Genomic DNA, 110,535 nt, shown 5'->3' with positions numbered 1-110,535 from the left:
GGGCAATTGATGCGGCGTCTGAGGCGTTTCCGGCATGGTCAACCCGGCTGGCAAAGGAGCGGGCGGTGATCTTGCGCCGCTGGCGCGACCTGCTCGAAACCCATCAGGAAGAACTGGCATCCCTGATTACGCTGGAACAGGGCAAACCCTATGATCAGGCAAGGCGCGAAGTCGTTGGTGCCATCGCCTATGCCGAATGGTACAGCGAAGAAGCCAAGCGCGCCTACGGCCAAACCATGCCCGCCACCCAACGGGATCGTCGGGTTGTGGTTCAAAAACACGCGGTGGGGGTCGTTGCCGCCATCACGCCTTGGAACTTCCCGCTGACCATGGTGGTGCGCAAATGTGCCCCGGCACTTGCTGCGGGATGTACCGTCGTTGTCAAACCGGCCGAAGATACCCCGCTTTCAGCACTGGCCGCGGCCAAACTTGCCCATCAGGCAGGCTTCCCGCCTGGGGTCTTTAACGTTGTCACCGGATTGCCCCAACCGATTGGCGAGGCCCTGACCGGCGATGAACGGGTGCGCATGTTATCCTTTACTGGCTCGACCGAGGTCGGCAAACGCCTGATGGCGCAATGTGCACCCACCATGAAAAAGCTGTCGCTCGAACTTGGCGGCAATGCGCCGTTCATCGTGATGGATGATGCCGACATTGATGTCGCGGTCGCCGGGGCAATGATTTCGAAATTCCGCAACAGCGGTCAAACCTGTGTCTGTGCCAATCGCATCTTTGTTCAGGACGGCGTTTATGATGCCTTTGTTGAAAAGTTCATTGCCGCAAGCAATGCCCAGACCATCGGCAATGGCTTTATCCCGGGGATGGAGCTTGGCCCGTTGATCAACCGTCAGGCGGTGGCAAAGGTCGAACGGCTGGTCCAAAATGCCCAAAAGGCTGGCGCGACCCTGCATTACGGGGCAGAGCTTCCTGCGGATGGTCACTTCACCCGGCCCTTGGTGATGACAGACGTGCCGTTTGATGCCGATTGCTTTGACGAGGAACTGTTTGCGCCGGTTGCGCCCATTTACCGGTTTGAGACCGAGGATGAGGCAATCTCACTTTCAAACCGGGTGCGTACCGGACTGTCGTCATATGTCTACAGCCGGGACGTCGGACGTATTCAACGAATTGCTGATCGCCTCGAAGCGGGCGTCGTCGGGATCAATGATGGCACCACCAGCCACGAAGGCGCGCCGTTTGGCGGCGTTAAGGAAAGTGGACAGGGCCGCGAGGGTGGACATTGGGGACTCGAAGAATATCTGGAGCCCAAATATCTCAACTACGCCATCGGTTGAGAATGGAATTTCCCAATATCGGTCGGGTTGACCAGCAGGATCGGTTTTAAAGATCGCAAAACGGCAATAGCAGAGGATGCTATTGCCGTTTTTTATGCCCGAACCAAGCCATGCAAAATTGTGCAGAAGGACTCCAGTAGAATATCTGGTCGGTTTTTAGCACCTGTTGCCAAAAAACCGTATGCCGCAAAGCACTATCCCTGTCGTTTTCTTCTGCGCTTACAGGCCATGAGACCTTTGAAGGCCGGGGTAATCTGGAACTTTTACAAGTTTGTTCCGCAGTCTTCATCGGATGGTTTGGAAAAAGTGCAGCAAATCGAGCATGTTATTTGTCATGAGACAATCATGCGTCAGGCGCATGATGAAAATGTGTCGATAATGTTTCATGATATGCGTGAAATGCATGGGTGAGCTGAGAAAACTCTTCTCGTAGGGATCAACAAACAGGCGTACATCGGGTTCAACGAAATGAAACGCGAAACCCAAGCGCGAATAGCGCGTGATGCTTTTGAAAGGATACGGCCATGAAAGCCTATCGTGATTATGACCTGGTTGCTATCGAACGCGAAGCAGAACGTCTGCGTGCACAAGCGATGCAGCAGATGTTTGTCGCCCTTGTACGCAAGATCGGCGCGCTGTTCGGTGCAAACCGTAAACCGCATGGTGGCGTTGCTGCCGGCGCTTAATTCAAGCGCGACATAGAATTCCGGTGCCGGTTCATCCGGTGCCTTGAAAAACACCCCCGCATTCCTCCCATGCGGGGGTGTTTTCGTATGTGGGCTTCACCTTGGCGAACCTTGCGGTTATGAATGAGGCAGATCACGCATAGCCCGGAGACATCAGCCCATGCAGCTTGCCCATTACGCCTTTGGCGAAGAAAACCGCGACAATGGAACCATTGTAATTGTCCATGGTCTGTTTGGGCAGGCGCGCAACTGGACGGCAATTGCCCGGCGTCTGGCGGAAAAATACCATGTGGTGACGGCCGATTTGCGCAATCACGGACGGTCGGGCTGGGATATGGACATGACATACCCCGCCATGGCCGACGATCTGGCCGCACTGATCAAGGATGTGTCTGACACACCGGTGCATCTGGTTGGCCATTCGATGGGCGGTAAGGCCTCCATGGTTTTGGCGTTATCGCAAAATGCCAAAGATGCCGGGTTGGTGTCCGATCTTGTCGTCGTGGATATCGCCCCTGTGGTCTATGACCATGATTATACCGACTATATTACCGCCATGCGTGGCGTTGATTTTGATACCGTGTCACGCCGGGCCAAGGTCGAAGACGCATTATCATCGGGGATTTCCGAAAAAGGCGTGCGTCAGTTCCTGGCCCAAAGTGTCACGACCGACAAGGACACCGGCAAAATGGCGTGGCAGGTCAATATTGATGCCATGGCCGATCATTTATCCGACATTACCGGCTGGCCGCAAAGCGATCTTGCTGATCAATATGACGGGGATGTCTTGTTCATTTCCGGGGCCAATTCGCATTATGTCGATCCCAAGGACCGCGATCACACCAAATCGCTGTTTCCCAAGGCGGCCTTTACCAGCATCAAAGGCGCAGGCCACTGGGTCCATGCTGAAAAACCTGATGCGGTTCTTTTGACGTTATCGGCGTTTTTAAACCGCTAGGAGACTGTCGCGATGGTTGACGTTCCCAAGGGATGGCAGTTGCCCACCCATGACGCGATCCGGGTCGAGGACATCGAATGTCTGTCGGATAACTGGTATCATCTTTATCGCGTGACGTTTGATCTGCGCCGCCAGAATGGTGAATGGCAACGACAGCAACGCGAAGCCTATGACCGGGGCAATGGGGCGGGAATTTTACTGTATAACCGTGCGGATCGCACCGTGATCCTGACCCGGCAATTTCGTCTGCCGACTTTTGTAAATGGCACTCAAGACGGCATGTTGATCGAAGTTCCGGCAGGCTTGCTTGATGACCGTGATCCGGCGGCTGCGGTGATTGCCGAAGTACAGGAAGAAACCGGCTATAAAATCGGCAAGCCGCAAAAGCTGTTTGACCTTTTTATGAGCCCGGGCTCGGTAACCGAACGCCTGCATCTGTTCATGGCCGAAGTCACCAAAGGACATCGAACCGGTGAAGGCGGCGGCCTTCATGACGAAGGCGAGGATATCCACGTTCTCGAAACCCCGTTTGAAGACGCCCTTGCGATGGTGGCTGATGGTCGCATTCGGGACGCCAAAACTGTGATCCTGCTACAGCATGCCCAATTGGCGAAGATCTTCGACTAACGCTTGATCACCACGGCAGGTTTTCGCCGTCATAGGCATAAAAGCCACCTGACTTTTTGGCACTCAGCCCGTCAATCACGCGCAACATGTTGGTTGCCGCCTCAGTCGGTGTCTGTACTTTTAGTCCGGATTTGGCAAACGGCCCGGAAAGCCCGGTATCGACCGTGCCGGGATGCAGGGCAACACAGACCGCGTCATGCTTGCTGCGGCCGATTTCAATCGCGCTACATTTCACCAGTTGATTAAGGGCGGCCTTGGCTGCGCGATAGCCGTACCAGCCACCCATGCGGTTATCACTGATGCTGCCGACCTTGGCCGACAGGGTGGCAAACACCGATTTGCCATCACGGGGCAAAAGCGGGCAGAAATGCTTCATCAGCAACGCCGGACCAATCGCATTGATCAAAAACTGCTTGGCCATATAGTCGGCATCAATATGGCGCAGTGATTTTTCCGGCTGATGGGTGTCATCATGCAGATACCCCGTGGCATCAATGATCAGCCGAACATCCCCCGAAAGGTCTCGAAGGTGCTGAACGCACGCCGCAATGCCGTCCGGCTTGGTGAAATCAAGGGCCGGATCGGTTGTGCGCGAAAAACCGACAACATGCGAAAAACGGTCGCTTTGCGTAAGCTGCGCCATAAAAGCCTGCCCGATCCCGCCGGTAGCACCAATCACCACGGCAATTGATGGGGCGGTGAAGCTGTCAAGTTCTGGCACGTCAGTCATGGTCAGGCTCCTGCGGTGATGGTGCTTGGAATCTTACGCAGGCGGTGCACTATTGGTTTTGCCCAATCTGATTTACGGATCGGGATTGGCGCTGGGGGGCGGGGTCCAATGCCGGTCACCGTGGGTTTTCTCATCGCGTTCATCACGCATAAGCTCAAACAGGGTCTCGTTCTGGGACCGCATGGTGTCGATATATCCCTTATCCACCCCATGTTCGTTCCAGCGTTCGCGCAGCTTTTCCAGTGTTTCAAAATCATGTGCCCGGAACGCCTGTTTTTTACGTTCGGCCCGGAACGGATGCAGGCCAAGTTCAATCAACGCATCACGGCCAAGGTTAAGCGCACTGTCAAAGGTTTCGCGCTGCACGCAATGTGCCCCGGCCTTTTCAAGCTCATAGACATGATGTCGGTCATGTGCGCGCGCCAAAATCCGGACCTTGGGATAGTGTTTGGCAACATGTTTGACCAAGGCGGTCAGTTTGTCGCGGTTATCAATCGCGGCAACAAACAATCGGGCATCTTCAATGCCGGTGGTGTGCAAAAGATCAGGCCGGCTGGCATCGCCGTAATAGGCGCGAAACCCGACCCGGCTCAGGTTTTCGACCACTTCGGGATCATGATCAAGCACCACCACATCGTGGCCATTGGTGGCAAGAAGGCGGGTGACGATCTGCCCGAACCGGCCAAGACCCGCGATTACAACCGATCCCGGCGTTTCAATGGTATCGGCCTCCCGGCTGTTGGTTTTGACCATGCGCGGGGCTAAAACCCGCTCATACAGGATAAAGGCCGCCGGGGTCAGGATCATGGTAAGCGCCACGACCAGCGTCATCTTCCCGATCAGATCAACCGGCAAAACGCCCATGCCCGATGCCATGCCAAACAACACAAAGGCAAATTCACCAGCCTGTGCCAACCCGACAGCAAACAACAATCGGTCCGCACCGCGCAGGCCAAAGATGCTGGCAATGGCAAACAGGATAGCAGCCTTGATGATCATCACACCAAACGCCAGACCAATCAGCATGATCGGTTGATCAAACAACAAACCAAAATCAATCCCGGCCCCGACCGTCAGGAAAAACAGGCCGAGTAGCAAGCCCTTGAACGGTTCGATATCGTTTTCAAGTTCGTGGCGGTATTCGCTGTCGGACAAAACCACACCGGCCAGAAACGTCCCCAGTGCCGGGCTCAGCCCGATGGCCGTCATAAACAGCGCAATACCAATCACCAGCAGAAGGGCCGCAGCAGTAAAAACCTCCCGCAGGCGCGAATGGGCGATAAAGCGAAACATCGGGCGAATAAGATACCGCCCACCAATGATGATCGTGGCAATTGCTGCAATAATCACAAGCGGTTGCGCCCAATCAGGCACAAGGTCAAGCAACATTGCGCCGTGCGCGGTGGGATCATCGCCCGATGGGCTCAGTGTTTCAACAGCGAGCAACGGCAGCAACGCCAGCATCGGGATCACCGCGACATCCTGTGTCAGCAGAACCGAGAAGGCGCTTTTGCCGCCAACCGTGCCAAGCCAGCCCTTTTCATTAAGCGATTGCAGCACAATGGCAGTCGATGACAGGGCAAGCACCATGCCGATGGCAATGCCCGATTGCCACGAAAGGCCAAACGCCATACAGCCCGCCGCGATAACGGCAGTTGTCAGCGTAACCTGCAATCCACCAAGCCCGATCAACTGGCCGCGCATCGACCACAGCATCGCCGGGCGCAGTTCCAGCCCGACAAGAAACAGCATCATGACAACGCCAAATTCGGCAAAATGCTGAAGGTCCGCGGTTTCATTTCCAACAATGCCAAGGATAGGACCAATCACCACCCCGGCAATCAAATAGCCAAGCACCGACCCCAGACCAAGGCGCTGGGCAAGCGGCACGGCAACAACGGCTGCGACCAGATAGACAAAAGCATGCGAAAGAATTTCCATCATGCATTCTCCCCAATGAAAAAGCTGTCGGGATGGTCGGTCAGGGTTAATGCGTTGGCCGCGGCATCAAGATCAATGCGATCCTGTGTCAAGGCCGTCAGGAAACTGTGCCACTGCGACACTGTTTCCTTTACACGGTTTTCGGCGCGCAAAGATCCGGCACTGAAGGTGGCATAGGGGGCCAGATACCGCATGTTGCATAGATCTGCTGTGCGCTCGAACGGCATCAACAAGGTCCGAAGTTCGGCAGTATGTCCACCTTTGACCGTATAGGCACTGCGCGCTGTTCCGCACGAAACGGCATTGAACATCACTTTTCCGCTGAGTGCGGTCCCCTCCGCGCCATAGGCAAAATCATATTCGAGCACAAGGTCCATCCATTCCTTAATGATGGCCGGGGCGGAATACCAATAAAGCGGATGCTGCAAGATGATGACGTCATGGTCCAAAAGGCTGGACTGTTCGCGGGCGATGTTAATCTCGAAGCTCGGATAGCGCGCATAGAGATCAACGCAGGTTACCCCCTCAACAGTTTGGGCTGCTTCGAACATGGGCCAATTGATTTCTGAGCGGTCCTGCCGAGGATGGGCAAACAGCGTTAACACACGCGCCATCGATTTCTCCGTTGTTCCGTGGTGTTTTGTGTGGATCGTTCTTCTGGTTTTAACGTGAAAGTGCCCGTTTACGAAGTGTTTAGAACCACGTTTAGAATAAAACAGCAATTTTCACATCCTAGGTGGAATGGCGTCTCAACGGGGTGTTTGTTTCATTTGAAATCAAGGAAATCCCAATGCCATATGTCTTTACCCAAGCCGCCGATACCGAAGCCATTGCCGAACGTGAATGGGGCAAGGCCGACGAGATCATGTTTACGGCCTTCACATCCTGCATCGGGATCATGGCGATCAAGGATGATCAGGTGATTGGCGTTCATCTAACCCTTCGCGATGACACAAATGCTGTCACCAATGCCGACATTGATACCGCGATTGGATTGCTTGACGGTGGGGCATACCCGGTGGTGATCGGTGCGATCAGTGCATGGGAAGCATCTGCTGCGGCTGTTTATCAACACCTTGTCGATACGCTGCATCCGGTCGAACAATATGGCTATGGCGACGGGACGTTTGGCGGTGAAATCGTCAATGGCCGTATTCAGCCACGCTATGTTGCTTAAAAGCCCAGTCAGGGATTAAGAAAAGCCCAGAACAGAAAAAGCCGCCCGGCCAGTAAGGCGTTCGGGCGGCTTTATCAATTGGTTCTAAACGCGCTTAAAGGATTTATTCAGCGGCGTTGATATGGGTGACGTTGGGGGCACTGCGTGCACCTTTGCCCTCATGATCGTGAAGACGGATGAATTCCTTGATCCGCGGGCTGATCTGTTCGCGCCAGCGACGACCGTTAAACACACCGTAATGGCCGACACCCTGCTGCATGTGATGCATGCGCATGTTGTCGGGCAGGTTGGTGCACAGTTTATGCGCCGCACGGGTTTGGCCCATGCCGGTAATGTCATCGCGTTCGCCCTCGACCGTCAAAAGTGCGGTCTTGGTAATCGCGGATGGATCAACCGGAACCCCCTGCCAGCGCATGGTGCCGTTGGGCAGGTTATGTTCATGGAACACGACCTTAAGCGTCTGGAGGTAAAACTCGGCTGTCATGTCCATGACAGCAAGATATTCGTGATAGAAGTTCCGCTTGGCATCGGCACTTTCGCCGTCACCTTCGACCAGATGCATGAACATGTCATGGTGGGCTGAAACATGGCGGTCCCAGTTCATCGCCATGAAGCCTGCCAACTGCATAAAGCCCGGATAGACCCGGCGCATGACACCGGCATTGGGTAGAGGCACATGTGAAATGACATGGCGTTCAAACCATTCAAGATCATGCTGCTCGGCAAATTTGTTCACTTCGGTCGGGTTTTCGCGGGTATCCACCGGGCCGCCCATCAGCGTCATTGACGCTGGCTGACAAGTCTCGTTTCCTGCCGCCATCAAGGATGCAGCGGCCATCACCGGAACCGATGGCTGACAAACCGCCATCACATGGGTGTTCGGGCCAAGCTTGCGCAGAAACCGCATAAGATAATCGATATAGGTATCAAGATCAAAGTGACCCTGATGGACCGCAACCGTGCGGGCATCAATCCAGTCGGTAATATAGACATCATGATCAGGCAGCAATGCCTCGACCGTGCCACGCAGCAAGGTCGAAAAATGGCCTGACAGCGGGGCGACAATCAACAAACGCGGATCGTCGGGCTGGGTTTTCAAATGATCGGTTTCGCGTTTGAAATGCAAAAGATCACAGAAAGCTTCGCTATGGACGATTTCCTCGGTGACAGCCACGGTCTGACCATCAATCGTCGTGGTATCCAAACCAAATTCCGGTTTGCCGTAACGATGGGTGATATGGGTGAACATGTCGCACGCTGCCGCTACGGCCCGACCCGGCTGGGTATAGGAAAGCGGATTGGCCGGATTGCGCAGCCATTTTTTGTTGGCATCGACGGCCATACGCAGCGGACTTATCGTGGCGTGCTGCAATTCATAAAGGTGGTACAGCATATATTCTCACTCCCGGGTGACAGGGGCCCAAGGGCCCGGGTGTCACCGTCCTGGTTACGGCTTTTCGTCCTGTTTTTTTGTCACGCACAGGCGTTTTGTAAGACGTGCAGTCACGTGCGGCAAAGTACTATGGCATCTGTCGTTTGCGGTAACGGGGCAGCGCCAAAGCAGCTCACCCCCAGACGTCAGAAAACCTTAAAATCGCGATGTAGCCTACGGCAGTACAGGTTTTACACAATAGCCATAAAGTATGATGATATTCCAAATAGTGCTTTTACGTTCTGATTCAACAGAAAATTCACGCCGATGTCGAGTAAAATATTGCAATGCAGTGTAAACTGTTGCGTTGCAATAATAGTTTTAGCAGGGAAATGGGGAGATATGGCTTTTGGGGCGGGGCAGGTTAGACGTTTTAGAATCGTCGCCCGGCTGTGCAAAACGCCCGACACCCTGCCTTAAGTCAATGAGGCTGCACATTTTTCGGGATGACATGGGCCCAAACAAAGAAAGGGCGCTGCCGTAGGGAAAACAGCAGCGCCAGTATAATAGTTCAGTGCGGATTAAAGTGCGGAGATAACGAAGCCCAAAAGAACGAATGCATAAGGGAGCAAGGGCATGGGGGAAGTCTGACCGGCAGGCGGGACAGGGTGCGGGGTAGCCTGCCGGTCAGGTGCCCTTGGTGGACAATCGTCCGGGCCTCGTAAATTTCAATGGGGATTTTTTATCAGATCAGACTGCGCAGGGTTTGCGCCATGCCAAGCCCGATGACGAACAGAAAAAATCCTGTACTTCCAACCACAGCAACAGTGCTGCAAAGCTCGTTCAAGCGGGTTGGGTTCTCGATCAGTTTCAGCATGGTTTGTCCTCCTCAATCTGTCTGCAAGGACCATATCGTTCTGATTTTGTTCCTGCAAGAACAAAATTGGAACAAATGCGGATTAATCTACTTAAGTATTTGAAATATAATCAAAAAATAGTGTTCTCAAATGTTCTCATTTTTAATGGGAAATGAGAACATTCAAGGGTGATCAAGTGAGTTGGGTTGAACAAGGCCCGCAGAAAACCTCGTGTTTGCGCAAGTCTTTATAAAAGACATCAGACGCAGGATGTTCTTGCTGGTGTTCTCACTCTATTTCCGGCCCTGCTATGTCCATCCATGATCATGCGGAGAAGATCGCAAGGTGTCATCAAAACGTACATTTAACCCGGATGAAATACCCGCATAGTTGCGGTATCGTGTGATGGATCATCAATCGGTTGTCGGTTTTATGGGATCGCCTGATGGATCAAAAGGGGGCTGATTTAAACCGATTCAATTTGTATAAAATCAAATTGTTGCAGGATATGCAGACTGGCCTAAAATGGGGTGTGTTTCGGCGAATGTTCGGATTGTTTTGCAACAAACTGTTACGGTTAAACCGGATTTCGGTAAAGCCGTCTTTCGGGGGCTTGAACGCAGTGGTCTTGCCCTCATAGATCGTGTAACAGTGGGCTCAAAGACCGGAACATCGCACCCTTGCTGATCAGGACGCAGCATGGCTGTTGGCCTAAATAAGGTGGTCAAACATTCTGGCGACGCCTGACACTGCCAACCAGAGTGTCAGAAGTTTGCTGTGTTTGATTACTCATACAAAACCGGCCATGCGCCATTAAGTGGAAAATTTCCCTATGGTGTCAGGTTGGTAAATACACGCACAGAACCGGCAATCCGGTGCTGTTTTCACGGTAACTACCGTGTCCCGATCGTCTGCCCGGATTGTCAAAAGTCCGGGATCCCACCTAGACGACGGGGAGGAAACGTTGGAAGGCTAAGGGCAGAATGAGACAAAGGCTTAAACATCGTATTGCTGATATCGTGATATTCGGTGGGACCGGAGATCTGGCACTACGCAAACTTTTCCCCGCACTTTACGAAATGGAACGGACCGGGCGTTTTGATGATGACACCCGTATCTTTGGCGCATCGCGCAGCGAACATAGCGACGAAGATTTCCGGGCCAAACTTGAAGAAGCCGGTAAAAAATTCGTCCCCGAAGGCGAGTTTGAGGCGAAAATCTGGAAAAAGTTCGCCAAGCGCATTTCCTATGTTCAGGTCTCAGCAGGCGACGAAGCTGGGTTTAAAGTTCTTCACGAAAAACTTTCCGATCAGCCTGATCGCGACCGGGTCTATTATTTCTCGACCAGTCCGGCCCTGTTTGCTGATATGGCCTTTAACCTTAAGAAGGTTGGTCTGGTCACGCCAAATTCCCGCGTTGTGCTTGAAAAGCCGCTGGGCCACGACCTTGACAGTTGCCGTGAAATCAACGGCCAGATCGGTGAAGTCTTCGACGAAAACCAGATTTTCCGTATCGACCATTACCTTGGCAAGGAAACGGTGCAGAACCTTATGATTCTGCGCTTTGCCAATGCGATGTTTGAACCACTTTGGAACAGCGCGCATATTGACCACGTGCAGATCACGGTCGGCGAAGAAGTCGGTGCCGAAGGCCGCTGGTCCTATTATGACGATGCCGGTGCAATGCGCGACATGGTGCAAAACCATATGTTGCAGCTTCTGTGCTTGGTCGCGATGGAACCACCCTATGTCCTTGATCAGGACGCGGTGCGTGATGAAAAGGTCAAAGTGCTCAAGGCGCTGATGCCGATCAATGACAGCAATATCGACACATCCACCGTGCGCGGCCAATACCGCAAAGGGGCCGTCGGCGGCAAAGAAGTGCCGGGCTACCTCGAAGAAGAAGGTGCCAATGTCGACAGCACGACAGAAACCTTCGTTGCCATCCGCGCAGAGCTGAACAACTGGCGCTGGTCCGGGGTTCCGTTCTATTTGCGGACAGGCAAACGCTTGCCAAAACGCCATTCGGAAATTGTCATACAATTCCGCGACGTGCCCCATCAGATCTTCCCGCTGGCAAAATCCATGACCAATTATCAGGCCAACCGTCTTGTTTTGCGTCTGCAGCCCGATGACGGCATCCATCTTATTTTAAATAATAAGAACCCGGGGCCGGGCCTTGTACGCCTGCGTCCAACGGCCTTGAACCTGTCCTTTGCCGAGGCCTTTGGTGGGCGTAGCCCGGATGCCTATGAGCGTCTGTTGCTCGATGCGATTGATGGCAATAACACCCTGTTTGTCCGCCGTGATGAACAGGACATCGCCTGGCAGTGGGTTGATGCCATTCAGGATGCCTGGCAGAACAATCACATCACGCCCAAGGGCTATACGTCGGGTACGTGGGGGCCATCGGCCGCCATTGCGTTGATTGAACGCGATGGACGTACCTGGAACGAAGAAGCCGGGTTCTAGGCATTGGCAAAGGCGCGTTGGATCGTCAACGCGCCTTGCTTTGCTGTCACTGACACCCCAATTTCGGGATGACGACATGACAAACGAACGCATTTTCCAAAGCGGCGACGAAATGCTTGCGGCAATGATCAAGGAAACCGTCGAACGGCTTGAATTTGCCATCGCGACACGCGGCCATGCCAGCATGGCAGTTGCCGGTGGGCGGTTCCCAAAACCCTTGTTTGAAACGCTTTCACACGCCCGTCTGGACTGGTCCAAAGTCACCGTGACCCTTGGCGATGATCGCTGGGTGGGGCTCGATGATGATCAGTCCAATGAAAAACTGGTCCGCGATTATTTGTTTATCAACGAAGCCCAGCACGCGCGCTTTGTATCGCTTAAAACACCTGATGGCAGTCCGGAAGACGCGGTCAATACCGTCAGTGCGCGTTTGCGCACCGAACTGCATTGGCCGCTTGATATTGTGTATCTGGGGATGGGCGATGACGGTCATACCGCATCACTTTTCCCATCCTCAACGCCCGAAGCCCTGCGCAAAGGGCTTTATCCCGAACATGGCGAACTGGTTGTCGCTGCGCGCCCGACCGTATCCCCGGTCCCGCGCATCAGCATGACGTTGCCCGCCATCCTTAATGCCCGGTACATTGGTATCCATATTACCGGACAGTCCAAATGGTCAACCTTTGAAACCGCGAAAAACGGCACAGAAATCGAAGAGATGCCCGTTCGCGCAATCTTGCAACAGACTGACGTCCCCGTCGATCTGTGGTGGAGCGCCGAGAACCCGAAAGGCTGAACCCCATGAAACGTGAAATAGATCAGATTACCAAACGCATTATCGAGCGTTCCAAACCAACCCGCGAAGCATATCTTGCCAAGATCGAGGCCGCCGCCTCCGACCGCCCGCATCGCTCGAGCCTGTCATGCGGCAACCTTGCCCATGCGTCGGCGGGCTGTAGTGCGGCTGATAAGGAGCGCATCAATGGCGATGAGGGTGCCAATCTTGGCATCGTGACGTCCTATAACGATATGCTGTCGGCGCACCAGCCACTGGGTGTCTATCCCGACCGCATCAAAAAGGCCGTGTTTGAAGCCGGCGGAACCGCACAGGTTGCCGGCGGCGTTCCGGCCATGTGTGATGGCGTGACCCAAGGCCGTCCGGGCATGGAACTTTCGCTGTTTTCACGCGATGTGATTGCCATGTCAACGGCTGTGTCACTGTCGCATGATGTGTTTGATGCCGCCCTTTATCTGGGTGTGTGTGACAAAATCGTACCGGGTCTTGTCATGGGGGCCTTGTCCTATGGCCATATCCCGGCCGTTTTCGTGCCTGCCGGTCCAATGCCATCGGGGCTGCCCAATGATGAAAAGGCCCGCATTCGTCAGCTGTATGCGCAAGGCAAAGTCGGCCGTAAGGAATTGTTGGAGGCCGAAACCGCTTCTTACCACAGCCCGGGCACCTGCACGTTCTATGGTACGGCAAACTCCAACCAGATGCTGATGGAAGTCATGGGTTTGCATCTTCCCGGCGCGGCGTTTGTGAACCCAAACACCGATCTGCGCGATGCGCTGACCGAAGAAGCCGCCCGCCGCGCGCTTGCGATTACCAAACTTGGCAATGATTATCGCCCGGTTGGTAAGGTGCTTGATGAAAAGGCGTTTGTGAACGGGATTGTCGGTCTTTTGGCGACCGGTGGGTCAACCAACCATACGCTGCATTTGCCTGCGATGGCACGTGCCGCCGGGATTGAGCTGCGCTGGGGTGATTTTGATGAATTGTCGCGTCTGGTCCCGCTTCTGTGCCGGGTGTATCCGAACGGTCAGGCGGATGTGAACCACTTCCATGCCGCAGGCGGTATGGGCTTTGTCATTTCCGACCTTTTGAAAAACGGTATTCTGCACCCGGATCTTGAAACCATTCATACCGGCGGTATGGCGGCCTATGGCACCGAGCCGTATCTTAATGAGGGCAAACTGGCATGGCGTGATGCCCCGGCCGACAGTCAGGACGAAGACATCCTGCGTCCGGCGGAAAAGGCATTTAGTGCCGATGGTGGCTTGCGGATGTTGTCGGGTAACCTTGGCCGTTGCGTGATCAAGGTGTCCGCTGTGAAGCCGGAAAACCGCGTCATCGAAGCTCCGGCTGCGGTGTTTACATCGCAGGAACAAATGATGGAGGCCTTCAAGGAAGGCAAACTCCATCGTGACGTTATCTGTGTTGTTCGCTTCCAGGGCCCCAAAGCCAATGGCATGCCTGAACTGCATAAACTGACCCCGCCGTTGGGTGTGCTGCAGGATCTGGGGTATAAGGTTGCCCTTGTCACCGATGGTCGCATGTCGGGTGCATCGGGCAAGGTGCCTGCTGCCATCCACGTCACGCCAGAAGGCATGATGAACGGCCCGATCGCCAAGGTACAGGATGGCGACATCATCCGTCTTGATGCGGAAACCGGCGACCTGATCCTCAATGTGACCGACGCCGAACTGGCCAAGCGTGACTTTGCCACCTTTGACGACAAGGCATCCCATCAGGATGGCTTTGGCCGTGAGTTGTTTGGCGTGTTCCGCGACCATGTTGGACTGGCTGAAATGGGCGCATGTGCTGTCCTTCCGGGGGAGGCTGAAGTCGCGTAATGCAGCTTGTCGGTGATATTGGCGGGACCAATGCCCGCTTTGCCTGGCTTGATGATGCTGGCAATCCCCATACGCCAATGACATTGCCGGTGCGTGAGTATGCCACCATCGGCGATGCCATGCGTGATTTCATGGTCAAAACCGACCGTTCGGATTTGCGTGAATTTGCCGTGGCGGTGGCGTGCCCCGCCATGGCCGATGAGATTAAATTCACCAACAATCCGTGGGTTTTTTCCAAGGATGCGCTTAAGGCCGAGTTCAATCTGGATCGTCTTGTGGTGGTCAATGATTTTACCGGCTTGGCAATGTCTGTGCCCTATCTGGGCGGCGAAGACCTGATTACGCTGTTTGATGGTCCCGGACGTCCGGGCTTGCCCTTGGCGGTGATCGGGGCGGGGACCGGGCTTGGCGTTTCGGGCTTGTTGCCCCACGAAGGGCACTGGTTGCCAATTCAGGGCGAAGGCGGGCATGTGTCCTTGCCAGCGATCGATGAACTTGATTTTGAAATCGTCAAATTCCTGACCGCTGAGTTGGGGCGCGTATCGGCGGAACGCATTTTGTCCGGGATGGGGATTGAAAACCTGTACCGCGCCCTTGCCGCCATTGACGGTCTTGATGTGACCCCGAAAACCGCCGCCGAAATTGTCGACGGCGCCTTGCAACAGCATGACCCGCTGTGCTGCAAGGTGCTGGATCGGTTCTGCCTGTTTATGGGCGGGGTTGCTGGTGACCTTGTGCTGACACTCGGTGCGTTTGACGGTGTGTTTATCGGTGGCGGCATTGGCCCGCGGATTGCCGATTATATGAAACAAAGCGGCCTGAAAGAGCGGATGATCGCCAAGGGCCGTTTCCATGATTTGATGAATGATGTGCCGGTGCGCCTGATGACGGCGAAATACCCGGCCCTGATCGGTTGCGCCAAGATTTTAACGGCCTGACCGGCAAACTGGAGGAAGATTTTATGAGCCTTTCATCGCGTGAGATTCTGTCCAAAGCCCCGGTGGTGCCGGTTCTGGTGATCGAAGACGTCAATGATGCCGTGCCGCTGGCCAAGGCGCTGGTGGCGGGTGGATTGCCGGTGCTGGAAATTACGTTGCGCAGTGCGGCGGCAGAAGAAAGCATCAAGCGCATCATCGCCGAAGTGCCCGGTGCGATTACCGGTGCAGGTACGGTGATCAATGCCAAGCAAATGGAACGCATGGCTGAAATCGGCTGTGCCTTTGCGGTTTCGCCGGGCCATACGGATGGTCTTTTAAAGGCTGCCAAGGATACTGGCGTGCCGTTGTTGCCTGGTGCGGGGACACCGTCGGAGATCATGAACCTGATTGATCATGGCTATGACATTTTGAAATTCTTCCCGGCTGAACAGCAGGGTGGGGTGTCGATGCTCAAGGCGCTTTCGGGGCCATTGCCCGATGTCAGCTTCTGTCCGACTGGGGGTGTTTCATTGAATAATCTGGCTGATTATTTAAAATTATCGAATATTATCACCGTCGGCGGATCATGGGTTGCACCCAAGGATGCGGTCAAGGCAGGCGACTGGGCAACCATCACCAAGCTGGCACAGGAAGCAACCGACCGGGTTCGTGAGATTCGCAGCTAAGATATCTGCAATTGTATGACAAATAAAAAGGGACCCGTGTGAGCCTGTGTGAAAACAGGCTTCCCAAGCGTTGTCTGATTTGAGAAACTGCCCGGAGGATGAATTTCGGGCAGTTTTTTTATGTCAGGCTTTATCGAAGGAACCAGTCGCGAACAGGGAACACTTTTCCCGGACCGGCTTGATGATCTTGTTGCCGATGACAATGGGGTGCGGGTGATTGATGCCTTTGTCTCGGCCCTTGATCTACAGGCACTGGGTTTTGTCCGGGTGCAGCCAAAGGCGACAGGTCGTCCGGGCTATCATCCTTGCGTTCTTCTGAAATTGTATCTGTATGGCTATCTGAACCGTTTGCGTTCGAGCCGGGGGCTGGAACGCGAATGCCACCGCAATATCGAACTTTTGTGGCTGCTGGACCGTTTGGCCCCTGATTTCAAGACGATTGCCGATTTCCGCCGAACGAACCGGGAGGGGATAGGCCGGGTTTGTCGCAGTCTTGTGCTGTTTCTGCGCGGGGAAGGGCTGATCGCGGGTCAGTGCCTGGCCGTGGACGGATCGAAATTCCAGGCAGATACCAGTCCGCAAAAAGTCTGGACGAAATCACAGCTTCAAAAGCGGATCGCCGATATTGACCGGCAAATATCGGACTATCTCGCAGAGATGGACGCCATTGACCATAGCCAGAATGCTACGGATGGCCCGTCGGTACACCCCGTCGGACGTCCCGGGCGGCACAGGAGGTAAAACAGGTGATGTGCGTGCAACCCTTGCAAAGTTGCGCGCGCAGAAAGCCGATCTGGCCCAGTCGGTGCTTCTGATGGACGAGATGGGACAGACACAGGTGGTTATCGGAGATGGGGATGCCCGGATCATGCGATCAGGCAAAGGCCGGATTGTCGGCTACAATCTTCAGTCTGCGGTCGATGATGCCCACGGGCTGATCGCTCATCATGAAGTGACACAGGCGACATCGGACCAGAATGAATTGCATCGGGTCGCCAAAGCAGCAAAGGACGTGCTTGAGCGCACAAAGATAGATATTCTGGCCGATGCGGGCTATGCCGATGCAGAGCAGATCGCGGCCTGTGACGAAGATGGCATCACCGCTTTTGTTCCCCATCCTCGCTCACGTAACACGCATGGTGATTTCTTTGAAAAGTCCGACTTCGACTGGGATGCAGCCAAGCAGCATTATATCTGTCCGGCAGGAAATGTCCTGTCCTTCGAGAATGCCTCGCGCAAGAACCAGAGCGCCAATTACGTGGCCGATCCGAAGGATTGCGCCGCCTGTGCGCACAAATCCCGTTGCACCAAAGTTGACCGGCGACGGGTCAGCCGCCATTTGCTTGAGGGGCCCCTCGAGCAAACGGCCCAACGCATGGCGGACCATCCCGAGGCGATGACACGACGAAAATCCCTTGTCGAACATCCGTTTGGCATTCTCAAACACATGATGGGAACACCGAGGTTCCTGTGCCGGGGCTTGCCTGCGGTCAAGGCAGAAATGGCCTTATCCGTCACAGCTTTCAATCTCAAGCGCGCCATCAACATCCTCGGGGCAAAAAACATCTTCGAAAGGCTCTTGCTCGCCCCCGTATGAGGAAAACACACACAGTTTATGAAAAACCCCGCTACAGGAGCAGCGGGGTTTTGACACAGGCTCGTGTGGGCCCCTTTTTTTGTGCTCTCGCGTTGGAGACTTGCCGGGCTTTGAGGTCCGGCAGCGTTTCCTATATCCGGTCGAGATACCAGGTTGTGCCGTTAAATTTGCGCTGCAGGCCAAGATCGGCGAGATCTGCATGGCTGAGGTTGCTCATGAGATCGGTGTGGTTCTTGCGTTTGCGCTTGTTTTCGAAATATTTTTCGATGCGGCTCATGAGCGCGCCAAACGGCATGCGTTTGGTAAAGGGGTCGTTTGCAGCGTCGAAAGGTGCGTTTCCAGAAATCTGATGTGCCATGGTGGCCTCCTGAAGTCTCAGGTTGAATTGATCCGTTGATGGGCGGACAATGTCATATGCAAAATAAAACAGGAAGAAGGTTGTTTTGCATATCTGATGTGCAACAATGATCGGATTAACACGACAAAATACGGATAGAAGTGTCGATATGAACTGGAACGATTTGCGATATTTCCTTGTTTTGGCGGGTGAAGGCAGCCTTTCGGGGGCCGCGCGTCGCCTGCGTAAGGAACATACGACAGTCGCCCGCCGGATTGAGGCACTTGAAGATGATGTTGGCACCAAGCTGTTTGACCGACTGCCACGCGGCTGGCAACTGACCTCGGCGGGGCATAATCTTGTCCCGGTGGCCGAACGGGTTGAGGAAGAAGCCCTTACCTTTGAGCGTCAGGCCAAGGGGGATGAAGCCGCCCATGGGGTTGTGCGCATTTCCGTCCCCCCGGTGGCGGGGCGTGTGTTGTTTGCGCCGCGTCTGGCCAGATTGCTTACGGCACACAAGGGGCTTGAGTTTGAAATCATCGGGGCGGCCAATGTGGTCAATCTTGCACGCCGCGAAGCCGATGTTGCCGTGCGCATGATCACCCCGCGTGAACCGGGATTGATTACGCGTAAGCTGGTCGAACTGGGTGTTGGGCTTTATTGCGGGATAGGCTACCGCGACCGGGTGCCGGAAATGGACTGGGAATTTTGCGGCTATGAAGATACCGCTTACGGCGCATCAAAAAAGGAATGGGTGCGCAATGTGCTGGGCCGGGAATTGCCGTGCCGGTTTCGCGCCGATGAAACCGAAACCGTGCGCCAGTTCATTGCCGCCGGGCACGGGGTCGGGGTTCTGCCGCGCTATCTCGGGGACAAGGACGACGAACTTGAATTGATCCATGCCGATGTCGAAGGGCAAAGCCGTGAAACCGGCTGGATGGTGGTTCACCCGGACATGCGCCGATCCCCCGGTGTTCGATTGGTGATGGATGCCTTGATCAAGGCGGCCGATAACATTGCCGAAGAATTTCAGGTCTGACGATGGACCAATATTGACTGAAAAAAGGCTCCCTTAAAATTCAAGGGAGCCTTTTTCATGCCTTGAGGGAAGGCATTCTAGGCTCAGGACCTACTAATTTGATTGGAATGGCAGTCGTTATATTTTCCAAATCCAAGGATAAAGCCCGCCGGGCGGGTCGGCATCCCGAACAAGGGATTTGACGCAAGAGTTTGCAAATATAACGTCTGTCCTTTGGATTAACCGGATTTGCACGGGCTACTTTGTCGCAAAATCTTGAAAGATATATATCTTCCTGCGGTTTCGCTCCGCGTATCCGCACAAATCCGGTCAACCATTCAAACCAAATTAGTAGGTCCTGAGCCTAGCCATCCCCGCAATACCCCTATCGCGGAGATAGCTCTTATCAAAGCGTGTCGATTACCATTGGTTCAGGGCCGCTGGTCGCTTTGATCTGGTTAAAATCGGTTGAGGTACTCGTTGCGCGGCACATAGCTGTTGTTGTGACGTTCCAAACCGATGTCGTAGAGTTGGTCATCACTTAACCGGTTCAGGGCAATGCGGCTTTGATAGCGTTTGTAGGACCGCAAAACAGCATTGACGATCGCCGGGATGATAGCGCTAACACCCTTGGTAACCGTGGGGGGCGTGGCGCGAGAGGTTGGGCGTTGTGCCATCTTCCCGTGCGATGTTTTTGTCGACACACACCCGACGAGGGTATTGCAGTCGATCTGATGTGATACAGCCATTGTCATGCTCCTTGATCGGGGTGGGCCGTTTCGATGACCAAAGATTGGCATGCGCAGAAATACAATGGAATTTAGATAAAATGCGCTATAGTTGTGCAAAATTGCGCAAGTGTGGGACGCACAGATATGAACTGGAATGATCTTAGGTTTTTTGTCGCAGTTGCCGAGGAAGGGACGCTTTCCGGGGCTGCACGGCGGTTGAGCAAGGACCACACAACTGTTGCGCGGCGTATCGAAGCATTGGAAACCCATCTGGGCGCGCATCTGTTTGACCGTTTGGCAACCGGGTGGAAATTGACCGATGCGGGCGAAAACCTTGTGCCGGTGGCGGGCCGGATCGAAGAAGACGTTCTGGCGTTCGAACGACAGGCACGCGGTGATGAAACCGCCCATGGTGTGGTGCGGATTTCCGTGCCACCCGCCGCCGGACGATTGCTGTTTGCGCCGCGGCTAGCCGAATTGCTCCGCGATCAAAGGCATCTTGAATATGAAATCATTGGATCAAGCGTGGTTGCCAATCTTGCGCGCCGCGAAGCAGACGTTGCGGTGCGGATGGCAACTCCGGCGCAAAGCGGGCTGATTGCGCGCAAACTGACGCATTTGCGCTACGGCGTGTATGCGGCAAAGGGGTATACAGAGCGCGTGCCTGAAGCCGAATGGGAATTCTGTGCCGATGGCAGTTTCTCATTTGGCCACTATCAACAGGCCTGGGTGTGGAAGATGCTAAACCGGCAATTGCCGGTGCGGGTCAGGGCCGATGACAGCCAGACGGTTCGGGCATTTGTTGCGGCCGGACATGGGCTTGGGCTTTTGCCGCGCTATATGGCCGATGTTGATGATCGGCTTGAAAGGGTGTTTGACGACGCGCCAGGTGAGATCAGCAAGCCGGTCTGGCTTGTGGTTCATCCTGACATGCGCCGGTCCCCCGGCGTGCGGATGGTGATGGATGCGCTGATCAAAACAACCGAAAGTATTCCTGCGGAATTTAAATCCTGATTGTGTTTTTTGTTCAGATACTTAGGCTCAGGACGCATTCTCTATATGACTTGGGGCTGGAACTGATCAAGTATGGTGTTTGCACCGTAGGAATAAGGTCGCTCGGGTTTGCAATCCGGTATTTGTTCTTCTACGGCGCAGGGAATTCGGTCTTTCCTGCACGAAGCTGGCGGTGAAAATGACAACGACCCGGGATTTGGAAAAGCTGCTTGGTCAGTCGATTAATGGTGACATGGACGCCTTTGAGCGGCTGTATCATGCTACGTCGGCGAAACTTTTTGGCGTTGTGCTGCGTATCTTGAAAAACCGTGCGCAAAGCGAGGACGCGTTACAGGATATTTATGTGCGCATCTGGCAGAAAGCCGGTGATTTCGAACCGGGACGGGCATCGATCATTACCTGGATGGCAACGATTGCACGTAACCGGGCAATTGATATCGTGCGCCGCCAACGGCCCGAATCTGACATTGAAGACGCCGAGATTGAAATTCTGGTGTCACATGACACGGTTTTCGATGAGGTCATGCTTGCCGACGAGGTACGCCAACTGGAATACTGTCTGGACGGTTTGGAAGACGACCGCCAACAGATTGTCCGACTGGCATATCTTGAAGGCTGGTCTCGGGCCGAGTTGGCAGAACGGTTTGCCCAGCCGGTTGGAACGATCAAGACGTGGCTGCATCGCAGCTTAAGACAGTTAAAGGAATGCCTGGGATCATGACCGACCGGGAAGACATTGATATGCTGGCCGCTGAATATGTGTTGGGCACGCTTGAGCCCGCACAGCGTCAGTCTGTGGTTGCCCGCCGGGAACGGGAACCGGAAATTGATAAGGCGATCACCGATTGGGAAATGCGGCTGTCACCGCTTAATGCGCAATATGATGCAGTTTCTCCCTCACGTGATCTATTTGCCAGCATCAGAAGCCGGATCGAAACTGCTGGCCAAAATGTTAGCGCTAACATCGCCAGTCTGTCGGAGGTCGCCAGCCTGAAGCGCAAGGTCAAGATGTGGCGTTCCGGCGCACTTGGGGCCGGAGCGATTGCCGCAAGCCTGATCATTGCGGTTCTGGCGACCGATATTGCCACACCGGTGCAAGATGGCCCGTTCGTGGCGGTATTTCACCGCGACGATACCCAGCCCGCATTTGTCATGACGATTGATCTTGATACCCGTGCGGTGACCATTCGCCCGGTTGAGGCATCGTTGCCCGAAGGCAAAACCTATCAACTTTGGATCAAGTCAGACCAGAGCGGTTCTGTGCCACAGTCCTTGGGGCTTTTGCAGAATGCGTCTGTCGCGACGACCAAGAACCTTGGCCAGTTTGATCCGGCAATGTTGCGCACGGCGACCTTTGGTATCAGCCTTGAACCAGAAGGCGGCTCACCAACCGGGCAACCGACCGGTCCGGCGATCCATGGTCGGTTGATTTCGGTCGAACATTAGATGCAACACGCTCTGATCAAAAAATTTCTTCTTTGCTGAAACCCGTTTGAATTCTCTGCGTAGCTTCTGTGTGTGCGATGAAACGCGCGACATGAGCGAACCGCGAAAAGCGTGTTCCAGATCAAAAGCAAAGGAGACTTCACATGACGTTGAAACATAAAACTTCGGGCTTTCTTGGTGCCATGATGCTGAGTGCCGGTTTCGTTCTGGCCAGCAGCACAGGTGCGTTGGCAATGGGGCCGATGGTCGATGCGATGGATCAGGATGTATCGGGTGGGACCGTGACGGCGGAAAAAATCATGGCCGGTGAAAACGGCTGGCTGGTTGTCCATCGCACCGACAAAGACATGAAACCGGGCCCGGTGGTTGGCTATGCGCCGATCAAAAAGGGTGAAAACATGGATGTTGCCGCCATTCTTCAGGAACCGGTCAAATCGGGCGAGATGCTGATGCTGATGGTTCATTCCGAAGCCGGCGGCATGAAAACCGGTGTGTATGAATACACCCTTGGTGCCAAAGAAGACGGCCCGATCAAGCCGGATGGCAAACTTGTCATGAAAGTCATTCACGCCGAGTAAGGCAAAACAGCCTTTCGACGCCAGATTTCAACAGCCCGCAAGGTCATTGGCCCTGCGGGCTGTTTTTTGTTGGGGGGGGGGTTAAAGCCAGCCCAATTGGCGGGCCGATGCCAGTAACAACATAGCGCCAAACAGGGTAATCAATCCCGCCCCGGTAAGCCCAATCGTGCGGCGTAGAATGCCCGATGTGGTTTCGGAGACACTAAACAGATGCTGCGTTCCGGTGCGAATGCCGATGGCGGCCAGCCCGATCAGGCTGATGGTCAGTGCAACCCCGATTGCCATGGCAAAGGCGGCAGCAATCCCGATCAGAAACAGTCCGTTGGCCAGCGTAAACAGCAGCACGAGAATGGACCCGGTGCAGGGGCGCAGCCCAACCACAATGCCACTGGCAATCATTTGCCAGCGATTACGCGCCGTCGACGGTGTGGAATGTGCGGTGGGGGCGGCATCATGGTGATGCGTGTTGGTATGATCATGTGCATGGCTGTGGTGGTGGTCATGACCATCATTGTGATGATGTGTGTGGTCATGGGAATGATGATCATGATGTTCATGATGGGCGTGATCACAGCAATCATCGCGGCCCTGTATGATCCGCAGACACATCACCAGACCAAGACCAACGATCAAGGCATATGAAACCGCCTCCAGCACCAGACCGTTTTGGGTGATTGCCGCCGGACCAAGATTTAAAAACAGGGTCAGTGACCCAACCAGAACAATGGCGGTGATGGCCTGCACCCCGGCAATCAGGGTGCCCATGGCGACACCTTGTTTCCATCCGGCATCACGCGACAGGAAATAGGTGGTCGTAACCATCTTGCCGTGACCGGGGCCTGCGGCATGAAAAACGCCATAGAGAAATGACAGGCCAATGATCATCAGGCCGGGCCAGAAGCTGTCGCCGTTTTTGGCGTCGCGAAGGGTGGCTGTGATTTCGCGGTTCAGTTTTGTCTGAATGATGATGACCTGACCGACGACATCGGATAACCAGACGGGCAGGGTGATGAAGCTGTCCCCATCTTGCGGGGCTGAGGCGGTATCGGTGGTTGAGGCGTCGCTGTTACCACGTCCCAGAAGATTGGCCGACTGGGCCGCAGCCGGATTACTCGACCCGGACCATATCGCCAGGAGCAAGACCGCCAGAAGACCCGCTATCGCCATGTTGTGCTGTGCAGACAAGGTCGGCACGTATTGGCGCCACCAGATCAAAATAGATGCGGTTTTTTTCATCTTCGCTCATTTCAAAGTGACAGCTGGTTGCGGTGTTGCCGGTAAACATGATCGGATCGACCTGTGTGAAGGCGATGTCGATATAATACTCGGCGTCATAGACGGAAAGGCTGATGGTATCTTTTACCGGATCAAGCGGTTCGTCTAGAACGAGGGTGAAATCATAGGTCACTCGCCTGTCATCGGTGATGTCGGCGGTAAAATCGCGGGTTTGGGTAAAGGGCAGAAGAACTTCGTTTTTACGTAAATGTGCCAGCCATGAAACTTCGCCAAGGGCGACAAAGGCATTGTCGCGCAGCGTGGTGTTTTCATCGCCAAAGAACCGGGTGTCGAAATTTTTATCGAACTCGTCAATCAGCGTCATGCTGAACAGGTCATCAAACACCCAGTGCATTTTGATGGCGGTCAGCTTGCCGCTTTCAAACACCATTTCGGCGTTGGCATCAATCCAGATATGAGGATGGGCTGAGGCGGACGTGCTGGTCGCAAGCACAAAGCCCGCGACCAGCATTGCAAAACCCGTATTACGAACCGTTGCCAAGGCAGTCGACCAGGGCGTCAACATTTTGCGCAAGGATGCCTTGATAGGCATCCGGGCCTTTGGGGATGTTTGCGCCCAGCGGATCAAGGGTACCAATGCGTGCGCCGGTATCGGCAACAATCGCCTTAACAATTGCCGGGCGGAATTGCGGTTCGGCAAAGACACAGACGGCACCAGTGTCGCGGATTTTTTCTTCGATTTCATGGAGGCGTTTGGCTCCGGGCTTCTGTTCGGGCGACACGGTCACGGAGCCGACCCCGTTCAGGCCAAAGCCAGCTTCCAGATACTGATAGGCATCATGGAAAACCACATAAGGCGTGCTGCGGACCGGCGCAAGCTTATCGCCCAGATCATTGCCAAGGACGGTGAGACTGGCAAGCAGCTTTTTGAGGTTTTCGCGATAATTTTCTGCGTGGGCCGCATCAATTTCGATCAGTTCATCGGCGATGGCGGTGGCGATGGCCGCACCGTTGGCCGGGTCAAGCCAGATGTGCGGGTTAATTCCGCCGTGTTCATGTTCGTGTTCATCATGATGATGTTCATCAGCGTCATGATCGTGGTCATGATCGTGGTCGTGACTGTCGGCATGTTCGTGCCCGTGATCGGCTTCATGGTCGTGCGCGTCGTGATCATGCTCGTGATCGACTTCATGATCATGGTCATGATCATGATCACTTTCACCATGCTCGTCATGATCCTCATGTGCGCCGTGGTCGTGGCTGTGGGCTTCCCAGCTGCCGCCTTCGCGCATCTCGAGCAGGGTCAGGCCGGGGGCATCAATCAGTTCAAGCTGATGACTGTTAACCGACAAGGTTGCCAAAGGTTTTTCCAGAAAACTTTCGAGGCTGTGCGACACATAAATCACCAGATCGGCATTTTGCAAAGCACGTGCTTCGCTGGGGCGCAGCGAATAGGCATGCGGGGAGGCTGCCCCATCGATCAGCAAAGTGGGTTCCCCAACACCATCCATCAACGCGCTTGTGATGCCGTGGATCGGTTTGAGGGTGGCAACAACTGATGGTGCATCGGCAGCCTGAGCCGCGAAAGGTGCCACAAGGAGGGGAGAGGCGAGAAGGAGACGGCGAAGAGTGGAAGGAAAGTTTTGCATTGATCCGGTCCGGTTATGGGGGAGCATATAAGATTGGTTATTTGTTATGTTATATCATAACAAACGGTCAAGTAAAAAAATGAGCCTTGCCGTTCTGGGGGCCTTATCTTTTGCCAATGCCGCACAACCTATTGCGTAGGATTGTTTGGCTGTATTGGTGTTTGAAAAATATGCGAAAAGGTTTCGACCGTCTCATCGGCGGTGTTGTTATATTGGCTCTTCTTAGCTTTGCGATGGTTTCCACTGCATCTGCGGAAACGTTTCGCATGGCTGTCCCAAGAGGTTCTGAGGATAACTTTGCCTTTCAGATCGGTGCCATCCGGCTGGCCATCGCAAATGCCCCCGGGGATCATCAGTTAGAAATTCTATCGGTTGAGCGTTTAACCCAAACGCGCGCACTCACGATGCTGGGCAGCGGTGAGATCAATGTCATCTTTGCCGGGTATAACCCTGATTTCAGCGAGGAGTTCCTTCAGGTCGACTTTCCGATTACCCGTGGCTTGCAGGGGTATCGCCTGTTTGTCATCCGGGCGGACACACAGGCATCCTTGATGAGGGTTAAATCGCTTGAGGACCTTAAGGGGTTCTGTATCGGTTCGGGGCAGGGATGGGTTGATACGGCAATTCTGAAAGATGCCGGACTGTGTGTGACAGAGGCACCGCAAAACAACCTGATTTCAATGCTGGAAAACGACCGGTTTGACATGATGCATTTGGCCGTGCATGAGACGCTTAAAAGAGATCGGGTCCAGCAACTCAAACGTGCCGGGTTGCGTGTCGAGAAAACACTGTTGTTACGATATCAGTATGATTTTTTCACCTATGTCGGCAAGAATGATAAAATCCGGCATTCCTTGCTGGAGCAGGGTTTTCAGAATGCGTTTTTCAGCGGGGCGTTTAACGAATACTTCCGTTCTGATCCTTCTATCGCGGCTGCAATGGATTACATTCGCCAGTCTGATCGGCGTGTGATTGATCTTGATAACCCGGGTGTTGGTCCGGAAAACGATCAAACGGCAGAGCAATATTGGCTTACTGAGTGACCTTAATAAGATTTATTGTTTGACCGTAATATGCATGTTCCATCTGCGAAACGAAAAATCCGCACCCGTAGTTACTGAGTGCGGATTGTAGGTTTTTCAGTGCTTTTGGAACTGTTACTGGCTTTTAAGCCATGGCAGGAACCCGTCAAGAAAGCGGCTGGTTGCGGGCATGAAATGGTTGCCGTGGTGATACATCGGATCAAGGGTGGTGACGATTTTCCGCCCCGGCGAAGTCACCCGGTCATCATAGAAAATCGATCCGGCCTTGTTGGCATTGATCAGGGATGTGGCCCCCGCTGGCGGGGTCAGTAATCCGTGGTGATGCCAGGTTGCATCGGCAAGTTTGACATAATCAAACAGGCTATGCTCCGGTTCGGCGATCTCAAGGTTCAGGGACCCGCCTTCTTTCCACCACCAGAAATTGGTCGGCGTGAAACGCCAATTGATATCATCAAGCCATTTGTCTGGTCCTGTCGATCCCATCGCGACAACGGTTTTGCCGTCATTTAGGAAATCGGCAAACAGTTTGCGATGGGCGACCAGATGGGCCGGGTCGGTCCGGCATGGCACAATCAGGGTGGTGATATCGGATAAATCCGTCTTACACAGATCACGGATATAGATTGCCTGATCAAAAAAATGACCAAAGCGGTCTTCGTGGATAACCCGGTGATGGTAATAGGTCCCGGTATCAATGATTGCTATTTTGCCCATCATTCCCCTCCTGCCCAAGCGCACAGTTGCGGCACGATGCGCGAGGTACTGTTTTGCGAACCGATATACATCCAAAGGTCATTGCCCGAATGCATCAAGATGCGCCCGCCCTTGGGGCGTTCATATAGCCAGTCACACACCAGTTGTTCTTTGCCCAGAACATGAAGAGGGATGGCCCCATCAGGGGGTGGGTTGCTGCCACGGGCATAAAATCCGGCGACACCGCGTTTGAAGGTCAGGTCATTGCAATCAACGCCGTCAAATACGGGATGGTGATTGACGCGATAGATCATCAGATTTTCAAGCGACTGACGTTCAAGGGGGACGAACGGTTTTAGTTCTGGCAGCATCGGCCAGGCAACATGTCCGTTAAAAACAAGCGTTCCGCCCTGGTCGAGAAATGTTGTGATCTGATCGGATCGGGTGCCCAAAAAGCGTTGATCTATATGCGCAGGCAAGATTAGGGCCGCAAATTGCGATAAATCGGTCTTGTCCAGATCATATTGATCGACAAAGGCGGTGTTTGGGGCATGCGATCCGATATCGGGCAAATCATCACCCGCCCCCTTGATCGGATTTATAAAAAGGCAAATTCCCATCGGTTGGCTCATTGCGATGTTGCGGGAAAGACGAAAACCACCCCCGGCGGTTGCCGGAGGTGGAGCAGTGCAGATTACTTCGAAACGTTTTTGAAATCGAAGAAGAAGCCAGACGGATGAATGCGATAGCCCTTAACATCCTTGGTCGAGGCCACGACAAATACCTTATGCACCAGCGGAATAATCGGGGCATCATCATGCAGGATGTTCATCGCCTTTTTATAGGTCGCATCCTTCTCTGTGCCCGCATCAAGGGTGCGGCCCGTATCAACAGCGGCGTCAAATTCGGTGTTTTCCCAGAATTGATAATTCAGGCCTGCTTTGGAATGGAATTGTGACTTCAGGTGCAGGTCCGGGTGGCCGGTCATTTCCGGGGTCCAGAACACGACGGAAATGTCATATTCACCGCGTTTGACCAGATCAAGCATCCCGCCCCACGTATACATCTGAACATCGGTGGCAATGCCTTGCTGCTTCAAAAGGGCAGCCATTGCTTCGGTGATCATTGGCATTTCGGTGCGCGAGGTATAGCTGAGGATCCGCAAGGTCAGCTGTTCGCCATCCTTGATCCATTTGCCATCGGTTTTTTCATACCCGGCATCGGTCAAAAGCGAGGCGGCCCGTTCCGGGTTGAGGCTGTATTTGCTGTCGGCCTGCGGGGCCCAGTCAAATTCGGGTGCAAAGAATTCCCATGCCGGTTCGCCGATGCCATCAAGGGCACCTTCGACAATCAGGTTACGGTCCACCAGCGCGTTGACCGCACGGCGGATGCGCACATCGGAAAGCGGGCTTTTGTCACCGGCATTGAATGCACCGTAATACAGGCCTGATGTTGGTTGTTCGTAAACCTTGAAATCCGCGTCCTTGGACAGACGTTTGACATCGGACGGCAGCATGTTGGTGACGAAATCAATTTCGCCTGCTTCAAGCGCCAGAGTTCGTGAATTATGATCGGGGATATACCGATAGACGATCTTCTCAAGGGCCGGTTTTTCACCCCAATAGCCGTCAAAGCGCGTGACAATCGTTCTGTCCTGTTTGCGGTACTCTTCGAATTTCCACGGGCCGGTGCCGACCGGTTTGACGAAGTCGCCGGCCTCATCAAACGACGATTTGGCGTAAACCACGGTGATCGCGTCGGTCAGTTGGTTGGGCAGGGCGGCATAGGGTTCGGTGTTTTTAATTTCCAGAACCAGCGGCGATACGGCGGTCATGGATTTGATGTTCAAAAGATCGGCCGCATAGGGCAGCAATGCGACCACCCGTTCGAGCGAGAATTTGACCGCCTCGGCATCCAGTTTGGTGCCGTCATGGAAAACAACATTTTCACGCAGGTTAAAGCGCCAGACTGTTGGTGAAACCCGTTCCCATGACGTCGCCAATCCTGGGACCGGTTTGAGGTCATAATCAAGCTTTACCAGCGTATCGAGGATTTCGCTTTCATTGAAAAACCGCGACCGGCGCGGTTTCATTGCCAGTGGCAGTGCTTCCCACATGGTGCCAATGATAAGGGTATTGTCGTCTGATGCCTTGGCATCTTGCGATGTGGCGCCAAAAGTGCCCAGTGCAAGTGCCGCGATGGCAACCCCAAGAAGTGTTCTTTTGATCATCTTACTGTCTCTATTTAATGAAGGTAGTTGATCTGACGCACCCGGAAACGGTCTCCCAACATGTCTCCGAGCAGGTTGACCGCCACGACGAAGGCCGCGATGGTCAGGCCCGGTGCAAGCACCAGACGCGGATAGTCACGCAAGTAATTGCGAGATTCGGCAATCATCAAACCCCATTCCGGTGTGCCTGGCTCAACCCCGAGCCCAAGGAAACTCAATCCGGCAAACGCCAGAATGGCCCATGACATGGAATAGGCGCTTAAGGTCAAAAGCGGCCCGATGATGTTTGGAAGAATATGGCGGACGGCGATGCGGTGGCGTCGTGCGCCAAGAGCAACGGCAGCCATGACATAGGGTTTGGATCGTTCGACGATGACGGCGTTGCGCACAACACGGGCATAGTCGGTCCAATGCACACACATCAGGGCGATGATGACGGCCTTAAGCCCCAATCCAAGCGTCCCGGCAATAATCATACAAATGGCAAGGGCCGGAAAAACCGACATGCCTTCGCAAAACCGCATCATCGCGCGATCCAGAACGCCGCCAACCATACCGGCAATCGCACCGATCAGGCTGCCGATCAGGGATGAACAGACCACAACGGCCATCGCCGATGCGGTGGTCAGGCGCGCGCCATAAAGCAAGCGCGACAAAACACAGCGGCCCATGGCGTCGGTACCAAGCGGATAGTCAAAGCTGGGCGGCTTTAACCGATACAGGAATTGCACCGTGTGGGGATCGTGCGGGGCAAACAATGGCAGGATCAGAACCGCAAGGATGACCGCGATCATAAAGGTGGCATAGCCCCGCCAATGATGGGAGCTGCCCAACAGCTTGCCGCGGGTAAAGGACATTTTTTGCATTACACGATTTCCCGTGTGCGCGGATCGTATAGGGCAATGGCAATATCAACCGCCAGATTGACCAGAATGTAGGACGCCGCGACAAGCAGGAAACAGGCCTGAATGGCGGGGTAGTCGCGGTTCAAAAGCGATTCCACCAAAAATCGCCCGATGCCCGGCCAGGCAAACAGGGTTTCGACAATGATCATGCCATCAAAAATCCGCGCGAACTGCATGCCCGAAAACGTCAGAAGTCCCGGCGCAATGTTCGGGATCGCGTGGCGCAAAACAGTACGTAACCGGCTGGCACCTTTGGCCTTGGCGGTGCGAATATAGGGTTTTGACAGTTCTTCAAGCAGGCTACCCCGCACATAACGCGACAAAACTCCGGCAACCGAGGTCGCAATCACAAGGGTTGGTAAAATGGCATGTGCCCACGTGCCATGCCCGCCGGTTGGCAACCAGCCAAGGACAAGCGAAAACAGCAATGCGAGTAACAGCGCGTACCAGAAATTGGGGATCGACATGCCAATGACACTGATCATGCCGGCGATGCGGTCGATCTTGCTTCCGGGGTAGCGCGCACAGAGCACACCCAGCGGAACCGCAATCGCAAGGGCGGTGACGAGGGATAGGACCGCGAGTATCAACGACTGACCCAGACGCAGGGCGATATCATTTATGATCGGTTCATCGGTGATGAAGGACTTGCCAAGATCGCCCTGCAGTAACGCAAAAAGCCATCGGGCATATTGCTGGGGCAGGGGATCATCAAGGCCGTTGCTTGCGGCAAATTGCTGGACTTGCGATGCGTTGGGCAGGGTGCCATCCATCTGCGCCATCAGCAGGATTTCGGCAAAATCGCCGGGCATCAAACGCAGCAAGGCAAAGCCGACGACAGAAACGACGAACAGCAGTATCAAGGCATGCGTCATGCGGGCGATCAGGCGAGATGCCATCAAACGACCTTTCAAGCCGGTGCGCGGGTTCAAAATTTTGGGGGCGATGAGTCTTCGAAATTAATAAGCATTCTCAAAGATATGATGCAACTGATTTTAATTCTTAATGTCGTTAAAATGGTTCATCTGGATTGAAACTGGCAGCTCATTGCTAACTAAGTGCGTGACAATCACAAATTAAACGCGCAATGAGTGAATAAGTTGATTTATATAAATCTCGAGATGGTGATTTGCGCAATGTGGGTCATTGCGGTCCCGGACGTGAGAATGGCGTGCGGGCGTGCCGCGGTCTTGCAAGAAAATACAAGACCGCGTTGGTTATCGCGATTTGGGTTGCTTAAATGCGATGGGCTTTAATCAGATCACCTTGGACAGGGTGGGCGATCAGGCAGCACTCAGGTCATCGGGTGTGTAGTTTGTTTCATGCAGGATTTCGCCGGTTTTGTAATCGATGGCCTGAAGCGTGACGCCATATCCCCAGAGTTGGCCGATATAGCCCAGCGTCATTTCGGCTTCGGCTTTTTCAAGGCGGATGCCTTCATGCTCGGTGTGCTGGACATACAGTTGGCGGTTGCCGCGAATATCAACATCGACGATCTGCATGTCAGGTTCACGCACCGAGACATCATGCATGCGTGCCAGTGACCGACGCACCCGGCGATAGCCGTTATCATCATGGATGGCGGCGACTTCAAGATGGGGGGATGCGCTTTGATCATCAATCATGAACATACGCATATCGCGCATGACCTTGGGCGACAAGAACTGCAAGATGAAGCTTTCATCGCGGTAATTGGCCCAGGCGTCTTTGAGTGTTTCGACCGGTTCATTATTGCCCGCGATATCGGGGAACCATTTGCGGTCTTCGTCGGTGGGATCAACGCACATGCGGTGGATGTCCTGCATCATGGCAAAACCCAGTGCATAGGGATTGAACCCCGAATAGCGTTGGTCATCAAATTCGGCCTGAAAAACAACCCGTGAATGGGAATCGATGAATTCCATCATCGCCCCTTCGGACACCAGTCCCTTGTCATAGAGGCTGTTCATGATGGAATAGTGGACGTAACACGCACAGCCTTCGTTCATCACTTTGGTCTGTTTTTGCGGATAGAAATACTGCCCGATATTGCGCACGATGCGCAGGATTTCACGTTCCCACAACTGCATGGCGGGCGCGTTTTTTTCCAGGAAGTACAACAGGTTTTCTTCGGGCAGGCCAAATTGCGCCCGGCGTTCTTCGATCCGCATTTTGCGCTGGATCTCGTCAATATCCTGATCGTCGGTGTCGGTCTGGGGCAGGGTGCGCCATAGATCGTTATAGGTTTCGTCTTCGTATTTCGCGCGTTCGCGTTCGCGTTCAAGCTCAACCGCCAGATTGGGTTTTTCCGGATGGGAATAACGGTTAACCCCCTGTTCCATCAGAGCGTGCGCGGCATCGAGAACCCGTTCAACCGCGTCAAAGCCATAGCGATCCTCGCATTTGGCGATATAGCGTTTGGCAAATTGCAGGTAATCGAGAATGCCATCGGCATCCGTCCATTGTTTGAACAGATAGTTGTTTTTGAAAAAGTGATTATGACCAAAGGCGGCATGCGCCATCACCAGTGCCTGCATGACAATGGTGTTTTCCTCCATCACGTAGGAAATGCACGGGTTGGAGTTGATCACGATTTCATAGGCCAGCCCCTGATAACCTTTGCGGTACATCACATCATCGCGCACGAAGCGTTTGCCAAACGACCAGTGATGATACATGAGCGGCATGCCAATCGATGAATAGGCATCCAGCATCTGTTCGGATGTGATGACTTCGACCTGATTGGCATAGACATCAAGTTTCAGCTCATTCAGGGCGATGTCTTCAATCGCGTCATAGGTGTTTTTGAGCGTATCAAAATCCCAATCCGCACCGTTGAACAAAAGCTTGCTGGCCGGTTCGGACGTTTGGGCGGTGGGGGTGTTTTTGCTGTGCGATGATGTGCTCATGTCTTGGCCTCAGCGCGGTTTTTGGCAAAGAGTTCGCGAAATACCGGAAAGATATCCGCAGCCTTGGTCACCCGTTTTAGCGAAAACCGGGGATTGACGGCCGCAAGCGGGGCGTAGGACTTCCAAAGGGCGGTTTCGCCCTCGGCGGCGGCGAAAATTTCGGCCTCTCGCTCGTCCGTGATTTCGATGTAGGCGTAATACTGGCATTTGGGCAAAAGGTCTTCGGCCAGAAGGGCCGTGCATTTGGCGCCGTCATTTGAATAGTTATCGCCATCAGACGCCTGTGCGGCATAGATGTTCCACTGATCGGTGGGATAGCGATCTTTGAGCACCTTTTTCATTTCTTCGAGCGCGGTGGAGACAATCGTGCCACCGGTTTCGCGCGAGTAGAAAAAGGTTTCCTCATCCACTTCGGATGCGCGCGATGTATGGCGGATAAACACCACATCGACATGTTCGTAGCGGCGATGCAAAAACAGATGCAGCAGCATGAAGAACCGTTTTCCCAGTTCCTTCATCTGTTCGGACATCGATCCCGACACATCCATCAGACAAAACATCACCGCCTGCGTATTGGGATCGGGGATTTGTTGAAACTGGTTATAGCGGGTGTCAATCGGATCAATGAACGGGATCGACTTCATGCGACGTTTGGCGTTTTCAAGATCAGCCAAAAGCGCATGGAGCTTTTCATCATCAGGTTTGGTCAGTTTGCCCGATGGGCGTTTGTTGGCCTTTTCCTGAAGGGCGGTGATTTGGTCTTCGAGATCGCGGATTTCATCGGTTTTGGGGCGGCGCAAGCCAATGCGCCGGGCCAGTGAATTGCGCATGGTGCGCACCAAACTGAGATTGGCCGGGGTGCCCTGTACGGAAAAACCAGCGCGCGCGTTTCGAAATGCCGTGGTTTGTTTGAGGCTTTTTTTCAAAAGGTCAGGCAGTTCGAGGTCTTCAAAGAAGATGTCGAGAAACTCGTCACGGGTCAGGGTGAATTGAAATTCATCCTCGCCATCCCCGTCCGGGCTTGCCTTTGATCCACCGGCACCGCCACCGTCTTCGTTGGGGCGTGCGACGCGGTCGCCCTGAACGAATTTCTTATTGCCCGGCAGAACGTAATCACGGTTACCGCCCCGGCGTGCATGATGAAATCCGGGTTCTTTGAGCGTCTTGCCCGGAATGATCACCTGATCGCCGTTGTTGATATCGGTAATGCCACGGGTGCGAATAAACTCTTCGACGGCCTTTTTGATTTGGGCCTTTGCACGGCGCATGAAGCGTTGCCGGTTGCCAAGGCTTTTGCCAGTGGGATTTTTACGGCGGTCGACGATGTAAAGCATGGGCGGTCACATCCTTGCACGGGGTCATGTGCGTTGTCTGCGGGGGCTTTTGCCCGCTTAAGGCACACACAGGAAACAGCAAACAGACTGCATCCATGGTGGTCGGAAGAAGGGCACCGGACGGACAAGGGGAGAACCGTCCGGTGCGGTCGGTAAGCCACGTTTTGGCTTAACCGGCCTTGTTGACACGCATGTACCATTCGACCAGACGGCGCGTCTGACGTTCGGTATAGGATCGATCAATCATGCGTTTGACGAACTCGTTGTGTTTCTTTTCGGTTTCGCTGTCTTGTTTCGAGCCGAAAGAAATCACCGGCAGCAGGTCTTCGACCTGACTGAACATGCGTTTTTCGATCACTTCGCGCAGTTTCTCATAGGACGTCCAGGCCGGGTTTTTGCCCTTGTTATTGGCTCGTGTGCGCAGGGCAAATTTGACGACCTCGTTGCGGAAGTCTTTTGGATTGGCGATGCCAGCAGGTTTCTCGATCTTTGACAGTTCCTGATCAATGATCTTGCGATCCAGCAACTGACCGGTATCGGGATCCTTGAAGTCCTGATCTTCGATCCAGGCATCGGCATAAGACACATAGCGATCAAACAGGTTCTGCCCGTAATCGGAATAGCTTTCGAGATAGGCTTTCTGGATTTCCGCCCCGATAAATTCGGCATAGCGCGGGGCCAGTTCGGACTTGATGAAGTCCATATAATCCTTTTCGCGTTCTTCGGGGTATTGTTCACGCCGGATTGCCTGTTCCATCACATACATCAGATGCACCGGATCGGCGGCAACTTCGTTGGTGTCATGGTTGAAGGTTTCTGAGAGCACCTTAAAGGCAAAACGGGTTGAAATGCCGTCCATGCCTTCGTCAACACCGGCGGTATCGCGATATTCCTGCATGGATTTGGCCTTGGGATCGACGTCTTTGAGCGTTTCACCGTCATAGACCCGCATTTTGGAATAAAGGTTGGAGTTTTCGTGTTCATGCAGGCGCGACAGCACCGAGAATTGCGCGAGCATCTTAAGCGTGCCGGGCGCACAGGCCCCCTGTTCAAGTTCCGATCCTTCAAGAAGCTTGTCGTAAATCTGGGTTTCTTCGGTGACGCGCAGGCAATAGGGCACCTTGATCACGCTGATACGGTCGATGAAGGCTTCGTTGTTTTTGTTAGCCTTAAATGTTTGCCATTCTGACTCGTTCGAGTGGGCAAGGATCAAGCCCTGAAACGGGATGGCGCCAAGATTTTCGGTGCCGATATAGTTGCTTTCCTGTGTTGCGGTCAGCAACGGATGGAGCATCTTGATCGGGGCCTTGAACATTTCGACAAATTCAAGAAGGCCCTGGTTGGCCCGGTTCAGCCCGCCGGAGTAGCTGTAGGCATCCGGGTCGTTCTGGCTGTAATATTCAAGCTTGCGGATATCGACCTTACCGACCAGCGACGAGATATCCTGATTGTTTTCATCGCCGGGTTCGGTTTTGGCAATGCCGATCTGGCGCAAGCGCGACGGGATCAGTTTAACGACCGAGAATTTACTTAGGTCGCCTTCAAACTCGTCAAGGCGTTTGACCGCCCATGGCGACATCAAGCCGGTGAGGCGGCGTTTGGGAATGCCGTATTTGTCCTGAATGGCGTCGCCCATTTTGGCGGGATTAAACAGGCCAAGCGGGCTTTCGAAAACCGGGCTGATATCATCGCCCGCCTTGAGAACATAAATCGGTTCCTGTTCCATCAGCTCTTTGAGCCGTTCAGCAAGGGAGCTTTTGCCCCCACCCACGGGACCGAGAAGATAGAGAACCTGTTTGCGTTCCTCCAAGCCCTGTGCGGCATATTTAAAGAAGCCTACGATACGTTCGATGGTTTCTTCCATGCCGTAAAAATCGACAAAGGCCGGATACCGTTTGATGGTGCGGTTGAGGAAGACGCGGGCCAGTCGGGGATCTGTCGATGTATCGATCAGTTCGGGTTCACCGATGGCGGTAATCATGCGTTCTGCGGCGGACGCATAAGCCGTTGGGTCTTCACGACATAAATTGAGGTAATCGCGAATGGTTAGTTCGGTTTCTTGTTTTCCGTCATAGCCTTCCGCATACAGCTCGAAGATATCCTTGCCTTCAGCCATGGCGCGGTCTCCTTTCAAACGTTATCTCATGCGTGTCAAAATGTGCGTTTCCTGTCGTTCCTGAATTTTTTGCGGTGCGGTAGGCCCGTTTTGGGCCGCCTTAGTCTATGTACGTCGGCAAAGCTCGTCTTGGTGAGTTTGTCGGACCGTAAATATATTAAAAGAAAATATTGACGTTCTGGTTAATGAATGGCGGAATTCGCCGGGACTTAACAAGAATTGAAGTTTTACAGTATTTCCATCGCGGGTATCTGTATTTGCAGCCAATGGTTGCGATATTTGGCCCTGTTGCAGCGGCCGATTAGTTGAACTTTAGAAATGTCTTGGCGGTCATCCGTCGTGCGACCCTGATTTCCGCCCCCGATTTTCATCGGTGCAAAAGCCTACTCTTCAAACGTGGGAAGTTGCGTATCCATCCGCAAGGCAAGACATAAGTATTATCGACGGAATTTCCGCCTATCCGATCACGTGTGAGTGAGCCGGTTTGGCGGTTGCCGTAGGCTCAGGAAAAGTCGTGCGGGGATAAAATATTTTGCATTTGCGCAAAGTTGGCCTGAGACGGTATCACAGGCAGTCGGCTTTAAACGCCGGGCACGCGCAAGAATTAAGGAAGCCGGAATGACCGAAGGTAGTGTTGAATTTGTAGAGCCCCATGAACTTGATCAGTTGATCGGGCAGGAAACGGTCACGGTGATTGATGTCCGCGAAGCCGACGAATTCGCCACCGGTCACATCGAAACGGCGATCAATATTCCGACATCGAATTTTGATATCCCGGCCCTGATTGATCTGACCGATGAAAACGACACCGATCTTGTGTTTGTCTGTGCGGTGGGGCAACGATCCTTTGGCGCGGCGAATGCGGTGTTGCCGCATGTTGATTGCAAGGTGATCAACCTTAAGGGCGGTATTCAAAGCTGGACCCGCGGTGGGTTTGAGCTTGAAGGAGGCAAATAACCCGACGGGCGTTTGATCGACGTTCGGCAGCCACAATTTATTCGAATTGGCTATTCAAATTGGCAATTCAAACCGGTCTCATCCGTGATGGCCGGTTTTTCTATCTTGACGACTTCTCTTTAATGGAAAAATATCCCATTAAAGAGATTCGAGGGGCGATATGGACGAAATTGAAACAAGACTGGCCGAAAGATTGGCGGCATTGCGGTCTGATCGTGGGTGGTCGCTTGATGACTTGGCAAAGCGCAGTGCGGTCAGCCGTGCCAGCTTGTCACGGATTGAAAATGGCGATGTCAGCCCGACGGCCAGTGTGCTGGGTAAACTGTGCGTGGCATATGGCATGACATTGTCGCGTCTGATGCAGATGGTCGAGGATGATTTTATCCCGCTGGTTACCCATGCATCGCAGGAAGTCTGGACCGATCCGGAAACCGGATATCGTCGCCGACTGGTGTCGCCGACGTCACGATTGCTTTCGGGTGAGGTGATTGAAGGCGAAATCGATCCGGGGCAACGCATTGAATATGGCGGATCGCCGCGCGACGGGCTGGAACATCATCTGGTGATGCTTGATGGGCAGTTGTCCATGCAGATTGACGGCACAACCCACCATCTGGGGCAGGGGGATTGCCTGCGCTATCAGTTGCGCGGTGGCAACGTGTTTCAAACCCCGAAAAACGCGGGTGCGCGCTATCATCTGTTCATTATCGACTAGGTCCTGACCCTAGATCACAGAAAAGAATCCATCATGAACCCATCCTTACCTGCCCCCACGATAATCAACCTTGACGCCGATGGCCTGATCGCGCGGATCGACCCGTTTGGCGAGATGCTCCATGCCTGTGTCCATGACGGGGCCAGCATCGGCTTTATCGACCCGTTCCCGGTCGAGGAGGCGGTTGCATTTTGGCGTGACCGGATTGTTCCGGCCCTTCGTGGCGGGAAGCGGATATTGTTTGCTGCAATGGATCAGGGGCGTGTGGTGGGGACCGTGCAGCTTGATGTTGATACCATGCCAAATCAGCGCCATCGCGGCGACATCAGTAAATTGATGGTGCGACCCGATTGCCGTCGTCGCGGAATTGCCCGGTTGTTGATGATGGCGGCCGAAGATTGTGCTCAGGACATGGGGCGGTCGTTACTGACCCTTGATACCCGTACGGGTGACAGTGCGGAAACATTGTATCTGTCACTTGGATTTCAGTGCGCAGGGGTGATCCCCGATTATGCCCGTGATCCTTTTTCAGATCACCTTAGTGCAACCACGATTATGTTTAAGCGGGTTTGAATGTAGCCCCGGAGTTTTGCAACGCTTATCACGCGATTCCTGAAAGGTGTATTCAGAACGGGCGTTCTTGCATGCCAGTATTTGCCATCCAGACCGGCATGTGAGTGACAATTGTCGTGCTGCGCTGCGGCGATGTGAGGCGGGTTTGGCTATAATTTCGTTTTATCATGCGAGTTCAAGGCCTTGTGCGGCGCACTAAGGGTTTGTTGGGGGATGTCCTTAACGTGGTAAAACATGTTGAACCCTATCGCGAAATGGGCGCATCTTTTCCTTTGAGACGACAGAATTAAAATAAAAGTACTTGGAGGACGTCCATCATGAAGAAATTTGCCCTTGCCGCGGCGCTGATTGCGTCTGTTGGCTTTGCCGGTGCGGTTCAGGCCGCTGACCTGACCTTGCGCATCTCCTTGCAGTTGCCGATGAAAAGCCACCTTGGCCAGAACCTTTTGATGTTCAAACAAGAGGTCGAGGAAAAATCAAACGGCGACATCGAAGTTCAGATTTACGATTCAGCCCAGCTTTATAAAGACAAGGAAGTTCCCGCTGCTGTTGGCTCGGGTGCGATTGAAATGGGCGTTGCGTCACTGACCCGTTATGTTGGTGATGTTCCCGCAGTTGATATTTTCTATCAGCCATTTGTGTTTGATTCCGAGGAAAAGGTCCGCAAGGCCGTTGCCAAAGGATCACCGGTGCGCGGTCCGCTTGATGAGGCAATTGCCGATACCGGTGCGACCGTTTTGTGGTGGCAGGCGTACGGCGGGGCGATCATGCTGTCCAAGGATGAACCGCTGCATGGTCCGGAAGACCTTGAAGGCAAGAAAGTCCGTGTCTTTGGCAAAACGCTTGGTGATTTTGTAACGTCTGCGGGCGGTGCGCCGACGCTTGTTTCGGGCTCCGAGCAGTATATTGCCTATCAGCGTGGCACTGTTGACGTTGGGATGACCGGTGTTTCAGGCGTCAAATCCCGTCAGCTTTGGGAAGTCATGGATAATATCACCGTGACCAACCATGCCGATATCGAGTTCATTGTTGTGGTCAATACCGATTTCTGGAATGGGCTTAGCGATGAACAGCGCGACATCATCAATGCCGCAGCGATGAATGCCGAGGCAGATGTTCGCGACCGTATGAGCGACATTGAAGCCGCTGCTTACAGTGCGGCCGAAGAAGCAGGCATGACGGTTTATCGTCCGACTGACGCGGAACTTGCCAAATGGCGCGCGGTTTCCCAGCCGGTATATGATGCGTTCCTTGAAGATGCCGGTGATCTTGGCAAGCAGGTCTTTGACGCTGCTGAAAAATTCTAGGAACTGTTTTCGGAACGCCTCGATACATTCAGGGCCCCATCCGGTCGGTTTTCTGACCGGATGGGGTTCTATGATCTTAATGTCATCTCTTGCGGGGGCCACGCCACCGTTCTGCTTTGTCCCGGCACCGCGTGCGGTGGTGATTTTTTGTATTTTTCGTGATCAGGAGCAAACCGTTCTTGTGATACGGCCCCAGTGGTCCGTCATCGCAGAACGGCATTATTTAAATGATGTTTGATCGATTGATGCTTTTGCTGGCGTGGGTCGCGGCCCTTCTGTTTGTTGCAGCGGGCTGTATGCTGACCTACGAAGTCATTGCCCGGTATTTCTTTATTCGTCCCACAATCTGGGCAGCCGAGCTTTCGCAACTTTGCCTGATCTGGGGATCCTTGATGGGCATGCCCTGGGCCTTGGCTGCACGTCGCCATATTTCGGTCGATGCGATCACCCGGCTGTGCCCGCCGTTGGTTCAGCGCGGGCTTGAAGTTATTGCGATGACGGCGATCCTTGCGTTTTCCGTCATGGTGACGATCAAGGGTTGGGACATCTTTTTTGAAAGCTTTGAACGCGGGCGCACGACGGGCACGATGCTTGATCTGCCGTCGTGGGTTGCCGAACTTCCGGTGGCCATCGGATTTGCGCTTTTGGCCGTGCAGGCCGTGATTGAAATTGTCGGCCTTTTGCGGGGCAAGGAAATTCCGAAAGGGGCGCACGAATGACCATCGTCTTTACCTTGGCGGCAATGTTCGCCTTGTTGCTTATTCGTGTGCCAGTCGCCTTTGCCCTTGGCGGTCTTGGGCTTGGCATGTTGATCCTTGGCGGGTTCTCGCCCTTGATGGCGCCACAGGCGATTTTATCAACGCTGGACGGGTTTATCCTGTTGGCGGTGCCGCTGTTTTTATTGATGTCCAATACGCTGTTGCGTGCCGGGGTTGGCAATGACCTTTTTGCCGCGGTGAGTGCGTGGGTCGGCCATTGGCCCGGTGGCTTGGCGGTTGCGACCATCCTGTCCTGCGGGGTGTTTGCCGCGATTTCAGGATCATCGGTGGCAACGGCTGCAACCATTGGCACGGTTGCCATCCCAGAAATGATCAATCGCGGCTACAACAAGCGGTTTGTCTATGGCCTGCTGGCCGCAGGCGGCACGCTTGGCATCCTGATCCCGCCATCGATCCCGATGATCATTTACGGCTTTGTCACCGAAGAATCGGTAATTGCACTGTTTTTGGCCGGGATTGGGCCGGGCATTGCGCTTTTGGTGCTGTTTATCATTTTTTCGATGGTCTATGCCCGGTTGGGTGGACAGGAACGCGAACCCAAACGTGATTGGGCCGAACGCAAACGCGCAACCTTTAAGGCATTGCCGTCTGTTCTGCTTGCTGTTTTGATTATTGGCGGAATTTATTCCGGGGCCTTTACCCCGACCGAGGCGGCGGCCATCGGGTTTGCCGCCGCATTGATCATTACGGCTGCGATGCGGGTTCTGACGTGGGAAAAATTAAAACTGGCGATCTTTGACTCGATGGCCACCACGGTCGCCATCATTCTGATCATTGCCGGTGCCAAGGTGTTTGGCAAAGCCATCACGCTGTATCGCATCCCCCAAGACATCTCGGTGATGATCAGTCAGGGGATCGATACCCAGCTTGGCTTTATCCTTGTGGTGTCCGTGGTGCTTCTGATCATGGGGCTGGTGTTTGAAGCCCTGTCCATGGTGTTGATCATGACGCCGGTCTTGTTGCCTGCGGCCTTGGCCCTTGGTTTTGATCCGGTGTGGTTTGGGGTTTACATGGTGATCATGGTTGAATGTGCGCTGATTACCCCGCCGGTCGGGTTGAACCTTTATGTCATTCAGTCGGTTGCAAAAACCCGATTGGGCGAGGTGGCACGCGGGGTTTTACCGTTCTTGCTGCTGATGTTCCTGACTGCCGCGATCCTTTATGTCTGGCATGATCTTGCCTTGTATATTCCGTTTAAACTGTGATGCGTATGATAAAAATTGTGACACCTGCCGACAAACTCCGTGATCTTCTGGCGACGGGGGATCTGATTACCATGCCGTGCTGCTTTGACGCGCTTTCGGCCAAGCTGATTGAACAGGAAGGGTTTGGTTTGACGTTTATGTCAGGCTTTGCGACGTCAGCGGCCCGGATCGGGGAACCTGATCTTGGTCTAATGTCATATGGCGAAGTGCTGGATCAGGCGCGCAACATCACCGATGCGATTTCCATACCCCTGATTGGCGATGGTGACACCGGATACGGCAATGCAATGAATGTCCGCCGTACTGTGACCGGCTTTGCCAAGGCGGGCTGTGCAGCGGTGATGTTCGAAGATCAACTGGCGCCCAAACGCTGCGGTCATACCAAGGGCAAGGAAGTTGTCGGCCGGGATGAGGCGTTTGACCGCATCAAGGCCGCGGTGGATGCGCGCGAAGCGGGGGCCGATATCCTGATTCTGGCGCGCACCGATGCCCGCCATCAGCACGGCCTGACTGAGGCGATTGATCGGGCGGCGAAGTTCAAGGAACTCGGCGCGGATATCCTGTTTGTCGAAGCACCCAAATCGGTCGCGGAAATGCGCACCGTCTGTGCCGAACTGTCCGGCCCCAAGATGGCCAATATCGTTGAGGGCGGGGAGACCCCCGATCTGTCACCTGATGAGCTTAAAGACATCGGATATCAGATTGCCGCCTATCCATTGTCGCTGATGGCGGCAGCCATGAAGGCGATGGTTGAGACCTTGCAAACCATGAAGCAGGGTGTTCCACGCGATGACAAATTGATGGATTGGGCTGATTTGCGCAAACGCATCGGGTTTGATACCTATTACCAAGACTCGGAACGCTATGCGTCTTCGCGACGGGATGGCTAAGTAGTGCCTTTTCCAGATAACAGTCCCGCAAGGTTTCGCGATCTTGCGGGACTGTTATGTTTATATCGATACAAATCCATTTTCGTTGGGTGACGGACAGATTGGCGCGCCTATTTCGGATCAAACTGTGCCGTGGTATCGCGCGCACCATGCAGTACACGCAAAATGACCAACCCGGATGGTATTATGCGGTAGTAGATGGCGTAATTTCTATGGATGCAAACGCGAAGGCCAGGCGACAATTCGTCGCGTTTGGGGCCGATTTCCGGATTCTGACAAAGGGGATCAAATCGTTCACCGATCTCATGGATCAGGCGGGTTGCCGCATCATGATTGTCCTCAGCGATAAACGCCCAGATATCGGCAAGATCGTTCTGAGCCGTCTCGGTAATTAAGAGCGGGAGCGGACGTTTAATTTTTCCTGTCCTCTCTGGAGGATCGTTTCAGCATCAAAGCTGCTTACGCGATCTTCTGCGATGTCTTGGTCTCCAACGGCGATATCTGCACGCAGGGCATCAAGCTCGCTCTGTTTGAGTTTGCGTTTATGCTGCCAATCGCGCAGGGCTTCACGGATGATTTCGCTGCTCGAAGCGTAGCCGCCTTCACGCATTGCAGAGCGCATTGTATGCGCCATTTCCTGCGTCACCGTAACGGTCATGCGTTCAATCGTATTGTTTGTGCCCATGATGTATCTCCAATCATCAATCGTATGACTTTATCATACTTTTTCGGCATTCTCATTTTGAAATTGGACATTGCAGTCCGCCAAACACATTGAGTTTGGCATAGCAGTGTCATTCGTTGTCGGGCAGGCTGAAGTTTATAAAAGAAAACCCCGCAGCCAAAAGGCGTGCGGGGTGTTCTTTTTAGTGGTGCCGGCAGAGAGACTTCGAACTCCCAACCTTCGAATTACAAATCCGCTGCTCTACCAATTAAAGCTATGCCGGCTCAGGCGGCGCGAAACATAGTCCGGACCGTTCCTGAATGCAAGAGGGTGATTAGCAGAATTTTGCATCTTTGATTCACCCCCTAAATTCGCATCATTCCTACTTGCGGTAAAGCTCGTAGAGCGCAACTGCAGCCGCATTTGACACATTGAGGCTTTCGATGCGGTCAGACATCGGAAGTTTGACCAGAAAATCGCAATTCTCGCGGGTCAGGCGACGCAGGCCTTCGCCTTCTGACCCCATGACGATTCCCACCCGGCCTTTGAGGTCGGCCTCGGCCAGAGTCTTTTCGGCATAACCATCCATCCCGGCCAGCCAGAAATGTGCATTTTTAAGCTTATCAATCGTCTGATTGAGGTTGCCCGCATGGATATAGGGGATGGTTTCAAGCGCACCACTGGCCGATTTGGCCAAGACACCGGTTTCAAGCGGGGCGTGGCGGTCGGGCACGATGACGGCGGACGCGCCAAAGGCCGCCGCACTGCGCAGGATCGCACCGACGTTGTGGGGATCGGTGACCTGATCAAGCACAATGACGGTGCATTGGTCCGAATCCCGATGGTCGGCGATGAATTCTTCGATCGACAGTTGGGGCAGGGGGGCACAATGCATGGCCATGCCCTGATGAACGGTGCCGGGCGGCATCATTTCATCAAGATCGGTGCGACCGGCCGAATCTACTGGGATGTCGGTGCGTTCGGCATCGGCCAAAGCGGCATTAATTTCATCGCGGACCGTTTCGGTGGCCCAGATTTTGTGAATCGTGCGTTGCGGGTTGGCAATTGCCATCATAACCGGATGGCGCCCAAAGAGAATCAGGCGTGAATTTCCGCCTGACGGGGCGCTATCGCGGCCGCGTTTTCGTCCGCGACGCGAATTGCCTTCACGGTTTTCGTCGTTTTGCGGGAGGTTATCCTGCCCGACGTCATCTTGATGACGATTTCCTGAACGTGGTTTGTTGCGTCGCGACATAATGGCGGAAACCTCCGGGCCGTAAGGAACTGAATGCACTTTGTTTCGCTCAAGGAGCAAAGCTTGGGGAACATATAGGAAAGGAAATACGATTTCGTGTTTTTTTTGCTGTTGACAACACAGGGGCCTCCGCCGTATTCCCTCCCTCGCCGCAACGAGGCCGGGGTGACCCGGATGGCGTTACGACCCTGATGGAGGGGTGGCAGAGCGGTCAAATGCAGCGGACTGTAACTCCGCCGACTTAGTCTACGCAGGTTCGAATCCTGCCCCCTCCACCATAACTCTCGCCCTCGCGAGGGCTCGCACTAGAAATATGCGGGTGTAGCTCAATGGTAGAGCAGAAGCCTTCCAAGCTTACGACGAGGGTTCGATTCCCTTCACCCGCTCCAATTTTAGAATGTACCCGTCGGCTCGTGCGGTGGGTTTTACTTGTTTTTTGGTTCGGATATAGGATCTGAGGGCTATGGCCAAGGAAAAATTTGCGCGCACAAAACCGCACGTCAACATCGGCACCATCGGCCACGTTGACCACGGCAAAACCACGCTGACCGCAGCGATCACCAAAGTTCTCGCAGAGAGCGGCGGCGCATCGTTCCAGGATTACAGCATGATCGACAAAGCCCCGGAAGAGAAAGCTCGTGGTATCACGATCTCGACCGCGCACGTCGAATATGAAACTGCAAACCGTCACTATGCCCACGTCGATTGCCCGGGCCACGCCGATTATGTGAAAAACATGATCACCGGTGCGGCTCAGATGGACGGTGGTATTCTTGTTGTGTCGGCAGCAGACGGCCCGATGCCCCAGACCCGTGAGCATATCCTGCTTGCCCGTCAGGTTGGTGTCCCGGCACTTGTTGTCTTCATGAACAAAGTTGACCAGGTCGATGACGAAGAGCTCCTTGAGCTCGTCGAAATGGAAATCCGTGAGCTTCTGTCGTCCTACGACTTCCCGGGCGACGACATTCCGATCATCAAGGGCTCGGCTCTTGCTGGATTGGAAGGCAAGAATGACGAAATCGGCAAGAATGCTATCCTCGAACTGATGGCAGCTGTTGATGAGTACATTCCTGCTCCGGAACGTCCGAAGGATCGTCCGTTCCTGATGCCGATCGAGGACGTGTTCTCGATTTCGGGTCGTGGTACGGTTGTGACCGGTCGTGTTGAAACCGGTATCGTTAAAGTTGGCGAAGAGATTGAAATCGTCGGCGTTAAAGACACCGTTAAAACCATCGTTACCGGCGTTGAAATGTTCCGCAAGCTGCTCGATCAGGGTGAAGCTGGCGACAACATTGGCGCGTTGCTGCGTGGTACCAAACGTGAAGACGTCGAACGTGGCCAGGTTCTGGCCCACGTTGGCTCGATCACCCCGCACACCAAATTCGAAGCAGAAGCCTACATCCTGACGAAGGATGAAGGTGGCCGTCACACGCCGTTCTTCTCGAACTACCGTCCTCAGTTCTACTTCCGTACAACTGACGTCACCGGTTCGATTGAGCTGCCTGCTGGCACCGAAATGGTAATGCCGGGCGACAACGTTCAGATGACCGCAACCCTCATTGCACCGATCGCAATGGACGAAGGTCTGCGTTTCGCAATCCGTGAAGGCGGTCGTACCGTCGGCGCGGGCGTTGTTGCCAAGATCCTCGAGTAATTTTTAGGATTTTGCACGATTGAGTGCTTGATCTTGGATGTGCGGGCGGATATAAACCGCCCGCACACCCTGCCGCCCGGGCAGGGATGAGCCAGAAAGAAGATAAGCTTTTCAACTTTCTGTCGATCTTGTAGGAGTGTAGCTCAGTTGGTAGAGCATCGGTCTCCAAAACCGAGTGCCGGGGGTTCGAGTCCCTCCTCTCCTGCCAATTTTTTTCCGGGTCGTGAAACAAAGTATTAGAAAGCGGTGTAACCCCAACAATGGCAAAAACGTCGCCAGCACAATTCGTACAGCAGGTCCGCACCGAGGCAAAAAAGGTCTCGTGGCCGTCCCGTAAGGAAACGACCGTTTCAACCATTATGGTTTTCGTGATGGTTGCTCTTGCGTCTGTTTTCTTCTTTGTTGTCGATCAGCTCCTCGCATGGGGTGTTAAGCTGGTCTTTGGTGTTGGGGGTTAAGCTTATGGCGCATCGCTGGTACGTGCTTCACGTTCATTCGGGTTTTGAGAAAAAAGTCGCTGAGTCAATCCGCGAGCAGTCCATCAAGAAAGGTCTTGAAGGCGAGATTCTCGAGGTTCTGGTTCCGACTGAAGAGATTGTTGAGATGCGTCGCGGCGCAAAGGTCAATTCCGAGCGGAAGTTTTTCCCGGGGTATGTCCTGCTGAAGATGGATCTCACTGACGAAAGCTGGCATCTGGTCAAAAATACCGCCAAGGTCACCGATTTCCTCGGTAGCCGTGGCAAGCCGATGCCGATTTCCGAAAAGGAAGCTCAAACCATCCTGCATCAAGTTCAGGAAGGTGTTGATCGTCCGAAGCCAACCATCTCGTTCGAGGTTGGCGAGGAAGTCCGTGTTTCCGACGGTCCGTTTGCATCGTTTAACGGTATCGTCGAAGGAGTTGATGAAGAACGTTCACGCCTTAAGGTGTCTGTTTCGATCTTCGGTCGTTCAACTCCGGTCGAGCTGGAATATGCCCAGGTCGAGAAGCTCTAAGAAAAAACGATCTTGTAAATTGAAGTCGCTGCTTGTATACGCAGGCAGCTTTTAAAGCGCGGGAGGTCAGCCATGACCGTACCGCGCGCTTCTGTAAGAGGTACTCTAATGGCGAAAAAAATCGACGGCTATCTTAAGCTGCAGATTCCCGCCGGCAAAGCCAATCCGTCACCGCCTGTCGGTCCGGCTCTTGGTCAGCGCGGCGTGAATATCATGGAATTCTGCAAGGCGTTCAACGCAGCGACCCAGCAGATGGAACCAGGGATGCCGATTCCGGTCGTCATCACCGTTTATTCCGACCGTTCATTCAGCTTTGTCACCAAAACCCCACCGGCATCCTACTTCCTGAAAAAGGCAGCAGGCATTGCCAAAGGTTCCGGGACCACCGGTAAAGGTTTTGTTGGTAAAGTGACCAAAGCACAGGTCAAAGAAATCGCAGAAGCCAAAATGGTTGACCTCAACGCATTTGACGTTGATGGCGCGATGGCAATGATCGAGGGCTCTGCCCGTGCGATGGGTCTTGAGGTTGTGGAGTAAGACGATGGCCAAGACTGGTAAACGCCTTGCCCAGGCCTATGAGGGCATCGACCGTAACACCCAGTACGAGCTGGCAACTGCTGTCAAACTCGTCAAAGAAGGTGCAAAAGCAAAATTCGATGAAACCATCGAAATTGCCATGAACCTTGGTGTTGATCCGCGTCACGCTGACCAGATGGTCCGTGGTGTTGTTTCGCTTCCGCATGGTACCGGTAAAACCATGCGCGTCGCCGTCTTCGCAAAAGACGCCAAAGCAGAAGAAGCCCTTAAAGCTGGTGCAGACACTGTTGGCGCAGAAGACCTGATGGAAGCAATGCAGAAAGGCGATCTGAACTATGATCGCGTTATTGCAACCCCGGACATGATGGCTGTTGTCGGTCGTCTCGGTAAGGTACTTGGCCCGCGCGGCCTGATGCCGAACCCGAAACTCGGCACTGTTACCATGGATGTTGCGACCGCCGTTTCCGATGCAAAAGCTGGCCAGGTTCAGTTCCGTGCAGAGAAAACCGGTATCGTACATGCAGGTATCGGCAAGGCTTCGTTCAGCGAAGAACAGATCCTTGAGAATGCAAAAGCATTCTTTGGTGCGATTGTTAAAGCGAAACCGGCTGGCGCAAAAGGTATCTACCTTCAGCGTGCGGCGATCAGCTCCACCATGGGTGCTGGCGTCAAATTGTCGATCCCTGACATCGCGTCTAAATAAGAAATTTTCGAATTCTGACCGATCCCAAGGGGTCGGTCAGGACCGGAGAGGGTGGTTATAGCCCTCTCTACCTGTCTGTCCCAGACTGCAGGTGAGTGACATTCGTTGCTCTTAATCTCCTGCATAGGCAGAGGTTCCGGTTCTTAGTTTTCCCCGTATGGGGCATCACAAAAGGCTTGGACATCTGGCAAACGGACGGGCGTCACAGACCGGTTCGAAAGGACTGGTCGCGTCTGTGAACCTCCTTGTGGGGTTCAGGGCAAAAAGCAACGTCGGAGACTAAAAGTGAACCGCGATGAAAAACAACAGTTCGTAGCAGAAATGCGCGAAGTGTTCGAAGCTGCGGAAGGTCTGGTCGTTACCCAGTATAAAGGGTTGACGGTCGCAGAAATTACCGCTCTTCGTGCACAGATGCGTGAATCTGGTGCGGGCTTCAAGGTCACCAAAAACCGGCTTACGCGACTTGCTCTGGAAGGCACCAAATTTTCTGGTCTTGCAGATTACTTCACCGGCCCGACCGCGATTGGCTATTCAGCCGATCCGGCCGCAGTCGCAAAAGTAGCTGCGAAGTTCGCAAAATCCAATGACAAGCTTGTTCTTGTTGCTGGTGCTATCGGCGAACAGGTTCTGAACGAACAGGGCATCAAAGCTCTGGCAGAACTGCCGTCGCTGGACGAACTCCGTGCGAAAATGGTTGGCATGATCCAGACCCCGGCACAGCGTATCGCTACGCTGACTTCCAAGCCGGCTGGACAGATCGCCCAGGTGCTGAAGGCATACGCCGACAAAGGCGAAGCCGCGTAAACCAATTATCCAAGATATCTGATGATATCCAAGTTCAAGCCTAGGAGTTATACACATGGCCGATCTTAAGGCACTCGTTGAAGAGCTTTCCAAGCTCACCGTTATCGAAGCTGCAGAACTTTCCAAAATGCTCGAAGAAGAGTGGGGCGTTTCTGCTGCTGCTCCGGTTGCTGTTGCTGCTGCTGGCGGCGCTGCTGCTGAAGCCGCTGAAGAACAGACCGAATTTGACGTCGTTCTGACTGCTGCTGGTGACAAGAAAATCAACGTCATCAAAGAAGTCCGCGCAATCACCGGTCTTGGCCTCAAAGAAGCCAAAGAACTCGTTGAAGGTGCTCCGAAAGCCGTCAAAGAAGGCGCTTCGAAGGACGAAGCTGAAGAAATCAAGAAGAAGCTTGAAGAAGCTGGCGCTTCCGTCGAACTTAAATAATCGACGGCTTCTTGCCAAGGTCTGGGTCGGCGTCCTTTGGGCGCCGACCCATCCGTCTCTGTGCTCCGGGCAATTGTGTTACGGGTGATGCAGCGACGCGAACAGGAATTTAACGGTTGACGCTGCCAAAGGTAATCGTACATAACGGTAGGCTGTTTAGGTCAAAGGTTATCTTTGACGGCGTTGACAGCCGAGGGATCAGTGATCTCATTCAAGTTGGATGTCACATAACATCCACGGTCATAATCAAGTGAACGCCCGCCCCGTACGGGGCTCGGGCGTCGTTGTGCTGTATGCGTTTTGCGCAAATCGGAAACGCAGCATTGCAAAGACGAACGAGTTCGGACGGTGTGGGGAGGCGCGATTAAAGGAACGATGATGGATAAGTCCTTTACTGGTCGAAAGCGCATCCGCAAAAGCTTTGGACGGATCAGCGAAGTCGCTCCGCTCCCGAACCTCATTGAGGTTCAAAAGAATTCCTACGATAAGTTTTTGCAGACCGGGACCCCGCAGGAGCAGCGGGACGATGCAGGTCTTCAGGAAGTTTTCAAGAGCGTCTTTCCGATTAAAGATTTTTCGGAACGCGCAACTCTTGAATTCGTTTCGTACGAGCTTGAGCAGCCGAAATACGATACCGAAGAGTGTCGCCAGCGAGGCATGACTTTTGCCGCACCGCTGCGTGTAACACTGCGCCTGGTTGTCTGGGATATCGACGAAGACACGGGTGCCCGTTCTATTCGCGATATCAAAGAGCAAGACGTGTATATGGGCGACATGCCGCTCATGACGTTGCACGGTACTTTTATCGTCAACGGCACCGAGCGTGTAATCGTCTCACAGATGCACCGCTCGCCGGGCGTCTTCTTTGACCATGACAAAGGGAAGAGCCACAGCTCAGGCAAATATCTGTTTGCTGCGCGTGTCATTCCTTATCGTGGTTCGTGGCTCGATTTCGAATTCGACGCAAAAGACGTTCTTTACGTCCGTATCGACCGTCGCCGCAAACTGCCGGCGACCACGTTGCTTATGGCTCTTGAAAATGAAGAGTCCGAGAAGCTGCGTGCACAACGTGCCGAAGAAGGGCGCTCTGTCGATCCGTCGGAAATCGAAGGCCTCACCCCGGAAGAGATTCTCAACTATTACTATGAGTCGGCAGAATATCGCCGCACCAAAGATGGTTGGGTAACCGATTTCAATGCCGAGCGTTACATCGGTCAGAAGCTGGTGCACGATCTTGTTGATGCCAAAAGCGGCGAAGTTGTCGCAGCGGCTGGTTCAAAAATCACCAAGCGTTCGTCGGTTAAAATCACCGAAACCGGCGTCAAACAGATCCTCGTGCCAGAAGAGCAGCTTAACGGCTGGTTCATGGCAGATGACCTGATTGATGGCGAAACCGGTGAAATTCTGGCAGAAGCCGGTCACGAGCTGACAGAAGAAGTGTTCGAGCAGCTCAAGGAATGGAATGTCAATTCCGTTCGCTTGTTGATGATCGACCACAACAATGTCGGTGCGTATCTGCGTAACACCGTTGCACTCGACAAGAACAGCAATCGCGAAGAAGCCCTTGTGGACATCTATCGCGTGATGCGTCCTGGCGAGCCGCCAACCCTTGAGGGTGCGGAAGCGATGTTCAAGGGCCTGTTCTTTGACTCAGAGCGTTATGATCTGTCGGCCGTTGGCCGTGTGAAGATGAATGCGCGTTTGAACCTGGAATGCCCGGATACGGTTCGTATCCTGCGTCGCGAAGACATTCTGGAAGTCGTCCGTGTTCTGATCGACCTGAAAGATGGTCGTGGCGAGATTGACGATATTGATCACCTTGGTAACCGTCGCCTGCGTTCGGTTGGCGAGCTGATGGAAAACCAGTTCCGTGTTGGCCTTCTGCGTATGGAACGTGCGATCCGCGAGCGTATGAGCTCGGTCGAGATCGACAACGTTATGCCGCATGACCTGATCAACGCGAAACCGGTTGCAGCAGCTGTGCGTGAATTCTTCGGCTCTTCGCAGCTGTCGCAGTTCATGGATCAGACCAACCCGCTTTCGGAAATCACCCACAAACGTCGTCTTTCGGCGCTTGGACCAGGTGGTTTGACCCGTGAGCGTGCAGGCTTTGAAGTTCGTGACGTTCATCCGACCCACTATGGTCGTATCTGCCCGGTTGAAACGCCGGAAGGTCCGAACATTGGCCTGATCAACTCACTGGCAACCTTTGCCCGTGTCAACCAGTACGGCTTCATCGAAAGCCCGTATCGTAAGGTTGCCGACGGCAATGTGACAGCAGAGGTTATTTACCTCTCGGCGATCGAAGAAGGTCGTTATGTTATCGCACAGGCCAACGAACCGTTGACCGAAGGCTTTAACTTTGCCAACGAACTGATCAACACCCGTAAAGCCGGTGACCACTATATGGCCCGCTCCGAAGAGATCGACCTTATGGACGTCTCGCCGAAGCAACTGGTGTCAGTCGCATCCGCGCTCATTCCGTTCCTTGAGAACGATGACGCGAACCGCGCACTGATGGGCTCGAACATGCAGCGTCAGGCGGTTCCGTTGATCCGTTCAGAAGCACCGTATGTCGGGACCGGTATGGAAGTTCCGGTGGCACGTGATTCGGGTGCAACCCTGATCGCACGCCGTGATGGTGTTGTTGAATCTGTTGATGCGACCCGTATGGTGATCCGGGCCACTGGTGACATTGCTGCATCGGCATCGGGTGTCGATATTTACACCCTGCTGAAGTATCAGCGTTCCAACCAGGGCAGCTGCATCAACCAGCGTCCGCTGGTGAAAGTTGGCGATGTCGTTGAAAAAGGCGACATCATTTCGGATGGTCCGTGTACCGATATGGGTGAACTTGCCCTTGGCCGTAACGTGCTTGTCGCGTTTATGCCTTGGAATGGTTACAACTTTGAGGATTCCATCCTTCTGTCCGAACGTATTGCACGTGATGACGTTTATACCTCGATCCATATCGAGGAATTCGAAGTCATGGCGCGTGATACCAAACTTGGTCAGGAAGAAATCACCCGTGATATTCCGAACGTCGGTGAAGAAGCCCTTAAAAACCTCGATGAGGCGGGCATTGTTTACATCGGTGCGGAAATCAAACCGGGCGATATCCTTGTCGGTAAGGTAACGCCAAAAGGCGAAAGCCCGATGACGCCGGAAGAAAAACTTCTGCGTGCCATCTTTGGTGAAAAAGCATCCGATGTTCGCGATACGTCGCTGCGTGTCCCGCCAGGACAGTTCGGTACCATTGTTGAAGTCCGCGTGTTCTCACGTCGTGGTGTTGACAAGGACGAACGTGCTCTGGCAATCGAACGTTCGGAAATCGAACGTCTCGCACAGGACCGTGATGACGAACGTGCCATTCTTGAGCGCAACTTCTATGGCCGTCTGAAAAATCTTCTGCTTGGTCAGACGATTGTTGATGGTCCGAAGGGCCTTGATGGCGTAATCACCGAAGACAGCCTTTCGGGTGTTGCACGTGGTTTGTGGCGTCAGATTGCGGTTGCCGATGATGCGGTGATGTCTGACATCGAAGCGCTGAAAAAACAGTTCGAGGAATCGATCGCTGTTCTTCAGGCCCGTTTCGATGATAAAGTTGACAAACTGCAGGCTGGTGACGAATTGCCGCCGGGCGTGATGAAGATGGTTAAAGTCTTCGTTGCTGTTAAACGTAAAATGCAGCCGGGCGATAAGATGGCCGGCCGTCACGGGAACAAGGGTGTCGTATCGCGCATTATGCCGGTTGAAGACATGCCGCACCTCGAAGACGGTACGCCGGTCGATATCGTTCTGAACCCGCTTGGTGTTCCGTCGCGTATGAACGTCGGCCAGATCCTTGAAACCCACCTTGGTTGGGCGTCACGTGGTCTGGGCGAACAGATCGGCGAACTTGTCGATGCTGTTGCTGACGGTCGTGGCGAGATGGAAGACCTGCGTGGCAAGCTTAATGATGTCTACGAAGGCGAAGAATACATCGCTGGCATCAAAGAGCTGTCTGATGGTGAAGTCATCGAGCTTGGCAACAACCTGCGTCGCGGCGTCCCGATGGCCACTCCGGTCTTCGACGGTGCCCGTGAGCCTGATGTTGTTCGTATGCTTGAAAAAGCCGGCCTTGATGGTTCTGGTCAGGTTGACCTTTATGATGGTCGTACTGGTGAGAAATTCCATCGCAAGGTGACGGTTGGGTATATCTATATGCTCAAACTGCACCACTTGGTCGACGACAAGATCCACGCACGTTCGATTGGTCCGTACTCACTTGTTACCCAGCAGCCGCTGGGTGGTAAGGCGCAGTTCGGTGGCCAGCGTTTCGGGGAGATGGAAGTATGGGCACTCGAAGCTTACGGTGCTGCTTACACCCTTCAGGAAATGCTTACGGTCAAGTCGGATGACGTTTCGGGCCGTACCAAGGTTTACGAAGCCATCGTTCGTGGTGAAGACACCTTTGAGGCCGGTATTCCGGAGTTGTTTAACGTTCTCGTTAAAGAACTCCGTTCGCTTGGTCTCAATGTCGAGCTTGAGCAGAACGACTTTTAAGTGTTTGGCGCGTCGGGCTGTCCATAAGGGCAGCCCGGCCGCCATTACGCATCTTTCGGCCTGAAATTGGCGAAACCCGGCGAGACCGGGCATAGCGGGAGAGCCTTTATGAACGAGTTGATGAAGATCTTCGGGCAGCCGCAGGGCACCCAGAGCTTCGATCAGATCCGGATTCAGATTGCCAGCCCGGAGCGTATCCGCTCCTGGTCATTTGGTGAAATCAAGAAACCGGAGACCATCAACTACCGGACCTTTAAGCCGGAACGCGACGGTTTGTTCTGTGCGCGCATTTTTGGTCCGGTGAAGGATTACGAATGCTTGTGCGGCAAGTACAAGCGTATGAAATACCGCGGCATTATCTGTGAGAAGTGCGGCGTCGAAGTGACCTTGGCCAAAGTACGTCGTGAACGTATGGGCCACATTGAACTGGCGGCACCTGTTGCCCACATCTGGTTCATGAAGTCACTGCCGAGCCGTCTTGGTTTGCTGCTCGACATGACGCTCAAGGATCTTGAGCGCATTCTGTATTTCGAGAACTATGTGGTGATCGAACCGGGCCTTACCCCGCTTAAAATGGGTGAGCTCCTGTCCGAAGACCAGTATATGACAGCCCAGGAAGAATATGGCGAAGACAGCTTCCGTGCCGGTATCGGTGCAGAAGCCATCCGCGATATGCTTGCGGCTATCGATCTTGATGAAGAACGCGAAACCGCGAAAATCGACCTCAAGGAAACCAATTCCGAAGCCAAACGCAAAAAGCTGGTCAAGCGTCTTAAGCTGATCGAAGCCTTCCAGGAATCTGGTGCGCGCCCGGAATGGATGATCCTTGAAGTTATTCCGGTTATCCCGCCAGAATTGCGTCCGCTGGTACCGCTTGATGGCGGCCGCTTCGCAACGTCTGATTTGAACGACCTTTACCGTCGTGTCATCAACCGTAACAACCGTCTGAAGCGCCTGATCGAGCTTCGTGCGCCTGATATCATCGTGCGTAACGAAAAACGTATGCTTCAGGAATCGGTTGATGCGCTGTTTGACAACGGTCGTCGTGGTCGTCCGATCACCGGTGCCAACAAGCGTCCGCTCAAATCGATGTCGGACATGCTTAAAGGTAAGCAGGGTCGTTTCCGTCAGAACCTTTTGGGTAAACGCGTCGACTATTCCGGTCGTTCTGTGATTACCGTGGGTCCGAACCTGAAACTCCATCAGTGCGGCCTGCCAAAGAAAATGGCGCTCGAACTGTTCAAGCCTTTCGTTTACGCGAAGCTGGAACTGTACGGGATGGCAACCACCATCAAAGCTGCAAAGCGTATGGTGGAAAAAGAGCGTGCCGAAGTTTGGGATATCCTTGAACAGGTTATCCGTGAACACCCGGTCATGCTGAACCGCGCGCCGACCCTTCACCGTCTTGGTATTCAGGCGTTCGAGCCTACCTTGATTGAAGGTAAGGCCATCCAGTTGCATCCGCTCGTTTGTACGGCCTTCAACGCCGACTTCGACGGTGACCAAATGGCTGTCCACGTGCCGCTGTCGCTTGAAGCGCAGCTTGAAGCACGTACCTTGATGATGTCAACCAACAACATCCTGTCACCGGCATCGGGTAAACCGATTATCGTGCCGTCCCAGGATATTGTCCTTGGTCTTTATTACATCTCGATGGAACGCGACGGTCAGCCGGGCGAGGGCATGTCCTTTGTCAATATCGCTGAAATCGAACAGGCGCTTGATGCCGGTTTCGTAAACCTGCATTCGAAAATCAATGCACGTTACAAAACGGTTGATGAAAACAATGAGCCGATCACGGTTCGTGTTGCAACGACCGCCGGTCGTATGTTGTTGTCTGAACTGTTGCCGCGTCATCCGCGCATTCCGTTTTCGACCATCAACAAGTTGCTGACCAAAAAAGACGTCTCGAACGTTATCGATGTCGTTTACCGTCACTGTGGCCAGAAAGAGACTGTTATCTTTGCTGACCGCATGATGGGCCTTGGTTTCAACTGGGCATGTAAAGCCGGTATTTCGTTTGGTAAGGATGACATGATCATTCCTGAAGCCAAGGAAGTTCTGGTGGGCGCAACCCACGACAAGGTCAAAGAATACGAACAGCAGTACCAGGATGGTCTCATCACCCGTGGTGAGAAATACAACAAAGTTGTTGATGCCTGGTCGCAGTGTACCGATGACGTTTCCGAAGAGATGATGAAAGTCATCTCGGCAACGGCCGAAGGCGATAATGTAAACTCGGTTTACATGATGGCCCACTCCGGTGCCCGCGGTTCTGCCGCCCAGATGCGTCAGCTGGCTGCTATGCGCGGCCTGATGGCAAAGCCGGATGGCTCGATCATTGAAACCCCGATTATTTCGAACTTTAAAGAAGGCCTGACCGTGCAGGAGTACTTCAACTCCACTCACGGTGCCCGTAAGGGTCTGGCTGATACCGCATTGAAAACGGCGAACTCGGGGTATCTTACCCGTCGTCTTGTTGACGTCGCACAGGATTGCATCATCACTCAGCATGATTGCGAAACTGCACGTGGCCTCGATATCGCTGCGGTTGTCGATTCTGGCGAAGTGATCGAAACGCTTTCGGATCGTATTCTGGGTCGTTTCACCGCTGACGAGATTGTTAACCCGTCAACCGGCGAAATCATCGTCCCGAAAAACGCGATGGTCGAAGAAGATCATCTTGATGTGATCGAGAAAGCCGGTGTTGAAACCGCGCGTATCCGTTCTGTCCTGACCTGTGATGCCGAAACCGGCGTTTGCGGCCATTGTTATGGTCGTGACCTGGCACGTGGTACCACGGTCAACATCGGTGAAGCTGTGGGTGTTATTGCCGCACAGTCGATCGGTGAGCCGGGTACACAGCTCACCATGCGTACGTTCCACATTGGTGGTGCGGCACAGCGTGGCGCAGAGGTTTCCGGGGTTGAAGCAAACTTCGATGCGACGGTTAAACTGAAAAACCGTGCCGTCGTTGAGAACTCAAGCGGCGTCAAAATTGTTATGGCGCGTAACCTTGAGATCCTGCTGATCGACAAAACCGGACGCGAGCGTGCGAAATACCGCGTACCATATGGTGCGAAACTGCTTGCTGATGAAGGCGATCAGATCGTTCGCGGCCAGAAACTGGCTGAGTGGGATCCGTACACGCTTCCGATCATCACCGAGAAAGAAGGGTATGTTAACTACGTCGATCTTCTTGAGAACGTAACCATTCGCGAAGTCTATGACGAAGCGACCGGTATTGCGGCCAAGACGGTTATCGACTGGAAAAGCATGCCCAAGGCGTCTGACCTTAAGCCGCGCGTTACCCTGCGTAACGAAAACGGTGAGGTCATCAACCTGGATAACGGTCTTGAAGCCCGTTACTTCCTGTCGGTTGACGCTATTCTCTCGATCGAGAACGGTCAGAAAGTTAACGCTGGTGACGTGCTTGCACGTATCCCGCGTGAAGGTTCGAAGACCCGTGACATCACCGGTGGTCTGCCGCGTGTTGCCGAGCTGTTCGAAGCCCGTAAACCGAAAGAACACGCGATTATCTCGGACATTCCGGGCCGCGTCGAATTCGGCAAGGACTATAAGAACAAGCGTCGCGTCGTCGTGCATCCGCTCGAAGACTCGGGTCTGACCGAACCGGTTGAATACATGATCCCGAAAGGCAAACATCTTGCCGTTCAGGAAGGGGACTTCGTCGAAAAAGGCGATCAGCTCCTTGATGGTTCGCCGGTTCCGCATGATATCTTGCGTGTTATGGGCGTACCTGCACTGGCAGATTACCTGGTCAACGAAATCCAGGAAGTTTACCGTCTGCAGGGCGTTAAGATTAACGACAAACACATCGAAGTCATTGTGCGTCAGATGCTTCAGAAAGTGGAAATCACCAAAACCGGTGACACCACGCTTCTGGTTGGCGAGATCATTGACCGCGGTGATTTTGATACCGAAAACGAACGTGCCGTCAAAGAAGGTGGCGAGCTGGCCGAAGGTGCACCGGTCCTTCAGGGGATCACCAAGGCTTCGCTCCAGACGCATTCCTTCATCTCGGCCGCGTCGTTCCAGGAAACCACGCGCGTTCTTACCGAAGCAGCTGTTTCGGGCAAAACCGATACTCTTATCGGTTTGAAAGAGAACGTTATCGTGGGTCGTTTGATCCCGGCTGGTACCGGTGCGGTGATGAACCGCTTCCGTGCATTGGCTGCCGAACGCGACAAAACGGTACAGATCGAGGCAGAAGAAGAAATCGGCGACAACTTTGGCCCGCAGGCCGATGCCGATACGACTTCGCTGCCGGCAGGCGAATAACATCGTCGCGCCAATACGTTAAAGAATCAGAGGCGAACCGGAAATCTTATCGACGCACCGGTTCGTCTCGGCGTTTGAAGCGCCAACTCGAAGGCCTTGAGGGTTTTGCTTGACGCAAAAGGGGGCCGTCACTAGTATGCGCCCACCAAATCACGGGGGGTGTAACTGTGTCGGTACCGTTTTGTGCGGTAGCGGGCGGTTTTGCCCCCCATCGCTTGAGTGCGACTCTGACGGCCGTCGAGGCAGGAATTCCTGCTTTTATGGGCGTCCGCGCGTGTTTTTGTACTTTGTGCAAAGGCGCGCGGTCGCTCGTCGTGCGTCGATAAGAGCAACGCCCTAGTGGCGTCCGTTGTAGTAAAAGGGAAAGTTAATGCCCACTATTAACCAGTTGATCCGCAAAAAGCGGACACCGCGCACCCAGCGCGATATGGTTCCGGCACTGGAAGCATGCCCGCAGAAACGCGGCGTTTGCACTCGTGTTTATACCACTACCCCGAAGAAGCCGAACTCGGCACTTCGTAAAGTTGCCCGTGTTCGTTTGACCAACGGCTACGAAGTAACGTCTTACATTCCGGGCGAAGGCCATAACCTTCAGGAACACTCTGTCGTGATGATTCGCGGCGGCCGTGTGAAGGATTTGCCGGGCGTTCGTTACCACATTATTCGCGGTACCCTCGATACACAGGGTGTCAAAGACCGTAAACAGCGTCGTTCGAAATACGGCGCGAAGCGTCCGAAATAAGGAGCAGCTCAGATGTCACGTCGTCACGCTGCTGAAAAGCGCGAAGTATTACCTGACGCCAAATACGGCGATAAGGTTCTCACTAAATTCATGAATGGTCTGATGCTCGACGGTAAAAAATCCGCCGCTGAGAAGATCGTTTATGGTGCCCTGGAAGTCATCGAAGGCAAGGGTTCCGACCCTGTGTCGCAGTTCCATGAAGCCATGGACAACGTGAAGCCGAACGTTGAAGTACGTTCGCGTCGTGTTGGTGGTGCTACTTACCAGGTTCCGGTTGAAGTTCGTACCGAACGTCGTCAGGCACTGGCCATTCGTTGGCTGGTTGACGCTGCTCGCAAGCGTTCCGAAACGACCATGGTCGGTCGTCTCGCCGGTGAACTGATGGACGCTGCGAACAACCGTGGTTCGGCCGTCAAGAAACGCGAAGACACCCATCGTATGGCCGAAGCCAATAAGGCTTTCGCTCATTATCGCTGGTAATCTAGACCTTAGGATCAAGAGTCGATTATGGTAAAACGCACTCCGATCTCTCGGTATCGTAACATCGGCATCATGGCACACATTGATGCGGGTAAAACGACGACTACCGAGCGAATCCTTTTCTACACCGGAAAATCCTACAAGATCGGCGAAGTCCACGACGGCGCCGCAACGATGGATTGGATGGAGCAGGAACAGGAACGTGGCATTACGATTACGTCTGCTGCGACGACCTGCTTCTGGAAAGACAACCGCATTAACATCATTGATACCCCGGGCCACGTTGACTTCACGATTGAAGTTGAACGTTCGCTTCGTGTTCTCGATGGTGCATGTGCTGTGTTTGACGCCGTTTCCGGCGTCGAGCCCCAGACCGAAACCGTATGGCGCCAAGCTGACAAGTACCACGTTCCGCGTATGTGCTTTGTCAACAAAATGGACCGTACCGGTGCTGACTTCTTCCGTTGTGTCCAGATGATGAAAGATCGTCTCGGTGCCAATGTTGCTGTCATGCAGCTGCCGATTGGTTCCGAAATGGAATTCGAAGGCGTTGTCGATTTGGTCAAAAACCAGGAAGTCGTCTGGAAAGACGAAAACCTGGGTGCAGAATTCGAATATCGCGATGTTCGTGATTCGCTCAAAGACCAGGTTGCAGAATATCGTGAAGCCCTGATTGAACAGGCGATCGATTTCGATGAAGCAGCGATGGAAGCATACCTTGAAGGCGAAATCCCGTCCGAGGAACTTCTCAAGAAGTGCCTTCGTAAAGGGACGCTCAAAGGCGAACTGGTTCCGGTTCTTTGCGGTACTGCTTTCAAGAACAAAGGCGTTCAGCCGCTTCTTGATGCTGTTATCGATTATATGCCAGCACCAGATGACATCGACGATGTTCGCGGCGTTAAGCCGAACACCGAAGATGAGCCTGATTCACGTCCGCTGAACGACGATGCGCCGTTCTCGGGTCTTGCGTTCAAAATCATGAGTGACCCGTTTGTCGGTTCGCTTACCTTTGTGCGTATCTATTCGGGTGTTCTCGAAGCCGGTTCTTATGTTCTGAACTCTGTTAAAGAGAAAAAAGAACGTATCGGCCGTATGCTTCTTATGCATTCGAATAACCGTGAAGAAATCAAATACGCATGCTCGGGCGACATCGTTGCTCTGGTTGGCATGAAGGATACCACCACTGGTGATACCCTTTGTGACCCGGCCAAGCCGATCATCCTTGAGCGTATGGAATTCCCGGATCCGGTTATCGAAATCGCTGTAGAGCCGAAATCGAAAGCCGACCAGGAAAAAATGGGTCTTGCTCTTGCGCGTCTTGCGCAGGAAGATCCGTCATTCCGCGTCAAATCCGACCACGAATCCGGCCAGACCATCATTTCGGGTATGGGCGAGCTTCACCTCGACATTCTTGTCGATCGTATGAAGCGTGAATTCAAAGTCGAAGCGAACATTGGTGCGCCGCAGGTTGCATACCGTGAAACGATTTCGAAAGAGATCGACGTTGACTACACCCACAAGAAACAGTCGGGTGGTTCGGGTCAGTTCGCGCGTATCAAACTTACCTTTACGCCGGGTCAACCGGGTACGGGCTTCACCTTCACTGATAGTGTTGTTGGCGGTAACGTTCCTAAAGAATACATCCCGGGTGTTGCCAAAGGTCTCGAAAGCTCGCTTCAGAGCGGCGTGATCGCAGGCTTCCCGGTTACCGACTTGTCGATCAAGCTGACCGACGGTGCCTACCACGATGTTGACTCGAGCGTCATGGCCTTCGAAATCGCAGCACGTGCTGCGTTCAAAGAAGGTCTGCAGAAAGCTTCACCGAAGCTGCTTGAGCCGATCATGAAAGTCGAGGTAGTTACCCCGGAAGACTATATGGGCGACATCATTGGCGATCTGAACAGCCGTCGCGGTCAGGTCCGTGACATGGACTCCCGTGGTATTGCGCGCGTTGTTAACGCGTTCGTTCCGCTGGCGAACATGTTCGGTTACGTCAACACGCTGCGCTCCATGTCTCAGGGCCGTGCCCAGTTCGTGATGCAGTTCGATCATTATGCTGACGTTCCGCAAGCAGTTGCTGAAGAAGTCAAAGCCAAATCGGCCGGCTAAGGCCCAAGCCAGAATAAACGGAGTTAGTAATGGCTAAAGAAAAGTTTGCCCGTACAAAACCGCACGTCAACATCGGCACCATCGGCCACGTTGACCACGGCAAAACCACGCTGACCGCAGCGATCACCAAAGTTCTCGCAGAGAGCGGCGGCGCATCGTTCCAGGATTACAGCATGATCGACAAAGCCCCGGAAGAGAAAGCTCGTGGTATCACGATCTCGACCGCGCACGTCGAATATGAAACTGCAAACCGTCACTATGCCCACGTCGATTGCCCGGGCCACGCCGATTATGTGAAAAACATGATCACCGGTGCGGCTCAGATGGACGGTGGTATTCTTGTTGTGTCGGCAGCAGACGGCCCGATGCCCCAGACCCGTGAGCACATCCTGCTTGCCCGTCAGGTTGGTGTCCCGGCACTTGTTGTCTTCATGAACAAAGTTGACCAGGTCGATGACGAAGAGCTCCTTGAGCTCGTCGAAATGGAAATCCGTGAGCTTCTGTCGTCCTACGACTTCCCGGGCGACGACATTCCGATCATCAAGGGCTCGGCTCTTGCTGGATTGGAAGGCAAGAATGACGAAATCGGCAAGAATGCTATCCTCGAACTGATGGCAGCTGTTGATGAGTACATTCCTGCACCGGAACGTCCGAAGGATCGTCCGTTCCTGATGCCGATCGAGGACGTGTTCTCGATTTCGGGTCGTGGTACGGTTGTAACCGGTCGTGTTGAAACCGGTATCGTTAAAGTTGGCGAAGAGATTGAAATCGTCGGCGTTAAAGACACCGTTAAAACCATCGTTACCGGCGTTGAAATGTTCCGCAAGCTGCTCGATCAGGGCGAAGCTGGCGACAACATTGGCGCGCTGCTGCGTGGTACCAAACGTGAAGACGTCGAACGTGGCCAGGTTCTGGCACACGTCGGCTCGATCACCCCGCACACCAAATTCGAAGCAGAAGCCTACATCCTGACGAAGGATGAAGGTGGCCGTCACACGCCGTTCTTCTCGAACTACCGTCCTCAGTTCTACTTCCGTACAACTGACGTCACCGGTTCGATTGAGCTGCCTGCTGGCACCGAAATGGTAATGCCGGGCGACAACGTTCAGATGACCGCAACCCTCATTGCACCGATCGCAATGGACGAAGGTCTGCGTTTCGCAATCCGTGAAGGCGGTCGTACCGTCGGCGCGGGCGTTGTTGCCAAGATCCTCGAGTAATTTTTCTCTTGATCTTTGTGTGGCGGGCGGCTACATAGGCCGCCCGCTATACTTTTGCGGCAATCGTCAACTCCAGTTGAGGGGCCGGTGTCCTTTTGAGGGCTCCGGTACATAATTACATGGATAGTCAGAACATTCGCATTCGCCTTAAGGCGTTTGACCATCGCGTGCTGGATCAGTCCACGCGCGAGATCGTCAATACGGCGAAGCGCACTGGCGCAGAGGTCCGCGGCCCAATTCCGCTGCCGACCCGCATCGAAAAATACACTGTTCTGCGGTCTCCGCACATCGATAAGAAATCGCGTGAGCAGTTTGAAATCCGTACGCACAAGCGTCTTCTCGACATTGTCAACCCGACCCCGCAAACCGTTGATGCTCTTATGAAGCTCGACCTTGCTGCCGGTGTCAACGTCGAGATCAAACTTTAATCGGGAGTAAGCCGCAATGCGTAGTGGACTTATTACCCAGAAGGTCGGCATGACCCGCGTCTTTAACGACGATGGTTCCCACCTTCCTGTAACAGTTCTGAAGGTCGAAGATCTTCAGGTTGTCGCCAACCGTACCAATGAACTCGACGGCTACGTCGCTGTTCAGCTTGGTTATGGCAAAGCGAAAGTGAAAAACGTATCGAAGCCGATGCGCGGTCACTTCGCCAAAGCCAAGGTTGAGCCGAAAGCCAAACTTGCTGAATTCCGCGTTAGCGAAGATGGCCTGATCGAAGTTGGTGCAGAACTTTCTGCTACTCACTTTGTTGATGGTCAGTACGTTGACGTAATCGGCACCTCCATCGGTAAAGGTTTTGCCGGTGCGATGAAGCGTCACAACTTCGGTGGTCTTCGTGCGTCGCACGGTGTGTCTGTATCGCACCGTTCGCATGGTTCCACTGGTCAGTGTCAGGATCCGGGCCGCGTCTTCAAAGGTAAGAAGATGGCAGGTCACATGGGTGCCGCACGTGTTACCGTTCAGTCCTTGAAAATCGTCACTTCTGACGAAGCAAAAGGTCTGATCCTGGTTCATGGTGCAGTCCCGGGTCACAAGGGCGCATATGTCCTTGTTAAGGATTCTGTGAAACGTGCTGCGCCGGAAGGTCTTCCGTTCCCAGCCGCGCTTAAGGGTGCTGCCCCGGCTGCTGAAGAAGCTGTCGCCGAGGATAAGGAATAAGCATCATGAAGCTCGACATTCTTAAACTTGACGCTTCCAAGGCCGGTAACATTGATCTCGCAGAAGAGATCTTTGGTCTGGAAGTACGTCGCGACGTTCTGCACCGTATGGTGAACTGGCAGTTGGCAAAACGCCGTGCTGGTACCCATAAGGTAAAAGAAAAGTCGGAAATTTCCGCAACCACGAAAAAGTTCGTGCGTCAGAAAGGTAGTGGCGGTGCTCGTCACGGTTCCCGTAAGGCAGCACAGTTCCGTGGTGGTGGGGTTGTGCATGGTCCGCGTGTTCGCGATCACGCACACGATCTGACCAAGAAATTCCGTAAGCTCGCGCTTAAAACCGCTCTGTCGGCTAAAGCAAAGGACGGTAAGCTTATCGTTCTTGATAATGCGGAATTCTCGGATGCTAAAACCAAGAGTCTGGTTGCAGTTTTCAACAAACTCGGCTGGAAGTCTGCATTGATCATTGATGGTACGCAGGTCAACGAAGGTTTTGCTCGCGCTGCGCGCAATATCCCGCAAATTGATGTGTTGCCTGAGATCGGTGCTAACGTCTATGACATCCTTCGCCGTGACACCTTGGTGCTCACCAAGGGTGCGGTCGAAGCGTTGGAGGCACGTCTCAAATGACGATCATCAGCAAAGAGCGGATGTACGAAGTCATCCGCGCCCCGCATATTACTGAAAAGTCGACGTTGATTTCTGAACACAACGCTGTTGCGTTCAAAGTCGCGATCGACGCCACCAAGCCGGAGATTAAGGCTGCTGTGGAAGGTCTGTTCGGGGTGAAGGTCAAGGCGGTCAATACCTCTGTGGTAAAAGGAAAGACCAAGCGTTTTCGCGGTATTTCCGGTCGTCGGAGCGATTTCAAGAAAGCGATGGTAACCCTCGAAGAGGGTCATTCCGTCGATGTGACTACGGGAATCTAAGACAATGGCTTTGAAGAAGTTTAAACCAACCTCTCCTGGTCGCCGTCAGCTGGTTCTTGTCGATCGTTCTGATCTCCACAAGGGCAAGCCGATTAAAGCGTTGACCGAAGGTCTTCGCAAGAAAGGTGGCCGTAACAACACTGGTCGTATCACCGCCCGCCGTATTGGTGGTGGTCACAAACGTCGTTACCGTATGATCGATTTCAAACGTACCAAGTTTGATATTGTCGGTACCGTCGAGCGTTTGGAATATGATCCGAACCGCACCGCGTTTATCGCGTTGGTTCGTTATTCTGACGACGAATTGGCCTACATCCTAGCACCACAGCGTCTCGCAATTGGCGACAAGATTATTGCCGCTGAACGCGTAGATATTAAGCCGGGCAATGCCGCACCGCTGAAGAATATTCCGGTCGGTACCATTATCCATAACGTCGAACTGAAAGCCGGTAAAGGTGGTCAGGTCGCACGGTCAGCAGGTGCCTATGTGCAACTTGTTGGTAAGGATCAGGGTTACGCCCAGCTGAAGCTGTCCTCCGGTGAAGTACGTTTGGTTCGTGGTGAATGCATGGCTACCATTGGTGCCGTGTCTAACCAGGACCATCAAAACATCAACCTTGGTAAAGCCGGCCGTAATCGCTGGCTTGGCAAACGTCCTTCGGTTCGTGGTGTAGCCATGAACCCGATCGATCACCCGCATGGTGGTGGTGAAGGTCGTACATCGGGTGGTCGTCATCCGGTTACGCCGTGGGGTAAGCCTACCAAGGGCAAACGTACCCGCTCGAACAAAAAGACCGACGCGCTTATCATGCGCCGTCGTCACAAGAGCTAACGGAGGAGGCTAGACTATGGCGCGTTCCGTTTGGAAGGGTCCGTTCGTTGACGGATACCTTCTTAAGAAAGCCGATACTGTCCGTGCCTCAGGCCGGAATGAGGTAATTAAGACCTGGTCGCGGCGCTCGACGATTTTGCCGCAATTTGTAGGCCTCACCTTTGGGGTTTATAATGGCCAGAAGTTTCTGCCAGTGCTCGTGAACGAAGATATGATCGGTCACAAGTTTGGTGAATTCTCGCCGACCCGTACCTACTATGGTCACGCGGCCGACAAAAAGGCGAAGAGGAAGTAACGATGGGTAAGAAAGCTGACATCCGTCGGCTGGCGGATAACGAGGCTGCTGCTTCGCTCCGGGCTTTACGCATTTCCCCGCGTAAGCTCAACCTCGTCGCCGAGTCGATCCGTGGTATGAAGGCAGAAGCTGCTTTGGCAGAACTGACCTTCTCCAACAAACGTATTTCGCAGGACGTCAAAAAGCTGCTGGAATCGGCAATCGCAAATGCCGAGAACAACCATCAGCTTGATGTTGATCGTCTCTTTATCAAAGAGGCGTCTGTTGGTAAGGCCTTCGTGATGAAACGTTGGCGCGCCCGTGCACGCGGTCGTGTCGGCAAGATCATTAAGCCGTTCTCCAACATCCGCATCGTCGTTTGCGAACGTGAGGAGACCGAGTAATGGGTCAAAAAGTAAATCCGATCGGTCTACGCGTTGGGATTAACCGTACCTGGGATTCCCGCTGGTACGCCAACAAGACCGATTTCGCTGATCTTCTTCATGAAGATATTGCGATCCGTAATTTCATTTTCACCCGGCTTAAGCAGGCCGGTGTCTCGAAGGTGATTATCGAACGTCCGGCGAAAAAAGCCCGCATCTCAATTCACTCTGCCCGTCCGGGTGTTGTGATCGGGAAAAAAGGCCAGGACATCGAGAAGCTCAAGAACGATCTGCAGAAGATGACCAAGTCAGAAGTGCAGGTTAACATCATCGAAATCCGTAAACCGGAAATCGATGCCAAGCTGGTCGCTGATAACATCGCCCAGCAGCTTGAGCGCCGTGTTTCGTTCCGTCGCGCTATGAAGCGCTCGGTTCAGAACGCAATGCGTCTCGGTGCTGGTGGCATTCGTATTAATGCTGCTGGTCGTCTTGGTGGCGCTGAAATCGCTCGTACCGAATGGTATCGTGAAGGTCGCGTTCCGCTGCACACGCTGCGTGCGGACGTTGATTATGGCACTTCAGAAGCACACACCACCTACGGTGTTTGCGGTCTGAAGGTCTGGATCTTCAAGGGCGAAATCATGGCACATGATCCGTTGGCTTCAGAGCGTAAAGCGCTCGAGTTCGGCTGGTTCCGGTCGTAAGTAAGGAGATCCCGATATGCTTTCTCCGAAACGTACAAAGTTCCGTAAAGCCTTCAAAGGTCGCCTGAAAGGGCAGGCCAAAGGTGGTACCGAACTGAATTTCGGCGCTTATGGCTTGAAAGCCTTGGAGCCGGAGCGTATAACGGCGCGTCAGATCGAAGCGGCTCGCCGCGCGATCACTCGCCACATGCGCCGTCAAGGTCGTGTGTGGATACGCGTTTTCCCGGATCTACCGGTTTCGCAGAAGCCTGCCGAAGTCCGTCAGGGTAAAGGTAAAGGCTCGATCGAGTATTGGTCGGCACGCGTTAAACCGGGGCGGATTATGTTTGAACTCGACGGTGTTCCGTTGGATCTTGCACGCCGAGCTTTCGAGCTGGCAGCGGCAAAATTGCCGATCAAGACCAAGTTTGTCACACGTCTTGGTGAAGGGGAGTAATTAGTGATGAAAGTTGCTGATCTCCGCGCTAAAAGCGCTGACGAACTGAAACAGATGCTGCTGGACCTGCGTAAGGAGTCGTTCAATATGCGATTCCAGCAGGCTTCCGGTCAGTTTGAGAACACTGCGCGGGTCCGTCAGGTCCGTCGTGATATCGCCCGCATCAAAACCCTTCTCGGTAACGAGAAGGGTGCGACCGCGGCCTAACAGGACACGCAGAGGAGTAAACACACATGCCGAGGCGTGTATTGCAGGGGACAGTCGTTTCTACAAAGAACGACAAGACTGTGGTGGTCCGTGTGGAACGCCAGGTCATGCACCCGCTGTATAAAAAGTACGTGCGCAAGTCGAAGAAATTCCACGCGCACGATGAAGAGAACCGCTTCAAGACGGGGGACGTTGTTCGCATTCGCGAATGCAAACCGATCTCCAAATTGAAGTCTTGGGAAGTAGTGGTCGAGGAGTGAGTCCTCAGCCCAATCATAGTCAAGGGGTAAACCCATGATCCAGATGCAGTCCAATCTGGACGTTGCCGACAATAGTGGCGCTCGCCGCGTCCAGTGCATCAAGGTGCTGGGCGGTTCGAAGCGCAAAACCGCTCACGTTGGTGATGTTATCGTGGTTTCCGTTAAGGAAGCCATCCCGCGCGGTCGTGTAAAGAAGGGTGCAGTTCACAAAGCTGTCATCGTTCGCACCGCAAAGGAAATTCGTCGTGCCGATGGCTCGGCGATCCGCTTTGACCGTAACGCTGCCGTTCTCATTAATGCGAATGGCGAGCCGATCGGCACGCGTATTTTCGGCCCGGTAACCCGTGAACTTCGTTCGCGTGGTTACATGAAGATCATTTCGCTCGCTCCGGAGGTGCTGTAATGGCTGCCAAGATTAAAAAGGGCGACCGCGTCATTGTTCTGACGGGTAAAGACAAAGGGAAGACCGGCGAAGTTCTCGCCGCATTCCCGACCGAGAACAAGGTTCTGGTTTCGGGCATCAACCTGGTGAAACGTCACCAGCGCCCGTCCGGTGCTGATGCCGGTGGCATTGTCGAGAAGGAAGCGAAAATTAACGTTTCCAATCTCGCGATTGTTGACCCGAAAGAAAATAAGCCGACCCGCGTCGGTTTTAAGACCCTTGATGATGGTCGCAAGGTTCGCTTCGCGAAGCTTAGCGGCGAAGTCATCGACAAGTGAGGGACGGAAAAATGACGCGCCTGCGCGAACATTATAAAGAAGTGGTGCGTGACGCACTCCTAGAGCAGTTCTCTTACGGGAACAGCATGGAGATTCCGCGCCTCGAAAAGATCGTGATCAATATGGGTGTCGGCGACGCCACCCAAGATCGCAAAAAACTGGATGGTGCAGTTGCGGATCTCGCGGCTATCACCGGTCAGAAGCCTATCTTCACGGTAGCGAAAAAGTCGGTAGCGGCTTTCAAACTTCGTGAAGGCATGAACATCGGTTGTAAAGTGACCTTGCGTCGCGACCGTATGTTTGAGTTCCTGGACCGTCTTGTCACCATCGCGCTTCCGCGCGTTCGTGACTTCCGCGGCCTGAACAAAAAATCCTTTGATGGTCGTGGCAACTTTGCCATGGGCTTGAAGGAACAGTTCGTCTTTCCTGAAGTCGAGTACGACAAAGTTGACTCGGTCCGCGGGATGGACATCATCATTTGTACCACGGCTAAGTCTGACGATGAAGCTCTTGCCCTTCTTAAGGGCTTTGATCTTCCGTTCGGAAACTAACTGGAGGTTGGCCCATGGCCAAGAAGAGCGCTGTAGAGCGTGAACTCAAACGTGAACGCCTGGCGAAGCAATTTGCTGCCAAGCGTGCCGCCCTTAAAGCGGTAATCGGCAACCGCGAAACGTCCCCTGAGGATCGTATCGTGGCTGTGATTAAACTCGCCCAGCTGCCGCGTAATTCGGCCCGCATCCGTCAGCGTATTCGCTGCCAGTTGTCCGGTCGTCCGCGCGGTGTGTATCGCAAATTCCGCCTGTCCCGTATCGCACTTCGTGAACTTGCTTCACGTGGTCAGATCCCGGGCATGGTGAAATCCAGCTGGTAAGGAGGACATCACATGTCGATGACCGATCCCGTAAGTGATATGCTCACGCGTATCCGTAACGGTCAGCGCGTTGGGAAATCCAGCGTTGTCTCGCCGGCTTCGAAACTGCGTACTGGTGTGCTGGATGTTCTCCAGCGCGAAGGTTACATCCGCGGTTATAATGTAAGTGAAATTCGCAAGGGCATCAGTGAAATCAGCATCGAACTCAAGTATTTTGAGGGCGAAGGTGTGATTAAGCAGATCGACCGCGTCTCGACCCCGGGTCGTCGTGTATATTCGAAGATCAAAGATCTTCCGAAGGTATACAATGGCTTGGGCATCGCAGTCCTGTCCACTCCGCGAGGAGTTCTTTCGGATCAGGAGGCTCGCGAACAGAATGTCGGCGGCGAAATCCTCTGCAAGGTATTCTAAGGAGGGCCAACGATGTCGCGAGTAGGTAAAAATCCGGTGGTCGTGCCTAACGGCGTTACCATCACCCTGAACGAAGAGCAGATCAGTGCAAAAGGTAAGCTCGGTGAGCTTAACTTGTCTCTGACCTCGGACGTAACCGTTACCCAGGAAGATAACCAGATCTGGGTGAAACCGAAAAATGATAGTAAGCGCGCTCGTGCCCTTTGGGGTACCACCCGTGCGAACATCTCGAACCTCGTTTCCGGGGTTTCAGAAGGTTTCACCAAGAAATTGGAAATCACTGGTGTTGGTTATCGTGCGCAGGTTCAAGGCAACAAACTTGTTCTGCAGCTTGGCTTCTCACACGACGTGGAAATGGAGATCCCTACGGGTCTTAGCGTCGTTGCTGAAAAGCCGACCCTTGTCGCCATCTCTGGCGCAGATAAACAGCTTGTCGGTCAGTTCGCTGCAAATGCACGCGGCTGGCGCGGTCCGGAGCCTTACAAAGGCAAAGGTGTCCGTTACGAAGGCGAGTATATCTTGCGCAAAGAAGGCAAGAAGAAGTAAGGACTGGCACGATGAAAAACGTGAGAAGCCTTTTCGAGCGCCGCAAACGTCGCGTTCGTTTTGCGATCCGCCAGAAAGCGGCCGGTCGCCCGCGCCTTTGTGTTCACCGTTCGAACGCTCACATCTATGCACAGGTTATCGACGACGTCGCTGGCACCACCCTGGTGGCTGCTTCGACGGCAGAGAAAGCCCTTGCAGGCAAAGGCAGTAATGCCGAAGCCGCTGTTCTGGTTGGCAAAGCCATTGCTGAACGTGCAGTTAAAGCTGGTGTGAAAACGGTCGTTTTCGATCGTGGCGGGTATTTGTTCCATGGCCGAGTGAAAGCTCTGGCCGATGCCGCCCGTGAGGGCGGTCTAGACTTCTAAGGAGCACGACCATGGCACGTAACCAGAATCAACAGCAGCAGCAGGCGCCGAAAGCCCGTGAAGAAAACGAACTCGTTGACAAGCTGGTTGGTATCAACCGCGTCGCGAAAGTCGTTAAGGGCGGTCGTCGTTTTGCATTTTCCGCAATGGTCGTTGTCGGTGACCAGCGCGGTCGCGTCGGGTACGGCACGGGTAAAGCCCGTGAAGTTCCAGAAGCGATCCGTAAAGCCACCGAAGCAGCCAAACGCAACATGATCCGCGTTCCGCTTCGTGAAGGGCGTACCCTTCACCATGATACCAAAGGCCATTTCGGTGCAGGCAAGGTTGTCCTTCGCTCGGCTCCGGCTGGTACCGGTATCATTGCCGGCGGTGCGATGCGTGCGGTTTTCGAAACCATGGGCGTTCAGGACGTTGTGTCCAAATGTACCGGTTCGAACAACCCACACAATGTGATCCGCGCAACCCTTGACGCTCTGGTCAACGGTGCGTCTCCGCGTCAGGTCGCTGCTAAGCGTGGCCTGAAAGTCGGTGACGTCGTTGCCCGTCGCGATAGCGGTTCGGCTGCGGCCGCCGTTCTCGAAAAGGAGTAATTCGATATGGCTGCTAAGAAAAAAGCGACTGTACGCGTTACCCAGACGGGTTCGCCGATCGGACGTCCGGCAGATCAGCGTCAGACCCTTGTGGGTCTTGGCCTGAACAAAATGCACCGGACTCGTGAGCTGGAAGATACACCAGCTGTTCGCGGTATGATCGCAAAGGTCAAACACCTCGTCCGTGTGGACGAGGCTTGATTGACCCCAGATCGAAAAGGTGTTGAACGATGAAACTCAACGAACTTGCCGATAACCCGGGTGCGCGTAAAGCGCGTACCCGCGTCGGTCGCGGTATCGGTTCGGGCAAAGGCAAAACTTCTGGCGCAGGTCAGAAGGGTCAGAAGTCCCGTTCAGGTGTAGCCATTAATGGCTTCGAAGGTGGGCAGATGCCTATCTATCGCCGTCTTCCGAAACGCGGCTTTACGAACCTGTTCAAGAAACAGTTCGGTGTTGTAAACCTTGGTACCCTTCAGACCGCCGTTGATAACGGTGATCTTGAAGAAGGTGCGAATGTCACCGTAGCTCTTCTTGCAGAAAAAGGCCTTGCCCGTCCGCAGAAAGACGGTCTGCGTCTTCTTGCTAAAGGTGAACTGAAAGCGAAACTGAACATCGAGATTACCGGTGCTTCGAAAGCAGCTGTTGAAGCTGTTGAGAAAGCCGGCGGCTCGGTTAAGGTTCTTGCTCCGGTCGCTGAAGCAAAAACCGCAGAATAAGCCTATAATGACTTCGTGAGGGTCCGGTTCCATTAATTTGCGGGACCGGACCCTCCAGTTTTAGTGTATTGGGAGATGAGTGCATGGCATCGGCCGCCGAGCAGCTTGCCGCGAACCTGAACTGGTCGTCTTTTACTAAGTCGACTGAGCTTAAAAAACGTATCTGGTTCACGTTGGGCGCGCTTATTGTTTATCGTCTGGGGACCTATATTCCGGTTCCTGGTGTTGACCCGTCTATTCTTGCTGACATTTTCCGTCAGAATGCAGGCGGCGTTCTGGGCATGTTTGACATGTTCGCCGGTGGTGCGTTGGGTCGTATGACGATCTTTGCGCTCAATATTATGCCGTATATCTCGGCCTCGATTATCATTCAGTTGATGACGACCGTTTCGCCAACTCTTGAGACTCTCAAGAAAGAAGGCGAGCAGGGCCGCAAAAAGATTAATCAATATACCCGCTATCTGACAGTTGTGATTGCAACGGTGCAGGCATGGGGCATTGCTGTTGGTCTTGAAAGCATGACCGGTTCAACCGGTGCTGCTGTTCATGATCCGGGCATGTTCTTCCGCTTTACCGCTGTTGTGACGCTTGTTGGTGGTACCATGTTCCTGATGTGGCTTGGTGAACAGATCACCCAGCGTGGCATTGGTAACGGTATTTCGCTGATCATCTTTGCCGGTATTGTTGCCGGTCTGCCTAGCGCGATTGCCGGTACTTTGGAACTTGGCCGTACTGGCGCGATTTCAGCCTTTGCGATCATTTCGATCATCGTTCTGGCGATTGCGGTTATTGCGTTCATCGTCTTTGTTGAACGTGCGCAGCGCCGCGTTCTGATCCAGTATCCCAAACGCCAGGTTGGCATGAAGGTTATGGAAGGTCAGAGCTCGCACCTGCCGCTCAAGATCAACACTGCCGGTGTGATCCCGCCGATTTTTGCAAGCTCGTTGCTCCTCATGCCGCTTTCGGTGGCACAGTTCACCACCGGTGTTGATGCACCTGTGTGGCTGTCGACGGTGACGGCATTGCTTGGTCGCGGACAGCCGCTTTATATCGCGCTGTATATTGGCCTGATCGTATTCTTTGCCTTCTTCTACACGGCGGTTGTTTTCAACCCGGAAGATACGGCAGACAACCTGAAGAAACACGGTGGGTTTATTCCGGGCATCCGTCCGGGTAAAAATACCGCGAATCATCTGGATTTCATTCTGACCCGTTTGACGGTGATCGGTGCAGCTTATCTGGCGTTCGTTTGTATCTTGCCAGAGCTTCTGATCGCAGAATGGTCTGTACCCTTCTACTTTGGTGGGACTAGCTTGCTGATCGTTGTAACGGTTACGATGGATACCGTTGCACAGGTTCAGTCTCATATGCTGGCTCATCAGTATGAAGGCCTGATCAAGAAATCCAAACTGCGTGGTCGCCGCCGATAAAGAAGCGACTACGGATATCAGGGGGACGGACGAAAATGAACATTATCCTTCTTGGCCCTCCCGGCGCGGGCAAGGGTACTCAGGCAAAGCGTCTTGAAACAGGACGCGGCATGGTTCAGCTCTCAACGGGCGACATGCTTCGTGCAGCGGTAGCAGCTGGCACGGAACTGGGGCAGAAGGCAAAGGAAGTCATGGACGCGGGGAAACTCGTATCCGACGATCTTATGATCGGTCTGATTTCTGAAAGACTTGACCAGGATGATACCAAAAACGGTTTCATCCTGGACGGGTTCCCACGCACAACGGCCCAGGCGGAAGCCTTGGACGATATGCTGGCAACCAAAGGATTGGCACTTGATTATGTGATTGAACTGCGTGTGGATGATGCAGCGTTGGTGGCCCGTGTTGTCGGTCGCTATACCTGTGCCAAATGCGGGCAGGGATACCATGACGAGTTCCAGAAACCGGTTGAAGAAGGTGTCTGCGACGTTTGTCAAAGCACCGAATTCAAACGTCGCGCGGATGACACCGCCGAGACGGTCACCTCTAGGCTGGAAGCTTATCACAAGCAAACAGCACCGATCATTCCTTACTATGAAAAGGTCGGTAAGCTGAAAACAGTTGACGGGATGGCTGAAATCGACGAAGTTACGCGCGAGATTGAAGCCATCCTGGGGTAATTTCCCGGGCAGGGCGTCTTTTTGCTGGCGGGTTGGCAGTAATGCTGGCCCGCTTTTGCAGCGCTCTACCCAACCGGATCTGCCGCAGGGTTTGTTAACAGGAAACAGGAGTCTCACACAGTGGCTCGTATTGCTGGCGTGAACATCCCGACTGCTAAACGCGTCGTGATTGCGCTTACCTACATCACCGGCATTGGTCCGGCGAAAGCTAAAGAAATTTGCGCTAAGGTTGGAATCGAAGCAGCAACCCGTGTTCATCAACTCTCTGATGACCAGGTTCTCAAGGTTCGTGAAGTCATCGACGCTGATTACACCGTCGAGGGCGACCTTCGTCGTGAAACCGCAATGAACATTAAACGTCTGATGGATCTGGGCAGCTATCGCGGCCTGCGTCATCGTCGCGGTCTCCCGGTACGCGGTCAGCGTACCCACACCAACGCTCGCACCCGCAAGGGACCGGCTAAGCCGATCGCAGGCAAGAAGAAGTAAGGTAGGGGACAGAGACAATGGCGAAAGCTCCTCAGCAGACTCGTGTACGTCGTCGCGAGCGCAAGAACATTACGAACGGTATCGCGCACGTAAACGCGACCTTCAACAACACCATGATTACCATCACTGACGTTCAGGGGAATACCATCTCCTGGTTGACCGCTGGTGGTATGGGTTTCCGCGGTTCGCGTAAATCAACACCATATGCTGCACAGATGGCTGCCGAAGATGCAGGTAAAAAAGCTGCAGAACACGGCATGAAAACTCTTGAAGTACAGGTTAAAGGCCCGGGTTCGGGACGTGAATCTGCACTGCGTGCGCTTCAGGCTGTTGGTTTCACGATTACGTCGATCAAAGACGTAACGCCGATTCCGCATAACGGTTGCCGTCCGCGTAAACGTCGTCGCGTCTAATCGCGTCGATCTGCGGACGACCCCGCGTTTGGGCCCGGTGCACCCGGGCCCCTTCGCGTTTCTCATGAGGGCAAAACTTGCTCTCCTTATATTAGGCTCCAGTTGCGAAGGTGGGTCTCGTGATTTAAAAGAACTGGCAGGAACTGATTAAGCCGACCAAGCTTGATGTTACTCCGGGTACAGACGCCAGCCGCGTTGGTACGATCGTGGCGGAACCGCTGGAGCGCGGTTTTGGTCAGACTCTGGGTAACGCGCTGCGTCGCATTCTGCTGTCGTCGCTCCAGGGTTCAGCGGTTACCGCGATCCAGATCGACGGCGTATTGCACGAATTTTCGTCGATCCCGGGTGTCCGTGAAGATGTCACCGACATCATCTTGAACATTAAGACCATGGGCGTGCGCATGCATGCCGAAGGTCCAAAGAAAATGACCCTGAAGGCGACCGGCCCTGGTGCCGTCACCGCAGGTCAGATTCAGACCGGTGCTGACATCGAAATCCTTAACCCGGATCTCGAGCTGTGCCATCTTGATGATGGTGCGACGCTGAACATCGAATTTACCGTTGATAACGGTAAAGGCTATGTCGCAGCAAGCGGTCACAGCTCTTCGGATGCACCGATTGGTCTTATTCCGATCGATGCAATCTTCAGCCCGATCCGTAAAGTGGCCTACAAGGTGGAAAACACCCGTGTCGGTCAGGATACCGATTTTGACAAGCTGTCACTTACCGTTGAAACCAACGGTGCGTTGACCCCGGAAGATTTGGTCGCTTTGGCTGCTCGTATCCTTCAGGACCAGCTGTCGCTGTTCGTCAACTTCGATGAGCCGGAAGCGGTTGTCGAAGAGAAGAAAGAAGACGAACTGCCGTTCAACCGTAACCTTCTTCGTAAGGTTGACGAGCTTGAACTTTCGGTCCGCTCGGCAAATTGCCTGAAGAACGACAACATCATCTATATCGGTGATCTTGTTCAGAAGACCGAAGCAGAAATGCTTCGTACGCCGAACTTCGGCCGTAAGTCGCTGAACGAAATTAAAGATGTACTGGCTCAGATGGGCTTGCATCTCGGTATGGAAGTCGGCGGTTGGCCGCCGGAAAATATCGAAGAACTCGCTCGTAAGTTCGAAGATCCGTTTTAATAACGGGTCTTCGGCCTTCGGGTCGTGATCGGAGCATTTATGCTCCAAACCGGGAAAACCAAATTGTTTGGCGTTTCCGGCGGGCTAGTTGCCCACACCGCACGTGCATGACCTGGCTTTGATCAGGGTGGCGGCGCGGTTTTACAATCGGTTTCGTGAGCGAAGCCAGGTTATTAAGGAGAGTTACCATGCGTCACGGTATGCACGGCCGTAAACTTAATCGTACGTCGTCCCATCGTAAGGCGATGTTTGCCAACATGGCCGTTTCGCTGCTCACCCACGAGCAGATCAAAACCACTCTTCCGAAGGCCAAAGATCTTCGCCCTTACGTCGAAAAACTGATTACGCTGGGCAAGCGGGGCGACCTGCATGCACGCCGTCAGGCTATTTCGATCCTGCGTGATGACAAAATCGTTGCCAAGCTGTTCGGCGAAATCGCTGAGCGTTACAAAGAGCGTTCGGGTGGTTACACCCGTGTTCTTAAAGCTGGCTTCCGTTACGGTGATGCCGCTCCGGTTGCGGTGATTGAACTTGTTGAACGCAATGCCGATGCAAAGGGTGCAGAAGACCGCGCCCGTGTTGAAGCAGAGAGCGAAGGCGAAGAAGCATCTGCTGAATAAGCACCGCTTCGGCCTTTAAGAAATAAAAACGGGCGGCGCCATATGGTGTCGCCCGTTTTCTTTTGCCCTGTGCAACGGCCAAGGTTGCCTGCGAATTTTGCTTAAATCAGTATTTCGCACCTTTGTTCATATTTCTGCCAAGGTTGCGCGGCAGTTCTGAAAACCCTAATTCTTTAGCCTGCCTCTTCCGATGGTTTAATTTTTGGGGCAGGGTGCGTTTATGGACTTCCCCCCAAACGCATTTCCAATCAGATAATCTGACAGCGATAAGAGAGATCGACGTGCAAGCAAGATGGATTCCGACCATTTTCACGATTGCGGTAACCTGCCTGATGGCGGTTTCCGGCCCCACCAGCATCGCGCATGCGCAAAGTGAAGACAGACGACTTCCGTCCAGCGAGACAGAAATCAAGATGTCGCTGTCGCCATTGGTGAAGCAAACCGCCCCGACAGTTGTGAACATCTATACCAAAAAGGTCGTGTCGGAACGTGCGCGATCGCCGTTCTTCAATGACCCGTTCTTCAAGCAGTTCTTTGGTGATCGGTTCGGCGGTGCCTTTGGGGCCCCGCGTCAGCGCGTTGAACGTTCGCTTGGGTCTGGTGTGATTGTCTCGGGGGATGGCACGATTGTCACCAACCATCACGTGATTGACGGGGCCAGTGAAATTCGTGTGGTCTTGCATGATAACCGTGAATTTGATGCCGATCTGGTTGGATCGGACGAACGCACGGACTTGGCCGTTTTGAAACTGCGCGACGTTGATGCCGAACTGCCATCGATTACATTTGGCGATTCAGATGCGGTCGAGGTCGGTGACCTTGTTCTTGCCATCGGCAACCCGTTCGGGGTCGGGCAAACCGTCACCAGCGGGATTGTATCGGCACTTGCGCGTGCCGGTGTCACCGGACAGGACTACCAGTCATTCATTCAGACCGATGCGGCCATTAACCCGGGGAATTCCGGCGGTGCCTTGATTGATATCGATGGCAAGCTGATTGGGGTGAATTCGGCGATCTTTACAAAGTCTGGCGGATCAAACGGCATCGGGTTTGCCGTGCCGGTCAATATGGTCAAGGTGGTCATGCGCGGTCTGATCAGTGGTGATTTGCGCCGCCCGTGGTTTGGTGCTGCCGGGCAGGCGGTAACAGCGGATTTGGCGTCTTCATTGGAACTTGACCGCCCACATGGCGTTCTGATCAGCGAAATTCGCGACGGCAGCCCGGCAGAACGCGGCGGTTTGCATCCCGGAGATGTTGTTGTTGCCGTCAACGGACTTGCGGTTGATAACCCCAACGAATTGAAATTCCGCATTGCGACCCTGGAGCTGACCGGCGGGGCGGAACTTTCGGTCCTGCGTCAGGGGGCATCGGTGATGCTGACCTTGCCGCTTGAAGTTGCACCGGAACTGCCTGCGCGCGATGAAAGCATTATTGAGGGCCGCAATCCGTTTAGCGGGGCCAAGATTGCCAATATGAACCCGGCACTGGCCGACGAAATTGGGACCAACACCCTAAGTACTGGTGTGGTGGTGCTTGGTGTGGCGCGTGATAGCCTCGCACGGCGCACGCGGTTACAGCCCGGCGACTATATTGTGGAAATCAATGGCGAAGCAATTGACTCGGTTGCCCGCCTGAAGGAAGTTGTCACAGCAGGTGAACGCAGCAAGGACTGGAAAATCGCGGTCAAACGCGATGGCAAGGTCCTGACCGGCGAATTTACACTTTGAGTTTTCTTCGGCGAAAGATGCGGATCAATCCGTTTCTTTCGCCGAAGCTGTAACTTTAAGAGCCATCAACGCCAGCAGGGTCAATATCCCCAGCAACGTAGTTAGCAACAGTGCCTGCATGCCATATCCATCGATGAGAACCCCAAACACGAAGGGGGCGGCGGCCTGAGCAAAGCGAGACGGCGCCATCAGAAAACCCTGTCGCTTTCCGTATCCCGTTGGACCAAATATCGCCAGCGGCAACGTGCCCTTGGCAATGGTCAGGATACCATTCCCCATGCCATGCAGGCTGGTGAAAATCATGCTGGCGGGTCCCGCAAAGATCAGAAAAAGCACGCTTCCAATCGGGTGGGTGATCGCAGCCAGTCGTGCTGAAATCAGGGGATGCATGCGTTGCAAAAAACCAAACTCAAACAAACGACCGATGACTTGTGCAGGCCCGACCAGTGACGCGGCAATGATCGCATCTGCGGTATCAAGCCCGGAAATCTGTAACAGCCGCGGCAAGTGGGCAGCCATCGCCGTTGCGGTAAACCAACTGGCGGCAAAGACAAAAGCCAGCAACACCATCGGCATCGTAAAATAGTTGGTTTTTACGGTTTCGACGGGGCGGTCTTCTGCGTGTGATTTTTGTGCGATATCTGTCTGGGGCGATTTGCTGCCTGCCGGGATGAAAAAGCGGTTCAAGGGCAGGGCGAGGACAATATGCATCGCCGCCCAGAAAAAGCAGGTGATCCGCCATCCATATTCGATTTCAAACCATGCGGAGATCGGCCAGCAAATTGTGCTGGCAAATCCGGCAATCAGCGTGATGCCGGTGATTGGGCCTCGGGCGTCACTTTTGAAAATGACGGTCAGGCTGGCAAAGGCGGATTCATAAAGTCCCGTGGCCATGCCGACCCCAATGATCAGCCACGCAAGACATATTCCAACAATACCATCCGCCAGCCCAAGCAGGGCAAGGCCCGCGGCAAGCACTAGACTTGAAACCGTCATGACATTGCGACCGCCATACCGGTCAATCCGGGCCCCGGCCGCCGGACCAAGCAGAGCCGCCACCACAAGGGCAAGTGAAAACGCCCCAAATGCCCAACCCGGCGTTACCCCGATATCGTTGGCCATTGGCTCGGCCAGAATAGCAGGAAGGTAAAGCGTTGACCCAAAAGCCAGCGTTTGCACAGTGCCCAGTGCAAGGACAATCGGAAGCTTCTTTGGAACGGTGGTCATGATATTATACCTCGATCATCGAGGTATATGGGCAAAAAAACGGACTACGCACAGCAATCATTTCCACTGGGGTTCTGTTGGTCGGTATCGGGGGCAACCGCATCGCGGGTTGCAAGGATATGCTGGGTGACATTCATCCAGGCTTCGGTGGCCACCCGAAACGCATCGCGCCCCTTATCGGTAAGGGCGTAAACCTTGCGCTGGCGACCGTTCACCACTTCGGTATGGGATGTCATATATCCGCCGGCCTCAAACTCGTTCAAAACCGGATAGACGGTTCCTTCTGATGGCGAACAGCATCCATTGGTGGTTTTTTCAACCGCCTGAACGACCTGATAGCCATGCATCGGTTTGTGATGCAGAACGGAAAGAACAAAGAACTTCGACAAGGACATTTTGATTGTTCCCTGCCAATAAGATCGGTCTGTATAGTCAGCGCCTTGCATCATAAAGATTTCCGTCTGATTTGTGATCTGCACGCTATACCTCGACCCTCAAGGTGTCAATATTCTTGCCTTATCGCTGTAATCACATCGATGTTCGTGATAAGTTCCGCGCCAAACCGGTCATAAGATTAAGTTGGAGACTATCGGTCCGATATGCCGTCATTGTTTGAAAGTCAGGTGTCGCGCCCGTTGGCCGACAGATTACGCCCGGCGAAACTCGACGAAGTCGTCGGGCAGGGGCACCTGTTTGGCGATGACGGTCCGATCACCCGCATGATCAAGACCGGGCGCGTGCCATCGGTCGTGCTTTGGGGGCCGCCCGGTTGTGGCAAAACAACGTTGGCGCGCCTGATGGCCGATGTTGCCGATATGGCGTTTGAACCCCTATCGGCGATCTTTTCCGGGGTGGCGGACCTTCGCAAAGTGTTTGACCGCGCGCGCGGGCGGCGGTCAACCGGCGGGGCGACCTTGTTGTTCATTGATGAAATCCATCGTTTCAACAAGGCCCAGCAAGATAGTTTCCTGCCGTATGTCGAAGATGGCACCATCACCCTGATCGGGGCGACGACCGAAAACCCGTCGTTCGAGTTGAACGCGGCACTTCTGTCACGGTGTCAGGTTCTGGTATTGAAGCGCCTTGACGATCAGGGGCTTGAAGAACTTCTGGTCCGTGCGGAAAAGGAAATGGGGTTTGAACTGCCGGTAACGCCCGAAGCCCGCGAAACATTGCGTGCCATGGCCGATGGCGATGGCCGTTATTGTTTGAACCTTGCTGAAGAACTGTTTTCCATGCCGCCCAGTGACGAGGATGGTCCGCTTGGCGTGGCCGAACTTGCCCGCACTGTGCAAAAACGCGTGCCGATATATGATAAGGGCGATGACAGTCATTACAATCTGATCAGTGCGCTGCATAAATCCATTCGCGGTTCGGACCCTGATGCGGCCCTGTATTGGTTTAACCGCATGTTGGCGGGCGGTGAGGACCCCAAGTTCCTTGCACGTCGTTTAACCCGCATGGCGGTTGAGGACATTGGCCTTGCCGACCCACAAGCCCAGCAGTTTTGCATCAGCGCGTGGGAATCTCACGAACGGTTGGGGAGCCCCGAAGGCGAGTTGGCTTTGGCACAGGCGGTCATTTATCTGGCTCTGGCGCCAAAATCAAATGCCGGGTACGCCGCCTATAAAAAATCGCTCAAGATTGCGCGCGAAACCGGATCACTGATGCCACCGGCCCATATCCTCAACGCGCCGACCAAACTGATGTCTGATATTGGCTATGGCACCGGATATGCCTACGATCATGACCAGAAAGATGGTTTTTCCGGGCAAAACTATTTCCCCGATGGCATGCGCCGTCAGAATTTCTATGAACCGGTTGAACGCGGATTTGAGCGCGATCTGAAAAAACGGGTGGAGTATTTTGATCGCTTACGCCATGAACGACAAAAGGGACGGGGCGAGAATAACTGACGGTTGTTTAGTTGTCAAAATGGAAACAATTAAGTGAAAATTCGCAGGATAATCATTCAATCCGAAACCAAGTAGGGTGCTTTCATCAAATTAAGCACGGACTTGGAGATTGAAAATGACAAATATTCTGCACGTGAACGCATCTGTGAATGGTGAGAATTCCAACTCCCGCCAGATTGCATCGAAACTGATCGACCGTATTGTTTCCGCAAATGCATCAACCACAATCGTTGAACGCAATCTAAGCGGCACCGGTTCGATCCCGGCCCTGACCGGCGAAATCGTTGGGGCGTTTTACACCCCTGAAGATTCCCGTTCTGCCGAACAGAAACAGGTTATCGCAACCTCTGACGAACTGGTTGCTGAAGTTAAGGCTGCCGACGTTCTGGTCATTGGCGCGCCGATGTATAACTTCGCCGTTCCCTCAACGCTCAAAGCATGGGTCGACATGATTGCCCGCGTCGGTGTGACGTTCCAGTACACTGAAAACGGTCCGGTTGGCCTGCTTGAAGGTAAAAAAGCTTACGTGGTTGTTGCCACGGGTGGCGTTCCGGTCAACAGCCCGGCTGACTTTGCAACGCCTTACATGAAGCAGGTCCTTGGCTTTATCGGCATTACCGAAGTTGAAATCATTGATGCTTCTGGCTTTGCGGTGAACGCAGAAGAAGCCATGCAGCGTGCGATTGCCAATGTCGAAGCTGCTTCGCTTCCGGTTGCGGCCTAACCAAACCAATTAAAGATCGACCTGTTGCAGTGCTGATCTGATGTGAAATGGGGCATCGTTAACATCTCCCCCCTCCCTCAACGCACGTTAACGATGACCTGTTTTAAAAAAAATGCCCGACTGTTTTACAGTTGGGCATTTTGCTTTTGTGGGGTTTCGCGCTACGTTTCCTGAGGTTGGCGGGTAACATGCCAAGTGTCATTTCAATCAGGTGCGCAGCGGGTGAGACGTTTGACAGCAATCATGATCTGGGGACTTCTGGTTTTGGCCGGGATATTTGCCGTTGTACGGTTTTCCGGATTGCTTGGCATGATGCTGACGGCGGGGGAGCCGCCGCAGTTTGTCTTTGATCCCAATTCGGAATTACCAGACACGCCAAACTATTTTCTATCCTGCCCGGATGGTTTGGCCCCGCGGGGTGGTCAACAGATGACAAGCCCACAGTTTGATGCGTCCGTCGCAAAGTTGGGGAGGGCCTTTATCGCAACCGCACCAGATCACGGCATGAAGCTGACCGACGGCAGTGTTGGAGCGCACAGTTTGCAGTTTCTGGCCCGCAGCAAAGTCTTTCAGTTTCCTGATTGGGTCGAGTTAAAACTGATGTCAGTCCCGGATCAGGCCGGGGCGACATTCTGCCTGTTTGCCAAATCGGTCTATGGCCGGGATGATTTTCAGCAAAATGAAAAACGCACGCGTGCATGGCTGCGGGATGTGCGGCAAACCCTTGAACCAAAGGATGTTTCAAAGGGGCTTTGATGCTGTGAAGATTGAAAAATTGGCGTGACTGAGGTCTGATAGACCCACGAACGCGAAAAAAGTGTGCTATTGGCAAATTATGATCCTGTTATCGCCTTGGGCCCATGACGTTTTCACACGTGACTTTTGATCTTTGAGGGAATAGGTTCCGCGCCATGCAATTTTCACCGTTGTTTATCGCTTCGATTGCCTTGGGCGGGGCCATTGGTGCTGTCGCACGTCACAGTGTGTCGGTTATGATGGGCTCGATCATGGGCGGCGGCTTTCCCTGGGGAACCTTGACGGTTAACATCGTTGGCTCGTTCCTGATGGGGGCACTGCTTGAGATTTCTGCGCTTAAGCTATCGCTTTCGCCGGAAATACGTGCGCTGCTTGTCACCGGGTTCTTAGGGGCATTTACAACCTTTTCGACTTTTTCGCTGGATGTTGCGACCCTATATGAACGGGGCAATCTGGGGCTGACGGCCCTATATATTATTGTCTCTGTTGTGGTTGGCATTTCCGCACTGTTTGGCGCAATCGCGCTGGTAAGGGGTATTCTGCAATGAGTGGTGTCACTCTGCGCAAGGTCAAGGCTGAGGACGCCGACGTTCGGCTTGATCGCTGGTTTAAGCGCAACTGTCCTGAATTTACATTCGGACAGGTTCAAAAGTTTCTGCGCGGCGGTCAAATCCGTGTTGATGGCAAACGTGCCAAGGCCAACCAGCGTGTTGAGCCGGGGCAGGAAATTCGTGTGCCGCCGGTTCCCGTGATGTCGGGCGGCGGTTCGGAGCCATGGACCAAAGACGGCGCCTATAGTGCGTCCGAAGGTCCGCAGCGCAAACACGACGGCCCGGCAAAATCCAATGCCAGCGAAGCCGAACTTCAGGCTTTGCGCGATTCCGTCATTTTCTATGACGAAGTTGTTCTGGCCATCAATAAACCCGCCGGTCTGGCCGTGCAGGGCGGGACCAATACGTCCATTCACGTTGATGGCATGCTGGATGCGCTAAAACTCGACAGCAAGGAACGCCCGAAACTGGTTCACCGGCTCGATAAGGATACCAGTGGTGTCCTTCTGCTTGCGCGGTCATCGTCGGCGGCCCATGCCCTGACCAAGGCGTTCAAGGACAAGTCCACCCGGAAACTGTATTGGGCGATTGTCACCGGCGCCCCGGTTGAGCGCGAAGGCCTGATTGACGCACCACTGGCAAAGCTTGCCGGTAAGGGCGGGGAAAAAATGGTCATCGACGAGAAGCAGGGTAAATCAGCACAGACGGTCTATCGTCAGCTGCACCGCGCCGGACGCCGTGCGGCCTGGTTGGCGCTGTCGCCTTTGACCGGACGTACGCACCAGTTGCGCGCCCATTGTGAGGCCATGGAATGCCCCATCTTGGGCGATGGTAAATACGGTGGGGCGAAGGCCTTCATTGATGGCATGTCAAATCAGATGCATCTGCATGCGCGCGCGATTGATTTTCCCCATCCGGTGACGGGCCACCGGGTTGTGATCGAAGCACCGGTGTCAGAACATTTCGCCACAAGCCTCAAGGCGCTTAACTTCGATCCGAAAACACCGACGAAATTTTTGACCCCGGAAATCCACCGGGAAAAGGAAGAAAAGCCAAAGCCCAAGCCCAAGGCAAAACCGTCGCGTCTGCGCAAAAGATAACGTCTGATTTACCATGGTCTGAATCTGCAAAAAGCCGACGCACAGCGTCGGCTTTTTAGGTTGGTGCGTTCAATTTTTCATAGAAAATATTTCTAGAATGATACGTTTAGGTTGATTAATTTTTTTAGAATGTAAGTATATATACTCAAATCAAGAAAAGATTTTCAGCTTAAGGGAGGAATAGTCATGGGCAGTACTGGTTCGGGTAGTTTTTCGGACTATCCTGGAAGCTCTGGAAAATCCGGAAGTTCCAGCTCAGGCGGGGCAGATGGAAATGGCGGTCAAGGAGACCGTTGTGAACGAGCATTTTCTACAGCGCTGGAGGATGTGAATCACAGTACTTATTTTACCTCTAGGGGCACTGTTCCTCCTGTCGGAACCGATGTAATTGTCGCTCATAAGAAGAGGTTGGTGGCTCAGACCATTGCAGGTGAGGATATTGGGAACCTTCCAACAAGCCTTAACTATCTTGCTGGCTGTATGAAGGCGGGGCGCACTTATAACGGCACAGTTATTAGCTCCAGCAATGGTACAGTTGCTAAAGTGACTGTGGATTTTGCACCAGCATGACGAACGATAACGAAAAGCGGATCCTTTTGGTTGGCGAGGTAATTGTTGATGTGACGATTACTCCAAAGGGGCAAGAAAATAAGCTTAGGTTGGGGGGCGTGACCCATGCCGCAAGAGGAATGTGGGCATGGGATCGTGACTTTGATGTAGCTGTAGTTCTTCCGCGATATTTGGAAAAAAGTGCTAGAAAGTACTTTGAAATGCTGGGGTGCTCAAATTTTGAGGTTTTCGGTTATGTGGACGGGGCGCCAAATGTAACGTTGATCTTCGACCCAACAGAGGTGAGCGATCAAGAGTATGACAATCTTCTTCGTCATGAAAAGTCCTTTGAACCCGTACCTAACGATGAACAGAAACAGAGAAAATACAATGACATTTTGCTGTTTCCCGGTGAGTTCCCGCTTTCTGAAGTTCAACGTTACTCATGTCCCAGTACCAAGCTGCACATTGATGTAGCTTATGATGTAGGTGATGTTCGAGATCTTGCTTCGGAAAGTTGGAAGATTGAAACTGTATTCATGTCGACATCCTCCAAGTTGTTTTTGGAAGTTTACAATCAGGATGTCGCCAAGCTGGCCTCAGATTGTTTCGATTTAGGCTGCGAAACTTTTGTCTTCAAAGAAAACAGAGGTGGAGCACGTGTCTTGGTTTGCGGCGAAGCAAAGGAAATTGTGTTGCCGTCTCAGTTGGGAGTAACGCTAAATTCTGTAGGGGTAGGGGATGTATTTGCTTCAAGGTATGTGACTGCTTTGCTTGATGAAAAAAAGCTCCAAGAAGCCGGGTTGAGAGCTGTTCAAGCAAGCTCAGCGTATTCGCAAACGACTAATGTGGATACGTTCAAGATGTATGTTTTACGTTCTGAGAAGCTCAGTGCTGAAGAGTTGCTTTACCTTGGAGGAACTGTTGTTCCTTGGGTTGATCGACAAGAACTAAGCATATATTTGGCTGCTCCAGATTTTGATTATATTGATCGACGACATATTGAGCATGTGGTTTCTGCGTTAAAGTACCATAACTTTAGGGTGAGACGACCGGTTCAGGAGAATGGGCAGTTGCCCCAAGGATCTGAGTACAATCAACTGCAAGAAACGTATGATCGTGATTTGCAGATACTCTCAGAATGTAGCTTGCTCTTCGCTATCCCAATCAACAAAGACCCTGGCACACTCGTTGAGATAGGAATCGCGATTGAACGAGGAATACCGGTTGTTGTCTATGACCCCGACAATGAGGCTAACAACACAATGGTTATAGCCGGGGCTGACGTATATTCATCAGAAATTGATAGTTGTATTAATGCTGTGTTCAATCTGCTCTCCAAGGAGACAGTAAATGACTAAAGTCATTGTTCTGGCATCTGGCGGTCTTGACTCAACTACAGTGATGTATTCGTTGATTAGTCAAGGATTGCGAGTCGTCCCACTTTTCTTTGATTATGGTCAACATTGCGTAGAAAAAGAATGGGAGACTCTTCACAATGTGCTGTCCCATAAGCTTGTGGAAAAGGCAGTTAGACTTGATATTTCAGACGTTTTCCAGAACTCGACATCTCGACTAATTCGAGAACCGAATTTGTGGGAGGAGCCTGTTAGTGACAACGATATGTATATCCCATATAGAACACTGATCTTTTTTTCAGCTGCGTCGGCCTTTGCGCAGACTTTGCAGATCCGAGAGGTCTATTCTGGATTCATTAACAGCAACCATGCAAAAGAGTTGGATTGCTCGAGTGCGTTTTTTAATGAATTGGGTGAATTCGCAGAGGACATTGGGCCTGTGCGCTTTAAGCTTCCTTTTAGAGAATTAAGTAAAGCTGATGTTGCAAGGATGGCTGAAGAGCTGAAAGTTCCGATTGGAGCTACATTTTCTTGTCAAATATACAGCGATGTTCCTTGCGGAGCTTGTCCAAACTGTGTTGAGAGGTTGGCAGCGTTGAGGGAAGCTGAGCTGATCTAGTTTATAGGGGGGGAGAGATGAGTGAGTTGCTAAGTCACGCGAGGTTGGTCGCGAACTTTGCTATTTCTCATGGGGCGTTGGAATTTCCAACTCCGCACAGAAAGCCTGTAAAGCACATGGGAGCTCTACTGGCTGACTCGGTGTTGCAGGCTGGCCTTAACTACAAGTCTGTGGTTCGTCCAAGAGTAGATAGAATATATAGGCTTTACTCCTCCGCGGATACGACGTCTGGGATCCTTAGAGTAATCGATTTGGTTGGAACGTCAGATTTCTTGATGTGGGATCACAACGTCAAGATCGGCAGGTTCGAACGATTGGTGAGGTTTCTTCAGGATTCTGATATTGATTCAACAAAAGTGTTGAGGTCCTCTCTACAAGATTCTTCTTTTTGCACAGCACTCTTGAGTGTAAACGGCGTGGGGCCAAAGACAGTTGATTATCTTTCTTGTTTGGTAGGTTTAGACTCAGTGGCTGTTGACAGGCATGTAAAACTGTTCGTCAAGAACGCCGGGGTCAACGTTGTAGATTACGATACAGTTAAAGTTGTGTTCTCCTATGCAGCTGACTTACTCAATATACCTAGGCGGGCTTTTGATTCATGGGTTTGGGAATTCGTTTCTCAGAGCTCATTGAGGATTGACCAGTACTCACTTTTTCACCGGCCAGCCTCAAGTTCCGTAGCCTAAAACCGCGAAAAGCCGACGCACTGCGTCGGCTTTTTCGTCCCTGTCAGAGGTCAATACCAAAAGGCGTTGTAATGACATTGGTCGTCTTGGTTAATGGTGCCTCGCAGATTTACCGAAACGCCCGACAAAGGCGTCATGAACGCGGCGAAGGTGCCGTGCATGCACGGTGTTTCCAGTGCGTTCACAAATAACGGCCTGGCTTTTGATCATGACCGCGATGCGTTTGCGGCCACGTGGTGTGTGCACCATGCTTTCGCCTTCCTCAAGGGCGGTTAGAATTGGGATATGCTCACATTCGGCTATGGCGAGTATTTCCTCCTCTCGAAGGTCGCTGAAATCTATGCAGTCCCTAAGCGTGAGCATCTTCTGTCTCCGCTGTTATCAGATACTGTCGATAGCCAGAAAAACAGTATACCGCGCGTTAAAGGCGTTCGAAAGCGACCTGAATTTCACCATTGGTTTCCAGTGCTTCCCGCACAGCAAAAAATGCATCTGATTTGCATCTCTACGGGACTCGATCTTTGGGGCGGTATCGGCTAGGGTCTGACCCCAATTGAATGCTTGAAATGGTCGCGAGGAATTTGTGCGGATATCAGGAGCATTACCGCAGCAAGGCTCGCTGCCTTGCAAGGTGATGCGACGCAGTAGCCCGTGCAAATTCCTCCGATCCGAAGGACATCAGGACACTCTGCGACCTGCTGCGTCAATCCCCTTGCCCGGGGCAATACCCCGCGCGGCGGAGATTTCCTTGCATGTCTTGCTTGTTCTGATGCCATTTTAAACATTCAATTGGGTTCAGACCCTAATCTGCGGCCATATAAAATGATGATGGATGATGCTTCATGGCGAATGACCCGCTTAGACTTGTTGTATTTGATTGTGACGGCACCCTGGTGGATAGCCAGCATGCGATTGCACACTGCATGGACCATGCCTTTGCCCAGCATGGGCTTGATTGCCCGGGACTGGAAAATACCCGCACCATCATTGGTCTGAGCCTGCCAGAAGCCATTGCCAAACTTGCCGCACCGCGCCGCGTTACCGATGAGGTGATTGATGCGGTGACAGCGGCCTACAAGGATGCGTTCTTTACCCTGCGTCAGACACCTGATTTCCACGAACCGCTGTTCCCCGGCGTGCGCGAGGTCCTGACCGAACTGGACCGCCGCCAATGGTTGTTGGGTGTTGCCACCGGCAAGGCCCGGCGCGGTCTTGATGCGGTCTTGGCGCGCAATGAACTTGATGGCCGGTTCGTTACCTTACAAACCTGCGACAATCATCCGTCCAAGCCCCATCCATCAATGTTGATGGCGGCCCTTGATGAAGCCGGGGCTGATGCGCCCAATGCGGTGATTGTCGGTGATACCAGCTATGATATCGAAATGGGCCGTGCGGCAGGCATGATCGCCATTGGCGTTGCGTGGGGCTATCATGATATTGAAACCCTGACGGCGTCGGGCGCACATGCGGTTATCCGCCATTTTGATGAACTGCCGTCCGTGCTGGATCGTATTTGGGAAATTGATTGTGACGCCGCTTAAAAACCCGGAACTCGGACCGATTAACTTTGAACTGACCGTGGCCGTTGATCCCGATCACGCGTTTGAGGCCTTCACCGCCGAATTTGGGCAGTGGTGGCCAACCGATAGCCATTCGATTTCCAAAAAAGACTGCATTGCGGTTGATATGTATCCCGGTCTTGGCGGTGCGATTGTCGAACGTGCCCGTGGACGTGAAAATATTTCATGGGGTCATGTCGAAATCTGGCAGCCGGGCGAACATCTTGCCTTTACCTGGCATCCGGGCTGGAATGCCGGGGATTATACCCGTGTCGCGGTATCCTTTGACATGAATGATTTTGGTCGCTGTGTGATCCGGTTGGAGCACAAGGACTGGCATAACGTTGGCGATATCGCACCGGCCCTGCGCAAGGGATATGTTGCGGGCTGGGAATATGCCTTTGGCGAGTGCTTTGCCAACTATCTGCGGGAAAAACGCGGCTAAAACAGACCTATGCGCCTGATACGTAAAAGGGCACCTCTTTTTTAAAGGTGCCCTTTGTCATGTCGGGAGCAAATTTTAAACAAGCCGATCTTCGATCATTTCACGGCGCAGTTTGACCGGATCATTGAACCAATGGGTCATAAAGCCCATCTCACGCGCCTGCTGGATGTTCTTTTCGCTGTCATCAATAAACAGGGTTTCGCGCGGGTTGAGTTTGAACCGTGCGCAGGTCAGCTCAAAAATGCGCGGATCAGGTTTGGCGAGCTTTTCCTCGCCAGACACCAGAATACCTTCGAAGTGATTGAGAAACTCAAACCGTTCGACCGCAAATGACCATGTTTCTGCCGACCAGTTGGTCAGGGCAAACAGACGCACATTGCCGCGTGATTTCAAATCTTCGAGGATGTGGACCGTGCGGTCAATCTGGCCCTTAAGCATTTCCGGCCAACGATCCCACCATGCGGCAATCTGATCGGCATGATCGGGATGGCGATGCTGCAAATCGGGAATTGATTTGGCAAAGCTAAGCGCGCCCTTGTCATGGAGGAAGTTCCAGTGCGGATGGCAGATCTCGCTCAGGAAATGTTCCATGTCTGCCGGATCGTCAAAGATCTTGCGATATAAATGACGCGGGTCCCAATCAACAAGAACGCCGCCAAGATCAAACAGTACGGTTTCAATTTCGCGCATGGATACTCCTGCTTGCGGGGGGGGGGCTCGATGGTCTGAGGTTAAATCAGGTGGCGGGGCGAACCGCAAGCGGCAGTTTGTTGAAAATGTTGCATTGATCGAAGGTACCCGACTGTCCGTATGACAACAGGTCAACACATTACGGCGGCGATGACGGGAGTGTGATTTGCCTATGCCCCCGGTCATCGCGAATGATTGCACCGTAAGAAACTGTCATCAAAGGAGGCTTGAATATGTGTACGCTTGATGGATGTGGCTCACACGAGCATCTTGGACCACCACCCAAGGCAACAGATGAACAGCGTCGATTGTTTTTAAAAGGGGCGGTTGCGCTACCGCTTGCGATTGTTCTGGCCGACCCAGTTCTGGCCCACGCGCAAGGGGCCATGCTTGATAAAGTCACCATCACCACACCCGAAGGCGCAAAAATGGTGGCCGAAATCGCCATGCCAGCGACCTTGCCGGCACCAACCATTATTCTGATCCATGAATGGTGGGGGCTTAATGATCATATTCGTGCCGTGGCGGCTGAATATGCCAAGCAGGGCTATATCGCGCTTGCGGTTGATTTATATGGTGAACCACCTGCGACCACACCCGATGGCGCACGTGCCTTGATGTCGGGGATGGACCCGGTTGCTGCTACCCGCAAATTGCAGTCCTCGGTCGAGTTTTTGAAAAACCACAAGGACTCAACGGGCAAAGTTGGTTCGGTTGGCTGGTGCTTTGGTGGTGGTTGGTCGCTTAATACCGCGCTTGCCACAGATGTTGATGCGGCTGTGATCTATTACGGCAATGTCAACAAAACCCCCGAACAGGTTGCGACCTTGAACGCACCGCTGATGGGCCATTTCGGAATGCTTGATAAATCGATCAACAAGGAAATGGTCGAGGGGTTTGAGCAGTCGCTCGAAACGGCGGGCAAATCGCTGTATAAATTCTATTGGTATGATGCCGATCATGCCTTTGCCAATCCGACGGGCGGGCGCTATGACGCCGAGGATGCCCAGATGGCATGGACGCGCACACAGGCGTTCTTTGATCATCATCTGGGCTAGGCAGTGGTTGCTTTGCGACAAATGGTATAACGTATAAAGGCCGGGTCAAACCCGGCCTTTATATTTGTATGATGATTGGGTTCAGGCCCTAAATTTTATCAATTCGTCGGATTGGCGCGGTTGGCCCATTTGGTTGACCGGCGTTCGATGACGTTAAAGATTTCGTACATCGCAATCCCCATCACCGCGATCACCAGAAGCCCGGCAAACACCAGCGGCATGTTGAATTTCGACGATGCCGACAACATCAAATAACCAACACCAACGTTCGATGCCACGGTTTCGGAAATAACCGACCCGACAAAGGCCAGCGTGATTGCAACCTTTAACGAGGCAAAGAAATAGGGCATGGCACGCGGGAAGCCGACCTTGACCAGAATGTCTTTTCGGGTTGCGCCGAGTGATCGCAACACATCGCGCAATTCCGGTTCAAGGGTGGCAAGCCCGGTCGCGACATTGACCACAATCGGGAAGAACGAAATCATGAAGGCGGTGATGATGGCCGGCACCGTGCCAATACCAAACCACATGACCAGAACCGGCACCAGTGCCACCTTCGGCACCGAATTAAATCCGACCAGAAGCGGGTTTGCCGCGTCATAAATCGTTCGGCTGGATCCCACGAGTGCGCCAAGTACTACGCCAAACACCACAGCAATGGCAAAGCCCACAAGCGTCGTATAAAGCGTGTGGGTCGCATGCATCCAGATCGCTTCATGGAATTGCCAGCCGACAATGATGCTCTCGGACGGGGTAGGCAGCACATAGGGCGGGATGTTGAAAATGCGAACGATCAGTTCCCATAAAACAAACAGGCTGATGGCACTGAGCCAGGGGGAGGCTTTGCGCAGGTTGAGTTTCTTGTTCATGATATCTGCCCGCCTTTCTATGCTGCGCGCACGTCACGGATGTGACTGCGCAATTCGTGGACAAGATCGGTGAAAGGCTGGGTAAAGGTGACTTCCTGATCACGCGGCCGGGGCAGGGGGTTTTCCCGTGCGACGATGATTTTACCCGGACGTTTGGACATCACATAAATGGTATCGGCCAAATAGGATGCTTCGCGCAGATCATGGGTCACCAGAATAACCGTGAACGGGCGCACCATCCAAAGGTTCTGCAAAATGTCCCACAGTTCTTCGCGGGTAAAGGCATCCAGCGCGCCAAACGGTTCATCGAGCATCAAAAGATCGGGTTCATGGATCAACGACCGGCACAGTGATGCACGTTGCTGCATGCCACCTGACAATTCCCACGGAAATTTGTCTTCATGTCCTTCAAGCCCGACACTGGCCAGAAGCTTGCGCGCGCGGTCTTCGTATTCGGCGCGATGTTTGCGCAGGCGGTTACGGTGCGGCTTGACGATTTCCATCGGCAGCAAAACGTTATCAAGCGTGGTCCGCCATGGCAAAAGGGTCGGGTTCTGAAACGCCATGCCGACAATTTTAAGCGGCCCGGAAACTTCCTTATTATCAACAAGCACAATGCCATCGGTCGGCGGCATCAGTCCGGACACAAGTTTCAGCAAGGATGATTTGCCACACCCCGACGGGCCAACAACCGCGACAAATTCGCCCTTGTTGATCTTCATGTTGGTGGTGTCGAGTGCGAGTTCGTCGCCTTCGCTATAGCGCATCGTGACGTTATTGAGTTCGACAAAGCTTTTAGACACGGCAGTCATTCCCCCTGCTTGTCCGGATTGTTTTTTGTTATCTGTTATGGGTGGGATCAATGCATGCCGGGGCAGGATAACCTGCCCCGGATGTCTGTGTTGATTACTTGATCTGGCGGTCTGCTTCGCCGGGCATAAAGACATCGGTAAAGACATCGCCCACAGTCGGCTTGTTTTCAAAACCAAATGCCAGTGCAACCTGATCAATCGCCTTGGCCATACGGTCGGTTTTGACCATACCCATGCCGTTTTCCAAGCTGTCCGGGGTGACGACATTTTCGTCAATCGCCATCTGAAGGCGCTGCAGCTCAAGGGCCGGGTCAATCAGTGGATCGACTTCCTTAAGGGCGGCGATGGCCGATGCGGGGTCTTCAATGGCCGCACGCCAGCCTTTGACAACCGCACGCAGGAAGCCGCGCAGTTCTTCAGGATGTTTTTCCATCATTTCCGGCGATGCCAGAAGGCCGTTGCCATAAAAGTCCATGCCGAAATCCTTGTACTGGAAAACGGTCAGGTCTTCTTTGCCAATCCCTTGTGCCTGCAGGTTCAGGATGGATGTGAAATAGTGACCGGTAATCGCGTCAACATCGCCGCGCACCAGCATCGGTTCACGAAGCGGCGGGTCCATGCTTTCCCATTTGACGGCATCGACATCAAGTCCGGTTGCCGATGCAAAGGCCGGGTAAAGTTTGCGCGATGCGTCAAACACCGGCGCGCCAAGCGTCTTGCCAATCAGGTCTTCGGGTTTGGTGATGCCCGATTTCTTAAGCATGAACAACGCAAACGGCGGGCGGTCATAGACCATGAAGATCGACTTCATGGCGCGATCCGGGTTGGTGGCGTTAAATTCAACCAGCGAATTGATATCGGCCAGTGATACGTCATAGGCGCCACTGGCAACCCGCGTGATCGCCCCGACCGAACCGTTGCCCGAGTCAATCGTGACATCAAGCCCTTCGTCGGCGTAATAGCCGTTCTTTTTGGCCAGAATATAAGGGGCAGCCGGACCTTCATATTTCCAGTCGAGTGAAAATTTAAGGTCCATCTCGGCCTTGGCCGACGTTGCGCCAAAGGCAATGGCAGCGCTTAGTGATGCGCCAAGTGCGGCGCTAAAAAATCGGGTTGTGAATTTTGTCATACGAATGAAGCCTCTCCTGATTTCGGACTGTTATTATCAGCCCTGCAACCGAAATAATCCCCTGACGACACAGCAAGGCACATGCCATGTCCATTATTGTCGCGCATTTTCGCGCTTTTGTCATATTCACGTCGCAGAGTAGGGATGTTTACTATTTGGTCAATGGGGTAAATTGATCAAAAATTATACAGAAAAAATTGATAATCGCCTAAATGGCGTTCTGATGACGTAAAACCGTCTGAAACCCCTTGCGCCGAACTCTGCTTTTAGGCATATGGCGATCATGGTTACACAAACGATCAATCGCTTCTATAAAAAGGCCGATGCTGCTGTTGATGACAGCGGTGCGGGATGGCGTGTACAGCTTGACGGACGCTCGGTGAAAACACCGGCCAAGGCCGACTTCCTGCTGCCGTCCGAGGTGCTGGCACGTGAAATTGCCGCCGAATGGGATGCGCAGGGCGAAAAAATCCTGCCCCATACCATGCCGATCATGCAGCGCGCCGCAACCGCCATTGACCGCGTTCGGCCCAACCGCCCAACCGTGGTGGCGGAGCTGACCGGGTATGGCCGGTCCGACCTGTTGTGTTATCGCGCGGCATTCCCCGAAGACCTGATCGAACGGCAAGCCAAAGCGTGGCAGCCGCTGCTTGATTGGGTCGCACAGGAACTTGGCATTGAGCTGGTCGTGACCGAGGGCGTCATGCCGGTCAGCCAAAACGAGGATGCACTGGCACGTATTCAAGGACTGATTGACGGGTTTGATGATTATTACCTGACGGCATTGCACAACCTGACGACCGTATCGGGTTCCGTCATTATCGGCCTTGCCGTGATGCATGGCCGCATCAGTGCTCAGCAAGCATCCGAATGTGCGTTGCTTGATGAAGAATATTCGATTGAACAGTGGGGCGATGACGCCGAAGCGGTCCAGCGTCGCGATCGCCACCGCGCCGAAATTCTCGCCACCGGGCGGTATCTTGAGCTGCTTTCCTGATCCCTTAAGGTCAGATGTTTGCCGGATGCGTTAAAGTGAAAGGAGCGGTCACCCACTCCTTTTTGTCTTTTTAAAATACGTGCTGTGCCACGTCGCATCGGTCACAGGACGCCCCGCGATCACGTCATCCATTTGGCAATCAGCCTGTGCTGGACTGCTGCCTGTGACGCCACCCGGTAATAGGACAGCAATTCACGCATCGGCGATGACATGCGGTCAAAGCCGGAAATAAAGGCGACAATGATACCCACCGATGTTTCCCCCTGAATAACCAGATAGCCGCCGCCCACCAGTACACAGATCGGGGCTAGCGCGTTGAGGAAATTGATCAGGGCCTTCATCCCGAATTTCAGTAAAAACAGCTTCATGCGGTTATCAAACAGGCGCAAAACGCCGTCATTGATTTCTTCGACCGTCTGGGTGTTTTTCTTACCCGGCGCCAGTTGCGATAACTCATCGCTGACATCGCGCATTTTGGTCACACGTTCTTCAATCAGCGCATTGATCCGTTTTTGAATAACCGGGACAAGCGCGACCTGCGGGATCAGGGCAATTACCCCGATCAGGCCGACAATCGGCTCGACGCTGAGCATATAGCCAAGCCCGAAGATCAGCATGCCGCTGTTGACAATCGGCTGGGATAATCCGTCGCCAACAAATCCACCCAGCTTTTCAATCTCGCCACCAATGATCGATACCGCACGCCCGTTGTTGTTGGCGTTTTTATCGTCGGGGTCATGGTGACCAGTTTGGTCTTCGGCATAAAGGCGGGTCAAATGGCGGCGGTTATGTGCGATCGCACTTTCACTCAGCCACCCTTCATACATGCGCAGCCCAAGCTTGATCACGCCTTGCAAGATAATGATCGCCCCATAAATCGATGCCAGCGTCACAAGCAGGTCGAGGTTTTGTTTGCTGATCGCGTCATCGACAAGGCGGCGCTGAAGCTCAAGCGGGGCGATCCCCAAAATGGCAACAAGAACCGCGAGGCTGCATACCGCAACCTGATGCCATCCACTCATGCGCCAGATATATCGCCAAAGTGATGAGGCAGGCGTATCGTCGCCAGTTGGTTCTGTGGTGCGGGGCTTGATTTTAAACATCAAATTTCTGGTCACTTAACGTTAAGGGGGGGCTCATGTCGCGATGTATCACACATTATTCTTTGCATGAGTGATAGCATTGATTGCGCAACAGAATAAGACTGTGAGCACGCAGTACATTGCGTTTGTGGCCTGTCGGGGGTGGTTTTCATCCGTTTTGACGTGGCCTAGACTTTAGTCCACAGAAATCAGGCATATCACAATGACGTTAGGGAAATCAGGTGGTTGCGGTATATTTTACCCCAAAGCAAAACTGTCAGAAATAATTGGCATTCCAGTACCGAATAATGCTATTTCATTCTTCAGGTTAAGCGGATGACGGGCCTGTGCGCCATTGGGCCGCCCACAGCAAGGATCACGCAGAATGCAAGATATTATCGCCAAACTCGAAGCAAAACGCGCCGAGGCCGCCATGGGCGGTGGGCAGCGCCGGATCGATAATCAGCACGCCAAAGGCAAGCTCACCGCGCGTGAGCGGATTGATGTGCTGCTTGATCTCGGCTCGTTCGAGGAATGGGACATGTTTGTCGAACATGATTGTGTGGATTTCGGCATGACCGAAAACCGCATTCCCGGGGATGGTGTCGTCACCGGCCACGGCACGATCAATGGCCGGTTGGTGTTTGTGTTCTCACAGGACTTCACCGTGTTTGGCGGCGCACTTTCCGGTGCACATGCGCGTAAAATCGGCAAGATCATGGATCAGGCGATGAAGGTTGGCGCCCCGGTTATTGGTATCAATGATTCCGGCGGGGCCCGCATTCAGGAAGGGGTCGAAAGCTTAGCGGGCTATGCTGATGTGTTTCAACGCAATGTCGAGGCATCCGGCGTTATCCCGCAAATCTCCCTGATCATGGGGCCGTGCGCGGGTGGGGCGGTCTATAGCCCGGCGATGACCGACTTTATTTTCATGGTCAAGGACAGTTCATACATGTTCGTGACGGGCCCCGATGTGGTCAAAACCGTCACCCACGAAGAAGTCACCCATGAACAGCTTGGCGGTGCATCCACCCACACAAGTGTGTCGGGGGTTGCTGATCTGGCTTTTGACAATGACGTGGATTTGTTGCTTCAGACCCGGCGTTTCATGGACTTCTTGCCACTTTGTAACAAAGAAGACCCGCCAGCACGCTTGTGCGAAGACCCGATCAAACGCGATGATTTCTCGCTTGATACGCTGGTGCCTGAAAACCCCAACATGCCCTATGACATGAAGGAGTTGATCGCAAAGGTCGTCGACGAAGGCGATTTCTTTGAAATTCAGCCCGATTACGCCAAAAACATCATTGTCGGCATGGCGCGCATGGATGGCCGTACGGTCGGTGTTGTTGCCAATCAACCCATGGTGCTGGCCGGCTGCCTTGATATCGACAGCTCCAAAAAGGCCGCCCGGTTTGTCCGCTTCTGCGATGCCTATAACATCCCAATTGTCACCTTTGTCGATGTGCCGGGCTTTATGCCGGGCACCGCACAGGAATATGGCGGCATCATCAAGCATGGTGCGAAACTGCTTTATGCCTATGCCGAGGCCACAGTGCCCAAGGTCACCGTGATCACCCGCAAGGCATATGGCGGGGCCTATGACGTGATGGCATCCAAGCATCTGCGCGGTGACGTCAATTATGCCTGGCCGACGGCTGAAATCGCCGTGATGGGGCCAAAGGGGGCGGTGGAGATCATCTTCCGCGCTGATATGAACGATCCGGCCAAGATCGAAGCCCGCACCGAGGAATACCGCGAAAAATTCGCCAACCCGTTTGTTGCGGGCCGCAAAGGGTTCATTGACGATGTCATCATGCCGCATGGCACGCGCCGCCGTGTGTGTCGGTCGCTTGCGATGCTGCGCAACAAGGACATCAAGAACCCGGAAAAGAAACACGGCAACATTCCGTTGTAAGCCGCCACGTCATATTGGGAGACACAAAAATGTTTAAGAAAATCCTGATTGCCAACCGCGGTGAAATTGCCTGCCGTGTGATCAAATCAGCCCGCAAAATGGGCATTAAAACCGTCGCGGTTTATTCCGATGCGGATAAAAATGCCCTGCATGTCCAGATGGCCGATGAGGCGGTTAATATCGGACCCGCACCGTCCAACCAGTCCTATCTGATCATTGAAAAGATCATCGATGCCTGCAAATCGACGGGGGCCGAGGCCGTTCATCCGGGTTATGGCTTCCTGTCGGAAAATCAGGCCTTTGCCAAGGCGCTTGATGCGGCAAAAATCGCCTTCATCGGCCCGCCAAATGGCGCGATTGCCGCGATGGGCGATAAAATCACATCGAAAAAGATTGCCGCCGATGCCGGTGTTTCGACCGTGCCCGGATACATGGGTGTCATCAAGGACACTGACGAGGCAGTCAAGATCGCCAATGATGTCGGCTATCCAGTGATGCTAAAGGCATCGGCAGGCGGTGGCGGCAAGGGCATGCGTATTGCGCGCAATGACGCCGAATGCCGCGAAGGGTTCGAACGCGCAACCTCTGAGGCCGCCAGTTCCTTTGGCGATGACCGGGTCTTTGTCGAGAAATTCGTCGAAGAACCCCGCCACATTGAAATTCAGGTGCTGGCCGATAAACACGGCAATACGATTTATCTGGGCGAACGCGAATGCTCCATTCAGCGCCGTCATCAAAAGGTCGTCGAAGAAGCCCCGTCACCCTTTATTGATCCCGCCACCCGTAAGGCCATGGGTGAACAGGCCGTGGCACTTGCACGCGCGGTCGATTATTGCTCGGCCGGGACGGTGGAATTCATTGTTGATAAGGACAAGAATTTCTACTTCTTGGAAATGAATACCCGGCTTCAGGTCGAACATCCGGTGACCGAACTTGTCACGGGTCAGGATTTGGTCGAATGGATGATCAAGATCGCCGATGGGCAGGAACTGACCTTAAAACAGGATGACGTGACGCTTACCGGCTGGGCGATGGAAACCCGCATTTATGCCGAGGATCCCTTCCGCGAATTCCTGCCGTCGACCGGGCGTCTGGTGCGCTATCAGCCACCCGCCGAAAGTGCCAAAGTGCGTGTCGATACCGGCGTGTTTGAAGGTGGTGAAATTTCAATGTTTTACGACCCGATGGTCGCAAAGCTGGTGACATATGGCGAAACCCGCGATGACGCCATTGGTGAAATGCGCGCCGCCCTTGATGCCTATTACATCCGCGGCATTTCGCACAATATTCCGTTCCTGGCCGCCGTTATGGCCAATAAGCGGTTTCAGGACGGCAACATCACCACCAACTTCATTGCCGAAGAATACCCCAACGGGTTCTCGGCCGATGATTTGCCAAATGATGATCCCGCCATCCTGATTGTGGTTGCAGGTTACATTAATCAACGCATTGCCGAACGCAACGCCGGGATCACCGGACAGGTCAGCGACCATCCGCTTGAAATTGCCGAAAGCTGGGTCGCCGTATCGGGCGATGACCACACCGCATTCGATATCGAATTTGATGGTGTTAACGGCGATTACATCGTCGCCATTGGCGATCGCAGCTATGGCGTCGTATCGGATTGGAAAATCGGCGATGCGATGTTTGTCGGGGAAATCGATGGCACCCCGGTCTGTGTGCAGATTGATCTGGAAGGCGTTGGCTATCGCCTGTCGGCCAATGGCATTCAGCGCAGTTTCAAGGTCATGCTGCCCCGCGTGGCGGAACTCCAGAAACTGATGCCGTTCAAGGCCCCGCCAGACATGTCAAACTTCCTGCAATCGCCCATGCCGGGTCTGTTGGTCAAGGTATCGGTCGAAGAAGGCCAGACGGTTCAGCCGGGCACAGAGCTTTGCATCCTCGAAGCCATGAAAATGGAAAATGTGCTCAAAGCCGAAAGCAAAGGTGTGGTCAAAAAAATCCACGCCGAGCAGGGCGCAAACCTGTCGGTTGATGCGATCATTATCGAGTTTGAAACCGAAGAATAAGCTGCCTGATCCCTCAAACGGCTTTGCTTGATAAAGGCGCTGGTTGTCATTGACCGGCGCCTTTAATTTTCTGACAGATGCAAGGATGCCGGTTTCAACCCCTTTTACAAAGCGTCAGCGCATATTAAATACAGAAAACGGGGCTTTACCCACGATTAGCCGTACCATATGGTCGCAAATTGAGGCTGAACCCCTATGTATGCTTGCCATCCAATAACAAGAAACGAGGCGTCCCTATGTATAAACTGATTGCTTTTGACGGCGATGATACCCTGTGGCACAACGAGCCGCTTTTCCGTCAGGCCCATATCGAACTGCGCGAGATGCTGGGGCATTATGTGCCCGCCGATCAGGTTGATGATCGCCTGTATCAGGCCGAACTGGCCAATCTTTCGATCTATGGCTATGGCGTGACCGGGTTTACCCTGTCGATGATTGAAACCGCGATTGAGCTTTCAGATCGCAAGATCAGTGCCGAAGACATTCACAGGCTGGCCGAAATCGGAAAATCGATGCTGCGTGCGCCGACCCGGATTATTGACGGGGCCGAGACCGTTCTCAAACGCTATGCCGATGATCCCGATTACAAGGTTGTGCTGATCACCAAGGGTGATCTGATTGCCCAGCAGCTTAAAATCGACCGGTCCGGGTTTGAAGACCTGTTTGACGGGATCGAGATCGTCTCGGAAAAAGATCCGCTGACCTATCGCAATATCTTTGGCCGCTATGGTGTCGAGCCACAAGAAGCCGTCATGATCGGCAACTCGATGAAATCCGATATCCTGCCGGTACTTGCGTCGGGCGGGGCCGCGATCCACATCCCTTATGAAATCACATGGGTGCATGAAATGGTCGATCAGACCGAAATCGACAACGACCAGTTTGTCACGGTCGAAACCATTGCCGATGTCCCTGATGTGATCGCCAAACTTGAACAGCACAGCAAAGCCGGGAGTATGGAGAATGTCTGATTGCGCAGGCTCGGAAATGTCAACAGAAGCCTCCCTTGCCAATGGTCCGGCGGCCGACCTTGATCCGCAGACCAAGCTTGAACTCGAAGCGGCGGCCTTTCGCGGGCTTGTGACGCATCTTCAGGACCGCAAGGATGTTCAAAACATTGATCTGATGAATTTGGCCGGTTTTTGCCGTAACTGTTTGGCAAAATGGTATCTGGCGGCGGCGCGCGAAAAGGGTGTTTCCATGGATTATGATGGTGCGCGCGAAGTCGTCTATGGCATGACCTATGACGCATGGAAAGACAGCCATCAGGCCCCGGCATCGGACACGCAGAAACAGACGTTTCAGGATACCGCCCATCTGCACGCCAAAATTCCCGGTGCAAAATAAGGCCGCCAAATAAGCAAGTAGGGAGACGACGTTCCCATGACCGACACACGCCCCGATCCTGCAACCGGTTCTGGCAATATCGCCGTTCATGCCCGGATTGAAGGCCGCGTACAGGGCGTTTGGTATCGTGCCTGGACGGTGGAGCAGGCGACAAAGCGCGACCTGACCGGCTGGGTGCGCAATCGAAACGATGGCACAGTGGAGGCCGTATTCTGTGGCTCGGTTGATGCTGTGCGGTCAATGGTTGCCGCCTGCCATGAAGGCCCCACTCATGCGCGGGTTGATCGCATTCACGAGGAACCGGCACTTGAAGACGGGTTCACGTCGTTTGAAAAGCGTTCAACCGCATGAAACCCGCATGACAATTGCCGCGTGGCGGTTTTATCAAAATGTCATAAATGCCTTTTTCCGAGTGATTTTGGAAAAAGGCTTTTTCTTTGCCGCACTGCAATGGCATGCTGCTTAAATCCTGTCTGTATGGTCAGCTTCCAATGGGCGGGAAATCAACAGGGAGACTAAAATGACACTTATTGCAAAATCCTTCGGTGTGGCCGCCATCATGGCGACCAGTGCGCTTTGCGCATTTGGCGCAAGTGCGCAGGAACCAGCCCAGAATGATGGCCTGAACGGCACGCTTTGGCTTCAGACATCGGTTGAATATAAAACCACGGCAATGTCTGTTTATGCGGGTGCGACCCGTCTTCTGCCTGCCGCCATCGGCGATCACAGCTGGACCGCCGCCCTTGAGCAGGACGGTAATTTCATGGCCAAAAAACCGGCTGTGATTTTGGATGTTGATGAAACGGTTCTTGATAATTCGGCTTATCAGAGCTGGGTTGTGACTGAAGACACGCATTATAGCTCCAAAACCTGGGCGGCATTTGTGAATGATGCGATTTCAACCCCGACCCCGGGGGCGCTTGAATTCACCAAGGCAGCAGCAGCCAAGGGCGTTGAAGTGTTTTACGTGTCCAACCGTAAGGCCCCGGAAGAAGCCGCAACCATCAAGAACTTGCAGGAATACGGCTTCCCGTTTGCTGATGAAAAACACGTCATGCTGCGCGGTGAAATCGAAACATGGGGATCGGCCAAGGCCCCGCGCCGTCAGGCGGTTGCCGACGATTACCGTGTGATCATGTTGTTTGGGGATAACTTTGGTGACTTCACCGATGATATCGATGGCTCCATTGATGAACGTCTTGAGGTCATGGACAAATACGCGACCTATTGGGGCGAACGCTGGTTCATGTTGCCAAACCCAAGCTACGGCTCATGGGAATCAGCCGCCTTTGGCAATGACTGGAAAAAGTCACCAGAAGCCCGCCGTCAGGACAAGCTCGACAGCATGTCCCCCTGGGCAGGCCCGGCTGAATAAGCCAGCGGTTTAGAACCGATGTTATCAAGGGCGTCCGATGGTTCGGGCGCCCTTTTTGTTTGGCGATATGTGGGGTTCATTTTTGGGTGGCAAGGGTGATAGGGTTTTATCGCCCAACGCGAACCCCGCTTTATGCTGGATGCCATGAAAAGCTCGCCTGTCCCCGATTATCGTGACCGTATCCCGCTTGCCGTGGGAACGATCATTTTTACGGTTTTCGCCCTGTCATTGGGCGATGCGCTGATCAAGCAATCAAGCAGCACCTTTGTGATCTGGCAGATTTTTGTCATCCGCTCGGCCATCGCCATTCCGTTTCTGGTCGGCTATCTGGTGATCCGGTCGCCTGCATCCTTGCGCCTTGGGGATGCGGTGGGCTGGACCATCTTGCGCAGTCTTTTGCTGGTCGTGATGTGGATCAGCTACTACCTTTCGCTGCCACATCTGACCCTGTCTGTCGCTGCTGCGACCTATTACACGCTGCCGATCTTTATCACCCTGTTTACCGCCGCCATCACCCAAAGCCCAATCCGCAAAAAGGGCTGGCTTGCTGTCATTCTGGGGTTTGCCGGGGTGGTCCTGATCTTGCGCCCGAATGCCGGGAATTTTAACGGCTATGCCTTGCTGCCATTACTGTCGGCCATGCTCTATGCGGTTGCGATGATCCTGACCCGGACCAAATGCCGGGCTGAACATCCGATCAAACTTTCCCTTGCGCTAAACTGCGCCTTTGTGGTGGTCGGCGGTGGGGCTGCCGCCGTGATCAGCATGCTCTCGGACGAGGTGCGGGATGGCTTTCTGCTTGCACCGTGGAGTGCGATGACGCTCTCGGACTTTGGCATCATGGCGATGCTGGCGGCCTCGATCCTGATTGGCAGCATCGGGGCGGCGATTGCCTATCAAAACGGGCCATCGCCAATGATCGGCACCTTTGATTTTGCCTATGTCGGGTTTTCATTCATCTGGGGCGTGCTGTTCTTTGCCGAAACGCCCGATGCGCAGTCACTCACCGGCATCATGATGATTATCGTTGCGGGCATAATTTCACTCAGGCAATGACGGAAATTAGGCGTGCGGTCGCGGGCTGTTTACACGACCTTTCCGGGGTTCAGCCGGTTGTCGGGATCAATTGCGGCCTTAACCGCACGCAGCAACTTCAGTTTTTCCGCACTGGCGTAATGGGCCAGTTCATCGCGCTTAAGCCGCCCAATACCGTGTTCGGCACTGATCGACCCGCCAAGATCAGAAACAATGTCATGAATGACGCGGTTCAGGTTTTCCCAGCGCGCGAGATAGTCGGCTTTGTCCATATCCACCGGCTGGGTGAAATTGAAATGAATGTTGCCATCCCCGACATGCCCAAACGGGCAGGGGCGAATGCCCGGTATCAGGTCGCTTGCCGCCGCCATCCCGCGTGTCAGAAGATCGGGGACCTTTGATACAGGTACGGACACATCATGCTTGATACTGCCGCCTTCAAATCCTTGCGCCTCGGGAATGCCTTCGCGGATGGCCCACAGGTTTTGGCGTTGCGCGTCGGACTGCGCAAGGGCCGCATCACGCGCAAGCCCGCCTTCCATGGCGTCGCCCAAAAGGTCGGTCAGCACGGATTGCAGGTCATCCTTGGGCCGCGATGACGTCAGTTCGATCAAAACATGCCAGTCAGTCGGGCTGGCAAGCGGGCGTGTCAGATTGGGCAGATGTGTCACCGACATGTCATGGGCAAAACCGCACATCAGCTCAAACGCAGCAATCGCATCGCCGGTCGTGCGCCGTGCGAGTGCCAGCAAATCAAGTGCGGATTCGGGGGAAGCCACCGCCACCCATGCGGTGGCAATATGTTTGGGCCGTGGAAACAGTTTCAAGGTCGCCTTGGTGATGATACCCAGCGTGCCCTCGGCCCCGATAAACAGATCGCGCAGGTCATAACCGGTATTGTCCTTGCGCAGTTTCGATAACCCGTTCCAGATGCTGCCATCGGGCAAAACAACCTCAAGCCCCAGCACCAGATCACGCGCATTGCCATAGCGTATGACATTAAGCCCACCGGCATTGGTCGCAAGGTTGCCACCAATCTGGCAACTGCCCTCGGCGCCCAGGCTCAGCGGGAACAAAAGGTCATGTTCCTCGGCGGCATCCTGAATGGATTTCAAGATTGCACCGGCCTCCACGGTTGCGGTGAAGTCGCGGGCGTCAATCTCGGTAATCCTGTTCATCCGTTTCAGGTTCAAAAGAACCTGATCCTGACCGGCAACCGCCCCGCCACAGCGCCCGGTATTGCCACCTTGCGGGACAATGGCGATGGCGTGCGCGGCACAGATGGCAACTGCCTTGGCGACTTCATCGGTACTGGCGGGAAACAGGATGATATCGGCATGGCCTTCGAATTTGCCACGTGCCTCGCGGTTATGCGTTTCAAGAACATCACGTTCCATGCTCCAGCCTTTCGGGCCAAGCAGGTTTTGGAGCTCAAGGATCGCGGCATCGCGCGGGCGGGTCATTGTGGCATTGCTCCGCTTATGGCGATGGGTGCGGTGCGCGCGGCGCACTGGCACGTTTCATGCGGTCATTGATCGCAAGTCCAAGCCCGGTATCGGGGATCGGCGCAATGGCAATCCCGTCAAAGCGTTTCTGGTCGGCTTCATGCAGGCGGGCAAACAGGTTCGCGGCCGCCTCAACGTCATTCCCGGATTTGGAAAGCCATAAGACCGCATCAAACCCCTTGGTCACGCAATCGCCAAACCCCAGCAGGATTTCATGGCCGTATTTGGCCTTATCGGGGGCGGTCGCATCAAGGCGCACCGGCAAGCCCGGCGCATAATGGCTGGTCAGCATGCCGGGGCTTTTGGGCGCGTTGTCATCGGTTTCGGCCATGATGACCTCAGTCCCCAGGACCTCGGCAATCTGTTCCTTGGTGATCCCACCGGGACGGAGCATCACCACCCGATCCGTGGCCAGATCAATCACCGTGCTTTCAAGCCCGACACCGCACGGGCCGCCATCCAAAATCATCCCAATCGCATTGCCCAGCGAATGGGCGACATGCCCGGCCGTGGTCGGGCTGATGCGCCCGGACCGATTGGCCGAGGGGGCGGCAACCGGACGCCCCACCGCACGCAGCAATTCGCGCGCCATTGGGTGGGCCGGAACCCGCACCGCAATGCTGGGCAGGCCCGCCGTGGTCAGCTCGCACACCGTGCTGTCGGAACGTTTTGGCAAAACCAGTGTTAGCGCACCGGGCCAGAATGCCGCGGCCAGCTTATCGGCCCGTGCATCAAATGTTGCATGGGCGGCGGCGGCATCGCGGTCGGGAAAATGGCTGATCAGCGGATTAAAGCTTGGGCGTTGCTTGGCGGCATAAATCCCGGCAACCGCATCGGCATTTGTCGCATCCGCACCCAGCCCATAAACCGTCTCGGTCGGAAAGGCGACCAATTCACCCGCACGCAGTTTTCCCGCCGCTTGGCTCAGCGCACCTTCGGAATAGGGACGAATGGTCAGGGCAGGGCACATGCAATACCACCAAAAGAAAAATCCAGTGTCTTGAAATACCTAGCGACGATCATTGACGATGACAAGGAAGAACACCCATCACAGATGTGATAGCAGCCAAAAAGGAATGACATATCTGTGGGAAGTTGGCGAAAACAGGCCCCAAACAGCGCAGCGCCGCCATACAGAATGGCGGCGCCAATTTACGCTCTAGCCCGACTTCGCCCCGCGGTGGTGAAGCTGGACCGCGTCGCCGTGATTCCGGCGGCTATTTACGTCACCTACACGTTGTGTGGCGATAAGACATGTGTAATTCAGATGCGTGAAAAAGTCAAGGAAACTGCGGATTTCAGGCGATTTATTTTTGGCTGAATCACCGGCGGCCTGTGTTATGTGCAGCGCACACAGCACAAGCCGCTGATCATGCTTTGAAATTCGTTTTCGGCCCGCTGTTGCGAAGGATCAGTCTTGGTATTTTACCGGCACAGATGGGCTGCGCGCGATGAAGAACGGGTTGCGAAAATCGGCCTTGCCGTAACAGAATCGCGACCCATCCATATTTTCAATCACACCACCCGCGGCTTTTAAAACCGCATGACCGGCCCCGATGTCCCATTCCATGGTCGGGCCAAGGCGCGGATAAAGATCCGCTTCACCGGCCGCCACCAAACAGAGTTTCAGCGAGCTACCCGCCGGGCGCAGTTCCTTGACCGGGAGGTCACCGAGAAACGCCTTCATCGCCTCCGGATCGCCGTGCGAGCGTGACCCGACGACAACAACCCCGTCTTCGGGCATGTCGCGCACCGTGATGTCGGTGATGGTCGGGGTAACGTCACCGTCGATCAGCTTGGCCCCACGCGGATCGCCGTAATAAAGCTTTTCAATCGCCGGGGCATAGACAACACCCAGAACCGGCTGCCCCTTGGCGATCAGCGCGATATTGACCGTAAACTCGCCATTGCGCTTGATAAATTCCTTGGTCCCATCCAGCGGATCAACCAGCCAGAAGAAATCCGTCCCGCCATCAACATCGGGCACATCGCCCTTGGCGGCACTTTCCTCGGATACGATTTTAACATCCGGGGTCAGGGCGCGCAGACCCGGCAAAATAACCGCCTCGGCGGCGTCATCGGCCTCGGTCACCGGCGATGCGTCGTCTTTGGACCGCACATCGAAATCGGTTTTATAAATTTCCATCATTGCCGCACCGGCTTTGCGGGCAATCTCGATCAAACCGTTTTCAAGCGCATCGGCATCGGCGGGCAGGGCAATGGTCATTGCAATCTCATGTGTTGGCGTGAAATTTATATGGCAAAGGGCATAGGGAATTTTGCCGCCAAGGTCCAGACCCTAAACGATGGGCAACTGGGGTTTGCTCTATTTCCCGGCGATTGCGGCCTTGAATGCGGTGATCAAATCATGGTGAAGCTGATCATGGCCCGGCACAATGGGACCAGCATCCGGGGTTGGGGAAATACCGGCCACAATGTCGTTTTTCGCCAAATCAGGCAGCAGGCTTTCCATCAATTCCACCAGCGTAATCGCAGTTGGGACATAGCCGGTATTAGCCGCATCTTCCCAGTGTGCTGCATCATCACGCGATGGGAAAAATGGACAGAATTTCTGCCCGTCCGCCCCCGGACACAGCAGCCAGCCATTGCGATAAAGCCCCCAAACCCCTTCGAAGGTGGCCACGGCACTCAGAAAATCGGCATAGCGGTTGTTTGGGTCTGTTGTTGCGGTGATGTTTGTAACGGTCGCGATGGTCTTGACCCTTTAATCGGAAGTTTTCCAGAAATCGTGCATCTCGATATCCTTACCCGAAATGCCACGCGTGATAAACCGCTGGGCGCGCATGGTGGTGGACCAATGGTCCATTGATAACCCCGCCTTGCGTTTTAAATGCGCAACGAAATCGGCCGGTTCGGGCAATTGTTCCCACACTTGCGGCAGGAAAAGCCCCCGGTTATTGCCGTCCGACAGGATAATGCCATCCTCAAACGGGGTCAGCCTGGCAATCAGATCGGCCTCATCGTCAAACGGAAAATCACGCGCAGGAGATAAAACCGAAATCGAGATTTCCAGATCATCGTTTAAATCCGCTTCTTGGAGCGGCGGAAATCTGGGGTCGGCAAACCCGGCCTTGAACGCATTTTCGCAAAGGTCCGTCGCCAAATCGCGATGCGCCATCACCGATCCGATACAGCCACGAAGTTGGCCGGATTTCTTCAAGGTCACAAAACACGCACCGGGCTCCAAAAGGGCCGGGGACACAGATGCTGAGCCGGCGTTAAGCGGCCCGTCATGACGAATGCCGTACCAAATT

Annotated in this window: 120 protein-coding genes, 4 tRNA genes and 1 pseudogene (2 of these 125 only partly in view); 90 read left to right on the top strand and 35 right to left on the bottom strand. The window is 53.7% G+C overall.

What is annotated here, in order from left to right:
* The 5 genes from AC0VXT_RS13495 to AC0VXT_RS13475 form a co-directional block, all read left to right on the top strand.
* A protein-coding gene (locus AC0VXT_RS13495; protein ID WP_475545829.1) for an NAD-dependent succinate-semialdehyde dehydrogenase crosses the window boundary here: on the top strand, nucleotides 1–1,295 show its 3' portion. It extends 235 nt beyond the left edge of the window; only the last 1,295 of its 1,530 coding nucleotides appear in the window; its start codon lies off the left edge, out of view; its stop codon occupies nucleotides 1,293–1,295.
* A gap of 27 nt (nucleotides 1,296–1,322) precedes the next feature.
* Nucleotides 1,323–1,706: a hypothetical protein gene (locus AC0VXT_RS13490; RefSeq protein WP_475545828.1), complete on the top strand. Its 384-nt coding sequence runs from the start codon at nucleotides 1,323–1,325 to the stop codon at nucleotides 1,704–1,706.
* Nucleotides 1,707–1,819: 113 nt separating this feature from the next.
* Complete coding sequence (locus AC0VXT_RS13485; RefSeq protein ID WP_022733184.1) at nucleotides 1,820–1,981, top strand: RSP_7527 family protein; 162 nt, start codon at nucleotides 1,820–1,822, stop codon at nucleotides 1,979–1,981.
* Between the two features lie 160 nt (nucleotides 1,982–2,141).
* Entirely contained in the window at nucleotides 2,142–2,939 is a 798-nt protein-coding gene (locus tag AC0VXT_RS13480; protein WP_475545827.1) for an alpha/beta fold hydrolase, read from the top strand.
* Between the two features lie 12 nt (nucleotides 2,940–2,951).
* The gene (locus AC0VXT_RS13475) at nucleotides 2,952–3,566 is read left to right on the top strand and encodes an NUDIX domain-containing protein (protein ID WP_475545826.1); all 615 of its coding nucleotides are present in this window, start codon (nucleotides 2,952–2,954) and stop codon (nucleotides 3,564–3,566) included.
* Between the two features lie 7 nt (nucleotides 3,567–3,573).
* Here the strand turns inward: AC0VXT_RS13475 and AC0VXT_RS13470 are convergent, their stop codons facing one another.
* The 3 genes from AC0VXT_RS13470 to AC0VXT_RS13460 all read right to left on the bottom strand — a co-directional run bounded on the left by AC0VXT_RS13470 (nucleotide 3,574) and on the right by AC0VXT_RS13460 (nucleotide 6,851).
* Nucleotides 3,574–4,296, bottom strand: a complete 723-nt coding sequence (locus tag AC0VXT_RS13470) for an SDR family NAD(P)-dependent oxidoreductase (RefSeq protein ID WP_475545825.1) — start codon at nucleotides 4,294–4,296, stop codon at nucleotides 3,574–3,576.
* Between the two features lie 72 nt (nucleotides 4,297–4,368).
* Nucleotides 4,369–6,240 (bottom strand): monovalent cation:proton antiporter-2 (CPA2) family protein, encoded by a 1,872-nt coding sequence (locus AC0VXT_RS13465; protein ID WP_475545824.1) that lies wholly within the window; start codon nucleotides 6,238–6,240, stop codon nucleotides 4,369–4,371.
* On the bottom strand, nucleotides 6,237–6,851 hold the full coding sequence (locus AC0VXT_RS13460; RefSeq protein ID WP_101304293.1) for an NAD(P)H-dependent oxidoreductase: 615 nt from the start codon (nucleotides 6,849–6,851) through the stop codon (nucleotides 6,237–6,239). The genes AC0VXT_RS13465 and AC0VXT_RS13460 overlap by 4 nt, the downstream gene beginning before the upstream one ends.
* 176 nt (nucleotides 6,852–7,027) lie before the next feature.
* Here AC0VXT_RS13460 and AC0VXT_RS13455 point away from each other — a divergent pair, with 176 nt between their 5' ends.
* On the top strand, nucleotides 7,028–7,414 hold the full coding sequence (locus tag AC0VXT_RS13455; RefSeq protein ID WP_475545823.1) for a hypothetical protein: 387 nt from the start codon (nucleotides 7,028–7,030) through the stop codon (nucleotides 7,412–7,414).
* 103 nt (nucleotides 7,415–7,517) lie between these two features.
* Here the strand turns inward: AC0VXT_RS13455 and AC0VXT_RS13450 are convergent, their stop codons facing one another.
* Nucleotides 7,518–8,807, bottom strand: coding sequence for a polyhydroxyalkanoate depolymerase (locus AC0VXT_RS13450; protein WP_475545822.1), 1,290 nt, complete (start codon nucleotides 8,805–8,807; stop codon nucleotides 7,518–7,520).
* 724 nt (nucleotides 8,808–9,531) lie between these two features.
* Complete coding sequence (locus tag AC0VXT_RS13445) at nucleotides 9,532–9,663, bottom strand: hypothetical protein (RefSeq protein ID WP_022733176.1); 132 nt, start codon at nucleotides 9,661–9,663, stop codon at nucleotides 9,532–9,534.
* Nucleotides 9,664–10,626: 963 nt separating this feature from the next.
* On the opposite strand from AC0VXT_RS13445, the gene zwf reads away from it, so the two are divergent.
* From zwf to AC0VXT_RS13410, 7 genes and pseudogenes are all read left to right on the top strand, one after another.
* The gene (zwf, locus tag AC0VXT_RS13440) at nucleotides 10,627–12,114 is read left to right on the top strand and encodes a glucose-6-phosphate dehydrogenase (protein WP_475545821.1); all 1,488 of its coding nucleotides are present in this window, start codon (nucleotides 10,627–10,629) and stop codon (nucleotides 12,112–12,114) included.
* 76 nt (nucleotides 12,115–12,190) lie between these two features.
* On the top strand, nucleotides 12,191–12,910 hold the full coding sequence (gene pgl, locus AC0VXT_RS13435) for a 6-phosphogluconolactonase (RefSeq protein ID WP_475545820.1): 720 nt from the start codon (nucleotides 12,191–12,193) through the stop codon (nucleotides 12,908–12,910).
* Between the two features lie 5 nt (nucleotides 12,911–12,915).
* A complete protein-coding gene (edd, locus tag AC0VXT_RS13430) occupies nucleotides 12,916–14,748 on the top strand; it encodes a phosphogluconate dehydratase (protein WP_475545819.1) in 1,833 nt (610 codons plus the stop codon).
* On the top strand, nucleotides 14,748–15,686 hold the full coding sequence (gene glk, locus AC0VXT_RS13425; RefSeq protein ID WP_475545818.1) for a glucokinase: 939 nt from the start codon (nucleotides 14,748–14,750) through the stop codon (nucleotides 15,684–15,686). The genes edd and glk overlap by 1 nt, the downstream gene beginning before the upstream one ends.
* 23 nt (nucleotides 15,687–15,709) lie before the next feature.
* Nucleotides 15,710–16,351: a bifunctional 4-hydroxy-2-oxoglutarate aldolase/2-dehydro-3-deoxy-phosphogluconate aldolase gene (locus AC0VXT_RS13420; RefSeq protein ID WP_475545817.1), complete on the top strand. Its 642-nt coding sequence runs from the start codon at nucleotides 15,710–15,712 to the stop codon at nucleotides 16,349–16,351.
* A gap of 120 nt (nucleotides 16,352–16,471) precedes the next feature.
* Nucleotides 16,472–16,814 (top strand): annotated as a pseudogene (locus AC0VXT_RS13415) (transposase); the annotation flags it as partial.
* Between the two features lie 228 nt (nucleotides 16,815–17,042).
* On the top strand, nucleotides 17,043–17,948 hold the full coding sequence (locus tag AC0VXT_RS13410) for a transposase (RefSeq protein WP_475545816.1): 906 nt from the start codon (nucleotides 17,043–17,045) through the stop codon (nucleotides 17,946–17,948).
* A gap of 130 nt (nucleotides 17,949–18,078) precedes the next feature.
* Here the strand turns inward: AC0VXT_RS13410 and AC0VXT_RS13405 are convergent, their stop codons facing one another.
* Nucleotides 18,079–18,306 carry a hypothetical protein gene (locus AC0VXT_RS13405; RefSeq protein ID WP_101304309.1) on the bottom strand — a complete coding sequence of 76 codons (228 nt, stop codon included), beginning with the start codon at nucleotides 18,304–18,306 and terminating at the stop codon, nucleotides 18,079–18,081.
* Between the two features lie 148 nt (nucleotides 18,307–18,454).
* Here AC0VXT_RS13405 and AC0VXT_RS13400 point away from each other — a divergent pair, with 148 nt between their 5' ends.
* Complete coding sequence (locus AC0VXT_RS13400) at nucleotides 18,455–19,324, top strand: LysR family transcriptional regulator (RefSeq protein ID WP_475545815.1); 870 nt, start codon at nucleotides 18,455–18,457, stop codon at nucleotides 19,322–19,324.
* Between the two features lie 437 nt (nucleotides 19,325–19,761).
* Here AC0VXT_RS13400 and AC0VXT_RS13395 read toward each other — a convergent pair whose 3' ends face one another.
* Nucleotides 19,762–20,052, bottom strand: a complete 291-nt coding sequence (locus AC0VXT_RS13395; protein WP_475545814.1) for a DUF1127 domain-containing protein — start codon at nucleotides 20,050–20,052, stop codon at nucleotides 19,762–19,764.
* A gap of 126 nt (nucleotides 20,053–20,178) precedes the next feature.
* Here AC0VXT_RS13395 and AC0VXT_RS13390 point away from each other — a divergent pair, with 126 nt between their 5' ends.
* From AC0VXT_RS13390 to AC0VXT_RS13375, 4 genes are all read left to right on the top strand, one after another.
* Entirely contained in the window at nucleotides 20,179–21,048 is an 870-nt protein-coding gene (locus AC0VXT_RS13390; RefSeq protein ID WP_475545813.1) for a LysR family transcriptional regulator, read from the top strand.
* 178 nt (nucleotides 21,049–21,226) lie between these two features.
* Nucleotides 21,227–21,769 carry a sigma-70 family RNA polymerase sigma factor gene (locus AC0VXT_RS13385; protein WP_475545812.1) on the top strand — a complete coding sequence of 181 codons (543 nt, stop codon included), beginning with the start codon at nucleotides 21,227–21,229 and terminating at the stop codon, nucleotides 21,767–21,769.
* Nucleotides 21,766–22,494, top strand: coding sequence for an anti-sigma factor (locus tag AC0VXT_RS13380; RefSeq protein WP_475545811.1), 729 nt, complete (start codon nucleotides 21,766–21,768; stop codon nucleotides 22,492–22,494). Before AC0VXT_RS13385 ends, AC0VXT_RS13380 begins: the two co-directional genes overlap by 4 nt.
* Before the next feature lie 143 nt (nucleotides 22,495–22,637).
* Entirely contained in the window at nucleotides 22,638–23,072 is a 435-nt protein-coding gene (locus AC0VXT_RS13375; protein WP_022733164.1) for a DUF7282 domain-containing protein, read from the top strand.
* 81 nt (nucleotides 23,073–23,153) lie between these two features.
* Here the strand turns inward: AC0VXT_RS13375 and AC0VXT_RS13370 are convergent, their stop codons facing one another.
* The 3 genes from AC0VXT_RS13370 to AC0VXT_RS13360 are packed head-to-tail and all read right to left on the bottom strand — an operon-like array spanning nucleotide 23,154 to nucleotide 25,957.
* Nucleotides 23,154–24,239, bottom strand: a complete 1,086-nt coding sequence (locus AC0VXT_RS13370; RefSeq protein ID WP_475545810.1) for a nickel/cobalt transporter — start codon at nucleotides 24,237–24,239, stop codon at nucleotides 23,154–23,156.
* Nucleotides 24,181–24,873 (bottom strand): DUF1007 family protein, encoded by a 693-nt coding sequence (locus AC0VXT_RS13365; RefSeq protein WP_475545809.1) that lies wholly within the window; start codon nucleotides 24,871–24,873, stop codon nucleotides 24,181–24,183. The genes AC0VXT_RS13370 and AC0VXT_RS13365 overlap by 59 nt, the downstream gene beginning before the upstream one ends.
* Nucleotides 24,833–25,957: a zinc ABC transporter substrate-binding protein gene (locus tag AC0VXT_RS13360; protein WP_475545808.1), complete on the bottom strand. Its 1,125-nt coding sequence runs from the start codon at nucleotides 25,955–25,957 to the stop codon at nucleotides 24,833–24,835. Before AC0VXT_RS13360 ends, AC0VXT_RS13365 begins: the two co-directional genes overlap by 41 nt.
* A gap of 266 nt (nucleotides 25,958–26,223) precedes the next feature.
* On the opposite strand from AC0VXT_RS13360, the gene AC0VXT_RS13355 reads away from it, so the two are divergent.
* A complete protein-coding gene (locus AC0VXT_RS13355; protein WP_475545807.1) occupies nucleotides 26,224–27,000 on the top strand; it encodes a hypothetical protein in 777 nt (258 codons plus the stop codon).
* A 114-nt stretch (nucleotides 27,001–27,114) separates the two neighbouring features.
* On the opposite strand, the gene AC0VXT_RS13350 is transcribed toward AC0VXT_RS13355, so the two are convergent.
* The 8 genes from AC0VXT_RS13350 to AC0VXT_RS13315 form a co-directional block, all read right to left on the bottom strand.
* Nucleotides 27,115–27,714 (bottom strand): hypothetical protein, encoded by a 600-nt coding sequence (locus AC0VXT_RS13350; protein ID WP_475545806.1) that lies wholly within the window; start codon nucleotides 27,712–27,714, stop codon nucleotides 27,115–27,117.
* Nucleotides 27,714–28,313 carry a hypothetical protein gene (locus tag AC0VXT_RS13345; protein WP_475545805.1) on the bottom strand — a complete coding sequence of 200 codons (600 nt, stop codon included), beginning with the start codon at nucleotides 28,311–28,313 and terminating at the stop codon, nucleotides 27,714–27,716. Before AC0VXT_RS13345 ends, AC0VXT_RS13350 begins: the two co-directional genes overlap by 1 nt.
* A 74-nt stretch (nucleotides 28,314–28,387) precedes the next feature.
* The gene (locus AC0VXT_RS13340) at nucleotides 28,388–29,923 is read right to left on the bottom strand and encodes an ABC transporter substrate-binding protein (protein WP_475545804.1); all 1,536 of its coding nucleotides are present in this window, start codon (nucleotides 29,921–29,923) and stop codon (nucleotides 28,388–28,390) included.
* 14 nt (nucleotides 29,924–29,937) lie between these two features.
* A complete protein-coding gene (locus AC0VXT_RS13335) occupies nucleotides 29,938–30,789 on the bottom strand; it encodes an ABC transporter permease (RefSeq protein WP_475545803.1) in 852 nt (283 codons plus the stop codon).
* Complete coding sequence (locus tag AC0VXT_RS13330; protein ID WP_475545802.1) at nucleotides 30,789–31,727, bottom strand: ABC transporter permease; 939 nt, start codon at nucleotides 31,725–31,727, stop codon at nucleotides 30,789–30,791. Before AC0VXT_RS13330 ends, AC0VXT_RS13335 begins: the two co-directional genes overlap by 1 nt.
* Nucleotides 31,728–32,111: 384 nt before the next feature.
* Entirely contained in the window at nucleotides 32,112–33,716 is a 1,605-nt protein-coding gene (locus AC0VXT_RS13325) for a SpoVR family protein (RefSeq protein WP_475545801.1), read from the bottom strand.
* Nucleotides 33,713–35,050: a YeaH/YhbH family protein gene (locus tag AC0VXT_RS13320; RefSeq protein ID WP_475545800.1), complete on the bottom strand. Its 1,338-nt coding sequence runs from the start codon at nucleotides 35,048–35,050 to the stop codon at nucleotides 33,713–33,715. Before AC0VXT_RS13320 ends, AC0VXT_RS13325 begins: the two co-directional genes overlap by 4 nt.
* A 169-nt stretch (nucleotides 35,051–35,219) precedes the next feature.
* Nucleotides 35,220–37,166, bottom strand: a complete 1,947-nt coding sequence (locus AC0VXT_RS13315; RefSeq protein WP_412775823.1) for a PrkA family serine protein kinase — start codon at nucleotides 37,164–37,166, stop codon at nucleotides 35,220–35,222.
* Nucleotides 37,167–37,784: 618 nt separating this feature from the next.
* Here AC0VXT_RS13315 and AC0VXT_RS13310 point away from each other — a divergent pair.
* The 7 genes from AC0VXT_RS13310 to AC0VXT_RS13280 all read left to right on the top strand — a co-directional run bounded on the left by AC0VXT_RS13310 (nucleotide 37,785) and on the right by AC0VXT_RS13280 (nucleotide 43,592).
* Entirely contained in the window at nucleotides 37,785–38,123 is a 339-nt protein-coding gene (locus AC0VXT_RS13310; protein WP_276653765.1) for a rhodanese-like domain-containing protein, read from the top strand.
* A gap of 160 nt (nucleotides 38,124–38,283) precedes the next feature.
* The gene (locus AC0VXT_RS13305) at nucleotides 38,284–38,838 is read left to right on the top strand and encodes a helix-turn-helix domain-containing protein (RefSeq protein ID WP_475545799.1); all 555 of its coding nucleotides are present in this window, start codon (nucleotides 38,284–38,286) and stop codon (nucleotides 38,836–38,838) included.
* Between the two features lie 33 nt (nucleotides 38,839–38,871).
* A complete protein-coding gene (locus AC0VXT_RS13300; RefSeq protein WP_475545798.1) occupies nucleotides 38,872–39,411 on the top strand; it encodes a GNAT family N-acetyltransferase in 540 nt (179 codons plus the stop codon).
* Between the two features lie 317 nt (nucleotides 39,412–39,728).
* Complete coding sequence (locus AC0VXT_RS13295) at nucleotides 39,729–40,718, top strand: TRAP transporter substrate-binding protein (RefSeq protein ID WP_101304352.1); 990 nt, start codon at nucleotides 39,729–39,731, stop codon at nucleotides 40,716–40,718.
* A gap of 227 nt (nucleotides 40,719–40,945) precedes the next feature.
* Entirely contained in the window at nucleotides 40,946–41,437 is a 492-nt protein-coding gene (locus AC0VXT_RS13290; protein ID WP_022733146.1) for a TRAP transporter small permease, read from the top strand.
* Nucleotides 41,434–42,702 carry a TRAP transporter large permease gene (locus AC0VXT_RS13285; protein WP_022733145.1) on the top strand — a complete coding sequence of 423 codons (1,269 nt, stop codon included), beginning with the start codon at nucleotides 41,434–41,436 and terminating at the stop codon, nucleotides 42,700–42,702. The genes AC0VXT_RS13290 and AC0VXT_RS13285 overlap by 4 nt, the downstream gene beginning before the upstream one ends.
* Nucleotides 42,703–42,719: 17 nt before the next feature.
* Nucleotides 42,720–43,592 carry an isocitrate lyase/PEP mutase family protein gene (locus tag AC0VXT_RS13280; protein ID WP_475545797.1) on the top strand — a complete coding sequence of 291 codons (873 nt, stop codon included), beginning with the start codon at nucleotides 42,720–42,722 and terminating at the stop codon, nucleotides 43,590–43,592.
* A 110-nt stretch (nucleotides 43,593–43,702) separates the two neighbouring features.
* Here AC0VXT_RS13280 and AC0VXT_RS13275 read toward each other — a convergent pair whose 3' ends face one another.
* The 4 genes from AC0VXT_RS13275 to rlmB form a co-directional block, all read right to left on the bottom strand.
* Nucleotides 43,703–43,939 carry a type II toxin-antitoxin system RelE/ParE family toxin gene (locus AC0VXT_RS13275; protein WP_475548586.1) on the bottom strand — a complete coding sequence of 79 codons (237 nt, stop codon included), beginning with the start codon at nucleotides 43,937–43,939 and terminating at the stop codon, nucleotides 43,703–43,705.
* A 44-nt stretch (nucleotides 43,940–43,983) separates the two neighbouring features.
* On the bottom strand, nucleotides 43,984–44,277 hold the full coding sequence (locus tag AC0VXT_RS13270; RefSeq protein ID WP_475545796.1) for a ribbon-helix-helix domain-containing protein: 294 nt from the start codon (nucleotides 44,275–44,277) through the stop codon (nucleotides 43,984–43,986).
* A 185-nt stretch (nucleotides 44,278–44,462) separates the two neighbouring features.
* Nucleotides 44,463–44,540, bottom strand: a tRNA-Thr gene (locus tag AC0VXT_RS13265).
* A gap of 98 nt (nucleotides 44,541–44,638) precedes the next feature.
* Entirely contained in the window at nucleotides 44,639–45,511 is an 873-nt protein-coding gene (gene rlmB, locus AC0VXT_RS13260) for a 23S rRNA (guanosine(2251)-2'-O)-methyltransferase RlmB (protein ID WP_475545795.1), read from the bottom strand.
* Between the two features lie 193 nt (nucleotides 45,512–45,704).
* Between rlmB and AC0VXT_RS13255 the strand changes: the two genes are divergently transcribed.
* The 44 genes from AC0VXT_RS13255 (at nucleotide 45,705) to AC0VXT_RS13040 (ending at nucleotide 79,923) form a co-directional block, all read left to right on the top strand.
* Nucleotides 45,705–45,789 (top strand) — tRNA-Tyr (locus AC0VXT_RS13255).
* A gap of 37 nt (nucleotides 45,790–45,826) precedes the next feature.
* Nucleotides 45,827–45,900: transfer RNA gene (locus AC0VXT_RS13250), tRNA-Gly, on the top strand.
* Between the two features lie 74 nt (nucleotides 45,901–45,974).
* Nucleotides 45,975–47,165 (top strand): elongation factor Tu, encoded by a 1,191-nt coding sequence (gene tuf / locus AC0VXT_RS13245; RefSeq protein WP_114091542.1) that lies wholly within the window; start codon nucleotides 45,975–45,977, stop codon nucleotides 47,163–47,165.
* 132 nt (nucleotides 47,166–47,297) lie between these two features.
* Nucleotides 47,298–47,373: transfer RNA gene (locus AC0VXT_RS13240), tRNA-Trp, on the top strand.
* A gap of 52 nt (nucleotides 47,374–47,425) precedes the next feature.
* Nucleotides 47,426–47,623 carry a preprotein translocase subunit SecE gene (gene secE / locus AC0VXT_RS13235; RefSeq protein ID WP_022734396.1) on the top strand — a complete coding sequence of 66 codons (198 nt, stop codon included), beginning with the start codon at nucleotides 47,426–47,428 and terminating at the stop codon, nucleotides 47,621–47,623.
* A gap of 4 nt (nucleotides 47,624–47,627) precedes the next feature.
* The gene (nusG, locus tag AC0VXT_RS13230) at nucleotides 47,628–48,158 is read left to right on the top strand and encodes a transcription termination/antitermination protein NusG (protein ID WP_475545794.1); all 531 of its coding nucleotides are present in this window, start codon (nucleotides 47,628–47,630) and stop codon (nucleotides 48,156–48,158) included.
* A 108-nt stretch (nucleotides 48,159–48,266) separates the two neighbouring features.
* Complete coding sequence (rplK, locus tag AC0VXT_RS13225) at nucleotides 48,267–48,695, top strand: 50S ribosomal protein L11 (RefSeq protein WP_022734394.1); 429 nt, start codon at nucleotides 48,267–48,269, stop codon at nucleotides 48,693–48,695.
* Between the two features lie 4 nt (nucleotides 48,696–48,699).
* On the top strand, nucleotides 48,700–49,398 hold the full coding sequence (rplA, locus tag AC0VXT_RS13220) for a 50S ribosomal protein L1 (protein ID WP_475545793.1): 699 nt from the start codon (nucleotides 48,700–48,702) through the stop codon (nucleotides 49,396–49,398).
* A 285-nt stretch (nucleotides 49,399–49,683) separates the two neighbouring features.
* Complete coding sequence (gene rplJ, locus AC0VXT_RS13215) at nucleotides 49,684–50,202, top strand: 50S ribosomal protein L10 (protein WP_475545792.1); 519 nt, start codon at nucleotides 49,684–49,686, stop codon at nucleotides 50,200–50,202.
* 55 nt (nucleotides 50,203–50,257) lie between these two features.
* Nucleotides 50,258–50,629 (top strand): 50S ribosomal protein L7/L12, encoded by a 372-nt coding sequence (gene rplL, locus AC0VXT_RS13210; RefSeq protein ID WP_475545791.1) that lies wholly within the window; start codon nucleotides 50,258–50,260, stop codon nucleotides 50,627–50,629.
* 378 nt (nucleotides 50,630–51,007) lie between these two features.
* Nucleotides 51,008–55,174: a DNA-directed RNA polymerase subunit beta gene (gene rpoB / locus AC0VXT_RS13205; RefSeq protein ID WP_475548585.1), complete on the top strand. Its 4,167-nt coding sequence runs from the start codon at nucleotides 51,008–51,010 to the stop codon at nucleotides 55,172–55,174.
* Nucleotides 55,175–55,282: 108 nt separating this feature from the next.
* Nucleotides 55,283–59,476: a DNA-directed RNA polymerase subunit beta' gene (gene rpoC / locus AC0VXT_RS13200; protein WP_022734389.1), complete on the top strand. Its 4,194-nt coding sequence runs from the start codon at nucleotides 55,283–55,285 to the stop codon at nucleotides 59,474–59,476.
* A 370-nt stretch (nucleotides 59,477–59,846) separates the two neighbouring features.
* Nucleotides 59,847–60,218: a 30S ribosomal protein S12 gene (rpsL, locus tag AC0VXT_RS13195; RefSeq protein WP_008892339.1), complete on the top strand. Its 372-nt coding sequence runs from the start codon at nucleotides 59,847–59,849 to the stop codon at nucleotides 60,216–60,218.
* Between the two features lie 12 nt (nucleotides 60,219–60,230).
* Complete coding sequence (rpsG, locus tag AC0VXT_RS13190) at nucleotides 60,231–60,698, top strand: 30S ribosomal protein S7 (protein ID WP_022734388.1); 468 nt, start codon at nucleotides 60,231–60,233, stop codon at nucleotides 60,696–60,698.
* 27 nt (nucleotides 60,699–60,725) lie between these two features.
* Entirely contained in the window at nucleotides 60,726–62,807 is a 2,082-nt protein-coding gene (gene fusA / locus AC0VXT_RS13185) for an elongation factor G (RefSeq protein WP_475545790.1), read from the top strand.
* Between the two features lie 29 nt (nucleotides 62,808–62,836).
* On the top strand, nucleotides 62,837–64,027 hold the full coding sequence (gene tuf, locus AC0VXT_RS13180) for an elongation factor Tu (RefSeq protein WP_114091542.1): 1,191 nt from the start codon (nucleotides 62,837–62,839) through the stop codon (nucleotides 64,025–64,027).
* A 119-nt stretch (nucleotides 64,028–64,146) separates the two neighbouring features.
* Nucleotides 64,147–64,455, top strand: a complete 309-nt coding sequence (rpsJ, locus tag AC0VXT_RS13175) for a 30S ribosomal protein S10 (RefSeq protein ID WP_475545789.1) — start codon at nucleotides 64,147–64,149, stop codon at nucleotides 64,453–64,455.
* Nucleotides 64,456–64,471: 16 nt separating this feature from the next.
* Nucleotides 64,472–65,188 (top strand): 50S ribosomal protein L3, encoded by a 717-nt coding sequence (rplC, locus tag AC0VXT_RS13170; protein ID WP_022734146.1) that lies wholly within the window; start codon nucleotides 64,472–64,474, stop codon nucleotides 65,186–65,188.
* Between the two features lie 5 nt (nucleotides 65,189–65,193).
* A complete protein-coding gene (gene rplD, locus AC0VXT_RS13165) occupies nucleotides 65,194–65,814 on the top strand; it encodes a 50S ribosomal protein L4 (RefSeq protein ID WP_022734147.1) in 621 nt (206 codons plus the stop codon).
* The gene (locus tag AC0VXT_RS13160; protein WP_022734148.1) at nucleotides 65,811–66,113 is read left to right on the top strand and encodes a 50S ribosomal protein L23; all 303 of its coding nucleotides are present in this window, start codon (nucleotides 65,811–65,813) and stop codon (nucleotides 66,111–66,113) included. Before rplD ends, AC0VXT_RS13160 begins: the two co-directional genes overlap by 4 nt.
* A gap of 4 nt (nucleotides 66,114–66,117) precedes the next feature.
* Entirely contained in the window at nucleotides 66,118–66,945 is an 828-nt protein-coding gene (gene rplB / locus AC0VXT_RS13155; RefSeq protein ID WP_276653973.1) for a 50S ribosomal protein L2, read from the top strand.
* A 16-nt stretch (nucleotides 66,946–66,961) separates the two neighbouring features.
* Nucleotides 66,962–67,240 (top strand): 30S ribosomal protein S19, encoded by a 279-nt coding sequence (rpsS, locus tag AC0VXT_RS13150; RefSeq protein ID WP_022734150.1) that lies wholly within the window; start codon nucleotides 66,962–66,964, stop codon nucleotides 67,238–67,240.
* Between the two features lie 2 nt (nucleotides 67,241–67,242).
* The gene (gene rplV, locus AC0VXT_RS13145; protein WP_022734151.1) at nucleotides 67,243–67,623 is read left to right on the top strand and encodes a 50S ribosomal protein L22; all 381 of its coding nucleotides are present in this window, start codon (nucleotides 67,243–67,245) and stop codon (nucleotides 67,621–67,623) included.
* Nucleotides 67,623–68,306 carry a 30S ribosomal protein S3 gene (rpsC, locus tag AC0VXT_RS13140; RefSeq protein WP_475545788.1) on the top strand — a complete coding sequence of 228 codons (684 nt, stop codon included), beginning with the start codon at nucleotides 67,623–67,625 and terminating at the stop codon, nucleotides 68,304–68,306. Before rplV ends, rpsC begins: the two co-directional genes overlap by 1 nt.
* 16 nt (nucleotides 68,307–68,322) lie before the next feature.
* Nucleotides 68,323–68,742 (top strand): 50S ribosomal protein L16, encoded by a 420-nt coding sequence (gene rplP / locus AC0VXT_RS13135; protein ID WP_022734153.1) that lies wholly within the window; start codon nucleotides 68,323–68,325, stop codon nucleotides 68,740–68,742.
* Between the two features lie 6 nt (nucleotides 68,743–68,748).
* The gene (gene rpmC / locus AC0VXT_RS13130; RefSeq protein WP_022734154.1) at nucleotides 68,749–68,949 is read left to right on the top strand and encodes a 50S ribosomal protein L29; all 201 of its coding nucleotides are present in this window, start codon (nucleotides 68,749–68,751) and stop codon (nucleotides 68,947–68,949) included.
* Between the two features lie 26 nt (nucleotides 68,950–68,975).
* Nucleotides 68,976–69,209 carry a 30S ribosomal protein S17 gene (gene rpsQ / locus AC0VXT_RS13125; RefSeq protein ID WP_008892183.1) on the top strand — a complete coding sequence of 78 codons (234 nt, stop codon included), beginning with the start codon at nucleotides 68,976–68,978 and terminating at the stop codon, nucleotides 69,207–69,209.
* A gap of 34 nt (nucleotides 69,210–69,243) precedes the next feature.
* A complete protein-coding gene (gene rplN / locus AC0VXT_RS13120) occupies nucleotides 69,244–69,612 on the top strand; it encodes a 50S ribosomal protein L14 (RefSeq protein ID WP_022734155.1) in 369 nt (122 codons plus the stop codon).
* Complete coding sequence (gene rplX, locus AC0VXT_RS13115; RefSeq protein ID WP_022734156.1) at nucleotides 69,612–69,929, top strand: 50S ribosomal protein L24; 318 nt, start codon at nucleotides 69,612–69,614, stop codon at nucleotides 69,927–69,929. The genes rplN and rplX overlap by 1 nt, the downstream gene beginning before the upstream one ends.
* An 11-nt stretch (nucleotides 69,930–69,940) precedes the next feature.
* On the top strand, nucleotides 69,941–70,480 hold the full coding sequence (gene rplE / locus AC0VXT_RS13110; protein ID WP_022734157.1) for a 50S ribosomal protein L5: 540 nt from the start codon (nucleotides 69,941–69,943) through the stop codon (nucleotides 70,478–70,480).
* A 14-nt stretch (nucleotides 70,481–70,494) separates the two neighbouring features.
* On the top strand, nucleotides 70,495–70,800 hold the full coding sequence (gene rpsN, locus AC0VXT_RS13105) for a 30S ribosomal protein S14 (RefSeq protein WP_022734158.1): 306 nt from the start codon (nucleotides 70,495–70,497) through the stop codon (nucleotides 70,798–70,800).
* Nucleotides 70,801–70,812: 12 nt separating this feature from the next.
* Entirely contained in the window at nucleotides 70,813–71,211 is a 399-nt protein-coding gene (gene rpsH, locus AC0VXT_RS13100) for a 30S ribosomal protein S8 (RefSeq protein ID WP_022734159.1), read from the top strand.
* A 12-nt stretch (nucleotides 71,212–71,223) separates the two neighbouring features.
* Nucleotides 71,224–71,757 carry a 50S ribosomal protein L6 gene (gene rplF, locus AC0VXT_RS13095; protein ID WP_022734160.1) on the top strand — a complete coding sequence of 178 codons (534 nt, stop codon included), beginning with the start codon at nucleotides 71,224–71,226 and terminating at the stop codon, nucleotides 71,755–71,757.
* Between the two features lie 11 nt (nucleotides 71,758–71,768).
* The gene (rplR, locus tag AC0VXT_RS13090) at nucleotides 71,769–72,122 is read left to right on the top strand and encodes a 50S ribosomal protein L18 (RefSeq protein ID WP_022734161.1); all 354 of its coding nucleotides are present in this window, start codon (nucleotides 71,769–71,771) and stop codon (nucleotides 72,120–72,122) included.
* An 11-nt stretch (nucleotides 72,123–72,133) separates the two neighbouring features.
* Complete coding sequence (gene rpsE / locus AC0VXT_RS13085) at nucleotides 72,134–72,712, top strand: 30S ribosomal protein S5 (protein WP_022734162.1); 579 nt, start codon at nucleotides 72,134–72,136, stop codon at nucleotides 72,710–72,712.
* 6 nt (nucleotides 72,713–72,718) lie between these two features.
* Nucleotides 72,719–72,913: a 50S ribosomal protein L30 gene (rpmD, locus tag AC0VXT_RS13080; RefSeq protein WP_022734163.1), complete on the top strand. Its 195-nt coding sequence runs from the start codon at nucleotides 72,719–72,721 to the stop codon at nucleotides 72,911–72,913.
* Nucleotides 72,914–72,942: 29 nt separating this feature from the next.
* Entirely contained in the window at nucleotides 72,943–73,428 is a 486-nt protein-coding gene (gene rplO, locus AC0VXT_RS13075) for a 50S ribosomal protein L15 (protein ID WP_022734164.1), read from the top strand.
* A gap of 83 nt (nucleotides 73,429–73,511) precedes the next feature.
* Nucleotides 73,512–74,858 carry a preprotein translocase subunit SecY gene (gene secY, locus AC0VXT_RS13070; protein ID WP_102783192.1) on the top strand — a complete coding sequence of 449 codons (1,347 nt, stop codon included), beginning with the start codon at nucleotides 73,512–73,514 and terminating at the stop codon, nucleotides 74,856–74,858.
* 35 nt (nucleotides 74,859–74,893) lie between these two features.
* Entirely contained in the window at nucleotides 74,894–75,538 is a 645-nt protein-coding gene (locus AC0VXT_RS13065; RefSeq protein WP_022734166.1) for an adenylate kinase, read from the top strand.
* Between the two features lie 120 nt (nucleotides 75,539–75,658).
* The gene (rpsM, locus tag AC0VXT_RS13060) at nucleotides 75,659–76,027 is read left to right on the top strand and encodes a 30S ribosomal protein S13 (protein WP_022734167.1); all 369 of its coding nucleotides are present in this window, start codon (nucleotides 75,659–75,661) and stop codon (nucleotides 76,025–76,027) included.
* A 17-nt stretch (nucleotides 76,028–76,044) separates the two neighbouring features.
* On the top strand, nucleotides 76,045–76,440 hold the full coding sequence (rpsK, locus tag AC0VXT_RS13055; protein ID WP_475545787.1) for a 30S ribosomal protein S11: 396 nt from the start codon (nucleotides 76,045–76,047) through the stop codon (nucleotides 76,438–76,440).
* 143 nt (nucleotides 76,441–76,583) lie between these two features.
* A complete protein-coding gene (locus AC0VXT_RS13050; RefSeq protein WP_475548584.1) occupies nucleotides 76,584–77,576 on the top strand; it encodes a DNA-directed RNA polymerase subunit alpha in 993 nt (330 codons plus the stop codon).
* A 188-nt stretch (nucleotides 77,577–77,764) separates the two neighbouring features.
* Nucleotides 77,765–78,196 carry a 50S ribosomal protein L17 gene (gene rplQ / locus AC0VXT_RS13045; protein WP_101303398.1) on the top strand — a complete coding sequence of 144 codons (432 nt, stop codon included), beginning with the start codon at nucleotides 77,765–77,767 and terminating at the stop codon, nucleotides 78,194–78,196.
* A 281-nt stretch (nucleotides 78,197–78,477) separates the two neighbouring features.
* Nucleotides 78,478–79,923, top strand: a complete 1,446-nt coding sequence (locus AC0VXT_RS13040; RefSeq protein ID WP_475545786.1) for a DegQ family serine endoprotease — start codon at nucleotides 78,478–78,480, stop codon at nucleotides 79,921–79,923.
* Between the two features lie 24 nt (nucleotides 79,924–79,947).
* Here AC0VXT_RS13040 and AC0VXT_RS13035 read toward each other — a convergent pair whose 3' ends face one another.
* Both AC0VXT_RS13035 and AC0VXT_RS13030 read right to left on the bottom strand, forming a co-directional pair.
* A complete protein-coding gene (locus AC0VXT_RS13035; protein ID WP_475545785.1) occupies nucleotides 79,948–81,150 on the bottom strand; it encodes an MFS transporter in 1,203 nt (400 codons plus the stop codon).
* 44 nt (nucleotides 81,151–81,194) lie between these two features.
* Nucleotides 81,195–81,545: a PadR family transcriptional regulator gene (locus AC0VXT_RS13030; protein ID WP_181951548.1), complete on the bottom strand. Its 351-nt coding sequence runs from the start codon at nucleotides 81,543–81,545 to the stop codon at nucleotides 81,195–81,197.
* 204 nt (nucleotides 81,546–81,749) lie between these two features.
* On the opposite strand from AC0VXT_RS13030, the gene AC0VXT_RS13025 reads away from it, so the two are divergent.
* From AC0VXT_RS13025 to AC0VXT_RS12985, 9 genes are all read left to right on the top strand, one after another.
* The gene (locus AC0VXT_RS13025) at nucleotides 81,750–83,066 is read left to right on the top strand and encodes a replication-associated recombination protein A (protein WP_475545784.1); all 1,317 of its coding nucleotides are present in this window, start codon (nucleotides 81,750–81,752) and stop codon (nucleotides 83,064–83,066) included.
* Nucleotides 83,067–83,181: 115 nt separating this feature from the next.
* On the top strand, nucleotides 83,182–83,790 hold the full coding sequence (locus AC0VXT_RS13020) for an FMN-dependent NADH-azoreductase (RefSeq protein WP_101303402.1): 609 nt from the start codon (nucleotides 83,182–83,184) through the stop codon (nucleotides 83,788–83,790).
* A 222-nt stretch (nucleotides 83,791–84,012) separates the two neighbouring features.
* Nucleotides 84,013–84,546 carry a hypothetical protein gene (locus tag AC0VXT_RS13015; RefSeq protein WP_475545783.1) on the top strand — a complete coding sequence of 178 codons (534 nt, stop codon included), beginning with the start codon at nucleotides 84,013–84,015 and terminating at the stop codon, nucleotides 84,544–84,546.
* Nucleotides 84,547–84,701: 155 nt separating this feature from the next.
* Nucleotides 84,702–85,094 (top strand): fluoride efflux transporter CrcB, encoded by a 393-nt coding sequence (crcB, locus tag AC0VXT_RS13010; protein WP_417823612.1) that lies wholly within the window; start codon nucleotides 84,702–84,704, stop codon nucleotides 85,092–85,094.
* Nucleotides 85,091–86,197, top strand: coding sequence for an RluA family pseudouridine synthase (locus AC0VXT_RS13005; RefSeq protein ID WP_475545782.1), 1,107 nt, complete (start codon nucleotides 85,091–85,093; stop codon nucleotides 86,195–86,197). Before crcB ends, AC0VXT_RS13005 begins: the two co-directional genes overlap by 4 nt.
* A 186-nt stretch (nucleotides 86,198–86,383) precedes the next feature.
* Nucleotides 86,384–86,767 carry a hypothetical protein gene (locus AC0VXT_RS13000; protein ID WP_475545781.1) on the top strand — a complete coding sequence of 128 codons (384 nt, stop codon included), beginning with the start codon at nucleotides 86,384–86,386 and terminating at the stop codon, nucleotides 86,765–86,767.
* The gene (locus tag AC0VXT_RS12995; RefSeq protein WP_475545780.1) at nucleotides 86,764–88,107 is read left to right on the top strand and encodes a nucleoside 2-deoxyribosyltransferase; all 1,344 of its coding nucleotides are present in this window, start codon (nucleotides 86,764–86,766) and stop codon (nucleotides 88,105–88,107) included. The genes AC0VXT_RS13000 and AC0VXT_RS12995 overlap by 4 nt, the downstream gene beginning before the upstream one ends.
* A complete protein-coding gene (locus AC0VXT_RS12990; protein ID WP_475545779.1) occupies nucleotides 88,100–88,723 on the top strand; it encodes a 7-cyano-7-deazaguanine synthase in 624 nt (207 codons plus the stop codon). The genes AC0VXT_RS12995 and AC0VXT_RS12990 overlap by 8 nt, the downstream gene beginning before the upstream one ends.
* 17 nt (nucleotides 88,724–88,740) lie before the next feature.
* Nucleotides 88,741–89,409: an HhH-GDP family DNA glycosylase gene (locus AC0VXT_RS12985; protein WP_475545778.1), complete on the top strand. Its 669-nt coding sequence runs from the start codon at nucleotides 88,741–88,743 to the stop codon at nucleotides 89,407–89,409.
* 90 nt (nucleotides 89,410–89,499) lie between these two features.
* Here AC0VXT_RS12985 and AC0VXT_RS12980 read toward each other — a convergent pair whose 3' ends face one another.
* Complete coding sequence (locus AC0VXT_RS12980) at nucleotides 89,500–89,772, bottom strand: hypothetical protein (RefSeq protein ID WP_022734180.1); 273 nt, start codon at nucleotides 89,770–89,772, stop codon at nucleotides 89,500–89,502.
* Between the two features lie 479 nt (nucleotides 89,773–90,251).
* On the opposite strand from AC0VXT_RS12980, the gene AC0VXT_RS12975 reads away from it, so the two are divergent.
* Both AC0VXT_RS12975 and AC0VXT_RS12970 read left to right on the top strand, forming a co-directional pair.
* Complete coding sequence (locus AC0VXT_RS12975; protein ID WP_101303412.1) at nucleotides 90,252–90,950, top strand: HAD-IA family hydrolase; 699 nt, start codon at nucleotides 90,252–90,254, stop codon at nucleotides 90,948–90,950.
* Nucleotides 90,937–91,413 (top strand): SRPBCC domain-containing protein, encoded by a 477-nt coding sequence (locus tag AC0VXT_RS12970; RefSeq protein WP_475545777.1) that lies wholly within the window; start codon nucleotides 90,937–90,939, stop codon nucleotides 91,411–91,413. The genes AC0VXT_RS12975 and AC0VXT_RS12970 overlap by 14 nt, the downstream gene beginning before the upstream one ends.
* Nucleotides 91,414–91,488: 75 nt before the next feature.
* Here AC0VXT_RS12970 and AC0VXT_RS12965 read toward each other — a convergent pair whose 3' ends face one another.
* Entirely contained in the window at nucleotides 91,489–92,103 is a 615-nt protein-coding gene (locus AC0VXT_RS12965; protein ID WP_475545776.1) for an HAD family hydrolase, read from the bottom strand.
* Between the two features lie 233 nt (nucleotides 92,104–92,336).
* On the opposite strand from AC0VXT_RS12965, the gene AC0VXT_RS12960 reads away from it, so the two are divergent.
* The gene (locus AC0VXT_RS12960; RefSeq protein WP_475545775.1) at nucleotides 92,337–93,161 is read left to right on the top strand and encodes a dienelactone hydrolase family protein; all 825 of its coding nucleotides are present in this window, start codon (nucleotides 92,337–92,339) and stop codon (nucleotides 93,159–93,161) included.
* A gap of 98 nt (nucleotides 93,162–93,259) precedes the next feature.
* Here AC0VXT_RS12960 and AC0VXT_RS12955 read toward each other — a convergent pair whose 3' ends face one another.
* From AC0VXT_RS12955 to AC0VXT_RS12945, 3 genes are all read right to left on the bottom strand, one after another.
* Nucleotides 93,260–94,030, bottom strand: a complete 771-nt coding sequence (locus AC0VXT_RS12955) for an ABC transporter permease (protein WP_412775843.1) — start codon at nucleotides 94,028–94,030, stop codon at nucleotides 93,260–93,262.
* Nucleotides 94,031–94,047: 17 nt separating this feature from the next.
* On the bottom strand, nucleotides 94,048–94,842 hold the full coding sequence (locus AC0VXT_RS12950) for an ABC transporter ATP-binding protein (RefSeq protein ID WP_022734186.1): 795 nt from the start codon (nucleotides 94,840–94,842) through the stop codon (nucleotides 94,048–94,050).
* 94 nt (nucleotides 94,843–94,936) lie between these two features.
* Nucleotides 94,937–95,971, bottom strand: coding sequence for an ABC transporter substrate-binding protein (locus AC0VXT_RS12945; RefSeq protein WP_022734187.1), 1,035 nt, complete (start codon nucleotides 95,969–95,971; stop codon nucleotides 94,937–94,939).
* A 283-nt stretch (nucleotides 95,972–96,254) separates the two neighbouring features.
* Here AC0VXT_RS12945 and AC0VXT_RS12940 point away from each other — a divergent pair, with 283 nt between their 5' ends.
* Nucleotides 96,255–96,968 (top strand): ATP12 family chaperone protein, encoded by a 714-nt coding sequence (locus AC0VXT_RS12940; protein ID WP_475545774.1) that lies wholly within the window; start codon nucleotides 96,255–96,257, stop codon nucleotides 96,966–96,968.
* Nucleotides 96,969–97,087: 119 nt separating this feature from the next.
* On the opposite strand, the gene AC0VXT_RS12935 is transcribed toward AC0VXT_RS12940, so the two are convergent.
* Complete coding sequence (locus tag AC0VXT_RS12935) at nucleotides 97,088–98,071, bottom strand: ABC transporter ATP-binding protein (protein WP_430469790.1); 984 nt, start codon at nucleotides 98,069–98,071, stop codon at nucleotides 97,088–97,090.
* Nucleotides 98,072–98,435: 364 nt separating this feature from the next.
* On the opposite strand from AC0VXT_RS12935, the gene AC0VXT_RS12930 reads away from it, so the two are divergent.
* From AC0VXT_RS12930 to AC0VXT_RS12900, 7 genes are all read left to right on the top strand, one after another.
* On the top strand, nucleotides 98,436–99,968 hold the full coding sequence (locus AC0VXT_RS12930; protein WP_475545773.1) for an acyl-CoA carboxylase subunit beta: 1,533 nt from the start codon (nucleotides 98,436–98,438) through the stop codon (nucleotides 99,966–99,968).
* A gap of 29 nt (nucleotides 99,969–99,997) precedes the next feature.
* On the top strand, nucleotides 99,998–101,998 hold the full coding sequence (gene accC, locus AC0VXT_RS12925) for an acetyl-CoA carboxylase biotin carboxylase subunit (RefSeq protein ID WP_475545772.1): 2,001 nt from the start codon (nucleotides 99,998–100,000) through the stop codon (nucleotides 101,996–101,998).
* Nucleotides 101,999–102,234: 236 nt separating this feature from the next.
* Nucleotides 102,235–102,969, top strand: coding sequence for an HAD family hydrolase (locus AC0VXT_RS12920; RefSeq protein WP_475545771.1), 735 nt, complete (start codon nucleotides 102,235–102,237; stop codon nucleotides 102,967–102,969).
* A complete protein-coding gene (locus tag AC0VXT_RS12915) occupies nucleotides 102,962–103,345 on the top strand; it encodes a DUF1244 domain-containing protein (protein WP_475545770.1) in 384 nt (127 codons plus the stop codon). The genes AC0VXT_RS12920 and AC0VXT_RS12915 overlap by 8 nt, the downstream gene beginning before the upstream one ends.
* A 36-nt stretch (nucleotides 103,346–103,381) precedes the next feature.
* Nucleotides 103,382–103,696: an acylphosphatase gene (locus tag AC0VXT_RS12910; protein WP_101303432.1), complete on the top strand. Its 315-nt coding sequence runs from the start codon at nucleotides 103,382–103,384 to the stop codon at nucleotides 103,694–103,696.
* A 169-nt stretch (nucleotides 103,697–103,865) separates the two neighbouring features.
* The gene (locus tag AC0VXT_RS12905; RefSeq protein WP_475545769.1) at nucleotides 103,866–104,720 is read left to right on the top strand and encodes a 5'-nucleotidase, lipoprotein e(P4) family; all 855 of its coding nucleotides are present in this window, start codon (nucleotides 103,866–103,868) and stop codon (nucleotides 104,718–104,720) included.
* 144 nt (nucleotides 104,721–104,864) lie between these two features.
* Nucleotides 104,865–105,776 carry a DMT family transporter gene (locus tag AC0VXT_RS12900; protein ID WP_475545768.1) on the top strand — a complete coding sequence of 304 codons (912 nt, stop codon included), beginning with the start codon at nucleotides 104,865–104,867 and terminating at the stop codon, nucleotides 105,774–105,776.
* 29 nt (nucleotides 105,777–105,805) lie between these two features.
* Here AC0VXT_RS12900 and AC0VXT_RS12895 read toward each other — a convergent pair whose 3' ends face one another.
* The 5 genes from AC0VXT_RS12895 to amrB all read right to left on the bottom strand — a co-directional run.
* Complete coding sequence (locus tag AC0VXT_RS12895) at nucleotides 105,806–107,218, bottom strand: FAD-binding oxidoreductase (RefSeq protein WP_475545767.1); 1,413 nt, start codon at nucleotides 107,216–107,218, stop codon at nucleotides 105,806–105,808.
* A gap of 16 nt (nucleotides 107,219–107,234) precedes the next feature.
* On the bottom strand, nucleotides 107,235–108,230 hold the full coding sequence (locus tag AC0VXT_RS12890; RefSeq protein WP_475545766.1) for an L-threonylcarbamoyladenylate synthase: 996 nt from the start codon (nucleotides 108,228–108,230) through the stop codon (nucleotides 107,235–107,237).
* Between the two features lie 441 nt (nucleotides 108,231–108,671).
* Entirely contained in the window at nucleotides 108,672–109,487 is an 816-nt protein-coding gene (gene cysQ / locus AC0VXT_RS12885; RefSeq protein WP_475545765.1) for a 3'(2'),5'-bisphosphate nucleotidase CysQ, read from the bottom strand.
* Nucleotides 109,488–109,586: 99 nt separating this feature from the next.
* A complete protein-coding gene (locus AC0VXT_RS12880; protein WP_475545764.1) occupies nucleotides 109,587–109,904 on the bottom strand; it encodes a DUF2750 domain-containing protein in 318 nt (105 codons plus the stop codon).
* An 81-nt stretch (nucleotides 109,905–109,985) separates the two neighbouring features.
* Nucleotides 109,986–110,535 carry the end of an AmmeMemoRadiSam system protein B gene (gene amrB, locus AC0VXT_RS12875; protein WP_475545763.1) on the bottom strand. Its footprint extends 932 nt past the window's final position, so 550 of the gene's 1,482 nt are visible here — the last part of the coding sequence; its start codon lies off the right edge, out of view; it ends in the stop codon at nucleotides 109,986–109,988.

The sequence above is a fragment of the Thalassospira sp. Z349TD_5 genome (assembly GCF_056173045.1).
The sequence above is the reverse complement of the archived record's forward strand: the minus strand, read 5'-3'. Positions and strand labels throughout refer to the sequence as shown.

Excerpts from the sequence above, each read along its gene's own strand:
- secE (WP_022734396.1), top strand. The coding sequence starts at position 47,426 with ATGGCAAAAACGTCGCCAGCACAATTCGTACAGCAGGTCCGCACCGAG.
- AC0VXT_RS13320 (WP_475545800.1), bottom strand. The coding sequence starts at position 35,050 with ATGCTTTACATCGTCGACCGCCGTAAAAATCCCACTGGCAAAAGCCTT.
- AC0VXT_RS13270 (WP_475545796.1), bottom strand. The coding sequence starts at position 44,277 with ATGGGCACAAACAATACGATTGAACGCATGACCGTTACGGTGACGCAG.
- AC0VXT_RS12995 (WP_475545780.1), top strand. The coding sequence starts at position 86,764 with ATGACGAACGATAACGAAAAGCGGATCCTTTTGGTTGGCGAGGTAATT.
- rplP (WP_022734153.1), top strand. The coding sequence starts at position 68,323 with ATGCTTTCTCCGAAACGTACAAAGTTCCGTAAAGCCTTCAAAGGTCGC.
- AC0VXT_RS13285 (WP_022733145.1), top strand. The coding sequence starts at position 41,434 with ATGACCATCGTCTTTACCTTGGCGGCAATGTTCGCCTTGTTGCTTATT.
- AC0VXT_RS13360 (WP_475545808.1), bottom strand. The coding sequence starts at position 25,957 with ATGCAAAACTTTCCTTCCACTCTTCGCCGTCTCCTTCTCGCCTCTCCC.
- AC0VXT_RS13315 (WP_412775823.1), bottom strand. The coding sequence starts at position 37,166 with ATGGCTGAAGGCAAGGATATCTTCGAGCTGTATGCGGAAGGCTATGAC.
- AC0VXT_RS12910 (WP_101303432.1), top strand. The coding sequence starts at position 103,382 with ATGACCGACACACGCCCCGATCCTGCAACCGGTTCTGGCAATATCGCC.
- AC0VXT_RS12985 (WP_475545778.1), top strand. The coding sequence starts at position 88,741 with ATGAGTGAGTTGCTAAGTCACGCGAGGTTGGTCGCGAACTTTGCTATT.
- edd (WP_475545819.1), top strand. The coding sequence starts at position 12,916 with ATGAAACGTGAAATAGATCAGATTACCAAACGCATTATCGAGCGTTCC.
- AC0VXT_RS13025 (WP_475545784.1), top strand. The coding sequence starts at position 81,750 with ATGCCGTCATTGTTTGAAAGTCAGGTGTCGCGCCCGTTGGCCGACAGA.
- AC0VXT_RS12955 (WP_412775843.1), bottom strand. The coding sequence starts at position 94,030 with ATGAACAAGAAACTCAACCTGCGCAAAGCCTCCCCCTGGCTCAGTGCC.
- AC0VXT_RS12990 (WP_475545779.1), top strand. The coding sequence starts at position 88,100 with ATGACTAAAGTCATTGTTCTGGCATCTGGCGGTCTTGACTCAACTACA.
- AC0VXT_RS12935 (WP_430469790.1), bottom strand. The coding sequence starts at position 98,071 with ATGTTTAAAATCAAGCCCCGCACCACAGAACCAACTGGCGACGATACG.
- rplX (WP_022734156.1), top strand. The coding sequence starts at position 69,612 with ATGGCTGCCAAGATTAAAAAGGGCGACCGCGTCATTGTTCTGACGGGT.
- AC0VXT_RS13405 (WP_101304309.1), bottom strand. The coding sequence starts at position 18,306 with ATGGCACATCAGATTTCTGGAAACGCACCTTTCGACGCTGCAAACGAC.
- AC0VXT_RS12945 (WP_022734187.1), bottom strand. The coding sequence starts at position 95,971 with ATGACAAAATTCACAACCCGATTTTTTAGCGCCGCACTTGGCGCATCA.
- AC0VXT_RS13345 (WP_475545805.1), bottom strand. The coding sequence starts at position 28,313 with ATGGGAATTTGCCTTTTTATAAATCCGATCAAGGGGGCGGGTGATGAT.
- AC0VXT_RS13370 (WP_475545810.1), bottom strand. The coding sequence starts at position 24,239 with ATGGCGATAGCGGGTCTTCTGGCGGTCTTGCTCCTGGCGATATGGTCC.
- AC0VXT_RS13365 (WP_475545809.1), bottom strand. The coding sequence starts at position 24,873 with ATGTTGACGCCCTGGTCGACTGCCTTGGCAACGGTTCGTAATACGGGT.
- rpmD (WP_022734163.1), top strand. The coding sequence starts at position 72,719 with ATGGCTGCTAAGAAAAAAGCGACTGTACGCGTTACCCAGACGGGTTCG.
- rpsK (WP_475545787.1), top strand. The coding sequence starts at position 76,045 with ATGGCGAAAGCTCCTCAGCAGACTCGTGTACGTCGTCGCGAGCGCAAG.
- AC0VXT_RS13325 (WP_475545801.1), bottom strand. The coding sequence starts at position 33,716 with ATGAGCACATCATCGCACAGCAAAAACACCCCCACCGCCCAAACGTCC.
- AC0VXT_RS13485 (WP_022733184.1), top strand. The coding sequence starts at position 1,820 with ATGAAAGCCTATCGTGATTATGACCTGGTTGCTATCGAACGCGAAGCA.
- rplO (WP_022734164.1), top strand. The coding sequence starts at position 72,943 with ATGAAACTCAACGAACTTGCCGATAACCCGGGTGCGCGTAAAGCGCGT.
- AC0VXT_RS12930 (WP_475545773.1), top strand. The coding sequence starts at position 98,436 with ATGCAAGATATTATCGCCAAACTCGAAGCAAAACGCGCCGAGGCCGCC.
- AC0VXT_RS12920 (WP_475545771.1), top strand. The coding sequence starts at position 102,235 with ATGTATAAACTGATTGCTTTTGACGGCGATGATACCCTGTGGCACAAC.
- rplA (WP_475545793.1), top strand. The coding sequence starts at position 48,700 with ATGGCCAAGACTGGTAAACGCCTTGCCCAGGCCTATGAGGGCATCGAC.
- rplD (WP_022734147.1), top strand. The coding sequence starts at position 65,194 with ATGAAGCTCGACATTCTTAAACTTGACGCTTCCAAGGCCGGTAACATT.
- tuf (WP_114091542.1), top strand. The coding sequence starts at position 45,975 with ATGGCCAAGGAAAAATTTGCGCGCACAAAACCGCACGTCAACATCGGC.
- AC0VXT_RS13380 (WP_475545811.1), top strand. The coding sequence starts at position 21,766 with ATGACCGACCGGGAAGACATTGATATGCTGGCCGCTGAATATGTGTTG.
- AC0VXT_RS13310 (WP_276653765.1), top strand. The coding sequence starts at position 37,785 with ATGACCGAAGGTAGTGTTGAATTTGTAGAGCCCCATGAACTTGATCAG.
- AC0VXT_RS13035 (WP_475545785.1), bottom strand. The coding sequence starts at position 81,150 with ATGACCACCGTTCCAAAGAAGCTTCCGATTGTCCTTGCACTGGGCACT.
- rplR (WP_022734161.1), top strand. The coding sequence starts at position 71,769 with ATGAAAAACGTGAGAAGCCTTTTCGAGCGCCGCAAACGTCGCGTTCGT.
- AC0VXT_RS13385 (WP_475545812.1), top strand. The coding sequence starts at position 21,227 with ATGACAACGACCCGGGATTTGGAAAAGCTGCTTGGTCAGTCGATTAAT.
- rlmB (WP_475545795.1), bottom strand. The coding sequence starts at position 45,511 with ATGTCGCGACGCAACAAACCACGTTCAGGAAATCGTCATCAAGATGAC.
- zwf (WP_475545821.1), top strand. The coding sequence starts at position 10,627 with ATGAGACAAAGGCTTAAACATCGTATTGCTGATATCGTGATATTCGGT.
- AC0VXT_RS12890 (WP_475545766.1), bottom strand. The coding sequence starts at position 108,230 with ATGTGCCCTGCCCTGACCATTCGTCCCTATTCCGAAGGTGCGCTGAGC.
- AC0VXT_RS12940 (WP_475545774.1), top strand. The coding sequence starts at position 96,255 with ATGGTTACACAAACGATCAATCGCTTCTATAAAAAGGCCGATGCTGCT.
- AC0VXT_RS13335 (WP_475545803.1), bottom strand. The coding sequence starts at position 30,789 with ATGCAAAAAATGTCCTTTACCCGCGGCAAGCTGTTGGGCAGCTCCCAT.
- rpsL (WP_008892339.1), top strand. The coding sequence starts at position 59,847 with ATGCCCACTATTAACCAGTTGATCCGCAAAAAGCGGACACCGCGCACC.
- AC0VXT_RS13390 (WP_475545813.1), top strand. The coding sequence starts at position 20,179 with ATGAACTGGAATGATCTTAGGTTTTTTGTCGCAGTTGCCGAGGAAGGG.
- AC0VXT_RS12960 (WP_475545775.1), top strand. The coding sequence starts at position 92,337 with ATGTGTACGCTTGATGGATGTGGCTCACACGAGCATCTTGGACCACCA.
- cysQ (WP_475545765.1), bottom strand. The coding sequence starts at position 109,487 with ATGACCATTGCCCTGCCCGCCGATGCCGATGCGCTTGAAAACGGTTTG.
- AC0VXT_RS13000 (WP_475545781.1), top strand. The coding sequence starts at position 86,384 with ATGGGCAGTACTGGTTCGGGTAGTTTTTCGGACTATCCTGGAAGCTCT.
- AC0VXT_RS13340 (WP_475545804.1), bottom strand. The coding sequence starts at position 29,923 with ATGATCAAAAGAACACTTCTTGGGGTTGCCATCGCGGCACTTGCACTG.
- AC0VXT_RS13295 (WP_101304352.1), top strand. The coding sequence starts at position 39,729 with ATGAAGAAATTTGCCCTTGCCGCGGCGCTGATTGCGTCTGTTGGCTTT.
- accC (WP_475545772.1), top strand. The coding sequence starts at position 99,998 with ATGTTTAAGAAAATCCTGATTGCCAACCGCGGTGAAATTGCCTGCCGT.
- nusG (WP_475545794.1), top strand. The coding sequence starts at position 47,628 with ATGGCGCATCGCTGGTACGTGCTTCACGTTCATTCGGGTTTTGAGAAA.
- rpsC (WP_475545788.1), top strand. The coding sequence starts at position 67,623 with ATGGGTCAAAAAGTAAATCCGATCGGTCTACGCGTTGGGATTAACCGT.
- AC0VXT_RS13065 (WP_022734166.1), top strand. The coding sequence starts at position 74,894 with ATGAACATTATCCTTCTTGGCCCTCCCGGCGCGGGCAAGGGTACTCAG.
- AC0VXT_RS12905 (WP_475545769.1), top strand. The coding sequence starts at position 103,866 with ATGACACTTATTGCAAAATCCTTCGGTGTGGCCGCCATCATGGCGACC.
- AC0VXT_RS13450 (WP_475545822.1), bottom strand. The coding sequence starts at position 8,807 with ATGCTGTACCACCTTTATGAATTGCAGCACGCCACGATAAGTCCGCTG.
- rpsN (WP_022734158.1), top strand. The coding sequence starts at position 70,495 with ATGGCCAAGAAGAGCGCTGTAGAGCGTGAACTCAAACGTGAACGCCTG.
- rpsQ (WP_008892183.1), top strand. The coding sequence starts at position 68,976 with ATGCCGAGGCGTGTATTGCAGGGGACAGTCGTTTCTACAAAGAACGAC.
- rpmC (WP_022734154.1), top strand. The coding sequence starts at position 68,749 with ATGAAAGTTGCTGATCTCCGCGCTAAAAGCGCTGACGAACTGAAACAG.
- AC0VXT_RS12980 (WP_022734180.1), bottom strand. The coding sequence starts at position 89,772 with ATGCTCACGCTTAGGGACTGCATAGATTTCAGCGACCTTCGAGAGGAG.
- rpoC (WP_022734389.1), top strand. The coding sequence starts at position 55,283 with ATGAACGAGTTGATGAAGATCTTCGGGCAGCCGCAGGGCACCCAGAGC.
- AC0VXT_RS13330 (WP_475545802.1), bottom strand. The coding sequence starts at position 31,727 with ATGGCATCTCGCCTGATCGCCCGCATGACGCATGCCTTGATACTGCTG.
- crcB (WP_417823612.1), top strand. The coding sequence starts at position 84,702 with ATGCAATTTTCACCGTTGTTTATCGCTTCGATTGCCTTGGGCGGGGCC.
- rpoB (WP_475548585.1), top strand. The coding sequence starts at position 51,008 with ATGGATAAGTCCTTTACTGGTCGAAAGCGCATCCGCAAAAGCTTTGGA.
- AC0VXT_RS13470 (WP_475545825.1), bottom strand. The coding sequence starts at position 4,296 with ATGACTGACGTGCCAGAACTTGACAGCTTCACCGCCCCATCAATTGCC.
- AC0VXT_RS12950 (WP_022734186.1), bottom strand. The coding sequence starts at position 94,842 with ATGACTGCCGTGTCTAAAAGCTTTGTCGAACTCAATAACGTCACGATG.
- AC0VXT_RS13465 (WP_475545824.1), bottom strand. The coding sequence starts at position 6,240 with ATGATGGAAATTCTTTCGCATGCTTTTGTCTATCTGGTCGCAGCCGTT.
- AC0VXT_RS13355 (WP_475545807.1), top strand. The coding sequence starts at position 26,224 with ATGGCTGTCCCAAGAGGTTCTGAGGATAACTTTGCCTTTCAGATCGGT.
- AC0VXT_RS12900 (WP_475545768.1), top strand. The coding sequence starts at position 104,865 with ATGAAAAGCTCGCCTGTCCCCGATTATCGTGACCGTATCCCGCTTGCC.
- AC0VXT_RS13395 (WP_475545814.1), bottom strand. The coding sequence starts at position 20,052 with ATGGCTGTATCACATCAGATCGACTGCAATACCCTCGTCGGGTGTGTG.
- rpsJ (WP_475545789.1), top strand. The coding sequence starts at position 64,147 with ATGGATAGTCAGAACATTCGCATTCGCCTTAAGGCGTTTGACCATCGC.
- rplE (WP_022734157.1), top strand. The coding sequence starts at position 69,941 with ATGACGCGCCTGCGCGAACATTATAAAGAAGTGGTGCGTGACGCACTC.
- AC0VXT_RS12975 (WP_101303412.1), top strand. The coding sequence starts at position 90,252 with ATGGCGAATGACCCGCTTAGACTTGTTGTATTTGATTGTGACGGCACC.
- AC0VXT_RS13305 (WP_475545799.1), top strand. The coding sequence starts at position 38,284 with ATGGACGAAATTGAAACAAGACTGGCCGAAAGATTGGCGGCATTGCGG.
- AC0VXT_RS13020 (WP_101303402.1), top strand. The coding sequence starts at position 83,182 with ATGACAAATATTCTGCACGTGAACGCATCTGTGAATGGTGAGAATTCC.
- AC0VXT_RS13420 (WP_475545817.1), top strand. The coding sequence starts at position 15,710 with ATGAGCCTTTCATCGCGTGAGATTCTGTCCAAAGCCCCGGTGGTGCCG.
- AC0VXT_RS13480 (WP_475545827.1), top strand. The coding sequence starts at position 2,142 with ATGCAGCTTGCCCATTACGCCTTTGGCGAAGAAAACCGCGACAATGGA.
- rplL (WP_475545791.1), top strand. The coding sequence starts at position 50,258 with ATGGCCGATCTTAAGGCACTCGTTGAAGAGCTTTCCAAGCTCACCGTT.
- rplV (WP_022734151.1), top strand. The coding sequence starts at position 67,243 with ATGGGTAAGAAAGCTGACATCCGTCGGCTGGCGGATAACGAGGCTGCT.
- pgl (WP_475545820.1), top strand. The coding sequence starts at position 12,191 with ATGACAAACGAACGCATTTTCCAAAGCGGCGACGAAATGCTTGCGGCA.
- AC0VXT_RS13160 (WP_022734148.1), top strand. The coding sequence starts at position 65,811 with ATGACGATCATCAGCAAAGAGCGGATGTACGAAGTCATCCGCGCCCCG.
- rplB (WP_276653973.1), top strand. The coding sequence starts at position 66,118 with ATGGCTTTGAAGAAGTTTAAACCAACCTCTCCTGGTCGCCGTCAGCTG.
- AC0VXT_RS13400 (WP_475545815.1), top strand. The coding sequence starts at position 18,455 with ATGAACTGGAACGATTTGCGATATTTCCTTGTTTTGGCGGGTGAAGGC.
- AC0VXT_RS12965 (WP_475545776.1), bottom strand. The coding sequence starts at position 92,103 with ATGCGCGAAATTGAAACCGTACTGTTTGATCTTGGCGGCGTTCTTGTT.
- rplF (WP_022734160.1), top strand. The coding sequence starts at position 71,224 with ATGTCGCGAGTAGGTAAAAATCCGGTGGTCGTGCCTAACGGCGTTACC.
- AC0VXT_RS13460 (WP_101304293.1), bottom strand. The coding sequence starts at position 6,851 with ATGGCGCGTGTGTTAACGCTGTTTGCCCATCCTCGGCAGGACCGCTCA.
- AC0VXT_RS13005 (WP_475545782.1), top strand. The coding sequence starts at position 85,091 with ATGAGTGGTGTCACTCTGCGCAAGGTCAAGGCTGAGGACGCCGACGTT.
- AC0VXT_RS13410 (WP_475545816.1), top strand. The coding sequence starts at position 17,043 with ATGGCCCGTCGGTACACCCCGTCGGACGTCCCGGGCGGCACAGGAGGT.
- rplC (WP_022734146.1), top strand. The coding sequence starts at position 64,472 with ATGCGTAGTGGACTTATTACCCAGAAGGTCGGCATGACCCGCGTCTTT.
- AC0VXT_RS13475 (WP_475545826.1), top strand. The coding sequence starts at position 2,952 with ATGGTTGACGTTCCCAAGGGATGGCAGTTGCCCACCCATGACGCGATC.
- rplQ (WP_101303398.1), top strand. The coding sequence starts at position 77,765 with ATGCGTCACGGTATGCACGGCCGTAAACTTAATCGTACGTCGTCCCAT.
- AC0VXT_RS13455 (WP_475545823.1), top strand. The coding sequence starts at position 7,028 with ATGCCATATGTCTTTACCCAAGCCGCCGATACCGAAGCCATTGCCGAA.
- AC0VXT_RS13030 (WP_181951548.1), bottom strand. The coding sequence starts at position 81,545 with ATGTCCTTGTCGAAGTTCTTTGTTCTTTCCGTTCTGCATCACAAACCG.
- AC0VXT_RS12915 (WP_475545770.1), top strand. The coding sequence starts at position 102,962 with ATGTCTGATTGCGCAGGCTCGGAAATGTCAACAGAAGCCTCCCTTGCC.
- rpsH (WP_022734159.1), top strand. The coding sequence starts at position 70,813 with ATGTCGATGACCGATCCCGTAAGTGATATGCTCACGCGTATCCGTAAC.
- tuf (WP_114091542.1), top strand. The coding sequence starts at position 62,837 with ATGGCTAAAGAAAAGTTTGCCCGTACAAAACCGCACGTCAACATCGGC.
- rplN (WP_022734155.1), top strand. The coding sequence starts at position 69,244 with ATGATCCAGATGCAGTCCAATCTGGACGTTGCCGACAATAGTGGCGCT.
- AC0VXT_RS13350 (WP_475545806.1), bottom strand. The coding sequence starts at position 27,714 with ATGGGCAAAATAGCAATCATTGATACCGGGACCTATTACCATCACCGG.
- rpsS (WP_022734150.1), top strand. The coding sequence starts at position 66,962 with ATGGCGCGTTCCGTTTGGAAGGGTCCGTTCGTTGACGGATACCTTCTT.
- rpsE (WP_022734162.1), top strand. The coding sequence starts at position 72,134 with ATGGCACGTAACCAGAATCAACAGCAGCAGCAGGCGCCGAAAGCCCGT.
- rplK (WP_022734394.1), top strand. The coding sequence starts at position 48,267 with ATGGCGAAAAAAATCGACGGCTATCTTAAGCTGCAGATTCCCGCCGGC.
- AC0VXT_RS12895 (WP_475545767.1), bottom strand. The coding sequence starts at position 107,218 with ATGACCCGCCCGCGCGATGCCGCGATCCTTGAGCTCCAAAACCTGCTT.
- AC0VXT_RS13300 (WP_475545798.1), top strand. The coding sequence starts at position 38,872 with ATGAACCCATCCTTACCTGCCCCCACGATAATCAACCTTGACGCCGAT.
- AC0VXT_RS13445 (WP_022733176.1), bottom strand. The coding sequence starts at position 9,663 with ATGCTGAAACTGATCGAGAACCCAACCCGCTTGAACGAGCTTTGCAGC.
- AC0VXT_RS13290 (WP_022733146.1), top strand. The coding sequence starts at position 40,946 with ATGATGTTTGATCGATTGATGCTTTTGCTGGCGTGGGTCGCGGCCCTT.
- rpsG (WP_022734388.1), top strand. The coding sequence starts at position 60,231 with ATGTCACGTCGTCACGCTGCTGAAAAGCGCGAAGTATTACCTGACGCC.
- glk (WP_475545818.1), top strand. The coding sequence starts at position 14,748 with ATGCAGCTTGTCGGTGATATTGGCGGGACCAATGCCCGCTTTGCCTGG.
- AC0VXT_RS13375 (WP_022733164.1), top strand. The coding sequence starts at position 22,638 with ATGACGTTGAAACATAAAACTTCGGGCTTTCTTGGTGCCATGATGCTG.
- secY (WP_102783192.1), top strand. The coding sequence starts at position 73,512 with ATGGCATCGGCCGCCGAGCAGCTTGCCGCGAACCTGAACTGGTCGTCT.
- fusA (WP_475545790.1), top strand. The coding sequence starts at position 60,726 with ATGGTAAAACGCACTCCGATCTCTCGGTATCGTAACATCGGCATCATG.